A 114,168-nucleotide genomic window follows, 5' to 3' on the forward strand; every position below is an offset into this window, starting at 1 on the left:
GGGTTGCGCCGGTGCGGGCGGTTGCGGTGCGGCGGGCTTGGGGGCCGCCGGCTTCGCGGGTGCCGGCGGGGCCGGGGTCGGCGCTGCCGCGGCGGCCGCAGTGGCGGGCGTCGCGGAGGTGGCCGGCGCGGCCGGGGCGGCGGGTGTGCCGTTGCCTGCGCTCTTCGCGGGTGCGGGTTTGTCGAACTTCTCGCGCAACCGGCGCGCTACGGGTGCCTCGACCGTCGACGAGGCTGATTTGACGAACTCGCCCTGCTCTTTGAGCGTTGCGAGGAGTTCCTTGCTGGTGACACCGAGTTCCTTTGCCAACTCGTGCACGCGAGCCTTACCTGCCACTACATCTCCATCTCTAGAGGCGACAGCGGTGGTAGGCGCCGCGCCTCGGTTTAGCTATGACGCATGGTCATCGGGACTTCACGGTGTGCTCATGTTCTTCGCTACCTGTTCTCTTGCCGGGTGAGGCGAACCCGCCGAGAAACCCTCGACGTGCTCGATCACCGCGGATAGATCCGGTGAACCGGTGATTCGCAACGCTCTGACGAACGCTCGCCGCCGGATCGCCGCGTGTAGACACTGCGCGTCGGGATGCAACCAGGCACCCCGTCCGGGCAGATTACCCGCCGTGTCAACGGTTGCGGCGCAATTGCCATTCCCGTCCACCACAGCGACCACTCGAAGCAGTTCGACGGCCAACTCTCGCCTCCGACACCCCACACAGGTCCGCACGGGCCCCGTCGGGGCGGCTGGTGTGCTTCGTTGCGGCGATACCGGATTCTCGCGCTGGCTCACGATCCACTCTACCGCCCCGGCCGCCGCGAACTGAAACGGCCGTGCAATATCGGCGGTGCTATCGATCACGCGCCGCCGGATGCGGAGCGTCGACCTCGGGCCGGTGATCGGCCGGTGCGGCGTCGCTGCGGATGTCGATCCGCCAACCGGTGAGCCGGGCCGCCAGCCGGGCGTTCTGACCTTCCTTGCCGATCGCCAGCGACAGCTGGAAGTCGGGAACGACGACCCGGGCGGCCCGGGTCTGCTCGTCGATGACGGTGACCGAGACGACCTTGGCCGGCGACAGCGCGTTGGCGACGAATCGGGCCGGGTCCTCGTCGTAGTCGATGATGTCGATCTTCTCGCCGGACAGCTCGCTCATCACGTTGCGGACGCGCTGGCCCATCGGGCCGATGCAGGCGCCCTTGGCGTTGAGACCCGGCACCCGCGAGGCGACCGCGATCTTCGACCGGTGGCCGGCCTCCCTGGCGACGGCGACGATGTCGACCGAGCCCTCGTTGATCTCGGGGACCTCGAGGCTGAACAGTTTGCGCACCAGGTTCGGGTGGGTCCGCGACAGCGTGATCAACGGTTCCCTGGCGCCGCGGGTGACCCCGACGACGTAGCAGCGCACCCGGTCGCCGTGTTCGTAGCGTTCGCCGGGCACCTGTTCAGCGGCCGGGATGACACCCTCGTTGCCCTTGACCTCGCTGCCCATCCGCACGACGACCAGACCGCGCGCATTGGCGCGGGCGTCGCGCTGGATGACGCCGGCGACGATGTCGCCCTCCCGCGCGGAGAACTCACCGTAGTTCTTCTCGTTCTCGGCGTCGCGCAGGCGCTGCAGGATGACCTGGCGCGCGGTGGTGGCGGCGATCCGGCCGAACCCCTCGGGGGTGTCGTCCCATTCCTGGATCACGTTCCCGTCGGCGTCGGTCTCCCGGGCCATCACCTTCACCGCACCGCTGCGGCGGTCGATGTCGATGCGCGCATCGGGCTGGTGACCGTCGGTGTGGCGATAGGCGGTCAGCAGCGCCGATTTGATCGTCTCGACGACGACGTCGACCGAGATCCCCTTGTCCGCTTCGATGGCATGCAGGGCCGCCATGTCGATGTTCATGCTCCGGCCTCCTCTCCCGGTTGGCCGGTCAACTCCAGCTCACGCTGGCTCGGTGGTGAGAACTCCACCTGGACAACGGCTTTGACGATTCCTTCCAGCGGCAACTCCCGGACGGAGAAGTTGGCGCGCGCGCCTTCGCGGACCACGACCGCCACCGCACTCTCGTCGTCGGTCAGCGCACCGATGCGACCGGTGAGCTGGGATCCGTCCGACAACGTCAACTCGACCTTGCGGCCGCGGGCCCGACGGAAGTGCTTGGCGGCGGTCAGCGGCCGGTCCACCCCCGGCGAGGTGACCTCGAGGACGTAGGTCGCCGCGTCCACGGACCCCTCGATGCGGTCGAGCTGTTCGGACGCCGAGCGGGACAGGCTCGCGACGGTGTCCAGGTCGAGCGGACGGTCCCCGTCGACGACGACGGTGATGCGCGGCGGGCGTGCCCCGCCGTCGATGATGACGTTCTCGATCTCGTATCCGGCGCGCGCGAACTCGCCGTCGAGTAGCTCCATCACCTGCTCCTGCGACGGCAACCCCGCCGGCCGCAACTTCGGCTCCGGTGCCACGGCGAGCTCCTCATCTTGAGTTGTCCTGACGCGTCGCCCGGCGGCCGGGCGTATGACAGCCGCCGGAATCGACTACTCACGATACGCCAGGCGCGCAGGGGGACGCGGCGAACGCGGCAGCCGTCTCGGCGGCAATGGCAGGATGTTGCTCGTGCCGAGCGCCCCCGTCACCGAAACCGCCGCCGACGCCGGACAGGTGAGCAGGCGCCGTCTGCTGGTCGGCGCCGCGACCCTGGCGGCGCTGGGCGTCACCGCCGCGGGCTGCGGCTCCCCGCCCCCGCCGCCGGAGGTCGACGAGCTGCGCGCCCAACTCGACCGGGCCCGCGCGGACAGCAGCCTCGCCACCGACGCCGCCACGACCGCGCCGCGACCGCTGAAGCAGACGTTGACCGCGGTGGCCGCAGAACGCGATGCGCACGCCCAGGCGCTCGTCGACGAGCTGACCCGCCTCGTCGGCACCGAGGCGCCCACCACCACCCCGTCGAGCAGCACCGCCGCGCCGGCGAAACCCGCCACGGTGCGCGAGGTCATCGGGGCGCTGCGGCAGTCCGCCGAGAGCGCGACCGGGCTCGCCGCGCAGATGTCGGGGTACCGGGCCGGTCTGCTCGGTTCGATCGCCGCCTCCTGCACCGCGGCGTACCAGGTCGCGCTGACCCCCGCCAAGGACGCACCGTGACCTCAGCCGAGCCCACCCCGTCGCGGCCCGCCGACGTCGCGGCCGGCGCGCTCTACGATGCGATCGCCACCGAACACGCCACCATCTACGGCTACGGGCTGGTGTCGGCGCACGCGACTCCGGAGATGAACCCGCTGGTGTCGGCGTCGATCGCCGAACACCGCGAGCGTCGGGAGGCCGCGATCGCGCTGCTGGAACAGCAGCAGGTGACCCCGCCGCTGCCCGCACCCGGCTATCGGGTGCCGATGCGCGTCGACGATCCGCGCGACGCCGCCAAGCTGGCGGTCCGGATGGAGCAGGACGGTGCGACGGCGTGGCGGGCGGTCGTCGAGCAGGCCACCGCCACCGAGGACCGGACCTTCGGCCTGACGGCGCTCACCGAGTCGGCCGTCGCGGCCGCACGCTGGACGCGGATCGTCGGCACCGCCCCGGTTACCGTCGCGTTCCCGGGCGGTTCCGAGTAACGGCGCTACCGCACGGCGGCGAGGATCTCGGCCGCGGCGCCGTCGACGGCGATCTCGCGCTTCTCACCGCTGAACCGGTTGCGCAGTTCGACCACGCCGTCGGCCCAGCCGCGGCCGACCACGACGATCCACGGCATCCCGAGCAGTTCGGCGTCCTTGAACTTCACACCGGGTGAGGACTTCCGGTCGTCGAGCAGCACCTCGAGGCCGAGCCGGTCCAGTTCGGCCGCCAGCTCGGTCGCCCCGGTGCGGGCGCCGTCGTCCTTGTTGGCGATCACGACGTGCACGTCGAACGGCGAGACCTCCGAGGGCCACCGCAGCCCCAGCTCGTCGTGCTGCTGTTCGGCCACGACCGCAACCAGCCGCGAGACCCCGATGCCGTAGGAGCCCATCGTCAGCCGGACCGGCTTCCCGTCCTCGCCGAGCACGTCGGCGCTGAACGCCTCGGTGTACTTGCGGCCCAGCTGGAAGATGTGGCCGATCTCGATCCCGCGCGCGCTGACCAGCGGTCCGGCGCCGTCCGGGGACGGATCGCCGTCACGCACCTCGGCGGCCTCGATGGTGCCGTCGGCATGGAAGTCGCGGCCGGCGACCAGGCCGACGACGTGCTTGTTGGGCGCGTCGGCGCCGGTGATCCACGCCGTGCCGTCCACGATCCGCGGGTCGACCAGGTAGCGGACCCCGTTCTCGAGCAGCGCCTTCGGGCCGACGTAGCCCTTGACCAGGAACGGATGCTTGGCGAAGTCGGCGTCGTCGAGCAGGGCGTACTCGGCCGGTTCCAGCGCCGCCCCGAGCCGTTTGTCGTCGACCTCGCGGTCGCCGGGCACGCCGACGGCCAGCAGTTCCCACTCCCCGCCCGGTTCGCGGACCTTGAGCAGCACGTTCTTCAGCGTGTCGGCGGCGGTGACCGCACGGCCGGCGAAGCTCGGCAGGTCGGCGCTGTTGGCCCAGTCGACCAGCGTCGCGATCGTCGGGGCGTCCGGGGTGTCGTGCACGACCGCCTCGGGCTGACCCTCGATCGGCAGCGGGTCGGGCACCCGGGTCAGCACCGCCTCCACGTTGGCGGCGTAGCCGGACTCCAGGCAGCGCACGAACGTGTCCTCACCGACCTCGCTCTCGGCGAGGAACTCCTCGGACGCGCTGCCGCCCATGGCACCCGACACCGCCGAGACGATCACGTACTGCACGCCGAGGCGGCCGAAGATCCGCTGATACGCCTCGCGGTGCAGGTGGTAGGCGGTCTTGAGGCCGTCGTCGTCGACGTCGAACGAATAGGAGTCCTTCATCACGAACTCGCGCCCGCGCAGGATCCCCGCCCGGGGGCGGGCCTCGTCGCGGTACTTGGTCTGGATCTGGAACAGGATCAGCGGGAAGTCCTTGTAGGAGCTGTACTCTCCCTTGACCGTGAGCGTGAACAGTTCCTCGTGGGTGGGCCCCAGCAGGTAGTCGTTGTCGCGGCGGTCCTTGAGCCGGAACAGGGTGTCGCCGTACTCGGTCCAGCGGTTGGTGGTCTCGTACGGGGCGCGCGGCAGCAGGGCGGGGAACAGGATCTCCTGCCCGCCGATCGCGGTCATCTCGTCGCGGACGATCTGCTCGATCTTGCGGAACACGCGCAAGCCCAGCGGCAGCCAGGTGTAGAGGCCGGGGCCGACGGGGCGGACGTAGCCGGCCCGGATGAGCAGCTTGTGGCTGGGCACCTCCGCGTCGGCGGGATCGTCACGCAGGGTGCGGAGGAAGAGCTCGGACATGCGGGTGATCACAGCGGATTACCTTAGTCGGCGGCTCGGCGACCGACGGCCGCGGTCAGAGCTCGCTAAAGCTAAAGCTCTCCCAAGCCCGATGTCGAGCTAAAGCTCTCCGGCGTCGATCGCGTCCTTGACTTCCTGCGCGTGGGCGACCTGCTGGCTGGTGTAGCCGATCAGCAGCGCCGCACCGCCGACGAGGACGGCCACCGCGGCCACCCACAGCAGCCCGTAGGTGTAGCCGGCGTCGAGCGCGGCGATCTGGGTGTCGTCCATGTTCTTGACCGGACCGGTGGTGCCGCCGAGGTACAGCGTGCGCGAGGTGATCACGGCCTGGATGACGGCGAGCACCACGGGTCCGCCGAGGTTCTGCAGCATCAGCGCGATCGCCGATACCGGGCCGATGCGGTCGAACCCGACACCCGCGATGGCCGACAGGGTCAGCGGGACGACGATCATGCCGATACCGATACCGCCGACGGTGATCGGGACGACGAGGTTCGGGAAGTACGGGATGCCGCGGTTGAGCGTCGACCCGTAGATCATCGCGCCCAGCACCAGCACACCACCGGCGATAACCAGCACACGCGGCGGTAGCAGGGAGACCAGCTGCGACGACAGCGCGAGCCCGATGCCCATCGCGATGACGAACGGGATGAACCCGACACCGGCGCGCAGCGCGCTGTAGCCCAGGATGTCCTGCACGTAGAGGCCGATCAGCACGGTGAGCGTGAACAGCACACCGCCGGCCAGGAAGATCGCGGCGAACGTGGCCAGCCGGTTGCGGTCCTTGAACAGGTCGAACGGGACGACCGGGTTCGCGGCGGTGCGCTCGACGATGATGAACATCAGCAGGAACACCAGGGCGGCGCAGACCGATCCGATCGTGATCGGTGACAGCCAGCCCTTCTCCGGGCCCATCGAGAAGCCGAACACCGCGGCGGTGCAGCCCAGCGTGGCGAGGATGGCGCCCGCGGCGTCGAGCTTCATCCGCTCCTTGCTGGTCTCGCGCAGCGTGGTGCGAGCCAGGTAGATCATCACCAGGCCGATCGGCACGTTGACCAGGAAGGCCCAGCGCCAGGAGACCTCGGTCAGCGCACCGCCGACCACGAGGCCCATGACAGAGCCGACGGCCGTCATCGCGCCGAACACGGCGGTGGCGGCGTTGCGGGCGGGTCCCTTGGGGAAGGTGGTGGCGACCAGCGCGAGGCCGGTCGGCGAGGCGATCGCGGCGCCGATGCCCTGCAGCAGGCGCGCGGTGACCAGGGTGGCCTCGTTCCAGGCGATACCGCACAGGATCGAGGCGATGGTGAACAGCGCGACGCCGGCGATGAACGCGCGCTTACGGCCGATGGTGTCGCCGAGGCGCCCGCCGAGCAACATGAGACCGCCGAACGTCAGCACGTAGGCGGTGATGACCCAACTGCGTCCGGCGTCGGAGAGAGACAGTTCGTCTTGGATCTTCGGCAGCGCGACGATGGCGATCGTGCTGTCCATGGTGGCCAGCAACTGCATGCCGGCGATTGCGATCACGGCGGCGAAGAAGCGCCGCGACGGCAACCAGGTCGGTGTCTTGCTGGGTCCTGTCACAGTCGTGTGCTCCACACTCATCGGCTGTACCCGCTCTGCTCGGCTTCCACATCTAGAACCGTGGACGCGCGCTCTGCGTCGTTGAGAGCCGTCATAACGAGTTACCTTACAGTACTCTTAGAGATCTTTTATCCGCCGAAAGCCGCCACCGCCCCGATCACGATGATGGCAGGCGGTCGAATGCCCTCGGCACTCATCCGTTCCGAGACATCCGCGAGCGTCGCCCGCAAAGTCCGCTGCGCGGTGGTGGTGCCGTGCTGAACCACGATCACCGGTGTTTCCGCTGGTCGACCGCCGTTGATCAGCACTCTGGCGAATAACTCGATCCGTTCGACCGCCATCAGCAAAACGATGGTCCCGCTGAGCGCGGCGAGCGCATCCCAATTGACTAACGATTCGGGATGGTCCGGCGCAACATGGCCGCTGACCACCACGAACTCATGGGTGACATGGCGGTGCGTGACGGGCACACCGGCCAGCGCGGGCACGCCTATGGCGCTGGTCACACCCGGTACGACGGTGACCGGAACACCCGCCTCGACGCACGCGATCACCTCTTCGTACCCCCGTGCGAAGACGAACGGGTCACCGCCCTTGAGGCGGACGACGAACTTGCCCGCCGAGGCGCGGTCGATCAGCACCTGGTTGATGGCGTCCTGCGCCATGGCGCGGCCGTAGGGAATCTTGGCGGCGTCGATCACCTCGACGTGCGGCGGCAGTTCGGCGAGCAGTTCCTGGGGCGCCAACCGGTCGGCCACGACGACGTCGGCCTGGGCGAGCAGGCGCCGCCCCCGGACGGTGATCAGTTCGGGGTCGCCGGGTCCCCCGCCGACGAGTGCGACGCCGGTGGCCGGTGCGTCGGGGTCCTCACCGGAGATCAGCCCGCTGGCGAGCGCCTCGTGGATGGCCGAGCGGATGGCCGCCGACCGGCGGTGCTCGCCGCCGGCCAGCACCCCCACCGACAACCCCTCGTACTCGAAGGACGCCGGGGTGACGGCGGTGCCCTCGCGGGCGACGTCGGCGCGCACGCAGAAGATGTGGCGGCGCTCCGCCTCGGCGACGACGGCGGCGTTGACCTCGGGATCGTCGGTGGCGGCGATCACGTACCAGGCGCCGTCGAGGTCGCCGACGCGGAAGTCGCGCAGTGTCAGTGTGATTCCCGCCATAGCCTCGACCGCGGGCGTGGCGGCCCTGGCGATCACGTGCACGTCGGCGCCGTTGGCGATCAGCAGCGGCAGCCGGCGCTGCGCGACCGTGCCGCCGCCGACGATGACGACCTTCCTGCCCGCCAGACGCAGGCCGACGAGGTACGCGTTATCGGTCACCCGGCGAGCTTAGAGCGTGCGGCCGACGCGACGAAGCGGGCGATCGCGTGCGGGTGGGCGGCCGGGTGGGTGTGCAGGTAGCCCGCGTGGACGCCGCGGTGCACCGCGCCGTCGGTGGCGAGCCCGGACGGTCGGCCGCCGAAGTGCCAGGCCGGTTCGTAGCGGTCGGCGAATGTGACCGCGGTGCGGTGGAACTCGTGACCGGTGACCCGTTCCCCCGCACGGTGCAGCGCCGAGTCGGTGGTCGCGACGGCCTGTCGGTAGCCCAGCGTCAGCCGTTCGGTGAAGTGTGCCGAACCCGACAGCACCCCGCACATCGGCAGCCCGTCGAGGTCGTCGACCAGGTAGGTCAGCCCCGCGCATTCGGCGTGAATCGGCGCACCGGCCTCGGCGAGGTGCCGGATCTGGTGTCGCACAGTGGTATTCGCCGACAGGTCGGCGGCGTGCTGTTCGGGGAAGCCGCCGGGGATCACCAGCGCCGCGGTGTCGGGGGGCAGTTCCTCGGTCATCGGGTCGAATTCGGCGACCTCGGCGCCCGCCGCGCGCAGCAGTTCCCCGTGTTCGGGGTAGCCGAAGGTGAACGCCTTACCGGCGGCCAGCGCCACCCGGATGCCGGGGCCCGCCTCGACGCCCGGATCCCACGGCGGGTCGGTGACCGTGGCGCGCGCGCTGCCGACGACAGCATCGAGGTCGACGTGCTGGGCCACCAGGTCGGTCATCGCGGCCACGGCGTCGCGGGCGGCGCGGCCGTGTTCGACGGCGGTGACCAGGCCGAGGTGGCGCGACGGGACCGCCAGGGCCTCGGTGCGCGGGATCGACCCGAGCACCGGCAGTCCCGCGTGTTCGCAGGCCTGCCGGAGCACCTCGTCGTGGCGGGGTGAGCCGACCCGGTTGAGCACCACACCGGCGATGCGGGTCTGCGGGTCGAAGGTCGAGAACCCGTGCAGCAGTGCGGCGATACTGTGACTCTGGCCGCGGGCGTCGACGACGAGGATCACCGGCGCACCGAGCAGACCCGCCACGTGCGCGGTGGAACCCGTTGCCGGACCGGTCATCTCGGTGGTGATGCGGCCGTCGAACAGTCCCATGACGCCCTCGACGACGGCGATGTCGGCGCTCGCGGTGCCGTGCGCGTACAGCGGGCCGATGCGGTGGTCCCCCACCAGGACGGGATCGAGGTTGCGGCCGGGCCGTCCGGTCGCCAGCGCGTGGTAGCCGGGGTCGATGAAGTCCGGGCCGACCTTGAACGGTGCGACGGTGTGTCCGGCGCGGCGCAGCGCACCCATCAAACCCGTTGCGACGGTGGTCTTCCCGCTACCCGAGGCGGGTGCGGCGATCACGACGGCGGGAACGCTCACCGGGTCACCACTCGATGCCCTTCTGACCTTTGCGGCCGACGTCCATCGGATGCTTGACCTTGGTCATTTCGGTCACCAGGTCGGCGGCGTCGATCAACGCCTGCGGTGCGTCGCGGCCGGTGATCACGACATGCTGGCGGCCCGGGCGCGCGCGCAGCGCCTCGACCACCTCGTCGACGTCGACCCAGCCCCACTTCAGGGGGTAGGTGAACTCGTCGAGGACGTAGAAGTCGTGGCGCTCCTCGGCGAGGCGGCGGCGGATCTCGGCCCACCCGTCGGCGGCCGCGGCCGCGTGGTCGTCCTCGCTGCCCGCCTTACGCGACCAGGACCATCCCGACCCCATCTTGTGCCATTCGACCGGGCCGCCGGTGCCGTGGTCGTCGTGCAGGCGACCGAGCTCACCGAACACCGCCTCCTCGCCGACCTTCCACTTGGCGCTCTTCACGAACTGGAACACCGCGATCGAGAAGCCCTGGTTCCACGCCCGCAGCGCCATCCCGAACGCCGCGGTGGACTTGCCCTTCCCGGGGCCGGTGTGCACGGCGAGCAGCGGCGCGTTGCGCCGGGCACGGGTGGTCAACCCGTCGTCGGGGACGGTGACGGGACGGCCTTGCGGCATGACTTCCTCCGTTAGGCGGCGGTGCGGTCGGTCTGGGTGACCACCCGGGTGAGATCGTCGGCGCGCAGGTGGGCCAGCCGCACGGCGGGCGCCCGCAACGCCGCGGCGAGTTCTTCGGCCAGCCCCAGCCGCACGAACGACGTCTCACAGTCGACCACCACGGCCGCCGCGCCCTCGGCGACCAGGCGGGCGGCCGCGGCGCGGGTACGGCCCAGCGGGTCCGGTCCCCCGGTGGCCCGGCCGTCGGTGAGCACGACCACCAGACAGCGGCGGGCGCGGTCGCGGGCCTTCTCCCGTACGACGATGTCGCGGGCGGCCAGCAACCCCTCCGCGAGCGGGGTCTTGCCGCCGGTGTCGAACCGCGACAACCTACGGCTGGCGATGTACACCGACGACGTCGGCGGCAGCAGCACCGAGGCCTGCCGCTGACGGAACGTGACGACGGCGACCTTGTCGCGCCGCTGGTAGGCATCGCGCAGCAGCGACAGCGTCGCACCGCTGACCGCGGCCATCCGGTCGCGCGCGGCCATCGACCCGGACGCGTCGACGACGAACACCACCAGGTTGCCCTCGTGACCCTCGCGGACCGCGCGGCGGACGTCCTGCGCGCCGAGGCGGGGACGGCCCGGGGTGCGCTGGCTCTCCGCGGCCGCCAACAGCGTGCCGAACACGTGCAGCCCATGCCCGGTCTCGGTGTCGGTGGTGGCCTTGACGACGGTGCCGGTGCGGTTGCGCGCGCGCGACCGCCGCCCGGGCGCCCCCTCGCCGACGCCCGGCACCACCAGGGCCTTGGTCTTGAACACCGCGGACGGGTCACCGCTGCTGCGCGTCTGGGTCGACGAATTACGTTGCGGTGCAGCGTTTCCCGATGACCCCGACGACTCCGAGGCCCCGCCACCACCGGGCGGATCCGGCAGCGGGTCCGGGTCCGGATCGGGTTCGGCCGCGGTGGAGTCCCCGGCCTGGGCCATCGCCTCGTCCAGCCGCTCGGGGTCCAGGCCCGGATCGTCGAACGGGTCACGCCTGCGCCGGTGCGGCAGCGCGAGTTCGGCCGCCACCCGGATGTCCTCTTCGCCGACGGTTTCACTCCCCCGCCATGCGGCGTGCGCGACCGCGGTGCGCGCCACCACGAGATCGGCCCGCATCCCGTCCACGTCGAACGCCGCACACAGCGCCGCGATGCGGCGTAACTCGTTGTCGGGCAACGCCACCGACGGGACCAGCGCCCGTGCTCGGGCCACCCGGGCGGCGAGTTCGGCGTCCCGGCCGGCGTAGCGGTCGGCGAACCCGACCGGATCGGCCTCGAACGCCATCCGCGCGCGGATCACCTCGACGCGGACGTCGACGTCGCGGGAGGCCGCCACGTCGACGGTGAGCCCGAACCGGTCGAGCAGTTGCGGACGCAGTTCGCCCTCTTCGGGATTCATCGTGCCGATCAGCACGAACCGGGCCTCGTGGCTGTGCGAGATGCCGTCGCGTTCGACGTGTACACGCCCCATCGCCGCCGCGTCGAGCAGCACGTCGACCAGATGGTCGTGCAGCAGGTTGACCTCGTCGACGTACAGCACCCCGCCGTGGGCCCGCGCGAGCAGACCGGGCGAGAACGCGTGTTCGCCGTCGCGCAGCACCTTCTGCAGGTCCAGCGAGCCGACGACGCGGTCCTCGGTGGCGCCGATCGGCAGTTCGACGAGGGCGCCGCCGTCGACGCGCGACAGGATCTGCGCCAGACCGCGAACCGCGGTCGACTTCGCGGTGCCCTTCTCGCCGCGGATCAGCACACCGCCGATCTCGGGACGCACCGCGCACAGCAGCAGGGCCAGCAGTAGCCGGTCGTGACCGACGACCGCGCTGAACGGGTAGACCGGTGCGGTCACGGCGCGCCCGGCCGCAGCATCGGCACGTGCGGAATCCCGTCTTCGACGAATTCCTCACCGGCACGGACGAATCCGTGCCGGGCGTACATGGCTTCGAGGTAGGTCTGGGCGTCGATGCGGCACGGGTGGTCGCCGACGTCGGCCAGCGCGGCCTGCATCAGCCGCGCGGTGTGGCCGTGGCCGCGGGCGTCGCGCCGGGTGCAGACGCGTCCGATGCGGAAGCCCTTCTGCCCGCCCGGATGTTCCTCCATCAGACGCAGCGTCGAGACCACCTCGCCGTCGGAGCCCTCCAGCCAGAAGTGCCGGGTCTCGGCGAGCAGGTCACGGCCGTCGAGTTCCGGGTACGGGCAGGCCTGTTCGACGACGAACACCTCCACCCGCAGTTTGAGCAGTTCGTAGAGCGTCGCGGCGTCCAGGTCCTTGGCCCAGCTCCGCCGCAGCGCGACCGTCATCGCCACCCCACGTCAGGCGGTCGCCGTGGTGCGAGAGGCATCCGGTGTGGGGTGCTCGGTGTCCGACCCGGTGGCGGGCAGACCCGCTGCGGGCCGGTCGAGCTTGAGGACCTTGGTGCCGTGCGCCCAGATCTCCTCGAACAGCTTGGGCTCGTCGGACAGCTTCGTCCCCAGAGACGGCACGATCTCCTTGAGCTTGGGCTCCCAGGCGCGGTAGCGGTCACCGAAGCAGCGCTGCATGACATCGAACATCGCGGGCACCGCCGTGGAGGCGCCCGGCGACGCGCCCAGAAGACCGGCGATGCTGCCGTCCTTGGCGGCGAGCACGGTGGTGCCGAACTCCAGTACCCCGCCCCTACCTTTACGCCGGATGACCTGTACGCGCTGACCGGCGATGTCGAGCTCCCAGTCGGCGTCGCGCGCACTGGGCGCGAAGTCGCGCAGCGATTCGACGCGGTCGGCCTCGCTGAGCATCAGCTGGCCGATGAGGTACTTGAGCAGACCCATCTCGGTGAGGCCGACACCGAGCATCGAGGCCAGGTTGTTCGGTCGGACCGAGAAGGGCAGATCGGTGACCTTGCCCTGCTTGAGGAACTTCGGTGACCAGCCGGCGAACGGGCCGAACAACAGATACGACTTGGAGTTGATGACGCGGGTGTCGAGGTGGGGCACCGACATCGGCGGCGCGCCGAGCGGCGGCATCCCGTACACCTTGGCCTGGTGGCGCGCCGTCAGCTCGGGATTGTCGCTGCGCAGCCACTGCCCGCCGACGGGGAATCCGCCGAACCCCTTGGCCTCTTCGATGCCGGCCTTCTGCAGCAGCGGCAGCGCGCCGCCGCCCGCGCCGACGAACACGAACTTCGCGTTGAGCTTGCGCTTGGCCCCGGTGCGGCGGTTGCGGACCTTGACCGCCCAGCTGCCGTCGGACTGTTTGTCGAGATCGCGCACCTCGTGGCCGAACAACGTGGTCATTCCCCGCTGCGCCGAGTAGCCGATCAGCTGGCGCGACAGCGACCCGAAGTCGACGTCGGTGCCGTCCTGGGTCCAGTTCAGCGCGATCGGTTCGCGGAAGTCGCGTTTGTCGGCCATGAACGGCAGCCGGCGGGCGAACTCGTCGGGGTCGTCGATGTACTCCATCGTCGCGAACAACGGGTTCGTGACCAGCGCGTCGTAGCGGGCCCGCAGGTACTGCCGGTTCTTCTCGCCACTGACGAAGCTGACGTGCGGGACCGGGTTGATGAAATTGCGAACGTCGGGCAGCACACCGTTCTCCACGGCGTGGGTCCAGAACTGCCGCGAGACCTGGAACTGCTCGTTGACGTTGACGGCCTTGGTGATGTCGATCGAACCGCCGGGACCCTCGGGGGTGTAGTTCAGCTCGCACAGCGCGGAGTGTCCGGTGCCCGCGTTGTTCCACGCGAAGCTGCTCTCGGCGGCCGCGCCGTCGAGGCGCTCGATCAGCGTGATCGTCCAATTGGGTTCGAGCTGCTTGAGCAGCACGCTCAGCGTCGCGCTCATGATGCCGGCACCGACCAGCACGACGTCGGTCTTGGCTACCTGGGAATCAGACAACTCATCGGTCCTTTTTCGTCGCGGCTGCGGGACGGTTTACCTCGCTCAAGGTTATCCCGCTGAGGTGCTCGTCAACCGGGGCGGCCACTGTGCCATCGCTCACCGCCCTGACCTGCGGCGTCGCCGGGCGGCCTACTGTGTCATCCGTGGACGCTCGGGGGCTGAGCTGGGAAGCCGACGTGTTGCCGGATTACCAGCGGCACACCCTGACGCTGGGCCGCGACCCCGATGGTGAGGGCGACCTGGTCGCCACCGTCGTGCGACGGGGCGCGCCGCAACCCGACGCCCGGCATGCGGTGCTGCTGGTGCACGGATACACCGACTACTTCTTCCACACCGAACTCGCCGACCACCTGACCGCCCGCGGGTTCGCGTTCTACGCCCTCGACCTGCACAAATGTGGTCGCTCGCGGCGGGACGGGCAGACCCCGCATTTCACCACCGACCTGACCCGCTACGACCGCGAGCTCGAACAGGCGCTGCACATCGTCGCGGCCGAGACCGGCGGCGCGGCGGTGTTGGTGATCGGGCACTCCGCGGGCGGGCTGATCGTGTCGCTGTGGCTGGACCGGCTACGGCGGCGTGGGATGACCGCCCGTCTCGGCGTGACGGGTCTGGTGCTCAACAGCCCCTGGTTCGACCTGCAGGGGCCCGCGGTGTTGCGCTCGGCCGCGGCCTCGGCGGCGATCGCCGCTGCCCAGCGGTTCGGGAAGCGGCGGATCGTGCGGGCGTCGCGGCCGGGCGAAGGGTACGGCGCGACGCTGCACCGGGACTTCGGCGGCGAGTTCGACTACGACCTCGAGTGGAAACCGGTGGGCGGCTTCCCGGTGACGGCGGGGTGGCTGCACGCGATCCGCCGCGGCCACGCCCGGCTGCACCGCGGACTCGACGTCGGCGTGCCGAACCTGATCCTGCGGTCCGACCACAGCGTGCGCGAGGCCGCGGATCCGGCGGCGATGCAGTGCGGTGACGCGGTGCTCGACGTCGCGCAGATCGCTCGCTGGGCGGGGTGTGTGGGTAACCGCAGTGCCGTCGTGCCGATCCCCGACGCCAAACACGACGTGTTCCTCTCACTGGCCGAGCCACGGCGCGCGGCCTACGGTGAACTGGATCGCTGGCTGGACTGGTATCTGACCGAACGATCCGAACGGGGAACCCAATCATGGGGCGAGCGAAGCGACGGGGGATGAGACAGTGACGCACTTCGACATCGCGATCATCGGAACCGGTTCGGGCAACACGCTTCTCGACGAACGCTATGTCGACAAACGGGTCGCGATCTGTGAGCGCGGCGTCTTCGGCGGCACCTGCCTCAACGTCGGGTGCATCCCCACGAAGATGTTCGTCTACTCCGCAGGGATCGCGCAGAACGTCCGGGACGCAGCGCGTTTCGGCGTCGACGCCGCGATCGAGGACGTGCGGTGGGGCGATATCGTCTCGCGGGTCTTCGGGCGGATCGACCCGCTCGCCACCGGCGGTGAGCACTACCGGCGCTCCTCCCCCAACGTCGAGGTGTTCGCCAGCCACACCCGTTTCGCCGACGCCCTGCCCGACGGCCGCTACCTGTTGCGCACCGATGACGGCGACGAGTTCACCGCCGACAAGGTGGTGATCGCGGCCGGTTCGCGGGTGACGGTGCCGCCCGCGATCGCCGACTGCGGGGTCGCCTACCACACCAGCGACACGATCATGCGGCTCCCCGACCTACCCGAGCACATCATCATCGCCGGCGGCGGTTATGTGGCAGCCGAATTCGCGCACATCTTCTCGTCGCTGGGGTCGCGGGTGACGATCGTCATCCGGGGTACCGCCATGCTCGCCCACGCCGACGACACGATCTGCGAACGCTTCACCGACATCGCCGGCAAGAAGTGGGAGATCCGCAGTCGCCGCAACATCATCGGCGGTTCGACCGACGATTCGGGGGTCACGCTCAACCTCGACGACGGGTCGTCGCTGCGCGGCGACGTCCTGCTCGTGGCGACGGGCCGCAAACCGAACGGCGATCAGCTCGACGCGCACCTGGCGGGTGTGACGCTCGAGGACGGTCTGGTCGCCGTCGACGAATTCCAGCGCACCACCGCCCGCAACGTGTTCGCACTCGGTGACGTCTCCTCCCCCTTCCAGCTCAAGCACGTCGCGAATCACGAAGCCCGCGTGGTCAGGAACAACCTGCTGGTCGACTGGGACGACACCGAGGCGCTGATGCCCGCGAACCACCGCAACGTGCCGTCGGCGGTGTTCACCGATCCGCAGATCGCCTCCGTCGGGCTGACCGAGAACGAAGCCCGCGCCAAGGGTTTCCGCATCAGGACCAAGGTCCAGGACTACAGCGACGTGGCCTACGGGTGGGCGATGGAGGACTCCGAGGGTTTCGCGAAGCTCATCGTCGACGACGAGACCGGATTGCTGCTCGGCGCGCACATCATGGGCCACCAGGCGTCGTCGATCATCCAGCCGCTCATCCAGGCGATGGCGTTCGGGCTGCCGGCCCAGGAGATGGCACGGGGCCAGTACTGGATCCACCCGGCGCTGCCCGAGGTGGTCGAGAACGCGCTACTGGCCCTGTGCGGGGAGCCGCCGTGGCCGCCGGCCCGACAGCACTGACTCAGGCCGCACAGTCGGGGCACGGGTAGCCGCGCGCGGCCGCGAGTCCGGAGAGCAGTCCGCGCAACCGGGCGCGTCCGCGGTGCAGACGCGACATCACCGTGCCGAGCGGGATGTCGAGGACCGTGGCGATCTCCTTGTACCGCAACCCTTCCACGTCGGCGTAGAACACGACGAGCCGTTGGTCGACGGGCAGTGCGGTCAGCGCGGCGCGCACGTCGTCGTCGCCGAGTGCCTCCAGTGCGGTGATCTCGGCCGAGGGCAGCCCGGTGGCGGTGTGCGCGGCCTCCGAGGCGAGTCGGGCGTCGGTGACCTCGGCGCTGACCTCGGTGGGGCGCCGCTGAGCGGCGCGGTAGGAGGAGATCCAGACATTGGTCATGATGCGCAGCAGCCAGGCCCGCACGTTGGTTCCGTCGGTGTACGAACCGAATCCGGCGTAGGCCTTGGTCAACGTCTCCTGCACGAGATCCTCGGCGTCGGCGGCGGTGACGGTGTAGCGGCGGGCCGCCCGGTAGAGCGTGTCCATCAGCGGCAGCACGTCGCGCAGGAACCGGGTGGTGCGGTCGTCCGTGGTCGCATCGTCGATCGTGCTCATGTGAGCAGCAAAGCACCTCAACCAGAGTTGAGGTCAAGCGAATAAGCGACGTTACGGTCGAGGGACCGCGAAACCCCACGGCAACTCGAGCCGATGGGACGCCAGAAGCTCGGTGTCGGACAGCAATTCGGCGATCGGGCCGTCGGCCACCACGACGCCGGCGTCGACGATCACGGCGCGTTCGCACAGCTGCGCGGCATACGGCAGATCGTGGGTGACGATGATCGTCGTCGCCTCGATGGTCGCCAACGTCTCGGCGAGATCGCGCCGCGCGACGGGGTCGAGGTTGGCCGACGGTTCGTCGAGCACGAGGATCTCGGGTTCACACGCGAGCACCGTGGCCAGTGCCGCGCGCCTGCGCTGCCCGGCCGACAGATGGGTGGGGCTGCGGTCGGCCGCGCCGGTGAGCGACACCGTCGCCAGGGCTTGATGCACCCACCGGGTCAGTTCCTCGCCGCGCACACCGAAATTGGCGGGCCCGAACGCGACGTCCTGGGCGACGGTCGGCATGAACAGCTGATCGTCGGGGTCCTGGAAGACCAGCCCGACGCGCCTGCGGATGTCGGGCAGCGTGGTACGCGCCACGGGCGTACCGCCGATGTGCACACTGCCCTCGGTCGCCCGCAGCACACCGTTGAGGTGCAGCATCAGCGTGGTCTTACCCGCACCGTTGGGTCCGAGCACCGCGACCCGCTCCCCGGCCTCGATGGTCAAGTCGAGTCCGGCGAGTGCGACGTGGCCGTCCGGATAGACGTGGCGCAGTCCCTCGATGCGGACCGCAGGCGCCGTCACCGCACCACCCAGGCCGAAGCGGTCACCGCGACGGCCGCCGCGACGGGCAGCAGGGCGGCCGCCCACTGGTGCGCACGTGCACCGGGCGGGGCGCCGACGGCGGCGAGATCCGGTGTGTGACCGTCGAATCCGCGGGACAGCATTGCGAGGTGGACCCGCTCGCCGCGTTCGTAGGACCGCAGGAACAGCGCGCCGACGCCAGTGGCCAGCGCGCCGGCCTGGTGCAGCGCCCGCGGTGAGTCCCCGCGCGAGATCCGGGCGGTCCGCATGCGGCCCGCCTCGGCCGCCAGCAGGTCGACGTAGCGGATCATCAGTACGAGCACCGAGGTCATGACGGCCGGTACCCGCAGTCGGCGCAGCGCGGCGGGCAGTTCGGCCGCCGGGGTGGTGGCCGCGACGGTCAGGGCGGCGGCCACGCCGAGTGTGCCCTTGGCGACGATGCCCCACGCCGCGTAGAGGCCGGGGATCGACAGCGACATTCCGGCGATCTCGGTACGCTCACCGCCTTCGGTGAACGGCAGCAGCACAGCCAGCACCACGAACGGCGCCTCGATGAGCATGCGGGGCAGCGCCCAGCGCAGCGGCATCCGGGCGCACCACCAGACCGCGACCACGATCACCGCGAAGACCGCGTACGGCCACACCGTCTCCCGCGGGGTGGCCACGACGGCCAGCACGAACGCGACCAGGGCGACGATCTTCGTCTCGGCGGGCATCCGGTGCACCGCGGAGTCCCCGTGCCGGTAGAGCGGATGTGCGCCCGCGCCCACGGTCACCGCCCGTCGCGGCGGGCGCGCGCGATGAACCAGAACAGCGCCGAACCCGCGGCGGCCGTCACGAGCACGCCGAGCACCCCGGCGACACCGTTGGTGCCCTCCCGGCCGCCCAGGGTGTAGTCGGCGAGCGGTGAGCCGGCCAGCGCGTGGTCGTCGGCGTGCCGGGCGATGCAGTCACCTCTCAGCGCTTCGCCCTCGGCGGTCTCGACGACCTCACAGCCGCGCAGCGTGGTGGCGTCCAGACCGTCCGGGCTCGCGCTCGCGACGTAGGACAGCCCGCCGGCGATCACGAGAACGACCGCCGCACACCCGATCCAGAAGAACCTGCTCACGCCGGCACCGTCGCCCGGGTGCGCCGCAGCAGGTAGACGAGGTCAGGACGGACCCGGGCGACGGCCACCACGGTGATCGCGGTGATGACGCCCTCGCCCACCCCGATCAGCGTGTGCGTACCCGCCATGTAGGCCAGCACCGCGCCCAGCGATGCGGGCGCCGCCCCGCCGATCGAATACTCGATCACGAACCCCATTGCGGCGCATACGGTTCCGATCATCGCGGCGGTGAACGCGATGACGCCCAGCGCCGTGGTCGACACCTCGGCCCTGCGGCGCGCGACGGCGTACAGCGCCACCGCGGTGCCGTATCCGGCGGCGACACCGATCACCGCCATGTTGGTGATGTTGGCACCCAGCGCGGTCACACCGCCGTCGGCGAACAGCAGTGACTGCACGGTGAGGACCAGCGCGATGCACAGCGCACCGGTGTACGGGCCGACGAGGATGGCGGCCAGGGCGCCGCCGAGCAGGTGTCCGCTGACGCCGGGCAGGATCGGGAAGTTGACCATCTGCACGGCGAACACGAACGCCGCGACCAACCCGGCCAGTGGGACCGCGCGCTCGTCCAGTTCCGTGCGCGAGCGCAGGACGCAGAACCCAAGGGCCGCAACCGCTATCGCAGCAAACAGCAGCGACGTCGGGGCGTTGACGATGCCGTCGCTCATGTGCATGGCGACGTGGTCGACGGTCACCCCCCGAGCGTAGGACCGGTACGCATATCTGTCCAGGTGAACAGATGTTCAGGAGTGCGGCGGGCTCAGGCGCGGACTCAAGGTAGCGTCCGGACCAGTTCGTGCAGCCCGTCGCGCGCCGATGCCACCTCGTCGCAGAGCCGACGCGCGTCGGTGTAGAGCGCGCCGTAGAGCGCCCATTGATCCGGCAGGTCCAGGCCGTGCAGGTCGGCGACGCGGCCGAGCGCCTCCAGCGCCGCGTGGCACTCGCCCGCCTCGGCCGCGAGTGGGTGTCCGCGCCGCAGATCGTCGACGACGTGGATGGCGGCCGCGGCGGTCACCGCGGCGCGCACCGCCGACAGCACGAACGCGAAACGCCGGAGGAACTCGCCGTGCGGTGAGCGCTGCCGCGCCGCCTCCCCGTCGGCCGATTCGGCGATGCGTGCCAGCCCCGCGGTCACCGAGCGCAGCTGTTCTGTGATGCGCTCGACGGCGTGCACGGTGATCCGGTAGCCACCGAAGGTGGCGCGGCGCCGTGTGACCACGCGGCGGGGGTTGAACTTCGACGTCTCATAGGCGTGGTCGATGGTGGCGCGGGCCTGCCGCGCCAGCCGGGGCAGCTCGTCACCGCGCCTGCGCCAGTCCCGGGCGGCGTCACCGTCGGGCACACCGTCCTCGAGCCCGGCCACCATGTCCCCGAGCAGACCCGCCACCGCATCGCAGTAGGCCTCGACGGCGGCCGCGGCACTGCGGTACCGCAACGGCGGGGCGATCAGCAGGTTGACGCTCACCGCGATGACCGCGCCCAGCAACACCATCCCGGCGAGGTCGCGGATCAGAACCGCCGGGGAGCGGCCGGGCTCGGGCATCGTGAACACCCCGTAGGCGAAGATCGCCGCGACCGTGACGTTGAACCCCTGACTGCCCAACCGGTGCCAGCGGCCGATCAGCATCGTCACGGCCAGGATGGCCGGGAACAGCCACAGGGTGGGGCCGAGCGGATACACCACCGCCCCGACCACGCCGATGCCGACCAGGACCGCGGCCGTGTAGTGAACCGCCTTCTCGACCGACTCGGCGATCGTCATGTGCATGAGCAGCATGGCGGTGAACGCCGCGAACGTGGGATAGCTGGAGTGGAAGACCCCGCTCGCCAGTGCCCACGCCAGCGAGCCCGCCACGACGGCCTTCACCAGCATGCGCCAGGTGTCGCCGCCCATGTCGATTCCCGGGAAGGCCCGCAGCAGGCGCCCGCCGATCCGAGCCATCCGCACCTGAGCCTCCCTCCGACGTGAACGGTCGACTGTACGGACCGCGCCACTCAGCCGTGCCGGGCGCCGATCCAGTGCAGCAGGTCGTGGACGGTCTCGTCCTCGAGTCGATAGCTGACCGCGCGCCCCTCCCTCGTCGAGCTCACCCAGCCCTGTTGCCGGAGCACCCGAAGTGCTTGAGAGACGGCGTTTTCGGAACGGCCGAGCGCGGCGGCCAGATCGCTGACCCGGATACCGGGGGCGCGGTGCAGGCAGAGCAGGATCTCCAGCCGGTGCGGGTCGGACAGCAGGTCGAAGCGCTGCGTCCAGCCGCCGGTGTCGACGTCGGCCAGCGCCGAGGTCGCCCGCTCGACCTGCGTGTGATCACCGGGTTGCTCCACCGGTGTCAATCTAATCCAGGAGCGTCCGGCGTCGGCGGGTCAGTCCAGGAAGCCGTGCAGCAGTGCGGCCGACCCCGCGATGTGGGCCCGCATCGCGTTCTCCGCCGCGCCGGTGTCCCCGGCCAGGATCGCGATGACGATCTCGTGGTGCTGTTCGTCGGAGTGGGCGATGTTGCGGGTCAGCAGCGGGATCTGGTCGAGCATCGCGTTGAGCCGCATGCGGTTCTCGGCCACCAGCGGCACCAGCGACGGCGAACCGGCGGCCTCGGCGATCGCCAGGTGCAGCCGCGAGTCGAGCCTGCGGTAGTCCTCGGGGTCGGCGGCGCGGACGTCGGCCAGCCGCGTCCACAGCTCCTCCCGCTGCGCCGAGCTCAGGGTTCGGCCCGCCGCCATCCGCGCCGCGCCCACCTCGAGGATCTCGCGCAGCCGCAGCGCGTCGTCGATCTCGGCGCCCGTCAGGCCGCGGTCGACTCCGGTGTGCCGGGGCAACTCGTCGGCGAGGAAGGTGCCGCCGTAGCGGCCCCGGCGCGACACCAGGTAGCCGGCGTCGGCCAACGATTTGATCGCCTCACGGACGGTGTCGCGGCTGACGCCGAGCCGCGCGGCGAGTTCCCGTTCGGGAGGCAGGGATTCGCCGGGTTCGAGCACACCGAGCCGGATGGTCTCCAGCAACCGGCCGACGGTGTCCTCGAACGCGTTCCCGAGCCGGACCGGGCGCAGCAGCGTCTCGCTGGCGGGCAGCGGATCCGGCTCGGGGTTCACGATGGCCTACAGCGGGGTGACTACAGCGGGGTGACGTAGTGGCCGGTGATACCGCCGTCGACCAAGAACGTCGACCCGGTGATGAACGACGCGTCGTCGCTGGCCAGGAACGCCACCGCAGCGGCCAGTTCCCCGGGCTCGGCGAACCGCCCCATCGGGACGTGCACCAGCCGTCGGGCGGCGCGCTCCGGGTCCTTGGCGAACAACTCCTGCAGCAGCGGGGTGTTCACCGGTCCCGGGCACAGCGCGTTGACCCGGATTCCCTGGCGCGCGTACTGGATTCCGAGTTCACGGGACATCGCCAGCACGCCGCCCTTGGACGCGGTGTAGGAGATCTGCGAGGTCGCCGATCCGTTGACCGCGACGAACGACGCGGTGTTGATGATGGACCCCTTCTGCGCGGGCACCATGTGGCGCAGTGCGGCCTTGCAGCAGAAGAACACCGACTTGAGGTTGATGTCCTGCACCCGGTCCCACGCGTCGATCCCGGTGACCTCGATCAGATCGTCCTCGGGCGGGCTGATGCCCGCGTTGTTGAACGCGATGTCCACCGAACCGTGGGTCTCGGCCGCGGTGTCGAACAGCGCGTCCACCGCCACCTGATCGGCGACGTCGACCTGGACGAAGGTGCCGTTGAGATCGTCGGCGACGGTCTTGCCGGTCGCAGGGTCGATGTCCCCGATCACGATGGTCGCGCCCTCGGCGGCCATCCGCTTGGCGGTGGCCAGGCCGATGCCGCTGGCACCGCCGGTGATGACGGCGACCTTGCCGGCCAGCCGCTGGGTCAGGTCCATATCAGCTCTCTTCCGTGACTGCGAAGAACACGTTCTTCGTCTCCGTGAACGACAGGGGGGCGTCGGGGCCGAGTTCGCGGCCGAGACCGGACTGTTTGAAACCGCCGAACGGGGTGTTGTACCGGACCGACGAATGCGAGTTCACCGACAGGTTGCCCGCTTCCAGTGCCCGCGAGACCCGTACGGCCCGCGACAGGTTCTCGGTCCAGATGGACCCCGACAGACCGTAGGGGGTGTCATTGGCCAGGGCGAGCGCATCGGCCTCGTCGTCGAACGGCAGCACCGTGACCACCGGTCCGAAGATCTCCTCGGTGACCGTGCGGTCGGTGCGCTGCGGGGTGAGCACCGTCGGCGCGAACCAGTAGCCGCGTCCGTCGGGTGCGCTGCCGCGGAACGCGACGGGCGCGTCGTCGGGCACGTAGGACGCCACCGACTCCCAGTGCTTCTTGCTCACCAGCGGGCCCATCTCGGTGTCCCGCGCCTGCGGGTCGCCGACCTTCACCCCCTTGACGGCGGGTTCGAGCAGTTCCATGAACCGGTCGTACACCTTGCGCTGCACCAGGATCCGGCTGCGTGCGCAGCAGTCCTGCCCGGCGTTGTCGAAGACGCCGTAGGGCGCGGTGGCCGCGGCCTTCTCCAGATCGCAGTCGTCGAAGACGATGTTGGCGCTCTTGCCACCCAACTCCAGGGTGACGCGTTTGACCTGCGCGGCGGCCCCGGCCATCACCCGTGTGCCGACCTCGGTCGACCCGGTGAACACCACCTTGCGCACATCGGGATTCGTGACGAAGCGCTCCCCGACCACCGAGCCGCGGCCGGGCAGCACACAGAACAGGTCGGCGGGCAGACCCGCCTCGATCGCCAACTCGCCGAGCCGGATCGAGGTCAGCGGCGTCCACTCCGCGGGTTTGAGCACCACCGCGTTGCCGGCCGCGAGCGCGGGTGCGAACCCCCACGCCGCGATCGTCATCGGGAAGTTCCACGGGGTGATGACCCCGACCACGCCGAGCGGTTCGTTGAACGTGACGTCCAGTCCGCCGGCCACGGGAATCTGCTTGCCGGACAGGCGTTCCGGACTCGCAGAGTAAAACTGCAACACGTCGCGGACGTGACCGGCCTCCCATTCGGCGCTGCCGATCGGGTGTCCGGAGTTGGCGACCTCGAGGGCGGCCAGCTCGTCGACGTGCGCATCGACCACCGCCGCGAACGACCGCAGGGCGGCCGCACGTTCGGCGGGTGCGAGCCGCGCCCACGTCCGCTGCGCCGACTTCGCCCGCGCCACCGCGTCGTCGACCGCCTCGACGTCGAGGAGTTCGACGGTGCGCAGCACCTCCTCGGTCGCCGGGTTGATCACCTCACTGGACGTCACCTACTGGGTCCTTTCCATCGCATATCGGCCCGCGGCTTCTACCACCGCGGCGAACAACCGCAGATCGTCGAGCCGTTCTTCGGGATGCCATTGCACGCCCACCACCCACTGATCCGGGTGGCTGTCCCGGTCCAGCTCGACGGCCTCGATCACCCCGTCGTCGTCGCGCGCGCTGACGAGCAGACCGTCGCCGACCCGGTCGATCGCCTGGTGGTGGTAGCACTGGGCGTCGGAGGTCGCGCCGATCAGATCCGCCAACCGGGTGCCCGGTTCGGTCCACACCGCCGAGGTCCCGAAGACGGCGTTGCCCTTCTGGTGATGGGTGTGGCCGATGACGTCGGGCAGGTGCTGGAACAGCGTACCGCCCAGCGCGACGTTGAGAACCTGTGCGCCCCGGCATATTCCGAGCACCGGGACGCCGCGCCTCAGGGCCTCCTCGAGCAGCGCGAACTCCCAGGCGTCGCGGACGCGGTCGGGTTCGTCGGTGGTGGAGTGCGGCGTCTGTCCGTAGCGCGCGGGGTCGACGTCCTTGCCGCCGGTGATGATCAACCCGTCCAGACCGTCGAGCACCCGCGCGGCCGCCCCGGAGTCCACGGGCTGCGGCGGCAGCAGCACCGCGACGCCCCCGGCGAGGTTGACGCCCTGAAAGTAGATCGCGGGCAGGAAGCTCGCCTGCACATCCCACACACCGGTCTGGGCCTGCTGCAGGTAGGTGGTCATTCCCAGGACGGGGCTACGTGATTCAGAGCCGCTCAAAGCCGCGCACCCTCTCCCAATCGGTCACCGCGAGGTTGAACGCGTTGAGTTCCACCCGCGCGTAGTTCACATAGTGGTCGACGACGTCGTCACCGAACGCCGCGCGGGCGATCTCGGACCGCTCAAAGAGATCGGCGGCCTCGGCCAACGTCGTCGGCAGGCGGTCGGCGCCGCTGGTGTAGGCGTTGCCCGTCACGGGTTCGGGCAGTTCGAGTTCGTTCTCGATGCCGTGCAGACCGCCGGCGATCAGCGCGGACACCGCGAGGAACTGGTTGACGTCGCCGCCGGGCGCCCGGTTCTCCATCCGCATACCGGCACCGTGGCCGACGACGCGCAGCGCGCAGGTCCGGTTGTCGAAGCCCCACGCGATCGCGGTGGGTGCGAAGCTGCCCTCGGCGAACCGCTTGTAGGAGTTGATGTTCGGGGCGTAGCACAGGGAGAGCTCACGCATCGTCGCGAGCTGGCCGGCGATGAAGCTGCGGAACAGCGGCGACATCCCGTCCTCGGCGTCGTCGTCGGCGAACACCGCGGAGCCGTCCGAACCCCGCAGCGAGATGTGGATATGGCAGCTGTTGCCTTCGCGCTCATCGAATTTCGCCATGAACGTCAGGCTCTTGCCGTGCTGGTCGGCGATCTCTTTGGCGCCGTTCTTGTAGATCGTGTGGTTGTCGCACGTGACTCGCGCGTGGTCGTAGCGGAAGCCGATCTCCTGCTGGCCGAGGTTGCACTCGCCCTTGACGCCTTCGCAGTACAGCCCTGCGCCCTCCATGCCGAGCCGGATGTCGCGCAGCAGCGGTTCCATCCGCGTGGAGGCCAGCATCGCGTAGTCGATGTTGTAGTCGGTGGCAGGCGTCAGGCCCTTGTACCCCGCGGCCCACGCCGCGCGGAACGAGTCGTCGAAGACCATGAACTCGAGTTCCGTTGCGGCATAGGGCACCAGATCGCGTTCGGCGAGCCGGTCGATCTGGTGATTGAGGATGCTGCGCGGGGCCTGTTTCACCGGACGCCCGTCGGTCCACGACAGGTCCGCCATCACCAGGGCGGTGCCGGGCAGCCACGGCACCAACCGCAGCGTGTCGAAGTCCGGGGTCATGACCATGTCGCCGTAGCCGGTCTCCCAGCTGGAGATCGCGTAGCCGTCGACGGTGTTGTTGTCGACGTCGACGGCGAGCAGGTAGTTGCAGCACTCGGCCCCGTGTTCGGCGACGTCGTCGACGAAGAGCCGCGCCGAGATCCGTTTGCCGGTGAGCCTGCCCTGCATGTCGGTGAACGCCACGATGACCGTGTCGATCTCGCGGGCGGCCACCATGCGTTCGAGGTCGGCCTGCGCCAACATCCCGGATCCGGTCCCCATGTGCGCACCTTTCCCATGGGCCCCGCTGCTGTCGCGGAGCCGACCTTTGGCCAGCGTTGTGCCAGACCTTCCCACGAGGTTTTACACGATCACCATTCGTAAAGGTAGGACATCAGACCTTTGGCATCTTAAGGCCCCAGCGCCGGCCGTGCATCCGCACCCTGCGGGTCAGCACACCGTTCGGTCGGCGTCGACGAGCGGCATGGGCTGCCTGTCGGCCGGTCGGGTCGACACCATGTGGTGCGCCTGCGCGACGCTGTAGGCCACCGGCAGCAGCTCGTCCCGCCCGACGGAACGCAGGTAGGGCGCGACGGCGGGGCCTGCGATCAGCACCCAGTTGCCCCCGGTCTCGCGCGCCTGATAGCTCCACGCCCGCAGCGCCCGGAATCCCGCCACGGACAGGAACGCCACCCCCGACAGGTCGAGGACGCCCGGTCCCCGGCGGGCCACCGCCGGCTGCACGTGGGCGGCAAGTTCCTCAGCCTCGGCGGAGTCGATCTCCCCGGTCACGGTGAGCACCTCGACCGGGCCCTGGCTCCGGACGAGACGCGCGCTGCCGCACTCGATCGTTTCACTGGTGGGGTGGGACGTGAGATCGGCCACCGCACGCGCATACCCATACGCGATCGGGGTATGCACGCTGCCGTGAAGAGCATGGTCACAGCGCGACAGTCCGTTTTCCCCTCCGTCAAACACGGCGGGTCCGCTCGCGGTAGGGTCTAAGCGATGTGTGGAGCCACCGGCGAGGTACGCCTCGACGGAAGAACCCCTGACCTAGCCGCAGTCTCGGCGATGGCCGAGACGCTGTCCCCCCGCGGCCCGGACGGCGCGGGCGCCTGGTCGCAGGGCCGCGTCGCGCTCGGGCACCGTCGCCTGAAGATCATCGACCTCTCCGAATGCGGCGCCCAGCCGATGGTCGACTCCGAGCTCGGACTGGCGATCGCGTGGAACGGCTGCATCTACAACTATCAGGAGCTGCGCGACGAACTCCACGGCCACGGATACCGGTTCTTCTCGACCAGCGACACCGAGGTCCTGCTCAAGGCCTACCACCACTGGGGCGACCGGTTCGTCGACCGGCTCTACGGGATGTTCGCGTTCGCGATCGTCGAGCGCGACAGCGGGCGGGTGCTGTTGGGCCGCGACCGGCTGGGCATCAAACCGCTCTACATCAGCGAGGACGCCCACCGTATCCGGTTCGCGTCGTCGCTGCCCGCGCTGGTCGCCGGCGGTGGCGTCGACACCCGGATCGACCCGGAGGCGCTGCACCACTACCTGTCCTTCCACTCCGTGGTGCCTGCGCCGCTGACCATCCTGCGCGGCGTGAAGAAGGTCCCGCCGGCGTCGCTGGTGGCGATCGAGCCCGACGGCACGCACACCACCACGACGTACTGGACTCCCGACTTCACCCGGCACGCCGACCGCAGCGACTGGTCCGAGAAGGACTGGGAGGATGCGGTGCTGACCGCGCTGCGCCGCGCGGTAGAGCGCCGGTTGGTCGCCGACGTCCCCGTCGGGTGTCTGCTCTCCGGCGGCGTCGACTCCAGCCTCATCGTGGGGCTGCTCGCCGAGGCGGGTCAGAGCGGGCTGCAGACCTTCTCGATCGGCTTCGAATCGGTCAACGGCGTCGCCGGTGACGAGTTCAAGTACTCCGACATCGTCGCGCAACGCTTCGGCACCGACCACCACCAGATCCGCATCGACACCGCGCGGATGCTGCCCGCGCTCGACGGGGCGATCGGCGCGATGAGCGAGCCGATGGTCAGCCACGATTGCGTGGCCTTCTACCTGCTCAGCCAGGAAGTGGCCAAGCACGTCAAGGTGGTGCAGTCCGGGCAGGGCGCCGACGAGGTGTTCGCCGGATACCACTGGTATCCGCCGATGGCCGAGCCCGGCGCCGCCTCGCTCGAGGGGTCGGTGGCCAGCTACCGGGCGGCGTTCTTCGACCGCGATCCCGACGCCGTGAACGGGCTCGTCACTCCCCCGTACTTCGCCGCGGGCGATCCGAGCGGCCGCTTCGTCACCGAGCACTTCGCGCGCGAAGGCGCCGCCACCGGGGTGGACCGCGCGCTGCGCCTGGACTCGATGGTGATGCTGGTCGACGATCCGGTCAAACGCGTCGACAACATGACGATGGCGTGGGGTCTGGAGGGCCGCGTGCCGTTCCTCGACCACGAACTGGTCGAGCTGGCCGCCACCTGCCCGCCGGAGTACAAGACCGCCCAGGGTGGTAAGGGTGTGCTGAAAGAGGCTGCGCGCCGGGTGATCCCGGCCGAGGTCATCGACCGCCCCAAGGGGTACTTCCCGGTGCCAGCCCTGACCCATCTCGAGGGTCCGTACCTCGACCTGGTCCGTGACGCGCTGTCCGCACCGGCGGCCAAGGAACGCGACCTGTTCCGTCCGGAGGCCGTCGACCGCCTGCTGGCCGACCCCAACGGGCGGCTCACACCGCTGCGGGGCAACGAGCTGTGGCAGATCGCGCTGCTCGAGCTGTGGCTGCAGCGGCACGGCATCACGGGGCCCGCGGCATGACCAAACTGGACCCGCAGCTGGCTGCGCACATGGATCCCGACAGCGATCACACCGAGGCCATCACCCTCGGGCTGCACGACGCGTCACCGCCCCAGTTGGTGGACAAGATGGACGACGACGTCGTGCTCGAACTCGGTTGGGGCCGACTGATCTTCGGCCAGACCTTCGCCGACCCGGAAAAGCTGAACAAGGTCCTGCAACTCGAGGGCCCCGGCAGGCGCGACATCTGCATCTACGCCCGGGAATCGCACGTCCTGGTCGCGCGCTCACCGTCGGAGTTGTTCATCGACCCGAGCCACACTTACCGGTTGCGGTTCACCGAGGACGACGAGGCCTCGGTCCGCACGCCCATCGGGTTCTCGGTCCGGTCGCTGTCCCAGCCGTCGGACGCCGACGCGATGAACCGGGTGTACCTGCAGTGCGGCATGGTGCCCGCGCCGACCGACGTCATCTGGCAGAACCACAGGGACATCGACGCGATCGACTACCTGGTCGCCGTTCGGGACGACGACGGCAGTGTCGTCGGCACGGTCACCGGTGTGGACCACAAGCTGTTGTTCAACGACCCCGAGGACGGGTCGAGCCTGTGGACGCTGGCGGTGGACCCGACGTCGAGCCTGCCCGGTGTGGGCGCCGCGCTGACCCGCGCACTGGCGCAGTTGTTCCGTGAGCGCGGGCGCTCGTACATGGATCTGTCTGTGGCACATGACAACACCGCGGCGATCGCACTGTACGAGAAGCTCGGGTTCCAGCGGGTGCCGGTGCTGGCGGTCAAACGCAAGAACGCGATCAACGAACCGCTGTTCACCCACTCCCCCGAGACCGTCGACGACCTGAACCCGTACGCACGGATCATCGCCGACGAGGCCATCCGCCGCGGCATCTGGGTCGAGGTGCTCGACGCGGGCGCGGGCGAGATGCGCCTGTCCCACGGCGGGCGCAGCATCATCACGCGAGAGTCGTTGTCCGAGTTCACCTCCGCGGTGGCGATGGCGCGCTGCGACGACAAGCGGCAGACCCGGCGGATCGTGAGCGAGGCCGGGATCACGGTGCCCAAGGGGCGGCTGGCGACCTTCGACGAACAGGACCACCGGTTCCTCGCCGAGGTCGGCGACGTGGTGGTCAAACCCACCCGCGGCGAACAGGGCAAGGGGATCACCGTGGGCGTCGAGACCGGCGAGGAACTCGAAGCGGCACTGGCCCGGGCCCGCGAACAACACCCCGACGTGCTGATCGAACAGCGCGCCCCGGGCGACGATCTGCGGCTGGTCGTCATCGACGGCAAGGTCGTCGCCGCCGCACTGCGGATGCCCGCGGAGATCCTCGGCACCGGTAAGCACACCATCCGCGAGCTCATCGAGACCCAGAGCCGGCGCCGCGCGGCCGCGACCGGCGGTGAATCGCGGATCCCGATGGACAAGGTCACCGAGGGCACCGTCAAGGAGGCGGGCTGGTCGCTCGACGACATCCTGCCCGAGGGCGAACGGCTGCGGGTCCGCCGCACGGCCAACCTCCACCAGGGCGGCACCATCCACGACGTCACGGCCGAGGTGAATCCGGAGCTGTGCCGCGTCGCGGTCGCCGCCGCTGAGGCGATCGGCATCCCGGTCACCGGCATCGACCTGCTGGTGCCCGACGTCACCGGCACCGAGTACGTGTTCGTCGAGGCCAACGAGCGACCCGGCCTGGCGAACCACGAACCGCAGCCCACCGCAGCGGCTTTCGTGGATTTCCTGTTCCCCATGCAGCCCGGGCTGCCGCAGGCGTGGACCCCGGAGGAGACGCCGAACTAGGTCACCAGGTGCTGGTGCGCAGCACGATCTCGGCGGCCAGTTGCGCGGTCGTGTCCGCGGCGTTGCGCCTGCCCAGCAGTTCGACGAGCCGGTAGTCGCCGTAGACGAACCGCTGGCTGGCCTTGGCGACCGACCGTGACGCCGGACTGCTCACCAGCGCTGTGGTGTTCATCTCGACGGGTGGGCAGCCCTCATTGCGCACGAGACCCGCCGGGTCGGGCACGCGCGGGTGGCCGCGGTCGATCACGACCAGGCCGATGAAGCGGTCGAGCCGGGTCGCCGCGAGTTCCCAGGCGAGTTCGCCGCCGTGGCGGTCCCCGACCAGCAGCGCCCACCGGACGTCGAGCGCGTCGAGGATGCCGATGACGGCCGCGCCGGTCAGCCGCGGATCGGCCCCGATGACGACGGTGCGCAGCGAGGCGGTGTGCAACCGCTGGCAGATTCCGTCGTAGGCCGCGGGCGAGTGCTGGGCCGCGCCGAGCAACACCACCGCCGAACCCTGCTCCGGACCCGCCACGTCGACCGGTACCGGGAACCCGTCGACGGTGATCATGGAGGAGAGCACTTGGCCACGCTACCGGCTCGGTCCGCGCGGCGGGTCGGTTTACCGGTGTTGCGCCGATCTCAACCCGCGGCGATGCGTTCGGCCTGCCGGGTGAAGACGTCGACGAACGTGGCGGGCAGTTCACCTTTCGCGGTGATGTCAGGATTCGGTGTGGGAAAGGCGATTCCGAACACCGCCATCGTGCCGACGTTCTCGAAACCGAAATACACGCTGCTGTCCTGCCCGGCCAGCGTCATGGTCTGCCGGTACACCAGCGCATCGGGTCGCGGGGTGTCGATGCGCGTGGTGGTCATCGGGATGCCCGCGTCGCCCGGATCGAAGAACGTCTCGAAGGTGGCGCACCGCGCGGCGGTCGCGGCCAGTTGGTCGACGTCGAGGTTCCAGGTCAGCACGGTCATCACCGAGCGGGCCACGTCGTAGGCGGCGACGTACTTGGCCGCGCTGCCCGGACCGCGCTCGGCGCCGCGCTCGATCACCCGGGTCAGCCCGTCGGAGCAGCCCTCGGGACGGGACAGCATCGGCGGCGGTCCACCGGCCGAGCCGCCCTGGGCCGGGTCGTCGACGATCCGGTCGTACTGCACCCCGGGCGGGAAGTCGGCCGGGGTCAGCAGCACCTTCTCCAGCCGGGCGCCCGGCCACGTCGGGGCGCCGGTGACGGTGGTAGAGCATGCGGCAACCAGGGCGAGTAGTGCCAGTGCGGGCCACCTGGTCATCGCCCCAGGCTACCGACGCGGTGTCCTCAGAGCCGGTCCATCATCCGTGACAGTCGCGCGTGCTCGGTGTAGTCGTGCCGCGAGGGGGGATGCGGCCGCGGTTCGGGCCACAGGGCGGCGAGCCAGGCGGTCACCGACCGGCGGTGCGGCGCCTCCCGCGACGGTGCCCGTAGCGCCGCGGCCGAACCGAGCATCACCTCCTGCTCGGTGATCAGCACCTTCGGCCGGGTCGGGGTGAGCGGAAGGACCTGTGTGGGAAGGATGTTCATGGCAAACGCTCCTGTGTGCGGTGCCGGTGGGGTCCGGCGATGCCAGGAAACGTAGGACGCCGGGCGGCCTGGGTCGCGAGTAGTGCGCTACCTGTTCTTCAGGCCGGTGATGATCGTCGGCCGTGCCTGCGGTCCGTGCTCGATGAGGTGGCAGATCGCGTCGACGTCGAGGTGCTCGTGCAGCAGGTCGGCCATGAGGTCGAGCTGGGCGTCGCGGCGTGCGGGCACATTCACGTCGTCGGCCACCGCGAATCCGGAGCGGCCCGCCGCGTGGGCAGCCTCGGTCAGCCATGCCCGCCGGAATGCGTCGTTGTCGAACAGCCCGTGCCAGTGCGTGCCGAACACCGCGTCGCGGCGCAGCCCGACACCGGCCCAGTCGTCGGCGCCGGACCGGACCACCCGGCCGTGGTGGATCTCGTAGCCGGAAAGCGGAGTCTCCCAGTGCCGCAACGTCTTCTCGGCGGCGAACGCGATGTCGGCGTCGAGGATGCCGAGGCCGTCCACCCGGCCCGATCGCGACTCCACGGGGTCGTCGATGCGTCGGCACAGCATCTGGAACCCGCCGCAGATGCCGAGCACCGGCCTGCCTGCGCGGGCGTGGTCGGCGATCGGTGCGTCGAGTCCGGCCGCCCGCAGCCACTCGAGGTCGGCCACCGTGGCCTTCGAGCCGGGCAGCACGATGACGTCGGCTCCGGTCAGGTCGGCCGGTCCGGTCACCCAGCGGACCGTCACACCGGGTTCGCAGGCCAGCGCCTCGACGTCGGTGGAGTTCGAGATCCGCGGCAACCGCACCACCGCCACCTCCAACCCCTCGCTCCCCCGCGGCGGCACCGGCCTGCCGACGGTGCGGCCCGTAACCACGGAGACCGAATCCTCGGTGTCCATCCACAATTCGTCGCTGTATGGGATCACGCCGTAGGTCGGGCGGCCGGTCAGAGCCTGCAGTTGGTCGAGGCCCGGATCGAGCAGTGTGGGGTCGCCGCGAAACTTGTTGACGACGAACCCCGCGATCAGCGCCTGATCGTCCGGGTGCAGGACGGCGACGGTGCCGAACAGGTGGGCCAGCACCCCGCCGCGGTCGATGTCGCCGACGACGAGCACCGGCAGGTCCGCCCGCCGCGCGAGCCCCATGTTGGCCAGGTCGGTGCCGCGCAGGTTGATCTCGGCAGGTGACCCCGCACCCTCGCACAGCACCACGTCGAATTCCTCGCGCAGCGAACCTAATTCGTCGGCGACCACGTCGGCGAGCCGGTCCCGGTGGGTGATGTAGTCCCTGGCGCCGACCGAACCGGTCACCCGGCCCCGCACGACGAGTTGCGAGGTGCGGTCGCTGCCCGGTTTGAGCAGCACGGGGTTGAAGCGCACGCTGGGCGCAAGGCCGGCGGCGCGGGCCTGCACGGCCTGGGCGCGGCCGATCTCCCCGCCGTCGACGGTGACCGCCGAGTTGTTGGACATGTTCTGCGCCTTGAACGGCGCCACCCGCACGCCGTTGCGGGCGAGCAGCCGGCACAGTCCGGCGACCACCATGGATTTCCCGGCGTCGGAGGTGGTGCCCGCAACCAGCAGTGCGCCGCTCGTCACGCCGAACGTGCGCTCACGGCGAGAATCCGGCCGGAAAATCGCACTGGGCGCACGTTCGTTGCGACGTTCACGGCAGGGTGAGGATCTCGGCGCCCGTATCGGTGACCACCAGCGTGTGTTCGAACTGCGCGGTCCACTTGCGGTCCTTGGTCGCGACGGTCCAGCCGTCGTTCCAGATCTCGTAGTCCAGACCGCCGAGGTTGATCATCGGTTCGATGGTGAACGTCATCCCGGGTTCGATGACGGTTTCGACGTCGGGCTGGTCGTAATGCAGCACCACCAGCCCGTTGTGGAACGTGGTGCCGATACCGTGGCCGGTGAAATCGCGAACGACGTTGTAGCCGAACCGGTTCGCGTACGACTCGATGACCCGCCCGATCACCGACAGCGCGCGGCCCGGTTTGACGGCCTTGATCGCGCGCATGGTCGCCTCGTGCGTGCGCTCGACGAGCAGCCGGTGCTCCTCGGAGACATCGCCCGCGAGGAAGGTGGCGTTGGTGTCGCCGTGGACGCCGTCGATGTAGGCGGTGACGTCGATGTTGACGATGTCGCCGTCCGCGATCACCGTCGAATCGGGGATGCCGTGGCAGATGACCTCGTTGAGCGAGGTGCAGCAGGACTTCGGGAAGCCCTTGTAACCCAACGTGGACGGGTAGGCGCCGTGGTCGACCATGTACTCGTGGGCGATGCGGTCGAGCTCGTCGGTGGTGACGCCGGGTGCGACGGCCTTACCCGCCTCGGCCAGCGCGCCCGCGGCGATCCGCCCGGCGACACGCATCTTCTCGATGACCTCCGGGGTCTGCACCCAGGGTTCGCTGCCCTCGACGGCGGTCGGGCGCCACGCATATTCGGGGCGCTCGATCGACTTGGGTACCGGCAGCGTGGGAGACAGCTCGCCGGGACGGAGGGCGGTGCGCACAGACATGACTCCTAGGATAGCTAGGAGAATCGCACTCTCCTGAGACGAGAATGCTAGATTCTCCCCATGCTCGGCGAGTCGACACCGATGAAAACCACCCCCGATCACGTGCTGGGGCAGCTGGGCATCCACGATCTGCTCGAGACCGACGAGCGCCTGGTCCTGGAGATGCAGAACCGGCCCGACCTCGCCAACACCCGGGGCGCCCTGCAGGGCGGGTTGGTCGCGACGTTGATCGACATCGCGGCCGGCCGGTTGGCCGACCGGCTGACCGCCCCCGATCAGAGCGTCACGACCGCCGACATGACCGTGCACTTCCTCGCCCCGGTCATCGTGGGGCCCGCTCGCGCCGAGGCCACCGTCGTCCGCGCGGGCAGGCGGTCGATCGTCACCGCCGTCGACGTCTTCGATGTGGGGCGCGACCGCCTCGCGGCCCGCGCCACGCTCAGTTTCGCGGTCCTGGACCCGCGGTAGGTCAGCGCTCGCCGAGGAAACGCGGCCTGCGCAGCCAGCCGGTCTGCGGACCGCGGATGTCGACCGAACCCCACACCACCTTGCCGGTGAGCACGACGTGCGGTCGGCCCTCGGCGGGGACGTCGCGCCGGTGGTCGGTCGCGCTGCCGACGATGACCTCGACGTCGTCGATCGACGCGCTGGCCCCGTCGGGCAGCCGCAGGTCGAGTCCGCCGAACTTCAGGTCGAGTTCGATCACGACGATCGGTCCGGCGAACCGGGCGCGGGTGAGGTCCAGGTCGATCGACCCCATGCGGCGCCGCAGCGCCAGCCGGGTCGGGACGATCCACTCCCCCTGGCGCTTCAGCGGTCCGAAGACGCCGCGCAGCTCGACCCGGTCGGTCGCCGAGGTGACGATCGCGCCGGGGCCGGGCAGGTCGGTGACGAGCGCGTCGAGGTCGGACCGCATCCGGGCCTGGGAGACCCGTGCGGAGCGCTCCTCGAACTCCTCGATGTCGATGAGGCCCAGCGCCACCGCGTTGTGGAGCCGTCGCAGCGTGCCGTTGCGGTCGGCGTCCGAGATGCGCATCGGCGCCGGTTCACCGTTGGAGGCGGGGGTGGTCATAGCCCCTTCAGGCTACTCAGGCCAGGTAGTCGGCGGGCAGTCCGTCGAGCATGCCGCGCAACATCCGCACCGCGTACTCCGAGCTGCCGCCACCCACGATGAGCGCGGCGAATGCGAGGTCACCGCGGTACCCGGCGAACCACGAGTGCGAACCACCGGCGAACTCGGCCTCGCCGGTCTTCCCGCGCACATCGCCGGCACCGGCCAGATCCTTGGCTGTGCCGTTGGTCACCACCAGCCGCATCATCGGCCGCAGCGCCTCGACGACCTCGGGCCGCACCGGCTGCTGGGCGCCGGTGACGACGGTGTCGCGGCCCTCGATCAGCCGGGGCACCGGGGTGCGGCCCGCGGCGACCGTCGCGGCGACCAGCGCCATCCCGAACGGGCTGGCCACCACCTTGCCCTGCCCGAAACCGTCCTCGGTGCGTTCGGCCAGGTTGACCGTGGGCGGGACCGAACCGGAGACGGTCGGGATGCCCGCGATCTGGTAGTCGGGACCGATGCCGTACTGCGCCGCGGCCGAGGTGAGCCCGCGCGGCGGCATGCGGCTGGCGAGTTCGGCGAACGTGGTGTTGCAGGAGCTCGCGAACGCCCGCGACAGCGGGACGGTGCCGAGGTCGAAACCGCCGTAGTTCGGCACGGTGCGGTGCCCGATGTCGAGGTGGCCGGGGCACCCGAGAAGCGTGTTGGGCGTTGCCATATCGCGTTCGATGGCCGCGCCCGCGGTGACGATCTTGAACGTCGACCCCGGCGGGTAGAGGCCCATCGTGGCGAGCGGACCCTCGGCGTCGGCGGCGGCGTTCTGCGCGATGGCCAGGATCTCGCCGGTCGAGGCCTTCATCGCGACGATCATCGCCTGCTTGCCGGTGAAGTTCACCGCGTTCTGCGCGGCGGTCTGCACGGCCCGGTCCAGGCTGATCGTCACCGACGGCGCGGGGTCACCGGGCACCTCGGTGAGCACGTCGACGTCGACGCCGTTCTGGTTGACGGTGACCACCCGCCAGCCGGCCCGGCCGTCGAGTTCGTCGGCGACCTGCTTCTTGACCTCGGTGATGATCGCGGGCGCGAACTCCGGATCGGTGGGCAGCATGTCGGCCTGCGGGGTGATCACCACCCCCGGGCGGGCGCCGAGGATGCCGGCCACCCGGTCGTGGTCGGCCTGGTTGAGCATGATCAGGCTCATCGGCTCCGATATCGAGGAGGCCTGTTCGGCCAGGCGCTGCGGATCGATGGTCGGATTGAACGGCCGCAGCACGTCGGCGACCACCCGCGCGGTCGTCATCAGCTCGGGGCCTGCGGCCTCGGCGTCCAATGAGAGGTGGTACCGGAAGCCGGGCACCAGCACGTTGGTGCCGCCGCGTTCGTTGACCGAGGCCCGCGGCGGCGGGTCGGCGCGCAGCGCGAACGACTGGTTCTCCCCCAGCCGGGGGTGCAGATCCGTTGTGGCCCAACGTACTTCCCACCGACCCTCGTCGCGGACCATGTTGAGCCTGCCGTCGTAGGTCCAGGTGCGGTCCTTGGGCAGGTGCCAGGTGTAGCGGTAGGCGACGCTGCCGGTGTCCTCGGTGTACTTCGAACCCAGGATCTGCGCGTCGAGATGGGTCGCCTGCAGGCCGGCCCACGCGTCGTTGAGCGCGGCGCGGGCATCGGCGGGCCGGTCGGAGAGTTCGGCCGCCGCGGCGGTGTCACCGTTGGCCAGTGCGGCGAAGAACTCCTCGGCCGCGGGCTCGGGTCCGTTGGGTTTGGGGGTGCAACCGGACAGACCGAGGCTGCCGAGAACCGTGGCCACCGTGAGCAGGCAGGTGACTCGTGTGACTGCTGAGGTTTTAGTTGCCATTGAGGCAAATGGTAGGGATGAGGTGATCGGTTTCCGGGGAGGCGCACCGTGACACCGCCGTGACGGGGCCGTGTCCCGCGCGTCACACGCCCAGGCCGCGCACCACGATCTCGAATCCGCGCCGGAACTCCTCCTCCGGCGTCACCTGCGCCGCCTGGGTCGCCGCCCGCGCCAGCAGCGGATATTCCTGCTGGCGCGCGATGGCCCGGGTGCCCTCGCCGGCGAGCGGCCCGAAGTGGGCGACCTCCAGCGCACCGAACACGTACGCCAGCACCGCCCGGAACGCGATGACGCGCCGCCGGCCCGTGAGACCCGCGTCGGTCAGCACCTCCAGCACCGCCTCACCCCAGGCGAGCGACGCGGGCACGCGGTGGCGGTGCACGAGCAGCAGGGGCACCACCGCCGGATGCCCGGCCGCGGCCGCCCGGACCCGCTCGGCGAGGGCGGCCAGGCGCCGCGGCGGCGCACCCCGTGGCATCCCGTCGGCCATCGCGCTCAGCACCCGCCCGACGACCAGCTGCTCGAGTTGGGCCCGGTCGGTGACGTAGCGGTAGAGCGACATCGTCCCGACGTCGAGGCGGCGCGCGACGGTGCGCATGGACAGCGCGGGCAGTCCGTCGTCGTCGACCACCGCGAGCGCGGCGTCGGCGATCTGTTCGGAGGTCAGCGACCGGGGACGTGGCATGGCGTTGACAGCGTACACCGTACGACTACAGTAGATAGGCGTACACCGCACGCCTACCGAGGAGCCGCCATGGCACCGTCACGCATCCCGGCCAGAAACCTGCGCACCGTCGTCGGCGCCACTGTCGCACTGCCCGATCCGGACACCGTCACCCATCTTCATTTCCGCCGCTTCGCGGGCTGTCCGATCTGCAACCTGCACCTGCAGACGTTCGTTCGCCGCCACGACGAGATCGCGGCCGCGGGCATCCGCGAGGTGGTCGTGTTCCACTCCCCCGCCGACGATCTGCGCGCACACACCGATGGGCTGCCGTTCGCGGTGATCGCCGACCCCGACAAACACCTCTACCGCGAGTTCGGCGTCGAATCCGGTCGCCGGGCGCTGCTCGACCCGCGCGCGTGGGGCGCCATCGTGCGCGGGATCACCGCAACGCTGCGCGGCCGGTTCCGGACACCCGCGCTCACCCAGCCGGGCGGGCGGCTCGGCCTCCCCGCGGACTTCCTCATCGCGGGCGACGGCACCGTGCTGGCCGCGAAGTACGGCAGGCACGCCGACGACCAGTGGACGGTCGACGAACTCCTGGCTCAGGCCCCCGCGGCCGGGGCGCGCACGACCAGGGGCACCGCGGGGAAGTAGGCGGCCATCTCGGCCCGCGAGGCGCGCAGCGCGGCGGTCCCGTACCCGCGTTTGCGGTGGTCCGGGTGGATCCAGATCCGCACGTTCACCTCACCGCCGGACAGCTCGCCGAACACCATGCCGATCTTCTCGGAACCGACGGTCGCCACCAGCCAGACCGCCTCCTCGGCGTGGACGCGGCCGACCGCGGCGCTGATCTCGTCGTCCAGCGCACCGGCGGGCGCACCCGAACCGTCGCCGGCCGCCCGCACGTCGGCCGTGCGCGCGGCGAACACGTCGCGGTCCTCGCTGGCCGAAAACGGGCGCAGCACAACGCGTTCCACCCGGCGCGGGGTCTGCTCACCCATGGTGAAGCTGAGCTGGTTGTTGAGGTCCTCGAGTTCGGCGGCGATGCGTTTGCGCGAGACCTTGGTCAGCCGGTCGAACGACAACCGCAGCACGGCCTCACCAGCGGCGGGCGAGGTGCCGAGCAGCGCGGCGACCTCCTCGATCGCGGCGTCGTAGTCCTCGGACCCGACGATCACGTCGAGCACTTCGTGACGGCGTTCCAGCGCCCGCATCAACGCGTCGGCGATCTCCCGGCGGTCCGCGGCATCGGTCATGGCCGCCAGCGTAACCGCCGGCTTCAATCAAGTAGCGCGTCAGTCGAGCAGGATGGTGGCGAAGGTGCCGACCTGGCGGAACCCGATCCGGTCGTACGTGGCCCGGGCGACGGTGTTGTAGCTGTTGACGTAGAGGCTGGCGATCCGGCCGCCGCGGACCACCGCGGCCGCGAGCGCGGCGGTGCCCGTGGTGCCCAGACCGTGGCCGCGCCAGTCCGGATGCACCCAGACGCCCTGGATCTGACCGACCGCGGGTGACTGCGAACCGACCTCGGCCTTGAACACCACCTCGCCGCGTTCGAACCGGGCCCACGCCCGGCCCGCCGCGATCAACCCGGCGACCCGGCGCCGGTACCCGCGGCCGCCGTCACCCGCGCGGGGGTCGATGCCGACCTCGCCGATGAACATGTCGATGGCCGCCACGAGGTAGGCGTCGAGTTCCTCGATCCGCACCGGACGCACCGCCGGGTCGATCGCACACACGGGCGCGGTGTCGAGCGCCATCAGCGGTTGGCGGTCGCGGACGTCGCGGGCCGGACCCCACACCCGTTCCAGCCGTTGCCACATCGGCATGACGAGTTCGGCGCGGCCGACCAGCGAGGAGCACCGGCGGGCGCTGCTGGTGGCCTTGTCGGCGAACGCGTGCATGTCGGCGGTGTCGCCGCGCAGCGGAATGAGATTCGCCCCGGCGTAGCACAGGGATTCGGTCGCGCGCCTGCGCGTCCACAGCTCACCGCCGATGGCGCTGGGTTCGACGCCGTGTTCGGCGACGCGGGAGGCGACCATGCAGGAGCCGACCGGATCGTCGTCGAGCACCCGCTGGACCGCCGCGGCGTCGCGCACCACCGACACCCGTCGGTCGTCAGCGAGGCGGAACAGCGGCGGAGCCGACATCGATACTGCTTTCTGCTGGACCGAGGCGGTGACCCCACTCACCGCGTCGTTGTTCAGCTTACGGTCACAACCGGCGAACCGCTCGTACTTCCCTCGGCGCCGTCGCCCATGTCGGCGGCGATACGCATGGCCTCCTCGATCAGGGTCTCGACGATCTGCGCCTCGGGCACGGTCTTGATGACCTCACCCTTGACGAAGATCTGACCCTTGCCGTTGCCGGAGGCCACCCCGAGGTCGGCTTCGCGGGCCTCGCCCGGACCGTTGACGACACAGCCCATGACCGCGACCCGCAGCGGCACGTCCATCCCCTCGAGACCGGCGGTGACCTCGTTGGCCAAGGTGTACACGTCGACCTGCGCGCGACCGCACGACGGGCACGACACGATCTCGAGCCCGCGCGGACGCAGGTTCAGCGACTCCAGGATCTGGTTGCCGACCTTGACCTCTTCGGCGGGCGGGGCCGACAGCGAGACCCGGATGGTGTCGCCGATGCCCTTGGACAGCAGCGCGCCGAACGCCACCGCGGACTTGATCGTGCCCTGGAACGCCGGGCCCGCCTCGGTGACGCCGAGGTGCAGCGGGTAGTCGCACTGCGCGGCGAGCTGCTCGTAGGCGGCGACCATCACGACCGGATCGTTGTGCTTGACGCTGATCTTGATGTTGCCGAAGCCGTGCTCCTCGAACAGCGAGGCCTCCCACAGCGCGGACTCGACCAGCGCCTCCGGGGTGGCCTTGCCGTACTTCTCCATGAAGCGCTTGTCCAGCGAGCCGGCGTTGACGCCGATGCGGATCGGGATGCCCGCATCGCCCGCGGCCTTGGCGACTTCGGCGACCCGGCCGTCGAACTCCTTGATGTTGCCGGGGTTGACGCGCACTGCGGCGCAGCCGGCGTCGATCGCGGCGAAGATGTACTTCGGCTGGAAGTGGATGTCGGCGATCACCGGGATCTTCGACTTCTTGGCGATGATCGGCAGCGCGTCGGCGTCCTCCTGACGCGGGCACGCCACGCGGACGATGTCGCAGCCCGAGGCCGTCAACTCGGCGATCTGTTGCAGGGTCGAGTTGATGTCGTGGGTCTTGGTGGTGCACATCGACTGCACGGACACCGGATAGTCGCTGCCCACACCGACGTCGCGCACCATCAGTTGGCGGGTCTTACGCCGCGGGGCCAGCACCGGTGGCGGTGCGGGCGGCATACCAAGCCCGATGACGGGGCCGGAAGTCATGAGTTCTCCTATTGGAACAACCTGATCGGGTTGACCAGGTCAGCGGTCACGGTCAGCAGCATGTAGCCGACCACCACCACCAACACTACGTAGGTGGCGGGCATGAGCTTGAGATAGTTGACCGGCGCCGCGGCCACCATGCCGCGTGCCGACCGGATCATGTTGCGGATCTTCTCGAAGACGGCGATGGCGATGTGCCCGCCGTCGAATGGCAGCAGCGGTACCAGGTTCACCGCGCCGAGCACGAAGTTCAGCTGGGCGAGGAAGAACCAGAACGCCACCCACAGCCCCGCGTCGACGGTGTCGCCACCGATGATGCTGGCGCCGACCACGCTGATCGGGGTCTCGGGGTCCCGCTCCCCGCCGCCGATGGACTCCACCAGCGCGCCGACCTTGGTCGGGATCTTGGCCAGCGACTTGCCGAGCTCGACGGCCAGGTCGCCGGTGAACGCGAACGTCGCGGGCACCGCCGAGAGCGGGTTGTGCTGCGTGGGGCCGAACTGCGCGGCGGCGATGCCGATGGCGCCCACGTCGGTCGGCTGGTCCCCGTCGCCGGTGAAGCGCTGGGTCTGGGTGACGTCGACCACCTTGGTGAGCTTCTCGCCGTCGCGCTCGATGACGACCGGGGTGGGGCCCGAGGACTTCTGCAGGGTGGTCCTCGCGTCGTCGAACGTCGCGATGTCGGTGTCACCGACCTTGACGATCACGTCGCCCGCGCGGATGCCCGCCTCGGCGGCCGGGCCGGGGCCGGTGCACTCGCCGATCTTGTCCTTGCTGAGCTGCGGTGCCACGCAACCGGTTTCACCGACGATCGCGGCGGTGGGCGGGTTGAGGTTGGGTAGCCCCCACACGACCGCGATGCCGTAGATCAGCACCAGCCCGATGATGAAGTTCATGGCGGGCCCGGCGAACAGTACGGCGACGCGCTTCCAGACCTTCTGCCGGTACATCGCATACGGCCGGTCCTCGGGGGCGAGTTCCTCGACCGAGGTCATCCCGGCGATGTCGCAGAAACCGCCCAGCGGGACGGCCTTGAGGCCGTACTCGGTGCTGCCCAGCCGGTTGGGCCGCCGGGTCGACCAGACCGTTGGCCCGAACCCGACGAAGTAGCGCCGCACCTTCATCCCGGTCGCGCGCGCCACCCACATGTGCCCGCACTCGTGCAGAGCCACCGACACCAGGATGGCCAGTGCGAACAGCACGATGCCGAGAGCAAACATCATCTGGTGATCAACCCTTTAGTCGTCGCGGCCCGCTCGGCGGCGCGCCCTGCGTGGTCCCTGGCCCAGCGCTGCGAGTCGAGGACCTCTTCCACGGTAGCGGGTTCGGCGGCCCACTGGTCGGCAGCGCGCAGGACTTCGGCGACGGTCTCCACGATCTGCGGGAACCCGATGCGGCCGTCGAGGAACGCCGCGGCGGCCTCCTCGTTGGCGGCGTTGTAGACGGCGGTGAGGCTGCCGCCCCGGCTGCCGGCCTCGCGGGCCAGCCGCACCGCCGGGAACACCTCGTCGTCCAGGGGCAGGAACTCCCAGGTGGACGCGGTGCTGAAGTCGCAGGCCGCGGCGGCGCCGGGAATGCGGTCGGGCCAGCCCAGCGCCAGCGCGATGGGCAGCTTCATATCGGGCGGGCTGGCCTGGGCCAGCGTCGACCCGTCGGTGAACGTGGCCATCGAGTGCACGATCGACTGGGGGTGCACGACGACTTCGACGCGGTCGTAGGCGATGCCGAACAGCAGGTGGGTCTCGATGAGCTCGAGACCCTTGTTGACCAGCGTCGCCGAGTTCAGAGTGTTCATCGGCCCCATCGACCAGGTCGGGTGCTTGCCCGCCTGTTCGGGCGTCACCGACTGCAGATCCTCGGCCGACCAGCCCAGGAACGGGCCGCCCGACGCGGTGAGCACCAGCTTGGCCACCTCGTCGGCGGTGCCGCCACGCAGGCACTGCGCCATCGCCGAGTGTTCGGAGTCGACCGGCACGATCTGGCCCGGCGCGGCGGCCTTGAGCACCAGCGGCCCGCCGGCGACCAGCGACTCCTTGTTGGCCAGCGCCAGCCGGGCGCCGGTGGCCAACGCCGCCAGCGTCGGCTCGAGCCCGAGCGCGCCGACGAGCGCGTTGAGCACGACGTCGGCCGGGGTGTTCTCGACCAGCCTGGTCACCGCATCGGGTCCGCTGTAGGTGACATCGCCGATGCGGTCGGCGGCCGCAGGGTCGGTGACGGCGATCGCGCTCGCCCCGGTCGCGGCGCGCTGGCGGGCCAGCAGGTCGGGGTTCGCTCCGCCCGCGGCGAGTCCGACCACCTCGAAGCGGTCGGGATTGGCGGCGATCACGTCCAGCGCCTGGGTGCCGATGGACCCGGTACTCCCCAGGATCAGCACCCGAAGTCTTGAGCTCACGAGCCCATTGTGCCGCCTGCGGGTGCCGCGCCGAAGCCGCTCGGAATGTGACGCGAATCTGACCGCCGCTCATCTCGCCCATCCGGATCCGCCGGACGCCCGAATCACCGGCGTCAACCGCACCGGATGAAGGAGTACGTGTCGATGAAGACCCTCTCGAAGACCAGGAACCGCCGGACCGTGGCGGCCGCAGGGCTGAGCGCGCTGGCCATCCTCGGCGTCGCCGCGTGTTCGAGCGAAGATGCCGAGAGCACCGCCTCGTCGGCGTCGAGCACCGCGTCCTCGGCCGCCGCGTCCGCGACCTCGTCGGCGCCGACGTCGAGTGCGGCCGCCGACCCGGCCGCGAATCTGGTGGGCGCGGGTTGCGCGGCCTACGCCGAGCAGGTGCCCGAGGGCCCCGGCTCGGTCGCCGGGATGTCCGCCGCACCGGTCACCGTGGCCGCGTCGAACAACCCGCAACTCAAGACGCTGTCGCAGGCGCTCTCCGGTCAGCTGAACCCGAACGTGAACCTGGTCGACACCCTCAACGGCGACGAGTTCACCGTCTTCGCCCCGACCGACGACGCGTTCGCCAAGCTCGATCCCGCGACCGTCGAAACCCTCAAGACGGATTCGGACCTGCTCACCAGCATCCTGACCTACCACGTCGTCCCGGGTCAGGCCGCGCCCGATCAGGTGCCCGGCGACCACACGACCGTGCAGGGCGCCGACGTCACCGTCAGCGGTGAGGGTGAGGCGCTGAAGGTCAACGAGGCCGGACTGGTGTGCGGCGGTGTGCAGACCGCCAACGCGACGGTCTACATGATCGACACCGTCCTGATGCCCCCCGCGAACTGACCCCCGGCGCGAGCAGACACAGATTCGCGCATTCACGCGCCATTCAACGCGAATCTGTGTCTGCTCGCGGCCCGCTCGTACGCAACAACGCTCACCACCAACGAAGGAGTGCATGCAATGACCATCAACTGGAACCGCCTCATGGGAGCGGGCTTCGCGGCGGTCGCCGCCACCGGGCTGTCGCTGGGTGCGGCCGCCACCGCGCAGGCCCAACCGGCCGCCGCCCTGGTCGGGCCCGGCTGCGCGGCCTACGCCGAACAGGTGCCCGAAGGCCCCGGCTCGGTCGCGGGCATGGCGATGGATCCGGTCGCGACGGCCGCGTCGAACAACCCGCTGCTGACCACGCTGACGAAAGCCGTTTCCGGACAGCTCAATCCGCAGGTGAACCTCGTCGACACGCTCAACGGCGGCGAGTTCACGGTGTTCGCGCCCACCGACGAGGCGTTCGCGAAGATCGATCCGGCCACCATCGAGCGGCTGAAGACCGATGCACCGCTGCTGCAGAGCATCCTCACCTACCACGTCGTGCCCGGCCAGGCCGCGCCCGACGCGGTCGTCGGCACGCACAAGACGGTGCAGGGCGCCGACGTGACCGTCACCGGACACGGTGCGGAACTGAAGGTCAACGACGCCTCGGTGGTGTGCGGTGGCGTGCAGACCGCCAACGCCACGGTGTACCTCATCGACACGGTGCTGATGCCGCCGGCGAACTGACCCGCGGTCTGAGGCAGCCCGTCCGCCACGGCGGACGGGCTGCCCTGCTCAGCGCGCCGGGAAGTGGTCGATCCAATGCCGGGCGATGTCCACCCGCCGGGTCACCCACACCTTCTCGTGAGACTGCACGTGGTCGAGGAAGCGTTCGAGCGCCGCGGTGCGGGCCGGGCGGCCGACCAGCCGGCAGTGCAGTCCGACCGACAGCATCTTCGGCCTGCCCTCGACACCCTCGGCGTAGAGCACGTCGAACGCATCGCGCAGATGGGTGAAGAACTCTGTGCCGCTGGGGAATCCGCCGGCCGCGGCGAACCGCATGTCGTTGGTGTCCAACGTGTAGGGCACCACCAGGTGGTCGTGTTCGCGCACCGTCGTCCAGTACGGCAGATCGTCGGCGTAGGAGTCGGAGTCGTACAGGAAGCCGCCGTGTTCGACCACGAGTTCGCGGGTCTGCGGGGAATCGCGGCCGGTGTACCAGCCCAGCGGCGCGCTGCCGGTCAGCTCGGTCAACAGCGCCACCGCCTCGGCCATGTGCGCGCGTTCGATGTCGGGTTCGACGAGTTGGTAACTGATCCACCGCAGGCCGTGGCAGGCGATCTCGTCGCCGCGTTCGGTGAACGCCGCCACCGCCTCGGGATTGCGGGCCAGCGCGAGCGCCACCCCGAACACCGTCAGCGGTAACCCCCGCCGCTCGAAGACCCGCAACACCCGCCACAGTCCCGCGCGCGAGCCGTACTCGTAGAGCGACTCCATGCTCATGTGCCGGTTCGGGAAGGGTTGCGCGCCACTGATCTCCGACAGGAACGTCTCCGAGGCCGGATCGCCGTGCAGTACGCAGTTCTCGGCGCCCTCCTCATAGTTGAGGACGAACTGCACCGCGATGCGGGCGTCCCCGGGCCACCGCGGATCGGGCGGGCGGGGTCCGTAACCCACCATGTCGCGCGGATAGTCGGCGGCTCCGGTGATCATGGTGGGCATTCTGGCAGGCCGCCGATGGGCGCGCCGGTCACGATCGCGTCATCGCCGACGGGGTTTCCGCCGTCGGCGATCGGGGCAGACCGGACCATGCCCACGGTGTTGTGGTTCCGCCGCGACCTGCGCCTGCGCGATCTTCCCGCCCTGCTCGACGCCGCGCAGGGCGACGGCGAGGTGCTCGCCTGCTACGTGCTCGACCCCCGACTGCACAAGTCCTCGGGCCCGCGGCGGCTGCAGTATCTGCACGATGCGCTGCGCGACCTGTCCGACCAACTCGACGGCAGGCTGCTGGTGACCCACGGCCGCCCGGAAGAGCGGATCCCCGAACTCGTCCGGCGGTCCGACGCCTCCGCGGTGCACGTCTCCGAGGACTTCACCCCGTTCGGCCGCCGCCGCGACGACACGGTCCGCCGCGCCCTCGGCGAGGTGCCGCTGGAGCCGTCGGGATCGCCGTACCTGGTGTCGCCCGGTCGGGTCACCAAGGGCGACGGCACGCCCTACAAGGTGTTCAGCCCGTTCTTCGACGCCTGGCGCAGACACGGGTGGCGGGCGCCGGCGCAGAGCGGCCCCGGCACCGCGCGATGGATCGACCCCGCCAACCTATCGGGGACCGACCTGCGGGTGGAGATCCCCGACGACGGTGTCGCCCTCGACATCCCCTCTGGTGAGCGGGCGGCGGCCCAGCACTGGCAGACGTTCGTCGCCGACGAGCTGGACGGTTACGCAGACGACCGCAACCGCCCGGACCTCGACGTCACCAGTCGGATGTCGGCGCACCTGAAGTTCGGCAGCATCCACCCGCGGACCATGGTGGGCGACCTCGGGCGGGGTGAGGGCGCGCAGGCGTATCTGCGGGAGCTCGCGTTCCGCGACTTCTACGCCGCGGTCCTCTACGAGTGGCCGCACAGCGTGTGGTGGAACTGGAACCGCGGGTTCGACGCCATCGAGGTCGACGACGGCGTAGCGGCCGAGACACGGTTCGACGCCTGGAAGCAGGGCCGCACCGGGTTCCCGATCGTCGACGCCGGGATGCGTCAGCTCGCCGAGATCGGCTGGATGCACAACCGGGTGCGGATGATCGTGGCGTCGTTCCTGGTCAAGGATCTGCACTTGCCGTGGCAGTGGGGCGCGCGCTGGTTCCTCGACCAGCTGGTCGACGGCGACATGGCCAACAACCAGCACGGGTGGCAGTGGACCGCGGGCTGCGGCACCGATGCCGCACCGTTCTTCCGGGTGTTCAACCCGACCACCCAGGGCGCGAAGTTCGACCCGGACGGGACATACGTCCGGCGCTGGGTCCCCGAGCTGCGCAACGTGGCCGACGTGCACAAGTTGGGCGACGACCGGCCCGCCGACTACCCCGCGCCGATCGTCGACCACGCCGCGGAACGGACCGAGGCGCTGCGTCGCTACGCCGAGATCTCCTAGGGCACGCCCGTTACGACAGAACGTCGTATGTCAGAATGTCCCCAGTTTTCGATTCGACCGTGAGGAGCTCCCTGTGGCCAGCACCGAGGTGGAACGTCACACCGGCGTCGACGTCGAGGACGTGCCGTCGGCGGAGTGGGGTTGGAGCAAGGAGAACCCGCGCGTCATCCACATCTCCCTGCTGCTGGGCGCGGCCTTCCTGCTGGTGATGCTGCGCGGCAACCACGTCGGCCACGTCGAGGACGCCTTCCTCATCGGCTTCGCCGCGATCCTGGTCGGTTGGGTCGCCCGCGACTGGTGGATGCGTAAGCGCGGCTGGACCCGCTAACGCCCCGCCACGACCAGGTCGGAGTCGACCGGGCGGTAGCCACCGCACATCAGTGATTCCACGGCGTCGACCTGCATGTCACAGCAGGCGGCGTCGAGCGCGTGCCGTTTGAACGTGCGCGCCGCCGCACTGAGCCGGTACCGCACCTCCTCGGTGCGTCCGCCCCACTGCGCGGGCCACCGGCCACCCCACAGCACGATCTCGGTGTCCCCCGTCGCCAGCGCATCCCGCACGACGTCGCCGACGGCGCCCAGCGCCTGCGCCGAGACGGCCAGTCCCGCGGCGCGTTCGTCGGCGGACCGCCCGGCCGCGGATCCGAGGTGGTGTCCCCGGACCCCCAGCACCTGCAGCGGGCGCAGATCCTCGGCGTCGAGCAGCCAGGCGTCGACGCGCCAGCCGGCCATCGCCCGGTCGAACAGCCATCCGCCCGCGGACCGCACCAGATCCGCGGTGTCGGCCCCGACCACGTCGAGCCGGTACTCGAGCCGGGTCGCGGCCGCACCGATGCGCATGGGGGCGTGCGGGTCGTCGAGCGGGAGGGATTGGGTCACCACGGGGCAGCTCCGTTCACCGTCGGGGATTGCCCCAGCGTGACACTATCGCGTCGATCTGTAAAGTCTCGATTCGGTCGCCGAACGGCGGCGGCTGAGTCAGACCGGGGTGACGAGCGGAAGCGCTCCCGGCACCTCGGTGAGCGGGGTGGTGATGCCCGCCGCGGTGCGGAGTTCCGCGAAGGCCCGCACCATCGCGTCGGTCGCCTCGTGGGGGTCGTGGAGGGTCTGGTCGTCGGTGAGCACCGAGATGCTCAGCTGGCCCACGTAACTCCACACGGTGATGTTCATCCCGCTGCCCACCACCAGCGGTCCGACCGAGTAGATCTCGTCAACCGACGCGCCCGCGACCAGACCCGGTTCTCGCGGGCCGGGCACGTTGGAAATGGTGAGGTTCATGATCAGGCTGGAGTCCCTGCGGCTCGACTGGTGCCGGAACACCGGGGGTACCAACCGTGGCGGCAGGTAGTTCAGCCACGACGCGATGAGCGTCGGACCGAGCAGATGGTGGTTCTCCTTGGCGATCCGGGTGGCCACCGCCGTCAACCGCACCCGCTCGAGCGGATCGGCGACGTGGACGGCCAGTGACGGGGTCATGTACGAGAACTCGTTGCCGGACAACCGATCCGGATCGGTGTTGAACGCGATCGGCACCCCGGCGATCAACGGGGCGTCGGCGCGGCCGTCGTAGCGCAGCAGCAGTTCGCGCAGCGCACCCGACGCGGTGGCCAGCACGATGTCGTTGAGCGTGACGCCGAGTGTGCGGGCGAGTTCTTTGGCGTCGGCCAGCGCCACCGGCGCCGTGGCGAACCGGCGCCCGGGGGTGACGACGTGATTGAGGAACGTGCGCGGCGGCGCGAAATTGCGGGCGAGGTCGGGGTGGGCGCCGCGTTCCCGGCCCTTGCGGTACACCTGCGAGACCCCGGCGGCGGTGTCGCGCAGCAGCATCGGCAACCGGCCGATCTGCCGCAGGTGGTCACCACCGGCGGCGCGCAGCAGCCCGGCCGACGAGTGCGGCGGCGGGGCGGGTTCGTCGTCGGCCCGCGGGCCCTGCGGCGAGATCACCTGCGACATCTGGTTCGCCGACGCGACCCCGTCGGCGAGCACGTGATGGACCTTGTGCACGATCGCGATCCGGTCGCCGACCAGTCCTTCGACGACGTACATCTCCCACAGCGGTTTCGAACGGTCCAACGGCGTGCTGGCGATCCGCCCGATCAGGTCGTCGAGTTCGCGCCTGCCGCCGGGGGCGGGCAGGTCGACGTGGCGCAGGTGGTAGTCGAAGTCGATGGTCGGGTTGTCCACCCACATCGGATGGTGCAGGCGTCCGGGGATGTCGACGAGGCGGCGCCGCAGCGGGCGCAGCGCCAGCAGTCGCGGGGCGGCCACCTGCCTGGCGTAGTCCCGGCTGTAGCCACCGGGCACCCGGGACACGTCGAGCACCCCCACCTTGAGGGTGTGCATGTGGATCTCGGGCGTCTCGCTGTACAGCATCAGCGCGTCGATGCCGTTGAGTCGCTCCACTGTTCGCCCCGTTTCCTCGGTGTCCTACGGTCCTGTGCCCACCGGCCGCGTTTTCCACACACCGCGCGTTATGTTCTCATTCCAGCCGAAAACCCGCCCAGGAGCGCGATGACACTCACCGCCGGACGCGGTCCGCTCAGCACCGACCCCGCCGGATGGTTCGTCCCGGCGCTGCCCGACGGTGCGGCGTTCGCCGAACCGCATCCGCGGCGGGTGGTGGCGGTACGGGCCGACCGGACGGTGCTCGACACCGAGGACGTCGTGCTGGTGCACCGCCGCGGCCAACCGTTGAGCTATGCGTTCCGACCCGAGGCCGTCGGCGATCTGCCGTCCACGCCCGCGGCGGAGGCACCCGGCTACGTGTACGTGCCGTGGGATGCGGTGGACGCCTGGTTCGAGGAGGGCCGCCGGCTGGTCCACTACCCCCCGAACCCGTACCACCGGGTGGACTGCAGGCCGACGCGGCGGGCGTTGCGGGTCAGCGTCACCGGCACCGTGCTGGTCGACACCGCCGACACCGTCGCGGTGTTCGAGACCGCGCTGCCTCCGGTCCTCTATGTCGACCCCGCGCACGTGCGCGTCGATCTGCTTCGGCGGAGCGAGACCACCAGCTACTGCAACTACAAAGGGTGGGCGACGTACTGGTCGGCGGTCGTCGACGGCACCGTCGTCGACGACGTGGCCTGGTCCTACTTCGAACCGTACGACGAAACACGCTCTATCACCGGCTTTTTCGGCTTCGATCCGGCCCGCGCGGAGGTGGTCGCCGAGCTGCCGCTCACGCCCGCTTGATGACCTCGGCGCCGAACCGCTCGATCGTCTCGCGGGCGTGGGTCAGGCTGTCGCCGGGCACCGTCACCTGCAGCCAGGTGACACCGAGCCGCTCGAGGGCGGCCACCCCGTCGAGGTAGCGGTCGGGGTCGAAGTCGTCGCTGCCCGCATCGCCGCCGTCGATGTTGGTGAACGTGACGTCAACGGTGGCCGGGTCCCGGCCCGCCGCGTCGCAGCGGCGGCGCAGATCGTCGATCGCGGCGCCGAGCCGGGCCACGGAATCGAGTGCGGCGGTGCGCGCGGTCTGGGCCAGCACGGCGGGTGCGGGGAACGGGCACCACCCGTCGCCGTACGTCGCGACCCGCTCGCGGGCGGCCGCGGTGTTCCCGCCGATCCAGATCGGCGGATGCGGTGCGGTCAGCGGCCGGGGGTGGGCCGTGACGCCCTTGGCGGTGAAGTGCCGCCCCTCGAAGGTGAGGTCGTCGGAGGTCCACACCGCCCGGATGGCCGCGAGCGCCTCGGTGAACAGGTCGGTGCGCTCGTCGTAATCGACGCCCAGTGCGGCGAATTCACGCTTGAGGTAGCCCACCCCGACGGCGAGGGTGAACCGGCCACCGGAGAGCAGGTCCAGGGTCGCACCGGCTTTCGCCACCACGAACGGGTTGCGGTACGGCAGCACCACGATGTTCGGGATCAGCCGCAGCGTGGTGGTGTGGGCCGCCGCGTAACCCATCGCGACGAACGGGTCGAGCGCATCGTGCCCCCCGGCCTCGAGCCAGCGCTGAGTGGGCGCCGGATGGTCGGTGAACCCGAAGCCGGAGAACCCCGCCGCCTCGGCCGCCTTCGCGACCGCGGTCACCCCCGCACCGGTCACCAGTTCCGGGTTGTACGGGTGGGTGTGCATCGGGTGGGTGATGGTGAAGTGCACCGATTGCGCTCCTTGCGTCGTCGGCTCGCGTCGTTGTGTCACGGCCGCTATGAGAATACGATTCTCCGCGAAGGCGAAGCCTCTTTTCGCCGAGTAGGGAGAGCCATGGCGGATCTGGACGTCGGTGTCTACGTGCCCCAGATCGGCTTCAGTTACGACGACATGCTGCACCGCGCGATCCGCTGCGAGACGCTGGGCATCGGGTCGCTGTGGCTCTACGACCACCTCTACGGGCCCGGCGCGCCGGACCATCCGTCGCTGGAGGCCTGGACGCTGGCGACCGCGCTGCTCGCCCGCACCGAACGACTGCGGATCGGACACATGGTGCTGTGCAACCAGTTCCGCCATCCCGCCCTGCTCGCCGAGATGGCCACCACCCTCGACCACATCGCGGCGGGGCGGTTCCAGTTCGGCATCGGCAGTGGCTCCATCGAGGACGAGCACCGGCGCGCCGGACTGCCGTGGGGCTCGTTCGCCGAACGCTCCGAACGGCTGGCCGAGACCCTCGAGATCATCACGCAGGCGTTCGACAACGGACGAATCGATGTGGCGGGCAAGCACTATCAGGTGCGCGACCTGCCGGTGACCCCGGGACCGGGCGAGCGGGTGCGGCCGCCGATCGTCATCGGCGGCGTCGGCGAGAAGTACACGCTGCCGCTCGTGGCCCGGTACGCCGACGTGTGGAACGTACCCACCTACGCGCTCGGCGAACTGCGACAGAAGGCCGACACGCTCCGTGCCATCTGCGCCGACGTCGGCCGCGACCCGGACTCGATCGTACTGTCGGTGGAGATGGTGATGGCCCTCGCCCCGGACGACGCGTCGCTGCCCGAGGTGCGACAGCTGGCCGAGAAACGGTTCGGCGGGCCGGGTTTCGGTCTGCACGACGGCGGTATGGTCGGCACCCCATCCGTGATCGTGGACCGGTTGCACGAGCTCGCCGACATCGGTTTCACCCAGGTGGTGCTGTTCACCCACGACCGCGCGTCCGACCGGACGCTCGACCTGCTCGCCGAGCAGGTGCTCGCACGGCTGTGAGGTCAGCGCGGCGCCGAGTAGTGCGGCCTGCCGAGGCCGAGCGCGTGCTGGGCGATCATGTTGCGGAACACCTCGAGGGTGCCGCCGTAGATGCCGGTGGGTCCGGCGAGCCGGAAGATGTACTCCGGTCCCCCGGCCGCGGCGGCGCCGTCCGCATCGACCGGTAGCGCCCCTGCCGCACCGAGGATGTCCATCAGATCCGGCGAGACCTCCCGCATGGTCTGGGCGATCGCCACCCGGCCGAACATCTCCGGGGTGCTCATCGCGGCCTCCATCCGCGCGATCGCCCGACCCAGCCGGTAGGCCACCGACGCGTCCCGCGTGGACACCGCGGCGGCGACCCGGTCCACCGCCTCGGCCATCAGCGTGATGTGTTCGGTCATCACCGCGATCTTCTGCAAACCGTCGTCGCTGCGTTCGCCCGTACCGTGTTCGGCGTCCAGGGCGCCGCGCAGCACCGACCACCCGGCGTTGACCGCCCCGACGCGGTAGCGGTCGCTGATCCGCACATCGCTGTAGTAGGTGATGTTGGTGCGGTCGCCGTCGACGGTGCGCAGCGGCTGGATCTCCACACCCGCCGCCGACAGCGGCAGCAGGAACATGGTGAGGCTCTTGTGTTTCGCCGCCGCCGGGTCGGTGTTGGTGATCAGGAAGACGTACTGCGCGTTGTGGGCGTTGGAGGTGAACATCTTCGAGCCGTTCACGATCCAGTCGTCACCGTCGCGCACGGCCCTGGTCTTGCACGTCGCCACGTCGGAGCCGCCCTCGGGTTCGGTGTAGCCCAGACACAGCCGCAGCCTGCCGGACAGAACGCCAGGCAGCACTTCGTCGTTCAGCTCCTGGGAGCCGAACCGTTCGACGGTGTGTGCGACCATCGCGGTGGTCCCCCAGTGGAACCACGGGGTGTGGGCCCGCCCGATCTCCAGCTCCCAGATGCGCCGGCGTACCGCGGAGAAACCGCCCTCGGCCTCGCTGCGGTAGTCCGCGGCGAGGTAGCCCGCCTCCCCCAGCGCCAGGTGCACGCCCTCGTCGAAGTTCTCCCCGGTCTCCCGGTCCCTGGCGATCACGTCGTCGGTCACCACCGCGGCCAGGAAGTCCCGCAGCTCGCGCTGGAACGCGCGGTCCTCTTCGGACAGGTCGACCACGGCGAAGTCCATCCCATGAGCGTGACATCGCACCGTCGATCTGTAAAGGTGGTGGGACCCGCGCGTCACAGAGGAAGGCATCCCGTTGGGCATCGTCACCACCAGTTCGGACACCGCGTACCACCATGCGCCAGAGGTGATCTACGACTTCGTCACCGACCCGGCGAACTGGACGAAGACGTATCCGGGGAGCAGCTACGTGGGCCGCCTGGACAGCCTGCCGTTGCGGGTGGGCGACATGTGGGAGGAGGGCGGGCCCGATAGCGACAAGATCTTCACCTGGCAGCTCGCGATGGCGGTGCGGCCGCGGCTGTGGATGTTCACCTCGGTGGGCCGCCTCGGACACGACCGCGACGGCAACGGCGGGATGGCAGGCCGGATCACCGTGGAGTACCAGTTCACCCAGCCGGGTGAGGGTGTCACGCTGTTCCGCAGGACCATGACGATCGAGGCGCCCAAGGAGGCGCCGATGCCCGACGGCTTCTTCCGGATCGTCAACCCCGCCAACATCGACCGCTACCACGCGGCGGTCGCGCGTGAGCTCAGCGGTGCAGGGTCCGCCGCAGCGCCGACCCCTGGAGCGCGAACAGCGCTCGGCTGACCTCCCAGTCCGGGAGCAACGAGTCGAATCCGTGGCAGGTGCCGGGGAACACGTGCAGTTCGGTGGCGACGGCGGCCTCGAGCAGGCGCCGTGCGTAGTCGAGCGCCTCGTCGCGCAGCGGGTCGAGTTCCGAACAGCTGATGAACGCCGGTGGCAGCCCGGCCAGTTCGGTGCGGGTGGCCGGGGCGACACCGGTGACCCCCGCCGGGAGGTAGTGCCGCCACATCAGCTCCACCGCGGGCCCGTCGAAGCCGGGGGTGGTGGTGAACTCGCGGTGCGACGGTGTGGCCCGCTCGTCGAGCACGGGCTGGTGCAGCAGCTGGAACACCACGGGCGGGGCGGCGCCGGTCGCCGACGCCTGCGCGAGCAGCGCCGCGAGCGCTCCCCCGGCGCTGCTGCCCGCCACGGCGATCCGCGTCGGGTCAACGTGCAGCGCAACGGCTTCGGTGTGCAGCCACTGCAGAGCGGTCAGCACGTCGTCGTACGCGGCGGGGTGGGGGTGTTCGGGCGCCAGCCGGTAGTCGACGGAGACCACGGTGCACGCGGCGCGACGGGCGAATTCGACGCACTGCCGGTGGTCGGTGTCGAGGTTACCCAGGACGAACGCCCCGGAATGGCAGTAGAGCACCGCGGGCGCCGGCGAGGTGCCGCCGCGGTAGATCCGCACCGCGACCCCGGATCCGGCGGTGGTGTCCTCGATGTCGACGCCGGTGGTGTCGAGCGCGGCCGCGGTCTCCCGGCGCCGGATGTCGAGTGAATCCCGCACGGCCGACAGCGTCGCCGGGGACAGGTCGGTACGGAACGCGGCGAACCGCTCCAGTGCGGGGTCGAGGCGTTCGATCACGCGGTGGCGTTCTCGGCCTTCGCAGAGGTGCCGGACAGCGCGTACGCCGCGGCCACCCCGCACAGCGTCGCGGTGACCGCGGTGGTGATCCGGGCCCGCTGGTCCAGCGCGGGTGACCCGGCGGTGGCCACCTCGACGGCGGTCAGCCCGACGGTGGCGGCCAGGGCCGCGCGGATACCACCGCCGCCGAGCAGGATCGCGCCCAGCGCCGCCTCGCGCATCGCGTACATCCGTGTGAGGTGGTGGCGCTGCGCCTCGGCGCGTACGCCGTCCCCGGCCGGGGTGCTGTCCAGTCGTTTCGGGGCCACCGTGCCGACGGCGCCGAGCAGGACCATCAGCGCCCCGATGACACGCCGAATACGGTGCGAGGCCTGGGGGCTCGCGGGGGTGATCGTCATCGGGGGGCGCTCCTCGTGAGGTCGGTGTGGGTGCGCACCTCGATGTCGGGCAGGTGCGCGGGTGGGTCGAAGGTGTAGTCGGCGGCACGGAACCGGCGGGTCATCGCCCAGAACGCGCGGGCACTGCGCGGCCACTGGGTGACCACCCGCCCGTTGGCCGCGCGGAAGTAGTTGCTGCAGCGCGTGGTCCACACCGTGCCGGCCATCCACCCGTCGATCCTGGCGATGTAGTCGACCATCGTCTGCGGCCGCACCGCGACGTACGAACGGCCCCGCCGCCGCAGATGCCGCAGCGCGCGCACGATGTAGCGGGCCTGGGCCTCGAGCACGAAGATGACGCTGTTTGACCCGACGTTGGTGTTGGGGCCGTAGAGCATGAAGAAGTTCGGGAATCCGGGTACGGCCATCCCGAGGTAGGCGTACGCGCCGTCGCGCCATTTGTCCCGCAGCGCACCGTCTTCGCCGACCACGTCGATCTGCCCGAGGTAGTCGGCCGCGGCGTAGCCGGTGGCGCACAGCACGACGTCGACGTCGAGTTCGGTGCCGTCCTCGGTGACCAGCGACCGCGCCCGCAGCTTCTTCGCCGCGCTCGAGATCACCTCGACGTGCGGTTGGGTCAGCGCCGTGAGGTAGTCGGTCGCGAACACCAGTCGCTTACAGCCCAACGGGTGGCCGGGAGTGAGTCTGCGGCGCAGGTCCTCGTCGAGCACGGTCGCCTCCAGCACCCGGGTCGCGATGCCGGTGAACTCCTGGGTCTTGTCGCTGCCGTTCTCGATGACCGAGATGTTGCGCTCACTGCGCAGCCACAACCGCGTCCGGTACACCCGTTTGGCGAACGGCACGTGGGCGAAGAGCCACTTCTCGCGCTCGGTGTAGGGGCGGTCGGGTTTGGGCAGGATCCACGTCGGCGACCGCTGCACCGAGTACACCTTGGCCGCGACCTTCGCGACCTCCGGAAGCAGTTGCGCAGCAGTCGAACCCGTGCCCAATACCGCGACCCGCGCACCGCTCAGGTCGACACTGTGGTCCCAGCGGGCGGTGTGCATCACGACCCCGGTGAACGGCCCCTCCTCGAACAGATCGGGCATCACCGGCCGGGTGAACATCCCGACCGCGGACACGACGATGTCAAAGCGGTGCCGCTCCCCCGTCGCGGTGGCCAACTCCCAGTTGCGCGCCGCCGCATCCCAGACCGCGGACACGATCTCGGTGCCGAGCACCAGATGCGGTCCGAGTTCGTGGCGGCGCGCGCACGTCTCGAAGTAGTCGAGGATCTCCGGTTGCGCCGACCACAGCCGCGACCAGTCGGCGTTGAGGTCGAACGAATACGAGTAGAGATGCGATTTCACGTCGCACGCCAGACCCGGATAGGTGTTGATGCGCCAGGTGCCGCCGACGCCGTCCTCCCGGTCGAAGATCGTGAAGTCCTCGAAGCCGGCCTTCTTGAGGAAGATCCCGAGCGCCAGCCCGCCCGGGCCCGCGCCGATCACGCCCACCGACAGAGTCTTCCGCACCGCACTCATCCGATCTGCAGGCTCTGGCCGCCGTCGACGACGAGTTCGGCACCGGTGATGAACGACGCCTGCTCCGAGAGCAGGAACGCGACCGCGTCGGCGATCTCGGCGGGCCTGCCGATGCGGCCCGACACCGCCGCGGCGGCGAGCCGGCGCTGGGTGTCCGCGTCGAGCATCGGTGTCTCGACCGCGCCGGGGAGCACGGCGTTGACGCGGATGCCCGACGGCGCGAGCTCCGCCGCGGCGACCTGCGTCAAACCGCGCAGCGCCCATTTCGCCGACCCGTACGCCGCATGGCGCGGGAACGGCCGGATCGCGCCGGTGCTGGCGGTGTTGACGATCGCCGCACCGTCGGCGGCTTCGAGGTGCTTCACCGCCGCCTGGATCCCGAGGAACGGGCCGAGACAGTTGACCCGCCAACTGTTCTCGAACCCGGCGGGCGTCTCGTCGGCGATCGCGGCGCGGTGCAGCACGCCGGCGTTGTTCACCAGCGCGGTGAGGCCGCCGAACCGGGCGACGGTGTCGGCGACCGCATTCGCCCACTGCTGCGGCGAGGTGACGTCGAGTTCGAGCGCCAGCACGTCGTCACCGGAACCGTCACCGGCACCAGCACCGGCACCGGCCACACTGTCGCGCAGTTCGTCGGTCCGCACGTCGCAGGCGGCCACCCGGAAGCCGTCGGAGAGCAGCCGCGACACGATCGCCGCACCCTGTCCGCGTGCGGCGCCCGTCACCAGCGCCACCCGGTTCACTGGTATCCCCCTGTCGGCGCACCCTTTGGCGCGGCCCCGGTGGCCTCGGCGAGATGCGCGGTGGCGCCGCGCCGCAGCGCCTGCGACTCCGAGGCGAGGGTGATCATCCGGAACCCCATGTCGGCGGCCTCCTTTCCGATCGTGCCGCTGCCCGCGTGGACCCCGGCCACCACCCCCGCGGCGCGCGCGGTGGCGGCGAGACCCGCGATCGCGTCGCGGACCTCCGGTTCGCGCCACGCCGCGGTGGGCGCACAGCCCATCGAGACGGCCAGATCGGCGGGGCCGACGTAGATACCGGTCACCCCGGACACCGCGCAGACGTCCGCGCACGCGGACACACCGCGCGCGGTCTCGATCATCGCGAACACGCTCACCCTGTCCTCCAGGTCGGCGGGCACCAGGCCCAAACCGGGCCGCAGCGGGCCGAAGCTGCGCACACCCGTCGGCGGGTAGCGGGTGGCGGCGACCGCGGCCGCCGCCTGGTCCGCGGACTCCACCATGGCGATGACGACCGCGTCCGCGCCGGCGTCGAGCACCCGGCCGATCGGCGCGGGATCGGCGCCTGGCAGCCGCACCGCGGTGGCGATCGGCACGTGTTCGAGGCGGCGCACCAGCGACGCGGCGTCGGCGTCGTCGAGATATCCGTGCTGACAGTCGATTCCGACATAGTTGTAGCCCGCGGAGGCGAACTCCTCCGGCCCGATCGCGGTGGGTCCGACCACCCACCCGCCGAACACCGGTGTGTCCGCGTCCAAGGCGGTCTGCAGTCTGCTGCGCGCCGTCATGCCGTGAGCGCGATCTTCACGCGGGCCGGGGTGGGCAGGCAGGCCAGCTCGAACGCCGCCTGGACGTCGTCGACACCGAACGTGTGGGTGACGTAGGTGGGCAGCAGGCCGGGGTGGTCGCGAGCGAAATCGTCGGCCCGTGTGAGCATCCGGCGCCGTTCGAGTGTCACGCCGGATTTGAGGGTCAGGTTGTTGCGCAACATCGTTCGCATGCTGATCGGGTACACGTCGTCGTCGGCGACACCGAAGTAGAACACGGTCCCGCCGAACGCGACCGCCTCGACCGCGTGGCCGAGGGTGGCGACCTGGTGGCCGACGGCCTCGATCACCACGTCGGGCCGGTCGTCGGTGGGCAGATGGCTGAGCCACCGGTCGCTGGTCGCGCGGACGACGGTGTCCACGCCGAAGGCCGGGCCCACCTCGGTGCGGTCGACCGGGTCGACCCCGGTGACCCGGCGTGCGCCCGCGGCCTTCGCCACGTAGGAGAACAGCAGGCCGATCGACCCCTGGCCGAGCACCGCGACATGCCTGTCGGTCAGGTCGGGTAGCTGTTCGGCCGCGTACAGCACGCACGCCAGGGGTTGCAGCGCGACGGCGTGGTGCGGCGGCAGCGCCGGAGCGTAGGCGGCCAACCCCTCGCCATCGGCCACGACGTACTCCATCAGCCCGTCGAATCCGGAGGCCCAGCCGACCACCCGGTCGCCCTGCTGGTGCGCGGGGTGCCTGCTCGCCACCACCTCGCCGACGATCTCGTGGATCGGGAACCCGTTCATCTCCGCGGCGCTGACGCCGGTGTCGCCGGGCAGTCGTCCCTTCGCACCGCGGAAGCCGGGCAGGTCGCTGCCGCAGATCCCCGCCGCGGTGAACCGCAGCAGCACCTGACCGTCGGCCAGGCGGTCGGCGGACGGTTCGGGCAGGCACCGTCGTTCGAAGGTGTACGGCGCCACCAACCGGTAGGCCCACACGTCAGGCGCCTCCCGCCCGCACTTCGACCGGCACGCTGTTCCAGCCCCACTGGAAACTCGACGGCGGGCGCGACGCGGCCTCGGCGTCGACCGTGAATTCGGTGACTCTCCGCAGCCATTCGGTGACCATGACGGTGATCTCCAGCCGCGCCAGATGCACTCCGAGGCAGAAGTGCTGGCCGCGCCCGAAGGCCAGCAGCCGTTCGATCGGCCGGTCCCAGCGGAAGTCGTCGGGGTCGGCGTACTCGCGCTCGTCGCGATTGGCCGAGGCCAGCAGCGTGATGACACGCTGACCCGGTTCGATGGTGGTGCCGTGGATCGTGACCGGTCGGCGCACCGTGCGGGCGAACCACTGTGCGGGTGCGCAGTACCGGATCATCTCCTCGCGGGCGATCGGGACGTTGGCCGCCGGGTCGGCGCGCACCTGGGCGAGCTGTTCGGGGCGCCGCGCGAGTTCCCACAGTCCGTGCGCGACGATCTTCGGCACCGTCTCGGTGCCGCCGATGAACACGCCGAGAAGTTGGACGGCGGCCTCGGTGTCGGTGAGCGGGGTGCCGTCGGGTTTGCGGTACTCCAGCAGTGCGTCGACGATCGGCAGGTCGGCACCGGACCGGTCGGCGCGTCTGCGTTCGACGAGCGGGATCAGGTACTCGAGGTAACCGGGCCGAGCGTTGGCCACCTCGACGCCGCTGCCGGGCTGGGCCAGGCTGCCTGCGTTCACGGTGGCCAGTACGTCGGCCGCCAGATCGACTGGAAGCCCGATCAATTCGCACACCATCGAGGCGGCGACGATGCCGCCGTAATCCTGGGTGAGGTCGAACCGGCCGGTGGGCAACAGCGCGTCGAGGCGCTCGTTGGCCAACTCGCGGACCCGGTCGGCCAGCCGGCTCACCGATCTCGGCCGGAACGGACCCGAGGTGCAGCGGCGCACATCGGTGTAGACCGGTGCGTCGAAGTTGGCGTGGAACGGCATGGGCGACAAAGGTGGATCGGGTACCGGGCCGGTGTTGTGGGTGGCCAGCACCGCGCTCGACGGCAGGGTGCCCTCGGACGCGACGAACGTACCGTCGTTGACCTCGAGCACCTGCCAGATGTCCTCGAACCGCGACAGCGCGTAGAGGTCCCACTCGTCGACGTAGTACAGCGGATGCTCGTCGCGCAATGTGCGGTAGTACGGCAGCGGATCGGCCATCACCGCCGCGTCGAAGGGATCGTACGAGAACGACTGCGCCAGTCGAGCTTTCGGGCTTGCGGTCATCGGAGCGGCGACTGTGGTAGCGCTTGCAGGATCGAATCCTCCCAGCCGTCGCGCAGCGCCGGGGCGACGCTCATCCACGTGACGATCTCGGCGGGCGGACTGTCCTTCCACGACGGGTAGTGCTCGGCGAAGCAGTCCCAGTCGCCGTCGAGGGCCCAGTAGTGGATGACCTCGTTGAACCGGAACGTCGTGATGAACGAGCCGAGCCACTGCTTGCCGGTGCGTTCCGACCACGGCACGTAGAGCCGCTCGAGTTCGCGGATGTAGTCGTCCTGGCGCCCGGGTTTGGTCTGCATGACCTCCTGGATGACCAGTCCCGCACCGACGTTCGCCTCCCGTAGCTGCGCGAGGGTGCGGTTGCTGCGGCCGGCGTACATGATGCGGCCCTCACCCGAGGCGCCCGTGTCGGTCAGGTACTCCCGCCACGCGGTCGCGGGTCCGGCGTGCGTGCCACCGGCCCGCTGGGCGTTGCCGATGCGGGCGTAGTCGGCGAACGCGTCGATCTCCCAGATGATCGTGACCTGGGGCCAGTGCCCGTTGTAGGGCGTGGTCTCCCAGATCGCGAACAGCCGGGCGCCGAGGTCGGACATCATCGGGTGGTAGACGGCGTCGAACGTCTTCGTGAACTGCTCGACGCCCCCCGATCCGAGCGAGATCGTCTCGTGGAGGTACAGCAGTGTGTGGCTGAAATACTTCTTCATGGCGCGCCAACGCCGCAGGTGGTTGACAGTGGCACCTACGGAGCGTGACACTTGTCGCGTGTTTTGTAAAGGTGCGATGTGACGGCGCGCGAAATCACCACGGAATCGGGCCTCCAGGCGCCCGCGGTGCTCGCCGACGGGTTCTGCTTCGGTGAGGGTCCGCGGTGGTTCGAAGGGCTGCTGTGGTTCTCCGACATGCTGGGCGAGGCGGTGCACACCGTCGACCTGAGCGGGTCGAAGACCACCCTGCCGGTACCGGGCCACGCCCCGTCCGGCCTGGGCTTCCGGCCCGACGGCACGCTGCTCATCGTCTCCGCCGAACGCAGGCAGGTGCTGCGCTACGACGGGGACGCCGTCACCGTCGCAACCGATCTGGGTGGGCAGGTGTCCGCGAATCTCGGGGACATGGTCGTCGACGACGTCGGCCGCGCCTACATCGGGGTGCAGGCCCGTGCGAACGGGGTGATCGTTCGCCTCGACCCCGACGGGACGTCGACGGTGGCCGCCGACGGACTCGACTTCCCCAACGGGTTGGCCATCACCGAGGACCGCGCGACGCTGATCGTTGCCGAGTCGACAGGCAGGCGCCTCAGCGCGTTCGCAATCGCCCCCGACGGCGCCCTGCGGGACCGCCGCGTCTTCGCCGAGGGCCTCGACGGGCCGCCGGACGGTATCGCCGTCGACGCCGGCGGCGGGGTGTGGACCGCACTGACGCTGGCGCGCCAGTTCCAGCGCGTGGTCGACGGGGGCGCGGTCACCGATCGGATCGACATCGGCGACCGGATCGCGATCGCCTGCGCGCTCGGGGGACCCGAGCGGCGGATGCTGTTCCTCGCCTCGGCCACCGACGCCTATCCGGAACGGCTCATCGGCACGAAGAATTCGCGCATCGACACCACGATCGTCGACGTCCCCGGAGCGGGGTTGCCCTGATGTCGGACTCGTACTACGAACTGCTGGGCGAGGATTCGCACGGCGAGCGGTTCGCGGCCACCGACCTGGTGCGCAGTACCTGGTCGGCGGCCATCCAGCACGCAGCGCCGGTCTCCGCGCTGCTGGTCCGCGCACTGCAGCGGTGCGAGCGGCGCGACGACACGCGGCTGAGCCGGGTGATGGTCGACCTGCTGGGTCCCGTCCCCGCCGAGGGTGACCTCTGGGTCAGCGCCCGCCGGGAACGCTCGGGCAAGCAGATCGAACTGGTCAGCGCGGAGATGTCCGCACCGGGACCCGACGGCACCCCACGGCCGGTCGCGCGGGCCAGTGGCTGGCGGCTGCAGCAGCTCGACACCGCCGCCATCGCCCGCGCCGACACTCCTCCACTGCGGCCGCTGACCGAGGCCCGCAGCCGGGACATGGCCAAGGACTGGGATCCCAACTACGTCCACAGCCTCGACTGGCGCTGGCTGACCACACCGCTGGGCGACGGCCCCGGCGAATCCTGGATCACCCCGACGGTCGACCTGGTCAAAGGCGAGTCCATGACCCCGCTCGAGCGGTTGTTCGCCGTCGCCGACGACGCCAACGGCATCGGCGCCAAACTCGACATCCGCAAGTGGACGTTCCTCAACACCGACCTCGTGGTCCACGTGCACCGCATCCCCGACGGCCGCTGGATCGGCATCCGCGCCGAAACCAGTTACGGCCCCGACGGTATCGGCACCACCAGCGGGACGCTGTTCGACGAGGCGGGCGCCGTCGGGGTCATCCAGCAGTCGGTGCTGGTGCGCCCGCGCCCGTCGCGGTAGCCCTACCCTGGACCGGGTGCGGTGGATCATCGACGGGATGAACGTGATCGGCTCCCGCCCGGACGGGTGGTGGCGTGACCGCCGGGCCGCGATGGCCCGCCTCGTCGAGGCGCTGGAACACTGGGCACGCAGCGCGGACCTCGAGGTGACCGTGGTGTTCGAGAAACCGTTGAGCCCGCCGCTGGTCTCCGATGCGGTCACCGTGGCCCATGCGCCGGCACCCGCGCCGAACTCGGCCGACGACGAGATCGTGCGCCTGGTGCGGACGGCTGACGATCCGGGCGAGATCTGCGTCGCGACGTCGGACCGCACACTGGTCGAGCGGGTCCGCGCCGCGGGCGCATCCACCTACCCCGCCGAACGCCTGCGCAACGACATCGACCCGCGCTGAGAGGCGTTCAGTCCACCAAACGCAGTGCGGCGGCCGGACACTGGGTGACGGCCTGGCGCATCCGGTCGTGGTCGGCGGGGGGTCGCTCGGCGCCGTGCACCATCACGGTGCCGTCGTCCTGCACCTCGAACACGTCCTCGGCGATCGACTCGCAGATCCCGTGTCCGGTGCACCGGGTGAGGTCGACTTCCACCCGCATGCTCAACGCACCACCGCGGGCAGGCGTTTGACGCCGTGGACGAACGTGCTGAACAACAGGTCGGGCTCCCCGAACTCGACGTGGCACAGCCGGGTCAGCAACTCCCGGAACAGATGCCGCAGTTCGGCTTTCGCGAGCTGGTTGCCGAGGCAGAAGTGCGGACCGCCGCCGCCGAAGCCCAGGTGCGGATTCGGCGACCGGCTCAGGTCGAAGGTGTGCGGATCGCCGAAGACCGTCTCGTCGCGGTTGGCCGAACAGTAGAACAGCCCGACCTTGTCCCCCGCCCGCACCGGAGCCCCGTTGATCTCGGTGTCGACGGTCGCGAACCGCGCGAACTGCAGAACCGGTGTGGCCCAGCGGATGAACTCCTCGACCGCGGTGCCGATACGTCCGTCGAAGTCGGCCAGCAGCCACTCGCGTTGGGCGGGATGTTCGGTCAGCGCCAGCATCGCATGCGTGGTGGTCTGCTTGGTGGTGTCGTTGCCCGCGGAGGCGAGCAGGATGAGGAACGCGCCGATCTCCTCGTCGGTCAACCGTTTCCCGTCGACTTCGGCGTTGACGATGCTGGTCATCAGATCGTCGCCGGGGTGGTTGCGGCGGAACTTCGCGAGTTCGACGCCGGTGGCCGACAGCAGCATGATCTCGTTGACGGTGTCGGCCGCACGCTCCTCGAGTGAGCTGTATTCGTCGTCGCTCATCGAGAACAGCGTCTCGGCGGCCTTGGCCACCGCGGGCTGGTCGGCCGCGGGCACCCCGAGCATCTCCATGATGGTCAGCATCGGCAGCCGTGCCGAACACGCTGCGACGAAGTCGATCTCACCGACCCCGATGAGATCGTCGACGACGGCGACGGCGTTGTCGTGGATCTGCTGTTCGATCCGCCGCACGTTGCGCGGGGTGAACGCCGAGCTGATCAGCCGCCGGTAGACGGTGTGCTCGGGCGGGTCCATCGTGAGGAAGAACGACGCGAACCGTTGGACATCGGCGGGCATCGGATCGAGCGCGACGCCCTGCGCGGAGGAGAACAGCTCCGGATGCTGGCTGACGTGGGCGATGTCGGCGCGCCGCGTGAGCGCCCAGAACCCGTCCTCCTCCATCGGGAACAGCGACGACAGGGGGTGATGCCAGGTCAGTCCGTCGGCCGCGCGCAGCTGCGCGAACACGGTGTCGCGCTGCGCGAACGGCTGCTGCCAGAACGCGGCCGAGGTGATGTCGATCGAGCTGTACTCGCGGGCCACCGCTGATGGGGAGGTCACGAACTTCAGCGTGACAGTCGACACGAAATTTGTAAAGCTACCGGGGTGACCTCCGTGTCGACCGATCAGAATGCGACCCGCGAGCGGATCCTGGCCGCGACCGCGGAGGTGCTCGGCCGCAACGGGATGACGAAGCTGAGCCTGTCGCAGGTCGCCGCGCAGGCGCGGGTGTCACGGCCGACGCTCTACCGCTGGTTCCCGTCCAAGCAGGATTTGTTGAGCGCGTTCGTGGTCTGGGAGCGTTCGATCTACGAACGCGCCGTCGCCGAACTGCCCGCCCACCTGTCGCCCGAGGAACGCCTCGACGCCGTTCTGCGGATCATCGTCGACTACCAGCGGTCCTACCCGGGTCTGCGGATGGTCGACATCGAACCCGCGCAGGTGATCGCCCGTCTCGCCCGCATCCTGCCGTGGATGCGCGAACGCGTGGAACGCGGCATACCCGGACCGGACGCCGGCCTCGCCGCGGCGACCGTTGTGCGGGTGGCGATCTCGCACTACCTGGTCCGCGGCGACGACGCCGACGACTTCCTCACCCAGCTCCGGCACGCCGCGGGGCTGACCTGAACGCCTCAGGAGCGCCACGCCGCGGCCGGGTCGGCCAGCACCTCGTCGGTGTGGGCACCGAGGCGCGGGGCCGGCGAGCGCGGCGCGCACGGGGTGCCGTGGAAGTCGGCGGGGGTGGCGACCATCGGGACCGTACCGTCACCGTCGGGGACGTCGACGATGCCGCCCGCGGCGTGGAACTGCTCGTCGCCGACGACGTCTTCGAGCGTGTTGATCGGCGACCAGAACAGATCCGGTTCCGCGGCGAAGGTCTCGGCCCACTCGGCCAGGGTCCTGGTGGCGAAGATCGCGTCGAGTTCGGTGATCAGGTCGCGGGCGTGCACCGCGCGCGCCCGGCCGGAGGCGAACCGCTCGTCGTGCAGCCAGTCCGGCCGACCGACGCTGCGGCACAGGGCGGGCCAGTGCCGGTCGCCCTGCAGCCCGACGATCCAGAAGCGGCGGCCGTCCCCGGCGGTGTAGTTGTTCATACAGGGGTTGCCCATCGTCTCGCGCTGACCGATGGCGATCTGCTGGCCGGTCAGCAGGAACGTGTTGAGGTCGAAGCTGATCGTGTACGCACCCTGGCGGTACAGCGAGGTCGTCACCAGCTGCCCGGCGCCGGTGCGCGCACGGGCCACCAGGGCCGCGCACACCGCGCCCGCCAGCGTCATCCCGACCGAATGGTCGCCCATGCCGCCGCGCTGGAACGGCGGATCTTCACCGGGCCTGGTGAGCAGGTGCGCCAGACCGGCGCGCGCCCAGAACGCGGCGACGTCGTAGGCGGCCCGGTCGGCGTCGGGTCCCTCGACGCCGTATCCGGTGATGAGCCCGTAGACCAGCCGCGGGTTCCGCGCGGCCAGCGTCTCGAAGTCCAGCCCGAGGCGCCGCAGCGCCGACGGCCGCACGTTGGTCACGAAAACATCTGCGCCGCAGAGCAGTTCGCGGACAGCGTCGCGGCCGGTCTCCGACGTCAGGTCCACTGCGACGCTGCGTTTCGAGCGGTTGTCCATCTCGAAGGGCGGGTTCAGGTCGTCGCCCACCCCGAGCATGCGGCCGAACATCCGGGCCGGATCCCCCGACGGCGGTTCCACCTTGACCACATCAGCGCCCCAGTCGGCCAGGATGCCGCCCGCCGCGGGCGCGGCCACCCACACACCCAGTTCGACGACCTTCACCCCATCCAACGGTCCCGGCATCGGCCCTCCTGTTGGTCGCAACTCAGAACTGGTTTACAGTCTGACTCTAATTTGTAAACTCACCACGGCATGATGCCCGAGGAGGCGCAGAACCGGTGACGAAGACGTTCGGCATTGTGCCCGCCGCCGGTCTGGCCGCACACCTCGGGCGGAGTGTGCGGCGCGTGGCCGCCGACGCCGCGCTGCGAGGCGCGCGGCCGTTCCCCCGCTCCGTCGCCGACCTCGACGCGCCCACGCTCTCGCGGCTGATGGGCCGCACGGTCACCTCCGTCTCGGTCCTCGGCGGGGACGCGGGCACGTCCGCGCGGGCGCGGCTCGCGCTGACCGGAGACGGCGTCCCGGACACCGTGTTCGTCAAGCTGCCCGCCGAGACGGCGGCGACGCGCCTGATGGGCGAGCTCGGCAGACTCGGCGACACCGAGGTGCGGTTCTACCGCGAGCTGCGGCCGGAGCTGACCGGTGTGCCCGCCGTGCACGGCACCGCGTTCGACCGGCTCACCGGCCGCTACGTGCTCGTCCTCGAGGATCTGCCCGCCGGCCAGTGCCGGTTCCCCGACACGCTGCACCCGCTGGACCGCGACGAGACCGCGCTGGTGGTGGAACTGCTGGCCCGGCTGCACGCGACGTTCTGGGGGCGGCTGCCCGTGCCGGGGCAACGCGGACCGTTCGACTGGGTGTACACCGCCTCCGCCGATCGCACGTCGCTGCTCACCGGCACGCTGTTGAAGACCTCCGCGCGCCGGATCGCCGAATCCACCGACATCCCCGTGCACGTCGGCCGGTACATCGACGAGAACTACCGTGAGGTGGCGCGGCTGATCGACGAACCGCCGCACACCGTCATGCACGGGGACGCCCATCCGGGCAACGTCTACTTCCGCGACGGCGCGGCCGGGCTGCTCGACTGGCAGGCGGTGCGGCGCGGGCATCCGAGCCGGGAACTGGCGTACACGATCGTCACGGGCATGACGCCGCAGGACCGCCGCGAACACCAGCGCGAGTTGCTCGACACCTACCGTCGCGCGCTGGCCGCTGCGGGCGGTCCCGAACTCGACGGTGACGAGCTGTGGCGCCGATACCGCCAGGGCGCGCTCTACGCCTATGTCGCCGCGCTCATCACCGCGGGGATGGGCGGGATGCAGGACGAGGCGATCGCCCACGAGGGCCTGCGCCGGGCGGTGGCCGCGCTGCAGGACCTCGACACCGTGGCCGCCCTGACGGTGTGATTCTGTCGCCGCCGGTGATGCGAAACCGCCGATGAGGCGTTACAGGCTCTACCATCGGTGAAACATCCACCCCGTCGACCAAGGCCAGGACGTGAACGAACCAGTGCCCGACCGGCGCGACGCCGCCGAGTTCGACGACACGTCGACGCAGCACCGCATCCTGGCGGCCACCGCCGAGGTACTCGCCCGCAGTGGCCAGACCAAGCTGAGCCTGTCGGAGGTGGCGCTGCAGGCCGGGGTGTCGCGCCCGACGCTGTACCGGTGGTTCGCCGACAAGCAGGAACTGCTCGACGCGTTCGGCCGCTACGAGCGGGCGATGTTCGACCGCGGGATCAGCCAGGCGACGCAGGGGCTGCGCGGCACCGAAAAGCTCGACGCCGCACTGCGTTTCATTGTCGCCTATCAGCAGTCGTATTCGGGTGTCCGGCTCGTCGACATCGAACCGGAGGTGGTGATCGCGCAGTTGTCGCGGATCATCCCGCTGATGCGCGCGCGACTGGAGAAGCTGTTGACGGGCGCCAACGCCCCGGTGAAGGCCGCCACGGCGATCCGGGTCGCGGTGTGCCACTACATCGTGCGCAGCGACGACGGTGACGAGTTCCTCGCTCAGCTGCGTCACGCGGTGGGTATCCGGCAGTCCGACTGACCGGGATTCCGCACCGGGCGCGCCGTCGAGCAATCCACGAATGCGGCGTACGCGGGCCGCTCCAGGCGACGACGGGGCACCGGTCCGGCAGTCGGCGCCACCGCAGCCGGAACCGATCGCGAGGCCACGCCGCACCTCAAGCCCTCATCTTTCGCGCACGCCGTGCTCGCACAGCGCCGGCAACCGGGCGCACCCGCGGTCTCGGCGGACTGCAGGCGCCGGACCGCAGCGAACATCGACGGCGATGGCGCTGTTTCTCGAAGCAATGACGCCGCCGGAAGTGGGTTGTGACCTGGTGCCGCGAGTGGTCTCATTGCTCAATCGGCGGCGTCGCCGCCGGTCTGGGTTGCCGGGTGATCATTCGATCCCCCGGCATCCCCGAGGCAGGATCGTCCTTGGACCATCGGCACGTGGTCCTCGGTGTGGGGAGGGCGTTGTGGCCCCGCGACGTTGGCACTCGTTCGTGGGCATCGTGGTGCTCACCGCAGGCCTGTTCCTGGGCGGCGCGGGCGGCGGGATCGCCGCCGCCCACCCTGACTCGTCCGGTTCGACGGCCGGCGAGTCGACCGACAGCGGTGCCGGCGACAGCGACCGGGCCGACGACACCAGCGCCATCGACCACACGGGCACCACGGACGACGGGACGCACCCCGCCGATGAGACGTCCGGCTTCGATGAGCCTGCGCCGGATGAGGATGAGGATGAGGCCGACACGTCCGGCTCGAGCAGCTGGGACGTGTGGTCAGAGCCGCCGGTCGACGCCGACCTGTCGGCCACCACGTCCGACTCCGACTCCGCCGCAACGTCGTCGGACTCGACCGGCGACGGGACCGCACCGCTGACAGACACCTCACCTGCCGCCGAGCCTGCTCCTGCGCCCGTTTCCGAACCGGTCACCCCCGCGGTTGAGCCGGCGATCGCCCCACCGCCACCGGTAGAAGCTTCCGCGCCGGTGAGCGTCCCCGTGGCCGACCCACCGGCCCCGGCCTCGGCGCCGATGACGACGAGCGTGCCACCGCCACTGCAGGCGATCCCGCCCGCGCCCTACCCCGTCCTGTTACCTCCCGCATACATCTGGGTGTTGGAGAACATCGTGGATCCCATCGTCGCTACCGTCGAGCGGCTGCTGCAGATCCCGGCCGATCTCTACCGCGCCCTGGTGAGCCTGCTCGGCGCCCAACCGTCGACGGCGGGGCTGCCAGACCTGGCCCTGGGCGGTGGCTTGTCGCCAGATGTCGCGTCCTTCATGACGTCGCCGTTGGCCCTGCTCCTCCTGCCACACCTCGACAGCTTCACCGTGCCCGCACCGGGCGCGGGGCCGGTCGGCGTCGTCCCGGCCGCCACCGACATGCTGGCGCTTCTCAGCCATCCACAAAACGTCACCGGCGCGCCCGCCGAGCCCCCAGGCATGGTGGCCGCCCCGAGCGCCCCGGCCGCAGGGTCGTGGCTCGAGAACGCCATCGAGCGGATCGACGACATCGCGGTACCGGCGTCGCTGGCCGTGCTGGCGGCGACGGCGCTGCCCGGCATCGGCGGAATACTCGTCCTCACCGCGGTGGGCATTCGACTCGGGTACCGGCAGGCCAGGGCCGGTATCGCGGTCCGGGTCTCGGCGGTCGCACGGTTCCTGGAGCCCGAGCACGGCGGCAGCGGTCCGGGCGCGGTGGTGACGTTCCCGCGCTGGCGGCCACGTGCCGGACCGCCGGACGGGGCCCCGGAGTCCATTGCGCTGGGCCGCGCCGCCTGACACCGCCTCGGAGAATCATCTCCTTCCAAATGGAGAACGGTATTTCCATCATTCGGCTGACGACCCGGCCAATTTTTGTAACGCTTGACGTATGACGACTGTGGAGACCGAATCCGGCGTTCTCGCCGGTGACGAGCGGATGTTGATCGACGGCGAACTGCAACTGACCGGCAGTGGCGCCACGTTCGACGTGATCCATCCGGCCAGCGAGCAGGTGGCGGGCCAGGCCACCGACGGGACCGTCGACGACATGGGTCGCGCGGTGGCCGCGGCACGCCGAGCATTCGACGAGACGGACTGGTCACGGGATCTCGACTTCCGGTACCACTGCCTGACCCAGCTGCACGAGGCGCTCGAACGCAACAAGGAGCGGCTGCGGCGCATCCTCATCACCGAGGTGGGCTGTCCGGTCACCGTGAGCGGCAGCCAGATCGAGAGCCCGATCGAAGAGGTCAAGCACTGGGCCGAACACGGGAAGAACTTCGACTACCTCGTCGACACCGGTGTGCACCCGACCCAGTTGGGCCCCGCGCGCCGCAAGATCCACTACGAACCGGTGGGTGTCGTCGGCGCGATCACGCCGTGGAACGTGCCGTTCTACCTCAACATCGCCGAGACGGTGCCCGCGCTGATGGCCGGGAACACCGTCGTGCTCAAGCCCGCTCAGCTGACGCCGTGGTCGGGCAGCGAGTACGGCCGCATCGTCGCCGAGGAGACCGACATCCCGGCCGGGGTGTTCAACGTCGTCGTCTCCAATGCCAACGAGGTCGGGGCGGCACTGTCGGCGGATCCGCGGGTGGACATGATCACCTTCACCGGGTCGACGGCCACCGGGCGGGCGATCCTGGCCGCCGGTGCGCCGACGGTGAAGAAGACGCTGCTGGAGTTGGGCGGCAAGTCGGCCCACATCGTGCTCGACGACGCCGATTTCAATTCCGCACTGCCGATGGCGGCGATGATGGCGTGCGTGATGAGCGGTCAGTCCTGCATCCTGCCGTCGCGAATCCTGTTGCCGCGCAGCCGGTATGACGAAGGTCTGGCGATCCTCAAGACCATGATGGAGGGTTTCCCGGTCGGCGATCCATGGACGCCGGGCAACATGCAGGGTCCGCAGATCAGCGAGACCCAGCGGCAGAAGGTGCTCGGGCTGATCAGGAGCGGCATCGACTCGGGCGCACGGTTGGTCACCGGAGGCGGCGTCCCGGAGCACCTGCCGGTCGGCTACTACACCCAGCCGACGCTGCTCGCCGACGTCGACCCGGACAGCCAGATCGCCCAGGAGGAGATCTTCGGGCCGGTACTGACGGTGACGCCGTACGACACCGACGACGATGCCGTCGCGATCGCCAACAACACCATCTACGGGCTGTCCGGCGAGGTGTCCGGCGGAGATGTGGACCGCGCATTCGCGATTGCGTGCCGAATGCGGACCGGCAACGTGACGATCAACGGCAAGAGCCACTTCGGCATCACCAGCCCGTTCGGCGGCACCAAACAGTCGGGGCTGGGGTACCGCAACGGCGAAGAGGGCTACAAGGAGTACCTGGAGGCGAAGACCATCGGCATGCCCGAATGATCGACGAGATCACGGCGCTGCTCTACCGGTACGCCCGTGCCGTCGACACGAAGGACTGGGAGCTCTACCGGTCGGTGTTCACCGAGGACGCCCGCATCGACTACTCGTCGGCCGGTGCGGTGGTCGGCAGCCGCGACGAGGTGGTCGACTGGTTCGCCGCGAATTTCGGGGTGCTGCCGTGGAGCATGCACTACATCACCAACATCGAGATCCTCGAGCACGACGGCGATTCGGCCACGGTGCGGGCGATGTTCTACAACCCGATGCAGCTGCCCGGGATGCCCGAGATGTCTTCGTGCGGCGGCTATTACCACCACGAGGTGGTGCGCACGCCGGACGGGTGGCGCAGCCGCAGCCTGCGCGAGGAGAACGTCTGGTTCGCCAACGCGCCGGCGCGTACCGGTTGACCGATTCGCCGAAACTGCTGTCAGATCGTCTTTTTCGCGTGGCACGCGATCTGGCAGCAGTCTCGGCGGAGGGTGATCAGCCCTGGGCGGCCAGCTGCCCGCAGGCGGCGGCAATCTCGCGGCCGCGGGTGTCGCGCACCGTGCAGGACACCCCGCGCTCGCGCACCCGGCGCACGAACTCGCGCTCGACGGGTTTGGGACTGGCGTCCCACTCGCTGCCCGGGGTGGGGTTGAGCGGGATCAGGTTGACGTGCACCAGCGGGCCGAGCTTGCCGTGCAGCTTCTTGCCGAGCAGATCCGCCCGCCACGGCTGGTCGTTGACGTCGCGGATCAGCGCGTACTCCACCGACACCCGGCGCCCGGTCACGTCGGCGTAGTAGCGCGCCGCGTCGAGCACCTCGTCGACCTTCCAGCGGTTGTTCACCGGTACGAGCGTGTCGCGCAGCTCGTCGTCGGGGGTGTGCAGCGACAGCGCGAGCGTCACGTTGAGTCGCTCGTCGGCGAGTTTGCGGATCGCCGGCGCCAGCCCGACCGTCGACACCGTCACCGAGCGCGCCGAGATGCCGAACCCGTCGGGTGCCGGTGAGGTGATCCGACGCACCGCCGCGACCACCCGGTTGTAGTTGGCCAGCGGTTCGCCCATACCCATGAACACGATGTTGGACAGCCGACCTTCCCTCGCGATGCCCTCCCCGTCGCGGTCGCGCAGCTCGACGGCCGCGGTACGCACCTGCTCCAGGATCTCGGCGGTGGACAGGTTGCGCATCAGCCCGCCCTGCCCGGTCGCGCAGAAGGGACACGCCATCCCGCACCCGGCCTGTGAGGAGATGCAGACGGTGTTGCGGTCCGTGTAGCGCATCAGCACCGATTCGAACGTCGCGCCGTCGTGGGCGCGCCACAACGTCTTTCGCGTCTCCCCCGCGTCGCATTCGATGGCGCGCACCACCGACAGCAGGTCGGGGAACAGCGCCTCGGCGGTCTGGGCGCGCACCGCGGCGGGCAGGTCGGTCATCAGCGCCGGATCGGAGATCAACCGCCCGTAGTACTGGTTGGCCAGCTGTTTGGCGCGGAACGCCGGCATGCCGAGGTCGGCGACCGCGGCGGCGCGGCCGTCGTCGTCGAGGTCGGCGAAGTGCCGCGGCGGCATACCCCGTCGCGGAGCTTCGAAGACCAGGTTCTGTTTCATGTTCCGTCCAGTATCAGGCTTGTTCGGTCAACACGTCGCGCACCGCCTGTTCGGCGGCGGTCAGCACGTCCGGGTCGACCCCGGTGCGGCCGCGCACGAACACCGAGGCGCGGCTGGTGGGTGGGAGCCCTTCGGCGGGGCAGAGGCCGTCGGGCAGCCGTCCGATCATCGGCAGCAGCGCCACCCCGAGCCCGGACCGCACCGCGGCCAGCAGGCCGGACAGGTCCGAGCTCTCCGCGGCGATGCGGTAGGCCACCCCGAGGCGGTCGAGCGCGACGAACGCGGGTTCGCGCAGCGTGCACGGTTCGCTGTACATCACCACCGGCAGCGGTTCGGCGGCCGATGCGGTGAAGCTGCGCGCCGACACCCACGTCAGCGGCACCATGCCCGCCGCATTCGTCGGGTCCAGGCCCGACCCGTCGAGCAGCACCGCGAGGTCGAGCGCGCCATGTTCGATGGCGTCGGCCAGCAGCAGGTTGCGGTCCAGGCGGAACCGCAGCCGCCACCCGGCCAGCCGCTCCCCGAGCGCCGCCGTGAGTCCGGGCAGCATGACGTCGGCGCCGTGTTCGGTGGCGCCGATCAGCAGGACCCGTTCCTGTACCGCGCCCAGATCGGTGAGCGCGGCGTCGTGGGCGGCGAGGATCGTGCGGGCGTGGGCGAGTACGCGGTACCCCAGTTCGGTGAAGGCGACGCCGCGGCCCGACCGTTCGACCACGGGCGCCCCGACCACCGCCTCGATGCGGCGGACGTGCTGGCTGACCGCCGACTGGGTCAGGTGCAGAACGGCCGCCGCGCGGTGAAATCCACCACAGTCGGCGACCGCGACGACGCTGCGCAGCGGCGCGATGTCGAGCACCTGGGACATGCGACCAAGGTACTCCGATCAGCGATGACGATCAAAAATCCGGCGTTAGCGCGCACGATGCGTGGATCGGCGGCAGGACCGATCACGATCCTCGATCGATCGTGATCGTCGATATTCGTTGGACCGCATCGCCGAACGCGCCGACCATGGCACCATGACGCCCACCCGCATGCCGCTGCGCACCGCGACGGCGGTGACCGTCACGTTCGCGCTGGGGTACCCGATCGGCAACCTCGCCGTACATGCGATGACGCCGATGGCCGTGCTGGCGTTCCGCTTCGGATTCGCCGCGCTGATCCTCGGGGTGTGGGCGGCCGTCGCGCGGACGGGGTTCCCGACGGGCCGCAAACTCGGCCACGTCGCGGTCACCGCGCTGTTGATGCAGGCCACGCAGTTCTGCGCGCTGTACTACGCGATCCAACAGGGTGCGCCCGCAGTGCTGTGCGCGGTGGTGATCGCGATCAACCCGGTCGCGACCGCGCTGCTGGCGGCGGCGTTCCTGCGGGACCGGCTGCACCCCGGACGCATCGTGGCGTTGGTCCTCGGTGTCGCGGCGGTGCTCGCCGCGTGCGCGAGCCGGCTGATGGCCGAACACGGCGTCGACCCGGTGGTGCTGCTGCTGCTCGTGGCGCTGCTCGGGCTCGCGGGCGGCGGGGTGTACCAGCAGCGCTTCTGCGCCGACGTCGACTTCCGCGCCTCCAGCGCGGTCCAGAACGGGGTGGCGTTCCTGCCCGCGCTGGCGCTCACCATGGTCACCCCGTTCGAGGTGCAGGACGCCACCAGGGCGGCCGTCGCCGTGGCCGCCGTCGTGCTGCTCAACGCCGTCCTCGGGCTCAGCCTCTACGTCCGCGCGATCAACCTGCACGGCGCGTCGGCGGTGGCGATGCTGTTCTGCGTCATCCCCGCCGTCGCCGGGGTCATGTCGTGGTTCATGCTCGGCGAGCGCATCGACGTAGGGATCGGCGTGGGGCTGGTCCTCGGCGCGACGGCCTGCTGGCTGAACGCCCGCTCGTCGCGCAGACGGGCCTCAGGCGAGCAACGTGAGCACGATCCAGGTGGCGACGGCCGACGGCAGCATGCCGTCCATGCGGTCCATCATCCCGCCGTGTCCCGGCAGTAGATTGCTCATGTCCTTGATTCCCAGGTCTCGCTTGAACTGGGATTCGACCAGGTCGCCGAGGGTGCCGGTGATCACCAGCATCACCCCGAGCGCGACGCCGGCGTACCAGGGCTTGTCGAGCAGGAAGACCACGGCGACCACCGCGCCGGTGACCCCGAACAGCAGTGAACCGGCCAGCCCCTCCCACGACTTCTTGGGGCTGATCGCCGGGACCATCGGGTGTTTACCGAACAGCACCCCCGCGACGTAGCCGCCGATGTCGGAGAACACCACCCCGAGCATCAGGCAGAACACGCGGTTGGCGCCGTCGTCGGGATAGATCAGCAGCGCGCCGAAGCTCGCGAACAGCGGCACCCAGGTCGCCAGGTACACCGCCGCGCCGATGTCGCGGGAGTAGTTCTGCGGGGTGTGGTTGAGGCCCTGGCCGACGAGGCGCCAGATCATGCAGACCACGACGGTGGCGGCGAACGCGCCCAGCGCCCCGGCGGGCCCGAACGGCCACGTCAGCCACAGCGTGGCCTGACCGCCGACGAGCAGCGGGATCGTCGGCATGCGGTAGCCGGCCTCGGTCAGCCGCTGGCACACCTCGTAGGTGCTGACCGCCACCGCGGCGGCCACCAGCGCCAGCCACAGGTAGGGCGCGAACAGCAGGATCGCGATGAGCCCGCCGCCGAGCACCACACCCACCGCGATCGCGGCGGGCAGGTTGCGCCCGGCACGGGACGGCTTCTTCTGCGGTTCGTCGACCGGTGTTCCCGACACGGAGTTCGCTTGTCGCTGTGAGGTCATCAGACCTCCAGCAACTCGCCTTCTTTGTGCTTCACCAACTCGTCGATCTGAGCGGTGTAGGTATGGGTGGTCTTGTCGAGGTCCTTCTCGGCGCGGCTGACCTCGTCCTCGCCGGCCTCGCCGTCCTTCTTGATGCGGGCCAGCTCGTCCATCGCCTTGCGGCGGATGTTGCGCACCGAGACCTTGGCGTCCTCACCCTTGGACTTGGCCTGCTTGACGAGGTCGCGGCGACGCTCCTCGGTCAGCTGCGGGATGGACACCCGGATGATGTTGCCGTCGTTGGAGGGATTGACGCCGAGATCGGAGTTGCGGATCGCATCCTCGATGTTGCGGAGCTGATTGGCCTCGTAGGGCTTGATCACCACCATGCGGGCCTCGGGCACGTTGATGCTCGACAGCTGGGTGATCGGGGTGGAGGCGCCGTAGTAGTCGACGGTGATCCGGGCGAACATGCCCGGGTTGGCGCGGCCGGTACGGATCGACGCGAGATCGTCGCGCGCCACCGACACGGCCTTCTCCATCTTCTCCTCGGCATCGAAGAGGGTTTCGTCGATCACTGTCTGTCTCCCGTCGCTACGTTCGCCCGCGCACCCGCATCAGGTGGTGACCAGAGTTCCGATCTTCTCACCCGCGACCGCGCGGGCGATATTGCCGTCGACGAGCAGGTTGAACACCAGGATCGGCATGCCGTTGTCCATGCAGAGCGAGAACGCGGTGGCGTCGGCGACCGCCAGCCCGCGGTCGATGACCTCGCGGTGGGTGATGGCGGTCAACAGCTGGGCGTCCGGGTTGGTGCGCGGATCGGCGGTGTAGACGCCGTCGACGGCCTTGGCCATCAGCACGACGTCGGCGCCGATCTCGAGCGCCCGCTGCGCGGCGGTGGTGTCGGTGGAGAAGTACGGCAGGCCCATACCGGCGCCGAAGATCACGACGCGGCCCTTCTCCAGGTGGCGCACGGCGCGCAGCGGGATGTAGGGCTCGGCGACCTGGCCCATCGTGATCGCCGTCTGCACGCGGGTGTCGATGCCTTCCTTCTCGAGGAAGTCCTGCAGCGCCAGGCTGTTCATCACCGTGCCGAGCATGCCCATGTAGTCGCTGCGGGTGCGTTCCATCCCGCGCTGCTGCAGCTGGGCGCCGCGGAAGAAGTTGCCGCCGCCGATGACGACCGCGACCTGCACACCGCTGCGCACCACTTCGGCGATCTGGCGTGCCACCAGGTGCACGACATCGGGGTCGAGGCCGACGGCGCCGCCGCCGAACATCTCCCCTCCCAGTTTCAGCAGCACGCGTGTGTACAGCGGCCGGATCTCCCCGACTGCGGCGCCGGCGTTGTTCGGCTCCGACATGCCCTTCCGGCCTCCTCGCTAGACGTACCGGGCGCTCCCCCTGGTGGCACACCCATCCTGCCTCATGCGGGGTTCCCGGTGTGGCCGGGGCGGACGAATTCGCCCCGGCGCGCCGTCAGCCGGGATGGGCCGAAAGCAGCCAGGCCGGGGCCGACTTGCGGCCACCCGGCTCGTTGCGGATGCCGGAGGGGACCGGCCGCCGGGCGACCTCACGGGCGCTCAGCGGCGCGAGTTCAAGCGGATCCTGGTCGCACTCGGCGCCGATTAGAGTCGGGCGGCATGACGACACCGGCCGGGCACGTGTACGTGTCGCGGCGGCTCACCGACGGGGCCATGGCCCGGCTGGGCGACCTCGGCAGGCCGCTGCGCGTCGGTGACGACGATCCGCCCGACCGCGCGGCGCTGGAAGCCGGCATCGCAGGCGCCGCCGCGGCGGTGGTGACACTGACCGAGCGGGTGGACGCCGACCTGCTGACCGCCGCGGGCACCGGGCTGCGCGTGGTCGCCAACGTCGCGGTCGGCTACGACAACATCGACCTCGCGGCCGCACACGCCGCCGGGGTGACCGTCACCAACACCCCCGGCGTCCTCGACAACGCCACGGCCGACCACACTTTCGCGCTGATCCTGGCCGCCACCCGCCGGGTGGTCGACGGTGACCGCTTCCTGCGTTCGCGGGAACCGTGGATCTGGGGGCCGCGCATGTTCGTCGGGCTCGACGTCAGCGCGGGCGCCACGCTCGGCATCCTGGGTTACGGCCGCATCGGCCGGGCCGTCGCGCGCCGGGCCCGCGCCTTCGACATGACCGTGCTCGCCACCTCGCGCAGCCGCACCTCCGGCACCGAGGGCGACGTCCGGTTCGTCGACACCGATACGCTGCTGGCGACCAGCGACGTCGTGTCGGTGCTGACGCCGCTCACCCCCGAGACCCGCCACCTCGTCGACGCCGCAGCGCTGTCCCGCATGAAACCGACTGCGCACCTGGTCAACACCGCGCGGGGCGGAGTCGTCGACGAGGCCGCGCTGATCGACGCGCTGACCGCGGGCCGGATAAGTGGCGCCGCGCTGGATGTGTTCGAGAATGAACCCCATGTCAACCCCGCGCTGCTCGACGCCCCGAACCTGGTCATCACCCCGCACATCGCCAGCGCCGGGGAAGCGACCCGCGACGCCATGGGCATCCTGGCCGTCGACAACGTCGCAGCCGTGCTCGCCGGCCGACCCGCGCTGACCCCGGTCCCATGAGAATCGTTCTCGCACCGGACTCGTTCAAGGAGTCGATGAGCGCCGCACAGGCCATCGCGGCCATGCGCGACGGGGTCCGCGCCGTGCGACCCGCCGCCGAATGCGTCGGGGTACCGATGGCCGACGGCGGCGAGGGCACCGTCGACGCGGTGGTCGACGCCCTCGACGGTGAACGGGTGAGCGTCGAGGTGGCCGACGCACTGGGCCGTCCGGTGTCCGCGCGCTACGGCTACGTCCCCGACCGGCGACTCGCGGTGATCGAGATGGCCGCCGCCGCAGGTCTGGAACAGATCGCCCCGTCCGAGCGGGATGTGTTGCGAGCCAGCACTTTCGGCGTCGGAGAGCTGATCGCCCACGCGCTGGACCGCGGCGCCGCGGAGTTCCTGATCGGCCTCGGCGGTTCGGCCACCAACGACGGCGGGGCCGGCCTGCTGACCGCGCTCGGCGCCCGGCTGCTCGACGCCGCGGGCGCGCCGCTGCCACCCGGCGGTGCGGCGCTGGCCGACCTGGACCGCATCGACGTCACCGGGCTCGATCCGCGGCTGGCCGGGGTGCGCATCCAGCTGGCCTGCGACGTCACCGCACCGCTGCTGGGGCCGGGCGGCGCCAGTGCGGTGTTCGGCCCGCAGAAGGGCGCCACCGAGGACGACGTGGCCCGGCTGGAGGCCGCGCTGGGCCGGTTCGCGGCCGTCGCCCACGCCGGGCACGCCGATACGCCCGGGGCGGGCGCTGCCGGCGGTCTCGGCTTCGCCCTGCTCGAATTCCTCGGCGCGACAAGCCGACCCGGGGTCGAGGTCGTCGCCGAGACCGTCGGGCTGGAGCAGGCGCTGCAGGGCGCGGAGTGGGTGTTCACCGGTGAGGGCGGCGTCGACGCGCAGACACTGATGGGCAAGACGCCCTTCGGGGTCGCCCAGGTCGCCGCCCGGACCGGCACCCGTGTGGTGATCTTCGCCGGCCGCGTCGGCGACGACGCCTCGGTGCTGCTCGACCACGGCGTCGACGCGATCGTCGGCATCACCGCCGAGGGCACCCCGCTGGCCCAGGCGCTGCGCGAGGGCCCGCAGTCACTGAGGCGTGCCGCGGCCGACTTCCTGCGCCGAGCAGACACAGAATCGCGTGGATCCGCGTGAAATCACGCGATTCTGTGTCTGCTCGCGGCGCCTACGACTCCCGGGCGACGTCGGCCACCGGCAGGCTCGCGTGGTGCGGGTGGCACGCCTTCGGCGGTGACGGCGGCAGGTCCAGCGCCGGGTTCCCGTCGAAGAAGCCGACCGGTTTGAGGTGGAAACCCGTATAGGCGCACGGCATCACCGGCCAGTCCTCCGGCCGCACCACGTGATGGGCGCCGACGGTGTACCAGAGCACCACGTCGGTGTCCTCCAGCGGCGCGTCGTCAGCGATGTACTCCGGCAGTCCCTGCATGTCGGCCGACTGGTACATGTAGTCGCCCGCGGCGAAGAGCTCCGCCGGGTCGTACCGCGTCACCCACAGATTGTGCTGGACGAACCGGGCGCGGTCGTAGATGTAGGACCCCTCCTGCACCATCACCGGCACCACGTCCTTGGGCGTGAGCTTGTAGGCCACCGGGGCGCCGAGTTCGTTGCGCTTGGACGGGTTGGCGACCTTCCAGTACCGGCCGGTCGACCAGTCCCAGTCGCGCGCACCCTCGGCCTCCGAGGCGACCAGCGTGTCTCGAGTGATCCACGCGTTGCGGTGGGGATTCAGCGCCGGATCGGGCTCCGGAATCGAATCCACCTCGTACACACTGTTTCCGGCGCCATCGATGCTCATGTCCAGCCGGAAGTTGAAGAAGTGCTGGTGGTTCGGGCCGTAGATGCCGGGCGCGACCAGCTTCCCGTAGCGCGGTTCCTGCCCGTCGGCCACCGCACCCGTGGTGAGCACCCCGGACAGCTTGACCTCGACCTCCATCGAGGCGTCGTTGTAGAAGTACCAGAAGAACCCGTACTCGTAGTTGCCGACGGTGCAGATCATCGAGATCACCAGCCGCCGCGACCGCCGCACCTCCACCTCACCGGTGCGGAAGTCGGTGTGCTTCCACGAGATCCCGAAGTCCTCCTCGTGCATGCAGATCGCGTTGGGGATGGTGACCGCGTTGCCCGCCGAATCGTTGACCGTCCCGTCGAAGTAGTGGATCTCGCCCAGACAGTCGCACCCCAGGGTCAGCGGGTTGGCGGAGAAGCCCATCCCGACCTCGCCCATGTCGAAGACGTTCTTGTTCCAGTGCGTGGGTGCGGTGTCGCCGTAGGGCACCACCATCTCCGACAGTGACGCCCGGTACACGATCGGCCGGGTCTCCCCGCGGTCGGTGTAGGCGATCTCGTGCAGCACAATGCCTTCGCGCGGGTTGAAGCCCACCCGCATCGACCATTTCTGCCACTGCACCCGCCATCCGTCGACGGTGAAGCTGGGCCCGTCGGGCTGGGTGATCTCGATCGGTTTGACGTCGTCACGGAACTGCGTGAACGCCGGGCGGTTGTTCGGGTCGAACATGAACTGCTCGGTGTAGTTGCCGGCGGTCGGTGGCAGCGGCACCACCCCGTGATCCTCGACGTCGATGACCCGCATCGCGTCGAGATCGAATGTGACGATCAACCCCTCGACGGGTCGCGCGTATCCGTGTTCGGACGGCGCGGCCCGCATGAACGTCAGCGGTCGGCAGATCAGCGGGGAGTTGTCGTAGTGGTCCTGGGGCCCGTAGTACCCGGCCGGCCACGGGTCGATCATCGCCAGGTCGAAGTCGGTGACGCCGCGACGGCGCATCGCCTCCTGCCAGCGCGGGTCGCACCGGACCACCTCCTCGACACCGGTCATGTGCTCGACGAGGTAGGACGGGAACCGGCCCGGCACCGTGCGCCAGGAGTCGATGACCCGGGCGCCGAGGTCGACGATCGCCTCGCAGACCAGTTTGGCCGCCGCGTCGTACATCGTCGCCAGCGCCCGGCGCGGCACACCGTCGAGGTGCCCGAACGTCAGTTCCGGCGTCTTGGCCGGTTCCGCCAGCGAGATCATCACGAACTTCAATGTCGGTGTGGCGTATTCGGAGTCCATGATGATCCGGGCCGCGGCCTCGATCTCGGCGCCGCTGAGCGGGTCGAGCGGGTAGCCGAGCCCGTCGTCGGTGGGCTTCGTCGTCGCCACCGTACTGTCCATCGTCATCGGTCACGCCCCTTCCGGGTCGGTCTTGTTGAGGTCGAGCACCGCCAGGTGCGCCAGCGCGTCGTCCTGGGTCATCTTGTGCGCCGAGCGCCTGCCGAAGATGTAGACGACCAGGCCGAGGGCGAACATGCCCAGGCTGATGCCGCCGACCCAGGTCATCCAGTTGCCCGTGGACACGTCGATCCACGGGGTGACGAACGAGTAGTAGATGCCGCCGATCGTGCCCAGCGTGCCGACCACGACTGTGACCCACACCCCGGCCATGCCGCCGGGGATCCGCCAGAACTGTTCGTTCGCATAGCGATCCGCGTACTTCTTCCGCGCGATGATCACCGGGATAAGGAAGAAGAACCCGGACAGCAGCCACACCGTCGACAGCCCGCCCTGCAGGTAGATCGTGACGTTGGCCATGCTGCTCTGGGAGTACAGGCCGACCAGGATCAGCGACGAGATCACGCCCTGAATCAGGATGGCGGTCACCGGATTACGGGTGCGCGGGTTGAGGTGGGTGAAGATGCGCGGCAGGTGGCGTTCGAGGCCGGAGACGAAGATCAGCCGCGAGTAGGCGACCTGGTAGGTCATCAACGCCACCACGATGATGCCGGCCAGCACGACGGCACAGACCTCCATCAGGCCCGGGAAGCCTGCCACGTCGAGCATGCCGATGATGCCGGTGACCGGGTCGATCTCGTCGCCGGGTAGCGCCATCATCGTGCCGAGGGTGGTGAGCAGGTAGATCGCGACCAACGCGGTCGAACCCCACAGGATCATCCGCGGCCCGCTGCGGCGCACCGACAGGAACTCCGCGCCCATGTTGTAGGGCGTTTCGACACCGAGCAGGTAGAGAAGGACTGTGCCGTACAGGAATCCGGCGGTGGCGAAGTTGGGGATTGTCGCCTCCTCCCAGGTGAACGGGGTCGCCGATCCGTGGCGCGCGGCGAACAGCAACCCGCAAAGGAAGATCGTCAGCGTCAGCAGGCCGTAGACGACGAAGACGATGTTCATGATGCGTTGGTTGGCGGCGAGTTTGGCCAGCGCCAACCCGATGACGGTCCACAGGATCACCAACTGCAGGATGATGCTCACGGTCAGCCCGAGCTCGGCGTGGAACGCCAGCAGCAGGAACTGCAGCACCACCGCCGGGGACGATGCGGCGTTGAGGATCACCGGTACCCACGACAGGTAGCCGCCGATGAATCCCCAGGTCTCCCCCATCGTGCGGTAGGCCCAGATGTACACCCCGCCCTGACCCGGCCACAGGTTGCCGAGTTCTACCACGGCCATACCGGCCGGGATCAGGAAGGTGAGGATCCCGAGCACCCACATCGGGATGGCCGTCCACCCGCCTGCGGCCATCACCGACGATCCGGTGACCCAGCAGATGATGAAGACGTAGGCGGCGGTGAGCCCGAAGGTGCTCATCACCTTGGGCAGGATCTGTTCGGGGACGAGCTCGGTGGTCATGAGCTTGTCGCGATCGGCCGGTGGCGCGGCCTCAGCTTGTGTCATCGATTCTCCGAAAGGGGTTGCTTCATTTGATGATCTGTCCGTCTTTCATCCGGACGACACGGCTCGCTTCGTCGGCCACCGTGGGGTCATGGGTGCTGGCGACGACCGTGACGCCCAGCGACGAGCACAGGTCACGCAGCATGCGCACCACCGTCTCCCCCGTGCGGTGGTCGAGGTTCGCGGTCGGCTCGTCGGCCAGCACGAGCGTCGGACTGCTGATCAGCGACCGGGCGATCGCGGTGCGCTGCTGTTCGCCGCCCGACATCTTGGTCGGCTGATGGTGGAGGCGATGGCCGAGCCCGACGAGCTCGAGCAGTTCGATCGCTCTGGCGCGCAGCGCTTTCCGATCGTAGGGCTCGAACATCAGCGGCAGTTCGACGTTCTCCACCGCCGACAGGAACGGGATGAGGTTGTAGCTCTGGAAGATGAAACCGATGGTGTCGTGCCGCAGCGCGGCGAACTGGCTCTCGGTCAGGGTGCGGGTGTCGCGGCCCGCGACGGTCACCGACCCCTTCGTCGGCCGGTCCAGCCCGCCGATGATGTTGAGCAGCGTGGACTTCCCGCTGCCGCTGGGTCCCATCAGGCAGACGAACTCCCCCGGCATGATCGTCAGATCGGCCGCCACCAGGGCCCGTACGACCTCGTCGCCGAGTTTGTGCAGCTTCCATACGTCGGCGATCTCGATGACGGGCGCAGGCGGCGGCGGGGCCGCATCGTCGCCGCGGCGTTCTTCGATGGTGGTCATGGCTACCTCACGCGGTCAGGGAGCGGATCGGGGGCCGGGACGCGGCCGTCCAGGTGGGCAGGATGCTGGTGGCCACGGCCGCGACGACGCTGACCGCGACGGCGATCGCGGCGCCGGCGAGCAGACCACCGGCCGCGACACCGCCGGCCGCCAGGCCGGTCACCCCGAGCACGATCCCGGTCGCCGCCGCTGCGGCGGCGCCCACGAGTGCGCCGAGGACGGCGGCCACGACGGGTTCGACGAGCAGGGCGGCGACCACCGGTAGCCGTGGAATCCCGTTGGCCGCCAACACCCCGAGCTCACGGGTGCGGTGCGCGACGGTGCGGGTGGTGGCCACGGCGACCTCGACGACACCGACGAGCAGTACCGTGACCGCGATGAGGACCACCGCGCGGTTGAGTTCGGCGGTGTGCCCGAGCGATGCGGACTGCTGCCGGATCCCGGCGGACATGCCGAACACGATGACGACGAGGAACGCCCCGGTCGCGGTTATGACGACGGGCAGCACCATCTCGCGGATGCGGCGGCGCGCGGACAGCCAGCCGTAGGACAGTCCCCTGCGTATCACTGTCGGTACTCTCTCTTCGCGCAAGCGCTCATCGGTCCCCGAGCAGGTCGACCGGCCGTTGCTGCAGCAGCCGGTGTACGGGTACGAGTGCGCCGACGATCGCCATCGCGGGTATGAACGCCGCGACCATCCCCGCCGCCTGCGCCCACGCGACCGGTGTCGCGATGCCCGGAATCGTCAGCGCGACAGCAGCACCTGCCCCGAGCACACCCACGACGTAGGCGGCGACGAAGACGAGTGCGGATTCGACGAGGAAGAAGTACAGCACCTCGTCGGCGAGGCCGATACTCGACATGATGCCGAATTCGCGTTTGCGTTCGGCGACCGCGGCCAGGAACGACGACACCGCGATCACGAAGCCGAGGACCAGGCCGATGGTCGAGATCAAGCCGAGCGTCGACGCGGTCACCTTGCCGCTGAACAGCGCCGAGAACTTCTGCTCGAACGACAGCGGCCCGGTACCGCCGACGGTGTCGTAGATCAGTCCGCCGCCTGCCGGATCGGGTGTCGTCGACGGGTCGGCGGTCGCATCCAACCCCGTGGCCGTGCTCAACTGCTGCGCCAGGTCGCGTCGGTTCTCCTGTCCGGCAGGTGCTTTCACCGTCCACCAACCGTCGCCGCCGACGACCCCCGCGGCGAGCGCGGTCGACACCGTCACCGACTGACCGGACCCGTCGACCACCGCGACCAGGTCACGGCCGGCGATCTCGACGTGGTCCCCCGCGGCCACGTCGAGACGCTCGGCCAGCGGAGCACCGAAAACCGCTTCACCCGTCGGCGTTTCGTCACTGCCACGCAGCGACACCGCGGCGCCGTCGATCTCCGTGCGCCCCGACAGCGTGCGGTCGGCCGACCACCCGGCCGGGACGCGCAGTTCGGGCGCCGGACCGTCGGCGATCAGCGCCTGCGATTCCGCGTCATAGTGCACCCCCGCGGCGGGCACCACCCACAGCTGCGCGTCGCCGAGGACGTCGGTGACCGAATCCGCGCCGGTGATCGCGAAACTCGACGAGATCGTGCGCACCACGGTCACACAGGCGATCGCGAGCGCGATCCCGAGCACCGACAACACGAACCGTTCGGGCCTGCGGCGGATGTTGGCCAGCGCGAACCGGACCAGACATCCGAAGGTGTTCCCCTGCGCCGTGGCGATCCCCGGTGACCGTGCGGTGGTGGGTGCGTCGTTGACCTGACTGGTCTCCACGAGAAGAGATCGTCAGACCGCCACGTTTCCGCTGCCGCCGCGCGCGGTGTCCGCGCGGTTAACTCCCCACCGGTTCCGTTACGGCGCTGTGTCGCCCGCGCGCCATACCTCGTCGAGCGCCACGGTGGCGCGGAAGCCGCAGAGCACCAGGATGTGCAGTAGGTACAGCCACAGCACCAGCGCCGAGACCGCGCCGACGATCGGCAGCCCGCCGAACGGCGCCGACCACGGGATCGGGATCGCGAGGAACAGGATGAAGCCCTGCAGGAACCCGGCCAGGATCGCGCCGCTGCTGAACGCGCCGATCAGCAACGGCCGCCACGCGATCCGACCGGGGCCGATCAACCCGAACACGCCCACGAGCGCGGTCGACAGTGTCAACCAGATGACGTGGAAAGCGACCACGATCCCCCAGATGAGCGACCAGCCGCCGCGGTCGTACAGCGGGCCGACGTACGGCGCGGTGGCGAGCACCGCGAGCAGCAGCAGCGGCGCCACCACCGCCACACCGAGCAGACCGGCGCGGCCGCGCCACCCGGTGAGAGTGTCGGGGGCGGCGGACATCTGACGGAACGCCCGACGCAGCCCCTCGCCGTACAGGCTGGCCGGGAAGAGCACGACCAGCGCCTGCACCCACGACATCGACAGGGCCACCGAGGTCAGGGTGCGCAGCGCCTCGGGGGTCCCGTGCCCGTCGGGCAGCCCGTCGATCGCGGCGTCCATCGCCGCGGTGACCGTGTCGTGTCCGACCAGTCCACCGGCCGCCCACAGCGACGCCAGCGCCAGCGGTGCGATCCCGATGACGCCGAAGAACGTCGCACCCGCCGCCCACAGCGACAGGTCGCTGCCGGGGAAGGTGCCGCGTACTTCGGTGGCCAGTCGGCGCAAACGGTTCATCGGGTCCTCTCGCGGCGCGCGCGCCGCCTTTGGCAGGCTGGCGTCGTGACCGCATTCGACGACGACAGCTGGTCGGCGCTGCACGACGGTGTCGAACCGTCGGCGGTGGTGCGCGGCTGGCTGCGGATGGTGCGGGCGCTGGCGTCGGGGCCGGTGCTGCGGATCCCGCCCGACGTGCTGTCGGCGACGGGTGTGCTGGTGCTGGCCGGGGCGTTGGTCGTGGTCGAGGCCGGATGGCCGTGGCTGGCGGTGCCGCTGATCGTCGCGGCGGGCGTGCTCGACGGGCTCGACGGCGCGGTCGCGGTGCGCACCGGGCGGGCCCGGCCGCTGGGTGCGGTGATCGACGCGGTCGCCGACCGGATCGGCGACGTGCTGCTCGGCGGCGTGCTGCTGGCCCTCGGCGCGCCTGCGGGATGGGTGGCCGCGGCGCTCGTATCGGTCCTGGTGCACGAGTATCTGCGGTCCCGCGCGCAGGCGGTCGGCATGCCGGGCGTCGGCGCGGTCACGGTCGCCGAACGGCCGACCCGGTTGATCGTCGTCGCGATGGCGTCCGGGGGTGTCGCGATCTTCCCGGCGGGTGTGCCCCCGGTCGGCTGGGACTGGGGTACGACGTTCGCGGTCACGTGGACGGCGATCGGGGTGGTCGGGCTGGTTCAGCTGGCGGTCGGGGTGCGGCGGTCGATCCCGCGGCACTACCCGCGGACCCGATGAGACCGGCGACGATCTCGGCCGACATCAGAACCAGCGGGATACCGCCGCCCGGATGCGCGGAACCGCCCACCAGGTAGAGCCCCGGTAGGCGGCTGCGGTTGGTGGGTCGGCGCAGCGCGGCACGCGGTCCGTGTGAGGCCGTGCCGTAGATCGTCCCGCCCGGCGCGCCGGTGCGGCGTTCGAGGTCGGCGGGGGTGATGACGTCGACGAACCGGATCCGGTCGCGGACATCGGCGCCGCGGTCGGCCAGCAGATCGAGCACGTGGCGGGTGTAGCGCTCACGTAGATCCGGGGCATCCCAGTCGACGCCGCGGGCCGGGTCGTGCGCGGGCGCGTTGACGAGGACGAACCAGCCCTCGGAGTCGTCGTCCGGGCGCAGCGCCGGATCGTCGGGGGCGTGTACGTAGACGGTCGGATCGGGCACCGGTCGCGGGGTGCGGCCGAAGATCGCGTCGAACTCGGCCGCGTAGTCGCGGGGGAAGTAGATCCGGTGGGCGGGACCCGGCGCCCGCCCCGACAGGCCGAGCAGCATCACGAAACCGGCCATCGAGGGTTTACGGCCGCGCAGTCGGCGGCGCGCCCCCCGGCCGGCAGTGCGCGGCAGCAGCCGGTCGTGGAGCACGCCGGCATCGGCGTTGCTGACCACCGCGTCGGCCCAGATCTCCACCCCGCCGACGCATACCCCGGTGACGCGCCCGGCCGATACGGTCACCGCCTCGACCGGTGCGCCGGTGCGGATCTCGACCCCGAGGTCGACGCAGCGCTGCGCGACGGCGTCGACGATGCGGCGCAACCCGCCGGGGACGTACCAGGCGCCGAACTCCTGCTCGACGAACGCGGTCACCGACAGCACCGCTGGCGTGCGGCGCGGGTCGGAGCCGGAGTAGGTGGCATACCGGTTGAGCCACATCCGCATTCGCGGATCGGGCAGGATCCGGCGCCCGAGCCCGTCGATCGTCTGCCACGGCGCGACCGCCTTGAGGTCGGCCGGTCGCGCACTCATCCGGGCCAGCGCGGGCAGCGAGACCGGCCGCCGCAGCACGGGTTCGCCGACCAGCTCCCACAGCCGCCTCGACCGACTGTGCAGCCGCTGCCACGCCTCCCCCGCGCCCGTCCCGAAGGCCGCATCGAACGCGGCCGGGGCATGTGTGCGGTCGAAGGGCAGTTCGAGACGCGTCCCGTCGCCGAACACGTAGGCACAGGCGGGGTCGACCGGGGTCACGGGGAGATCGGCCGGCCCGCCGGTGTCGGCGAACAGCTGCTCGAGCAGGCCGGGCATGGTCACCAGGGACGGTCCGGTGTCGAAGGTGAACCCGTCGCGTTCGACCACGCCGAGTTTCCCGCCGACGGTGTCCGCGCTCTCGAAGACCGTCACCCGGTGGCCGGATGCGGCGAGGCGCGCCGCGGTGGCGAGCCCGCCCAGACCCGCGCCGATCACGATCACTCGACTCATACCCTGCGTCCTTTCCACTGCAGGGTGCCGCGAATCTGACCGATCCATGACGACGCCACCAGCGCCAGCAGCGTCAGCACGGAAACGGGGTGCGCGAACGCATCCCGGCGGCGGCCCGCCCACGGCGTCGCCAGGGCACGCCCCGCCACGGCGGCGGCGTAGCCGAGCGCGCCGACGCGGGATCCGGTCAGCGCGGCGGCCGGGGGCACGACGTACACCACCGCGAGCAGCGACCCGACCGCGAGCGCGCCGAGCGGGGAGCCGAACGCCGCCCACAGCGACTTGCGGTACCCGTCGCGCAGTTCGGCGCCCGTCGCGTACATCCGGCACGTCGCCAGCCGGGATCCGTCGGCCAGCCCGGTCCGGCCACCGGAGACCCGCACCGCCCGTGCGAGCGAGATGTCGTCGAGGACCTCGCCGGCCACCGCGGCCCAGCCGCCCGCACGGGCGAGCGCCACGGCCTCGACCACCAGGAACTGGCCGTTGGCCGCGGCCATCGACGGACGCCGCGACCGCTCCGCGACCCGCAGCGGCAGCGTGGTCAGCCACGACCACGCCAGCAGCGGCTGGATCAGCCGGCCGGCGACACCGGCGGTGATCTGGTGCGGCCACGGCGAGAGCAGATCGAGCGGCCGGTCCCCGCGCAGCACGGCGTCCGCGGCGGCCACGGCGTGCGGGGCGAGCACGACGTCGGCGTCGACGAACACGAGGATCTCCCCGCGCGCCGCGGCGGCCAGCTGTGCGCAGGCGTGCGGTTTGCCCAGCCATCCCGGCGGCGGTTCGACACCGGTCAGCACGGTCAGCGCGGGCCCCGCGGTGCGGCGGACGACGTCGGCCGTCCCGTCGGTCGAGCCGTCGTCGAGCACCACGATCTCCGCGTCCCGCAGTCCGCGCTGCGCGAGCAACGACCGGATCGTCGGCGCGATCCGGTGCGCCTCGTCGCGCGCGGGAACCAGGATCGATACGCTCGCCGTGACCGGCGGCGGATCGAGGGGCGGGCGCCGCAGTAAGCGCAGGTTGACCAGCTGGTGCAACGTGCCGGCGCACGCAAGTGACGAGCCGATGACGGCGAGCGCACGTGACGTTTCGGCGAAGCGATCATCGGGCACCTTGCAAACTCTACGAACCCGCGCGGCGGCCCCGCCGGGTGCGGCAGTTCCAGGAGCGGAGGTACACACTGTGGCGTTGGCCGTGCCCGTCGCGCCGGTGCGCGGATCGGCGGTCGTGTGGACACTGGTGACCGCCGCCATCCTCGTACAGATCGCGTACCCGCTGATGCCCGACGCGTGGCGCACCGAGGTGACGGTGACCAGCGTGGTGGTGTTCTTCCTCGCGGCCGTCGCCGACGCGGCGCGGGTGCACGGACCCGCCGGGGCGGCCGTCCTGGTCGCCGTGGCGGGCGGTGGCGGCCTGGCCGCCGAGGCGGTCGGGGTGGCCACCGGGTTGCCGTTCGGGCACTACGCCTACACCGGCACGCTGGGCCCGGAACTGTTCGGCGTCCCAGTCGTGGTGCCGCTGGCCTGGGTGATGATGGCCTGGCCGGCGCTGGTGGTCGCCAGGACGCTGGCCGTCGGCACGGTCGCCGTCGTAGCGGTCGGCGCGGTGGCGCTGACCACCTGGGATGTGTTCCTGGACCCGCAGATGGTGGACGCCGGTCATTGGACCTGGTTCGACTCCGCGCCGGGGCTGCCGTTGATCCCGGACATCCCGTGGACGAACTACCTGGGCTGGCTGATCGTGTCGCTGATGATCATGGCCGTGCTCAACCGGGCGCTGCGCAGGGAGGCGACGCCGTCGGCACCGGCCGCGGCGCTGTACCTGTGGGTGTACTTCTCCTCGGTGCTCGCGCATGCGGCGTTCTTCGGCCTGCCGGGTTCCGCGCTGATCGGCGCGCTGCTCATGGGTGCGGTGGCGGTGCCGTTCGCGGTCGCGCTCACCCGGCGTCACCGCGACGGCGGGAAGGTCGCGGCGTGACGCGTATCGACGGTCGTGCCGCACCGGGGCGGATGCGGCCGCGGCGGCTGGTCGTCCCCGATCCGCTGGCACCGCGTGAGGTCCCTGCCGGCGTCGAGGCGGTCGTGGTCGGCGGCGGTATCGCGGGCGTCTCGGCGGCGGTGGTGCTCGCCGAACGGGGTGTCTCGGTCACGGTGCTGGAGGCAGCCGATCACCTCGGCGGACGCCTGGGCGCCTGGCCCGAACGCCTGCCCGACGGCACCGAGCAGAACGTCGAGCACGGCTTCCATGCGTTCTTCCGGCACTACTACACGTGGCGGTCGGTGCTGCGGCGCATCGATCCTGACCTGTCGTTCCTCGCACCGGTGCCGAGTTATCCGGTCATCTCCGCGACCTGGCCGCCCGAGAACCTGGCCGGTCTGCCCGCCGCGCCGCCGCTGAACCTGCTCGCGCTGGCGCTGCGGTCCAAGAGCCTGTCCCGACGCGACCTGACGGGTGCGGATCCCGACGCCGGGCGCGCGCTGCTGGCCTACGACCGGGCCACCACGGTCGCCGAACTCGACACCACCGACGCCGCGGCATTCCTCGACACACTCGGCATGTCGGAGCGCAGCAGGAGCATGCTGTTCGAGGCGTTCGCCCGCAGCTTCTTCTGCAATCAGGGTGAGCTGTCGGCCGCGGAACTGGTCGCGATGTTCCACTACTACTTCCTCGGCAACCCGGAGGGCATCGGCTTCGACGTACCGCGCACCGACCACGCCACCGCGATCTGGAATCCGTTGCGCGCGTATCTCACTGGGCTCGGCGCCGTCGTGCGGACCGGCACCCCGGTCACCGGCATCGAGCCCGACGGACACGGCTGGCGCATCGGCACCGGCGACGGGGAGTTCACCGCCCACCACGTGGTGCTCGCCGTCGATCCGGGCGCGCTGCGCGGGCTGATCGCCGACTCGCCGGCGCTGCGCACGGCGGCGCCGCTGCTGACCCGGCGTTGCGAATCCCTCACCGTCGCACCGCCGTTCGCGGTGTCACGGCTGTGGCTGGACCGCGACGTCGCCCCCGAGCGCGCACCGTTCAGTGCGGTCACCGGCCAGCCCACGCTCGACTCGGTCGCGGTGTACTCCCGCCTGGAAGAACCCAGTGTGCGGTGGGCCGGGGCTACCGGCGGTTCGGTGGTCGAACTGCACTCCTACGCCTGTCGATTCGACGACGCCGAGACCGCGGCGAAGGCGCTGCGCGACGAGCTGGCCACGCTGTGGCCGGAGACCGCCGACGCGGCGATCCTGCACGCACACCACCGCCTCGAGGCGACGGCGCCGTCGTTCCCGCCGGGCTCGACCGGCACCCGCCCCACCGTGCGCAGCGATGCGCGGGGTCTGCGGGTGGCGGGCGATTTCGTCGAACTGCCGTACCTCGCCGGGTTGATGGAGCGGTCCTCGATGTCGGGGGTGTTGGCCGCCAACGACATCCTGGCCGAGCTCGGCGCCGCGGCCGAACCGATCATGGGGGTGCCCCAGCGGGGTCTGCTCGCCGGGGTGCCGCAGGTGGGCCGGAAACGCCGCTGAGCGCAGCCCTCAGTCGTTGATCCGCGCCCAGGGCCGGGCGGCTTCGATTTCGTAGGCCAGTTCGAGCAGCCGGGCCTCCTGCCCCACCGTCGAGGCGAACATCACCCCGATCGGGAGGCCGCGTTCCGATGTGCCGAGCGGCAACGAGATCGCCGGATCGCCGGTGGCGTTCTGCAACGGCGTGAACGCCACCCAGTCGATCAGCCGGTCGATGATCTGCTCGTAGTCGGCGGAGGGATCGAGGTGTCCGATCCGCGGCGGCGCCTCGGCCAGCGTCGGGGTGAGCACCACGTCGTAGTCGTGGCTCAGCGCGGCGGTGACGCGACGGATGCGGGCCAGGCGTGCGGTGGCCAGCGGGAGCCGGTGCAGGTTGCGCGCGGCGTGTGCCTCCAGGCCGAGGGTGAGGTTGTCGAGCCGCGTGCGGTCGAAGCTCGGCCCGAAGCTGCGGCGACCGCCGCGGACCAGTGCGTAGGCCAGCATCGACCAGTACAGCAGGAAGTCACTTAGGAAGTGGTCGGGGATCGGATTGTCGATCGGGGTGACGCGGTGGCCCAACTCCTCCAGCAACGCAGCGGTTTTCGTCGTCACCTCGCACACCTCGGGGGCGGCTTCGCGGGCAATCGAGTGAGTGCACACCGCGATTCGCAGGCGCGGGCCGCCCGGCCCGGTGACGTCGCCGACCGGCGGCAGCTTGGGGTTGCGGTACACCCGCTCCATCTCGCGGTAGAACGCCGCGGTGTCGCGCACCGAGCGGGTGACGACGCCGTTGGCGACGATGCGCACCGGCATCTGCCGCATGACGCGGTCCAGCGGCAGCCGGCCACGCGAGGGTTTCAGACCGACCAAACCGTTGCAGGAGGCCGGGATTCGGATCGATCCACCGCCGTCGTTGGCGTGGGCGATCGGCACCACGCCCGCGGCGACGAACGCAGCCGACCCCGACGACGAGGCGCCCGCGGTGTGCTCGGTGTGCCACGGGTTGCGCACCGCCCCGAGGCGGGGGTGTTCGGCCGAGGCGGAGAACCCGAACTCCGAGAGCTGCGTCTTGCCCAGCGGCGCGAGCCCCGTCGCGAGGTACGCGCGGGCGAAGTCCCCGTCGCCGGACGCGGGCCGCGGATCCCATGCGTCGGTGCCCTCCATCGTCGGCATGCCGGCGACTGCGACGTTGTCCTTGAGGAACGTCGGGACACCGTCGAAGTAGCCGCCGTAGGGCCGCGGCGCGTTCGCCCGCGCGCGGGCCCGGTCGAAGGACTCGTACGCCAGCCCGTTCAGCGACGGGTCGACCTTCTCGGTGCGGGCGATCGCGGCCTCGACGAGTTCGGCGCGCGACACCTCACCCCGGTCGAGGGCCTCCACCAGACCGACGGCGTCGCGGTCGCCGAGGGCGTCGTCGGTGAAGGCGCTGATGCGAGTCATGGGCCAGACGGTACCAACCCGTACCGCGCGCCCGGGTGCAGATAGCGAAGTGCCCCGGAACTCGGGGTTCCGGGGCACTTCGTCACGCTCTGCGGGTCAGGCCTGGCCGACCTCGAACCGCACGAACCGGGTGACGGTGACGCCGGCCTCGTCGAGCAGCGCCTTGACCGTCTTCTTGCTGTCGGACACCGACGGCTGGTCGAGCAGCACGACGTCCTTGTAGAAGCCGGTCACACGGCCTTCGACGATCTTCGGCAGCGCCTGCTCGGGCTTGCCCTCGTTGCGGGCCGTCTCCTCGGCGATGCGCCGCTCGTTGGCGACGATGTCCTCGGGCACGTCCTCGCGGGTGAGGTACTTGGCCTTGAGCGCGGCGATCTGCAGGGCCACCGCGTGGGCGGCCTCCTTCGAATCACCCGTGTACTCGACCAGCACACCCACGGCCGGCGGCAGATCCGCGGCGCGCTTGTGCAGGTAGGTCTCGACCTGACCGTCGAAGTAGGCGACACGGCGCAGTTCGAGCTTCTCGCCGATCTTCGCGGAGAGATCCGCGATGACCTGCTCGACGGTAGTGTCGCCCGCTTTGGCAGCCTTGAGCGCGTCGACGTCGGAGGCCTTCGCCTCGGCGGCCGCGGCCACGATCTGCTCGGCCACCGACTGGAACTCCGCGTTCTTGGCGACGAAGTCGGTCTCGGAGTTCAGCTCGATCAGCGCGCCGTTCTTGGCGGCGACCAGGCCCTCGGCGGTCGCGCGCTCAGCGCGCTTGCCGACGTCCTTGGCACCCTTGATGCGCAGCAGTTCGACTGCCTTGTCGAAGTCGCCTTCGGCGTCGACCAGCGCGTTCTTGCTGTCGAGCATCCCGGCGCCGGTGAGCTCCCGAAGCCGCTTGACGTCGGCAGCGGTGTAGTTCGCCATGTATGTCTTCCCTAGGGGTTCTGAGGGGCGGTGGGTTCGGTCTGGATGTCGGCCTCGGGCGTACCGGGCGCGGCACCGGCCGCGGTCGGTGACGCCGTGGCGCCGGCGAGCAGTTCCTGCTCCCATTCGGCGAGCGGCTCGGCGGCGGGCCCATCCTGGCTGGCCTCGGCCTTGTTGCCGTTACCACCACCGGCGCGGGCCTGCAGACCCTCGGCGACCGCGGAGGCCACCACCTTGGTCAGCAGCGCAGCGGAACGGATCGCGTCGTCGTTGCCCGGGATCGGGTAGTCGACGACATCGGGATCGCAGTTGGTGTCGAGGATCGCGATGATCGGGATGTTCAGCTTGCGCGCTTCGGCGACCGCGAGGTGCTCCTTGTTGGTGTCGACGACCCAGATGGCCGAGGGCACCTTCTGCATGTCCCTGATACCGCCAAGGCTGCGCTCCAGCTTGTTCTTCTCGCGGGTCAGCATCAGGATTTCCTTCTTGGTGCGACCCTCGAAGCCACCGGTCTGCTCCATCGCCTCGAGTTCCTTGAGGCGCTGCAGACGCTTGTGGACGGTCGAGAAGTTGGTGAGCATGCCACCGAGCCAGCGCTGGTTCACGAACGGCATGCCGACCCGCGTGGCCTCTTCGGCGATCGACTCCTGCGCCTGCTTCTTGGTGCCGACGAACATGATGGAACCGCCGTGCGCGACGGTCTCCTTCACGAATTCGTAGGCCTTGTCGATGTAGGTCAGCGTCTGCTGCAGATCGATGATGTAGATGCCGTTGCGGTCGGTGAAGATGAACCGCTTCATCTTGGGATTCCAGCGACGGGTCTGGTGCCCGAAGTGGGTGCCGCTGTCGAGCAGCTGCTTCATGGTTACAACAGCCATGGTGATGTGGCCAGCCTTTGTGTTTGTCGGTTGTCGCCCGGCGTCGGGTGATGCCAGGCCCTGGTGGCTGCGGGAGTGCCGGACCCGTCTGGGACGGGACCGCCGGCATCCGGTACGACTCTCGAGTCGAGGTGCAGACACGCGAAGTCAGCTCGCTGAAGCGAACTGCAGGTAGCAGTTTACACCGTCGGAACAGGTGCTTTGTCCACAGCGGCCGCTCGCTCCCCAGGGCGGCCCGCTCCCCCTGGCGGATGTCATGGCAACCCTCTGAACTGGGACGATGCGGATCCTGGCCGTCCTCGCCTGCCTGACCCTCCTGGCGCAGGCCCCCGCGCACGCCGACGACGGCCGGTTCGACTGGCCGCTGCGCCCCCCACCTGCGGTGGTGCGCACGTTCGACGCCCCCACCCCGGATTGGCAGCGCGGCCACCGCGGGGTCGACCTGGCCGCCGCACCCGGGCAGCCGGTGTACGCGGCTCGGGACGGTGTCGTGGTGTTCGCCGGTGAAGTGGCCGGGCGGGCGCTGGTGTCGGTCGCCCATCCCGGCGGCCTGCGCACCAGTTACGAGCCGGTGCGGCCGTCGGTGCGGCGCGGCCAGCCGGTGGCAGCGGGCGCGACGCTCGGGACGGTCGAGGCGGGCCACCCCGGGTGCGCGGCGCCGGCCTGCCTGCACTGGGGCGCGATGTGGGGGCCGGCGGCGCGCGCGGACTACGTCGACCCGCTCGGCCTACTGGCGTCCACACCCGTGCGGCTGCTGCCCCTGCGCTGATCGCCTGCATTACAGCACGTTTCGCATCATGCCCGCTGATTCCGTTGCCGCAGTGGCAATTTGGACATATGGGGCTAGGTGTTGCATATGCACGGTAAGTTTGCCCGTCGTGCGCACATTGGGGGGTAGAGCCCACATCCGGTCGATGCTCGTGGCCGCCGCTGTTCTCATGGCCGTACCGGCGGGTGTCGCCGGCGCCGAACCGGTCGAGGGAGCCACCCGGCTGGACGTCGGGGCGTATCCCACGACGCCTGCCGTTCCGCTCGGCATCGCCGGCTCACCGCAGGCGGGCGCCGCGGCCGAAGCCCGGCGGATGGCGGACTTCGTCGTCGGTCCGTGGGAGGTGGATCCGCGGCTGATCGGGTTGTTCGACACCAGCGCCGTGGTCATCGACGGCCCCGAGACCGCGCAGTCGGTGTTCCCCGAGGAGTTGGGCGTTGTGGCGTCGCGCCATCAGGTGATCGACGGCTTCAGCACGGCCCGGTGGGCCGACGACCTCGAGTTGCAGCACACGGTGCTGCGGTTCGCCGATCCGGGCGTGGCCGCCGCGGCGGCACGGGAGTTCGCCGATGCGCTGGCACACCGCACGGTGCCCGGCGGTCCGGTGGTCCCCGCGTCGATCCCGGGCCATCCGCAGACCGCGGCGTTCAGCAACCCCGTGATCGAGGAGGACGACGGACGGGTGGTGACCTATGTCCGGTCCATCACCGCCCACGGCCCCTACGTCCTGTCCGAGCGCGCCATGGCCGCCGACGGGGTGGACACGGCAGCACGGCTGATCGCGGGCGCACTGGACCGGCAACGGCCACTGATCGACCGGTTCGCGCCCACGCCGCCGTTCCAGCTCGCGGGCCTGCCGGTCGACCCGTCGGGTCTGGCGGCCCGCACGGTCCCGCTGCCCGCCGACGAGGTCACCGCGACGCTGCCCGGGAGCTACGGTCCGCACGCGACCCTGCACTTTCAGGACTCCCCCGCCGAATCAGCGGGCCTGTTCACCGAAGCCGGGCTGACCGCTTCCGCATTCGCCCATGCCGACGTGTACGAGACCCGTGACCCACAGGCGGCCGAGGACCTGGTGACCGGCCTCGCGGCCGAGTATCTGGCCACCGGCACCGACGCCGGGCCGATCGAGGGTCTGCCCGTCAGCCGCTGCGTGGACAGCGTCGTCCCGTCGTCCGGCGAGCCGATGGGCTACTGCGTCGCGGCATTCGACCGCTACGTGGCCGAAGCCGCGGCCGATACGGTCCAGGACGCGCGTCAACGCGCCACCGCGCAGTACGTGATGCTCACCCACTGAGCTTGCGCCGCGGCACAATCGGGGGCATGCGTCCGTTCCGCTTCGGCCTGACCACCGCGCGGCCACGCGCGGGTGACGAGGCCCGCGACTTCGCCCGAGAGGTGGAAGCCGCGGGGTTCGACGTGCTGACATTCGCCGACCACCTGATGCCCGCCATCGCACCGTTGGTTGGGGCGACCGCCGCCGCGACGGCCACCGACCGGCTGCACGTCGGAACCTTGGTGCTCAACAACGACTTTCGTCACCCCGTGGAGACCGCCCGGGAGTCGGCCGGGGTGGCGACGGTGTCCGGTGGGCGCTTCGAGCTGGGACTCGGTGCGGGACACATGAAGTCGGAGTACGACAGCGCGGGCATCGCCTTCGACCGCGGCGGTGTCCGGGTTCGGCGGCTCGAGGAGTCGACGATGATCGTGCGGGCGCTGCTCGACGGTGCCGCGGTCGACGTCGACGGGGACTTCTACCGGGTGCACGCCGGGCCGGGCGCGCTGCTCGCCCCGCCGCCGCACCGGGTTCCGCTGCTGATCGGCGGCAACGGTGACCGGGTGCTGCGGCTGGCCGGGCGGGTCGCCGACATCGCGGGGTTCGCGGGCATCACTCACAACCACGACACTCACAACCACGACGCCACGCGGGTCGCGCTGACCCACTTCGGGCCCGACGGCCTGCACGACCGGATCGCCGTGGTCCGCGACGCGGCGGGCGACCGGTTCGACCGCATCGAACTCAACGCGCTGATCCAGGCGGTGGTGGTGACCGGGGACCGGCACGCCGCCGCGACAGATCTCGCCGAGGCGATCGGCGGTGTGCGTCCGGAGGAGCTGCTGGACTCCCCCTTCGTCCTCCTGGGCACGCACGAGCAGATGGCCGAGGCGCTGGTCGAACGGCGCCGCCGGTTCGGGGTGAGCTACTGGACGGTGTTCGACGAGTGGGCGGACCGGCCGTCGGCGATGCCGGATCTCGCGGAGGTCATCCGCCTGCTCCGCTGAGCGGCTCGAAGGCCACCGCCCGCACCGGCGCACCGTCGGCGTCGATCGGGAGCGGGAAGAACCCGATCCGCACCCTCGCGGGCAGCCCGTCGAGGTGGCACAGGTTCTCGACGATCAACGCGTCGGCGCCGAGCACCACCTGGTGCACCGGGAAGTCGGTGCCTCCGCCGGTGGGATCGGGGCTCAGGGTGTCGACGGCGAGCACGCGCATCCCGCGACGGACCAGATCCGTTGCGGCGTCGACGGACAGCGCCGGGTGGTCCAGCGCGGCGGCGCTGCCGAAGTGCGTCGCCCACCCGGTGTCGAGCACCACGATCGGGGGCACCCGGTCGGGTAGCCCGCCGCACAGGGCCGCTTCGATCTCGGTCAGGCCGTAGACCGTCCGGGGCTTCAGCGCATCGAGGTGGACCACCAGCGCCTCATCGACCAACTCGTCCAACGTGATTCGTGCTGTCGTCCGTGCGCCGGCGATGCAGTGCGACGGCGCGTCGAGATGGGTGCCCGTGTGCGAGCCCAGGTGCAGTGCCGCGACGTCGACGCCGTCACGCGCCAGCAGCAGCGCCGGTTCCACAGCGACAGTGGGATCGCCGGGGTAGACCTGCATCCCGGTCGCGATCGGGTGGCTGAGGTCACGCACCCCGGACCTCCGCGAGGTGCACGCTGTCCTCGCGTGCCGCGCGCCGCGGCCACATCGCCGCCAGGTACAGCACGAACGTCAGCGCGAACGCCGGGATGGTGGCGCCGATCGGACTGGGCCACACGTAGGTCATCAGATAGGACGCGACGGCGCCGATCGCCCACGCGGCCACCGCGATCCAGTTCACGCCGCCGGTGTACCAGTAGCGCCCGCCGCGGGCGCGCAGCAGATCCGCGCCGTACGCGGACCGCTTCACCAGGTAGTAGTCGACGATCATGATCGCGAAGACCGGGACGAAGAACGCCCCGATGACCGTGAGGAAGTCGGTGAACTGCCCGAGCAGACCGAGCCATGTCGACCCGAGGATCGAGACGAGCCCGAGCACCAGCGCCGTGGGCAGGAAGCGCAGTCGCGCGCCGACGGGCGCGTTGACCACCGACGTGGTCATGCCGTAGACGACCATCGTGTTGGTGGCCATGACCGACAGGAAGATGACGATCGCCAGCGGGGCGCCGAACGGACCGACGATCGCGGCCGGGTCGAACGCGACGGCCTCGCGGTTGTCCAGGATCACGTAGCCGATCGCCGTGACGCCCAACGTCATCGCCGTGACGGTCGACAGCGTGTAGCCGACACCGGACCCGACGATGCCCGCCCGGCTCGACCGCGCGAACCGGTTGAAATCGGCGGAGAGCACCGTCCACGAGATCGCGGTCGCGATGACGATGTCGAGCACGGTCACCGCGGTGAACCCGATCGACGCGTCCACCGGGATATTCTGCAGCGCAGCGGGACTGAACTTCGCGAACGCGACGACGAAGATCCACGCGATCACCACCAGCATCAGCACGGCGAGCCACGGCTCCACCCTGGCGATGCCCTCGTGGCCGAGGATCGCGATCAGCACGACGATGGTCTGACACAGCACCGAGAACAGGATCGGGCTGGAGAAACCGGTAAGGTCCTCGACGAGGTAGTCGACGGTCACCCCGGCGAGCATCGCCTGCACCCAGCTCCACCCCATCAGGATCACGACGTTGGCCGCGACGGGGAGCAGGCTGCCGCGGGTGCCGAACGCGCCCCGTGTCAGCGCCATCGTCGGCAGACCGGTGCGGGTGCCGATGTTGCCGACGAGCGTGAGGACCACTGCGCCGCAGAGGGTGCCGAGCACGATCATCGTCAGCGCGGTCGCGAAGTCGACGGCGGGCAGCAGCAGCGTGCCGGTCAGCAGGGTGGTCACCACGAGGTTGGCCGCCAGCCAGATCATCGCGATGCGGCCCAGGGACAAGGTGCCGCGGACGGGTCCGGCGTTGTCGGCCTGCTCTTCGAGGCGGCGGTCGAGGCGACGGTAGAGCGACATTCGATGAAAGTACGCCGAAATCGCCCGTCAGGCCCGCGGGTGGGCCTGATCGTGCACTGCGCGCAGCCGCGCAACGGTGACGTGCGTGTAGAGCTGGGTGGTCGCGAGCGTGGAGTGCCCGAGCAGTTCCTGCACGATCCGCAGGTCGGCGCCGCCCTCGAGCAGGTGGGTGGCGGCGCTGTGGCGCAGGCCGTGCGGGCCGATGTCGGGGGCGCCGTCGACCGCGCCGACCGTTTGGTGCACGACGGTGCGGGCCTGGCGGGGATCCAGCCGCCGCCCGCGGGCGCCGAGCAGCAGCGCGGGTCCGGATTCGGCGGTGGCCAACGCGGGCCGGCCGCCGCTCAGCCAGGCGTGCAGGGCCACCTCGGCGGGTTCGCCGAACGGGACGGTGCGCTGTTTGTCGCCCTTGCCGAGGACGCGCAGCAGGCGGCGGGAGGTGTCGACGTCGTCGACGTCGAGGCCGCACAGCTCGCTGACGCGGATGCCCGTGGCGTACAGCATCTCGACGATCAGCCGGTCCCGTAGGGCCAGCGGATCACCCTGTTGGGCACCGGAACTGGCGGCTGCGAGGGCGTCGTGGGCCTGGTCCTGACGCAGTACCGCGGGCAGGGTCCGGCGCGCCTTGGGCAGCTGCAACCGGACCGCGGGGTCGGTGTCCAGCAGCCCGCGCCGCAGCGCCCATGCGGTGAACGTCTTCACCGCCGACGTCCTGCGGGCCAGGGTGGTGCGCGCGGTTCCGGCGCCGGCCTGTGCGGAGAGCCAGGAGCGCAGCACCGGCAGCGTCAGCGCGCTCAGACCGGCGCCGGGGGCCCGTTCGTCGAGGAACGCGAATAGCGACCGCAGATCGCCGAGGTATGCCCGCCGGGTGTGGTCGGAGCGGCCACGCTCCAGCGCGAGGTACTGGTCGAACTCGTCGAGGACGGACTCCACGCCCTTACCGTGACAGAGCCTGCGCAGGTGTCCACCCGACGCGCCGCACCGTGTCCGGGGTGAGATCGGCCAGGGTCGGATAGCCGTCGACGGCCATGGTGAGGTCGGCCTCGGCGAGCAGGGCGCGCAGCACGTGGACGACGCCGTCGACGCCGCCGAGGGCGAGCCCGTAGGCGTAGGGACGGCCGATGCCGACGGCGGTCGCCCCGAGGGCCAGGGCCTTGACGATGTCCGAACCGCTGCGGATCCCCGAGTCGAACAGCACGGGCAGCCCGTCGGCGGCCTCCACCACTGCGGGAAGGCAGTCGATCGCGGGTAGCCCGCCGTTGGCCTGCCGTCCGCCGTGGTTGGAGCAGTAGATGCCGTCGACGCCTTCGTCTTTGGCGCGCCGGGCGTCGTCGGCGTGGCAGATGCCTTTGAGGATGAGCGGCAGTGTCGTCAGCGACCGCAGCCACGGCAGGTCTTCCCACGTCAACGGGTTGCCGAACAGCGACACCCATTTGAGGACCGCGGCCTGCGGGTTCTCCTCCGGCGGCTGGGCCAGACCGGCCCGGAACACCGGATCGCTGGTGTAGTTCGACAGGCACCGCCCGCGCAACTGGGGGAAGTTCGACGTCGAGAGGTCGCGGGGCCGCCAGCCGGGCACCCAGGTGTCGAGGGTGACGATGATGCCCTTGTAACCGGCGGCCTCGGCGCGGTGCACGAGGCTTGCGGCCAGCTCCCGGTCGGTCGGGGTGTAGAGCTGGAAGAAGCCCGGGGTGTCGCCGAATTCCGCGGCGACGTCTTCCAGCGGGTCCTCGGTGAGCGTGGACACGACCATCGGCACCCCGGTGCGGGCGGCGGCGCGTGCGGTCGCCAGATCGCCGTGGCCGTCCTGCGCGCAGATCCCGATGACCCCGATGGGCGCCATGAAAACCGGTGCGGGCAGCGACAATCCGAACATCTCCACCGACAGGTCGCGGTCGCGGGTGGCACGCATCATCCGCGGAACCAGACCCCAGTTGTCGAAGGCGGTGCGGTTGACCCGTTGCGTACGCTCGTCCCCCGCCCCGCCTGCGACGTAGGAGTACACCGACGGCGGCATCGCCGACTCCGCCTTGGCTTCCCATTCCGCGAACGTCATGGGGAGTTTGGGCATGATGCCTGAGAGCCCCTGCAGGTAGATCTCGAGTTGGTAGTCGCCGAACGCCATGCCCCTCAGCGTGCCAGCCCGCGCGGTGGCGCGGGCGCAGACGCGCGCGTCAGCCCGCGGCTTCGGCCTTGGCCAGTTCGGCCTTCCACTGGCGGAAGGTCTCCTCGGTGCGGCCGCGCCGCCAGTAACCCGAGATCGACGACGCCCACTTCGCTTCCACGCCGCGCTCCTTGCGGATGTAGGGCCGCAGGTTGTGCATGACCGCCTGGGCCTCGCCGTGGATGAACACCTGCACCTGACCGGGCAGCCACGCGGTCTCCTTCACCGCGGCGATGAGCGGGGCGTGGTCACCGGCGGCTTCCTCCGGCACCAGGTCCGCGCGGCCGCCGCGGTAGATCCAGTTCACCGACACCCCCTCCGGTGCGGGCAGCTCGATCTCATCCTCCGGACCGGCGACTTCCACGAACACCTTGCCGACCGCGTCGGCGGGCAACGCCTCGAGCACCGCCCCGATGGCGGGCAGCGCGGACTCGTCACCGGCGAGCAGGTGCCAGTCGGCGGCCGGGTCCGGGCTGTACGCCCCGCTCGGACCCATCAGGTAGGCCGGCTGCCCGGGCTGCGCCCCCGCGGCCCACGGTGCGGCGACACCGTGTTCGCCGTGCACGACGAAGTCGATGGTGACCTCGCCGCGCTCCGGGTCGGCCTTGCGAACGGTGTAGGTCCGCACCACCGGCTGCTTCTCGGGCGGCAGCTCCTTGAAGCTGTCCAGGGTCAGCGGCTGCTCGAGCGCGGCCACATCGATGCCGTCCGGCACGATCACCAGCTTGACGTAGGCGTCGGCGAAGTCGTTCGGGGTGAAGGTGTCGAAGCCGGTCGACCCGTTGTTGCCCAGCACCACGCGAACCATGTGCGGTGCGATCTGTTCCGTACGCACCACCTCGAACGTGTGCACCGGTCGTCCAGCCACAACTGCCCTCCAAACTCTCGACGGTTCCTTCGACCATACGAGCGGCCCGGTCCACGCAGGGACCTACCGTCTGCCCCCGACCTTCCACCGGCCCGCCTCATGGACCACCAAGCCTGCCACCTCCAGCATCGCCAACGGCCCGATGACCTGGTGGGCGGGTATTCCCGCGGCGAACGCCACCTCATCGGCGCTGCGCGCCCCGCGTTTGGGCAGGGCGTCGTAGACCCGCCGCTCGGTGTCGCTGAGCCCGTCCAGCGGTGACGACGGCCCCTGCTCTTCCGGCGCCAACTCCCCGATTCGGCCGACCATCTCGATCACCTCCTCGGCGCACGTGACCAGGGTCGCCCCCTGCCCGCGCCGCAACAGCCGATGGCACCCGACCGACGCGCCCGACGTCACCGGACCGGGCACGACGCAGACGGACTGGCCGAGCGCCTCCGCCCACGCCGCGGTGTTGGCCGCACCGCTGCGGGCGCCGGCCTCCACCACCACGGTGGCCCCCGACAGCGCCGCCACGAGCCGATTGCGGGTGAGGAACCGGTTGCGCGTCGGCCGCGACCCGGGCGGATACTCGCTGAGCACCAACCCCTCCTCGGCGATCCGGCGCAGCAGCCCCGCGTGCCCCGCCGGATACGGCACGTCGAGGCCACCGGCGACCACCGCCACCGTCACCCCGTCACTGGCCAGCGTCGCCCGGTGCGCGGCGCCGTCGATCCCGAACGCCCCGCCGGAGACCACGGCGACGTCATGCATCGCCAACCCCGCGGCGAGATCCGCCGCCACGTGTTCGCCGTACGCGGTGGCGGCCCTGGTGCCGACGATGGCCGCCGACCGGTGGGCCACCTCGTCGAGCCGGACATCGCCCACCGCCCACAACACCAGCGGCGCATGGCCCTGCGGCCGCTTGTTGTGCTCGATGCGGTCGAACGCCATGAAGTTCAGCAGCGGCCACTCGTCGTCGGACTCGGTGATCAACCGTCCACCCAGACGTGCCAGGACGCCGAGATCGGCTTGCGCACAGGCGTGTTCACGGCGCGCCTCGGTCCGCTGTTTGAGCCGATCGTTGTCCAAGTCGGCGCGGCGGACTTTGTCCGCCGCCTCCACCGGGCCGACGGTGGCCACCAGATCAGCCAGTTCCGGGCACGGGGGTTCGGCGACCCGCGACAGGTACGCCCACGCGCGTTCGACGTCGGTGCTCATCGTCCCCCCTCGGTGGGTCGGAAACTCAACGCCATGGCGACGTCGTCCTTGATCGGCGATGTCCGTCCGGCCAGATCGGCCAGCGTCCACGCCACCCGTAGCGACCGGTCGACGCCGCGGATGCTCACCAGTCCGCGCTGCACCGCGGTGTGCAGCGGCGCCATGGTCTCGGCCGGGAGGCGAAACCGTCTGCGCAGCAGGGGGCCACTGATCTCGGCGTTGGTCCGGATGCCGTAGGGCCGCCACCGCTCCTCGGCCGCCGCGCGCGCGGCCGCGACGCGTTCGCGCACCACGGCGGTGGGCTCGCCCGCCTCGGGCGCGAACGCACCGGCCCGTACCGGCTGCAACTCCACCCGCAGGTCCACCCTGTCGAGCAGCGGACCCGACAGCTTCCCGAGATACCGACGCTTGGCGCCGCCGGGACAGATGCAGTCCTTGGGATCGGGTGGGGCACACGGGCACGGGTTGGCGGCAAGCACCAGTTGGAAGCGGGCCGGGTAGCGGGCGACGCCGTTGCGCCGCGCCAACCGGATCTCCCCGTCCTCCAACGGGGTTCGCAACGCCTCCAGCGCGCTGACCCCCAGCTCGGCGCACTCGTCGAGGAAGAGCACGCCGCGGTGCGCACAGCTGACCGCCCCGGGGCGCGCGATCCCCGACCCTCCGCCGACGAGGGCGGCGACGCTGGACGTGTGGTGCGGTGCGACGAATGGTGGACGCGTGATCAGCGGGGTGGCCCCGGTCAGCAGCCCGGCCACCGAGTGGATCGCCGTCACCTCCAGGGACTCCTGCTCGGACAGCGGCGGCAACAGCCCCGGAAGTCGTTGCGCCAGCATCGTCTTGCCGACACCGGGCGGCCCGGTCAGCATGAGGTGGTGGGCGCCTGCAGCGGCGACTTCGACGGCGTAGCGCGCCGCCGTCTGGCCGACGACGTCGGCGAGGTCGGCGCACTCGGGGGCCGCGGCCGGCGGCGCGCTGACCCGCGGTTCGAGATCCTCCTTCCCCGACAGCCAGTCGTACAGCTGTCCGAGGGTGCGCACGCCGAAGACCTCGATGCCGTCGACCAGGCTGGCCTCAGCGAGGTTGTCGCATGGCACCACCACCGTCGGCCAGCCGTCCCGTTTGGCCGCGACCACCGCGGGAAGCACGCCCTTGACCGGGCGGACGCGACCGTCGAGCGCCAATTCACCCAGCAGGACGGTCTTCTCGAGCCGGTACCACTCCTTCTTGCCTTGTGCGGACAGCACCGCGGAGGCGAGCGCCAGGTCGTACACCGATCCGACCTTCGGCAGGGTGGCGGGCGACAGCGCGAGCGTGAGCCGCGTCATCGGCCAGTCTTTCTCGCAGTTGAGGATCGCGGCACGCACCCGGTCGCGGGACTCCTGCAGCGCCGTATCGGGCAGCCCGACCAGATGCACGCCGGGCAACCCCGAGGTGATGTGGGCCTCGATCTCGACGATCACCCCGTCGAGGCCGAGTACCGCGACCGAGAAGGCCTTGCCCAGCGCCATCACGCCACCCCCGTCAGGTGGGAGATCTCCGGGGTGGCCCGACGGCCGATCCGCACGCCGATGACGTCGATGCGCACCGCAGGCCAGTGCTCGTCGTGACCGGCCAGCCAGAGGCCGGCCAGTCGCCGCAGCCGGCGCAGCTTTTGTGGCGTCACCGCCTCGGCCACTCCGCCGAACTGGTCGGTGGTGCGGGTCTTGACCTCGACGAACACCAGCGCCCGCGTGGCGGGGTCGGTGGCGATAACATCGAGTTCGCCGTAGCGGCAGCGCCAATTGCGTTCGAGTACTTGCATTCCCAGAGATCGCAAATGCTCGACGGCGAGGTCCTCCCCCAGCGCGCCGATCTGCGCACGTGTCCATGAAGTCATGCCGCAAGGCTGCGCAAGCCCACCGACACCGCGGCCGTCACAACGGCCAGTTATCCCCAGCGGCGAATTCATCCACAGGCGGCCAGCGGCGACCCCGATATCGCCGGCGACATCACATCTGACGACGACATCCCTCCCGCTTCGTGGTGCAGATGTGACGGAAGGGACCCCCAGGCAGCACCGCAGAGTTTCACGCTCGTCAAAAAGGGGGACCCCTCACCAACCGTGCACCGACGCAGGAGGTTTCCATGTCCATGAGCGCCCGACCCGGCTACGGCGGGACCCACTCCACCATGCACGGTGCCGTGCACCGGGCCACCGACAGCAACGCCTTCGAATACGCCGCGCGGGCGGGGTTCGCCGCCAGCGGTGTCCTTCATCTGCTGGTCGGCTACATCATCCTGCAGATCGCCCTCGGCGGCGGCGGGAACGCAGACCAGTCCGGCGCGCTCGCGACACTCGCGAACCAGACCGGCGGCAAGGTCGTGCTGTGGATCGCCACCATCGGCCTGTTCGCGCTCGGACTGTGGCGGCTTGCCGAGGCCGTCATCGGCGCCAAACCCGGCGAACGCACAGCCGGTGAGGATTCCCCCGCCTGGAAGCGCGCCAAAGCGGTCGGCCTCGCCATCGCCAACTTCGCAATCGCGTTCTCCGCCATGCAGTTCGCCACCGGCGGCGGGCAGTCCAGCGGTCAGCAGAACTCCGGGATGTCGGCCCAACTCATGCAGCACGGGTGGGGCAAGCTGCTGCTCATCGTCGTCGGCCTCGGCGTCATCGCCGTCGGCGGCTACCACGTCTACAAGGGCGCGACCAAGAAGTTCCTCAAGGACCTGCGGGTGTCGGGCGGCACGGGCATCAACGCCGTCGGCATCGCCGGCTACGTCGCCAAGGGGCTGGTGCTCGCCGGTGCGGGCATCCTGGTGATCGTCGCGACGCTGCAGGCCGATCCCGCCAAGGCCTCAGGTCTCGATGCCGCGGTCAAGACCCTCGGTCAGGCGCCCTTCGGCAAGTTCCTGTTGATCATCGCCGCGATCGGCATCGCCGCGTTCGGCGCCTACAGCTTCGTGCGCAGCCGGTACGGCCGCCTGTAACGCCCCGAACCGAGTCACCGAACCGCCGCCGCAGCATCGCTGCGGCGGCGGTTCGGCGTTCATCAGGCGAGCGCGTCGAACAGCATGGCCAGCTGGCCCGGCTGCACCGTCACACCGCACTGGTTGCGCTGATCGATCAGCGGCCGGGCGATGTTGCGGAGGTCGAGGAACTCGTTCGGATGGGCGGTGAAGTACGCGCGCACCGACGCCTCGCCCTCACCGGCCGGCTGCGACGCCGCCCGGGTCAACACGTCGTTGGCGCCCGGGTGCGTGCTCAGGTAGCCCCCGGCGGCGCTGAGCACCCCGCCCGCGGTTGTGGCGAACCCGCCGGCATTGCACACCGCGGGCTGCGCAGCCGCGGACGGCAGTGCGATGGTTGCGGCGGCAACACCGCCGAGCGCGGCGGCGGCAAACGCACCGGCAATGCCTCGGCGCGCAGTCTTCGTGGACATCGTCATGTCGGATTTTCCTCGTCTCAGGTAGGGAGCGGTCGCATTCCCCGCGACCCCAAGACAACGTACGCGGCGCGCAACTGCCCCGGAACGGACGCGGGAACGCCCTGTTCACCCTCAGAAAAACGTTACAAGAAAGGCCGTGATCTCCGTCTCGAACCCGCGCCGATTCTTGAGCGGAGGATAAGAGCGCGCGCCGAGAGATAAGGACGGCGCAAGCAGCCCTCAAGAAATCGTGATCGCATCGTGACAGCTACTTAGCTCTGCTCGATACGTAAAGAGGGATTCCCGACCCGGTTCGGACAGAGGTTAGCGGAGGGTATCTTCCCTTAGGTAAGCCTCAGATGGCGCCCGTGGCGCGGAAAGGATTCCTGAATGCGACCACGTCGGAGAGGCACCCGCTGGAGCGCGATCGCCGCCGTCTGCGCGGTGCTCGTATCGATCACCGCCTGCTCGGGATCCGGTGACGACGACGAACTGCTGATCTACAACGCTCAGCACGAATCGCTGACCAAGGAGTGGATCGACGCGTTCACCAAGGAGACCGGCATCAAGGTCACCTACCGCCAGGGCGGTGACACCGAGCTCGGCAACCAACTCGTCGCCGAGGGCGCCGAGTCCCCCGCCGACGTCTTCCTCACCGAGAACTCCCCCGCCATGGCCGCCGTCGAACGCGCCGGGCTGTTCGCCGATCTGGCGCAGGCCACCATCGACCAGGTGCCCGCACAGTACCGTCCGGCCACCGGCAAGTGGACCGGCGTCGCGGCCCGCAGCACGGTGTTCGTCTACAACCCGTCCCGGCTGCGCCCCGAACAGCTGCCGAAGTCGCTGCTCGACCTACAGCAGCCCGAGTGGAAGGGCCGCTGGGGCGCACCGCCTGCGAAGGCCGATTTCCAGGCGATCGTCGCGGCGCTGCTGCAGCTGAAGGGTGAACCCGCCACCGCGCAGTGGCTCGCCGGGATGAAGGCCAACGCGACGCTCTACAACGACAACATCGCCACGCTCAAGGCCGTCAACGCCGGTGAGGTCGACGGCGGCGTGATCTATCACTACTACTGGTTCCGCGATCAGTCGAAGACCAAGGAGATGAGCGGCAACACCGCGCTGCACTACTTCAAGAACGAGGACCCGGGCGCCTTCGTCAGCCTCTCCGGCGGCGGCGTGCTCGCCTCCAGCGACAAGATCGACCAGGCCCAGCAGTTCCTCACGTTCGTCACCGGTAGGGCCGGTCAGGAGGTGCTCGAGAAGGGCACGTCGTTCGAGTACCCGGTCGCCAGCGGCGTGCCCGCCAATCCCGCGCTGCCGCCGTTGGATTCGCTGCAGGCGCCGCCGGTCGACCCGTCGACGCTCGACGCCCAGAAGGTGACCGACCTGATGACGAAGGCTGGCTTGCTGTAGGTGGTCGCCACCGCCCCGCCCGCTCCAGCCACCGCGACACCGATACCGCGGTCGGAGGCGACGACCCGGCCGGGTCCGTTGGTGTCCGGGACGGTGGCGGTGCTCGTCGCCGCCACCATGATCCCGCTGGGATATGTGGTGTGGGGCGCGATCTCGGTCGGGTGGGATAGGGCCTACGAACTCGTCGTGCGGCCGCGCGTAGGCGAACTGCTGATCAACACCGTCGCCCTGGTCGCGGTCACCGTTCCGCTGTGCGTCGTGCTCGGCGTCGGCGTCGCATGGTTGGTGGAGCGCACCGACCTGCCCGGACGCGCCCTGTGGCGTCCGGTGTTCGTCGCCCCGCTGGCGGTGCCCGCGTTCGTCAACAGCTACGCCTGGGTCGGGGTGATCCCGTCCCTGCACGGCTTGTGGGCGGCGGTGCTGGTGACCACGCTGTCGTACTTCCCGTTCATGTACCTGCCGGTGGCCGCGACGCTGCGCCGGCTCGACCCCGCCGTCGAGGAGTCGGCCCGCACACTGGGATCGCATACGCCCGCGGTCTTCGTCCGCGTCGTCTTGCCGCAGTTGAGGTTGGCGATCCTCGGCGGCGGGCTGCTCATCGGGGTGCATCTGCTCGCCGAGTTCGGCGCGTTCGCGATGGTGCGGTTCGACACCTTCACCGTCGCGATCTTCCAGCAGTTCCAGGTGACGTTCGACGGTGCCGCGGGCAGCATGCTCGCCGGTGTCCTGGTGCTGCTGTGCCTGCTACTGCTCCTCGCCGAGGCCGCCGCGCGCGGGAAGGCGCGCTATGCGAGGGTCGGTTCGGGCGCGCAGCGCGCGATGACCCCGATTCGCCTGGGCAGGTACAGAATTCCCGCACAGGCCGCGCTCGCCGGTCTGGCGGTGCTCGCGCTCGGCGTACCGAGCGCGACGATCGTGCGGTGGTTGTGGATCGGCGGGGCGCAGGTGTGGGCGCTCGACGACCTCGGTACGGCGCTCGGGCAGACCGTGGCGTTGGCCGCGGCCGCCGCCGCGCTGACAACGGTGCTGGCGTTCCCGGTCGCCTGGGTCGCCGTGCGCTCCAGCGGCCTGCTGGCCCGCGCGGTGGAAGGCGCCAACTACGTGACCAGTTCGCTGCCCGGCATCGTCACCGCGCTCGCGCTGGTCACGGTCACCATCCACACCATGCGCCCGCTCTATCAGAGCGTGGCGCTGATCGTGGCCGCCTACGTCCTGCTCTTCATGCCGCGCGCTCTGGTCAACGTGCGCGCCGGCCTCGCGCAGGTGCCGCCCGGCCTCGAGGAGGCGTCCCGGTCGCTGGGCCGCTCACCGACGGTGACGTTCCTGCGGGTCACGTTGCGCCTGACCGCACCCGCCGCGGCCGCGGGCGCGGCGATGGTGTTCGTCGCCGTGGCGACCGAACTGACCGCGACGCTGCTGCTGGCCCCCACCGGCACCCGCACCCTGTCGATGTTGTTCTGGTCGTACGCAAGCGAACTCGACTACGCCGCCGCCGCACCGTACGCGCTGACACTGGTCCTGCTCGCCATCCCGGTGACGCTGATCCTGCTGCGGCAGTCCACCAAGGCGGTCGCCCGGTGACCGCCGTCCTCGAGGCCCGCGGTCTGGCCAAATCCTTCGGCGGCACCACGGTGCTCGACCACATCGACCTGGACCTGACCGCCGGCGGCCTCACCGCGATCGTCGGGGCGTCCGGATGCGGTAAGACCACGCTGCTGCGGCTCATCGCCGGTTTCGAGACCCCCGACGCGGGCACCATCGCGATCTGCGGGCGGCGGGTGGCCGGTGCGGGCAGGCCGGTGCCGCCGCACCGGCGCAGCGTCGGGTACGTCGCGCAGGACGGGGCGCTCTTCCCGCACATGACGGTCGGCCAGAACATCGCCTACGGGCTGCCCGGCGCCGCGCGCAGCGCCGCGGTGCGCGCGCGGGTGGCGCAACTGCTCGAAACCGTCTCGCTCGACGCCGGTTTCGCCACCCGGCGTCCGCATGAACTGTCCGGCGGACAGCAGCAGCGCGTCGCGTTGGCCCGCGCACTCGCCCGCGAACCCGACCTGATGCTGCTCGACGAACCGTTCAGCGCGCTGGACACCGGGTTGCGGGCGGCCACCCGCAAGGCCGTCGCCGGACTGCTCGCGCGGGCCGGGGTGACCACGCTGCTGGTCACCCACGACCAGGAGGAGGCGCTGTCGGTCGCCGACCAGGTCGCGGTCATGCGCGACGGACGCTTCACCCAGGTCGGCGCGCCCGAAGACGTCTACCGGTATCCGGTGGACCGGTTCACCGCCGAATTCCTCGGCGACTGCATCATGCTGCCGTGCACCGTGACGGCGGAGGTCGCCGACTGCGCGCTGGGCCGTATCCCCGTCACAGCGCCCGACGGTGCGGCCACCCTGCTGCTGCGGCCCGAACAACTCACCGCCACACCGGTTTCCGACAGCGAACGGCTCGACGGGGTCGCGACCGTGCTCGCCGTCGAGTTCCTCGGCCACGACGTGCTGCTCACGATCGACCCGGGCGGCGACACCGCCCCGATCGTCGTACGCCAGCACAGCCTCGCACCCCCGCCGGTCGACGCCAAGGTCCACATCGAGGTCGTCGGCCGCGGATCGGTCCTGCCATGAGCACACTCGTCGACCACCTCCGGTCCCCCGGCGAGCATCCCGCGGTCCTCACCGAGACGCGCCGGCTGTCCTACCGCGAACTCGCCGACCTGGTCGCAGCCACCGACTTCGGCGCCACCCGGCGACTGGTGCTGCTCGAAACCCGCAACGACATCGCGACTCTCGTGCACTACCTCGGGGCGCTCGCCGCGAACCACGTGGTGCTGCCCGTCCCCGCCGGGCGCGACCACACCGACCTGGTGACCATCTACGACCCCGACGTCGTCGTTGACGCCGACGGACCGCACATCCGCCGCGACGGCAGCGTGCACGACCTGCACGACGACCTGGCGCTGCTGCTGTCGACCTCGGGCAGCACCGGCGCCCCGAAGTCGGTGCGGCTGTCCCGGCACAACCTCCTCAGCAACGCGGCCGCGATCGCGGACTACCTCGGCATCGACGAAAATGACCGCGCCGCAACGACATTGCCGATGTCGTACTGCTACGGACTCTCGGTCGTGCACTCCCATCTACTGCGCGGCGCCACCCTGATCCTCACCGAACGCTCGGTCGTCGACGACGAGTTCTGGGCGTTGTTCCGCCAGCACCGCGGCACCTCGTTCGCCGGGGTGCCGTACACG

116 protein-coding genes and 1 pseudogene (1 of these 117 only partly in view) are annotated in these 114,168 nt (G+C 70.4%); 38 read left to right on the top strand and 79 right to left on the bottom strand.

Annotated elements, in window-relative coordinates; translation table 11 throughout:
* From AU194_RS23125 to rimP, 4 genes are all read right to left on the bottom strand, one after another.
* The coding region (locus AU194_RS23125; RefSeq protein ID WP_197417719.1) for a translation initiation factor IF-2 N-terminal domain-containing protein at window positions 1-336 on the bottom strand (336 nt) is incomplete at its 3' end.
* Window positions 337-414: 78 nt separating this feature from the next.
* Window positions 415-858: a YlxR family protein gene (locus AU194_RS33065; protein WP_369804203.1), complete on the bottom strand. Its 444-nt coding sequence runs from the start codon at window positions 856-858 to the stop codon at window positions 415-417.
* Window positions 848-1,888 carry a transcription termination factor NusA gene (gene nusA / locus AU194_RS23130; RefSeq protein ID WP_059091605.1) on the bottom strand — a complete coding sequence of 347 codons (1,041 nt, stop codon included), beginning with the start codon at window positions 1,886-1,888 and terminating at the stop codon, window positions 848-850. The genes AU194_RS33065 and nusA overlap by 11 nt, the downstream gene beginning before the upstream one ends.
* Window positions 1,885-2,448 carry a ribosome maturation factor RimP gene (gene rimP, locus AU194_RS23135; RefSeq protein ID WP_059091606.1) on the bottom strand — a complete coding sequence of 188 codons (564 nt, stop codon included), beginning with the start codon at window positions 2,446-2,448 and terminating at the stop codon, window positions 1,885-1,887. The genes nusA and rimP overlap by 4 nt, the downstream gene beginning before the upstream one ends.
* A 142-nt stretch (window positions 2,449-2,590) precedes the next feature.
* On the opposite strand from rimP, the gene AU194_RS23140 reads away from it, so the two are divergent.
* Together AU194_RS23140 and AU194_RS23145 are read left to right on the top strand one after the other, a co-directional pair.
* Window positions 2,591-3,124 (top strand): hypothetical protein, encoded by a 534-nt coding sequence (locus tag AU194_RS23140; protein WP_157576449.1) that lies wholly within the window; start codon window positions 2,591-2,593, stop codon window positions 3,122-3,124.
* Window positions 3,121-3,588, top strand: a complete 468-nt coding sequence (locus AU194_RS23145) for a ferritin-like domain-containing protein (RefSeq protein ID WP_059091607.1) — start codon at window positions 3,121-3,123, stop codon at window positions 3,586-3,588. The genes AU194_RS23140 and AU194_RS23145 overlap by 4 nt, the downstream gene beginning before the upstream one ends.
* A gap of 5 nt (window positions 3,589-3,593) precedes the next feature.
* Here AU194_RS23145 and AU194_RS23150 read toward each other — a convergent pair whose 3' ends face one another.
* From AU194_RS23150 to mqo, 8 genes and pseudogenes are all read right to left on the bottom strand, one after another.
* Window positions 3,594-5,348 carry a proline--tRNA ligase gene (locus tag AU194_RS23150; RefSeq protein ID WP_059091608.1) on the bottom strand — a complete coding sequence of 585 codons (1,755 nt, stop codon included), beginning with the start codon at window positions 5,346-5,348 and terminating at the stop codon, window positions 3,594-3,596.
* A gap of 87 nt (window positions 5,349-5,435) precedes the next feature.
* Window positions 5,436-7,015: pseudogene (locus tag AU194_RS23155) on the bottom strand (MFS transporter).
* Window positions 7,016-7,048: 33 nt separating this feature from the next.
* Window positions 7,049-8,245, bottom strand: a complete 1,197-nt coding sequence (gene cobA, locus AU194_RS23160) for a uroporphyrinogen-III C-methyltransferase (RefSeq protein WP_059091610.1) — start codon at window positions 8,243-8,245, stop codon at window positions 7,049-7,051.
* Complete coding sequence (locus AU194_RS23165; protein WP_059091611.1) at window positions 8,242-9,603, bottom strand: cobyrinate a,c-diamide synthase; 1,362 nt, start codon at window positions 9,601-9,603, stop codon at window positions 8,242-8,244. The genes cobA and AU194_RS23165 overlap by 4 nt, the downstream gene beginning before the upstream one ends.
* Window positions 9,604-9,607: 4 nt before the next feature.
* On the bottom strand, window positions 9,608-10,222 hold the full coding sequence (gene cobO / locus AU194_RS23170; RefSeq protein ID WP_059091612.1) for a cob(I)yrinic acid a,c-diamide adenosyltransferase: 615 nt from the start codon (window positions 10,220-10,222) through the stop codon (window positions 9,608-9,610).
* Between the two features lie 11 nt (window positions 10,223-10,233).
* Entirely contained in the window at window positions 10,234-12,096 is a 1,863-nt protein-coding gene (locus tag AU194_RS23175) for a VWA domain-containing protein (protein WP_059091613.1), read from the bottom strand.
* On the bottom strand, window positions 12,093-12,548 hold the full coding sequence (locus tag AU194_RS23180) for a GNAT family N-acetyltransferase (RefSeq protein WP_059091773.1): 456 nt from the start codon (window positions 12,546-12,548) through the stop codon (window positions 12,093-12,095). The genes AU194_RS23175 and AU194_RS23180 overlap by 4 nt, the downstream gene beginning before the upstream one ends.
* 12 nt (window positions 12,549-12,560) lie before the next feature.
* Window positions 12,561-14,066 carry a malate dehydrogenase (quinone) gene (mqo, locus tag AU194_RS23185; protein WP_231743564.1) on the bottom strand — a complete coding sequence of 502 codons (1,506 nt, stop codon included), beginning with the start codon at window positions 14,064-14,066 and terminating at the stop codon, window positions 12,561-12,563.
* A 200-nt stretch (window positions 14,067-14,266) separates the two neighbouring features.
* Here mqo and AU194_RS23190 point away from each other — a divergent pair, with 200 nt between their 5' ends.
* Complete coding sequence (locus tag AU194_RS23190; RefSeq protein WP_059091615.1) at window positions 14,267-15,310, top strand: alpha/beta hydrolase; 1,044 nt, start codon at window positions 14,267-14,269, stop codon at window positions 15,308-15,310.
* A gap of 4 nt (window positions 15,311-15,314) precedes the next feature.
* Window positions 15,315-16,727 (top strand): mycothione reductase, encoded by a 1,413-nt coding sequence (mtr, locus tag AU194_RS23195; protein ID WP_059091616.1) that lies wholly within the window; start codon window positions 15,315-15,317, stop codon window positions 16,725-16,727.
* Between the two features lies 1 nt (window position 16,728).
* Here the strand turns inward: mtr and AU194_RS23200 are convergent, their stop codons facing one another.
* The 13 genes from AU194_RS23200 to AU194_RS32295 all read right to left on the bottom strand — a co-directional run bounded on the left by AU194_RS23200 (window position 16,729) and on the right by AU194_RS32295 (window position 27,278).
* A complete protein-coding gene (locus AU194_RS23200) occupies window positions 16,729-17,322 on the bottom strand; it encodes a sigma-70 family RNA polymerase sigma factor (RefSeq protein ID WP_059091617.1) in 594 nt (197 codons plus the stop codon).
* A 51-nt stretch (window positions 17,323-17,373) separates the two neighbouring features.
* Window positions 17,374-18,114: an energy-coupling factor ABC transporter ATP-binding protein gene (locus tag AU194_RS23205; RefSeq protein WP_059091618.1), complete on the bottom strand. Its 741-nt coding sequence runs from the start codon at window positions 18,112-18,114 to the stop codon at window positions 17,374-17,376.
* Window positions 18,111-18,884 carry a cobalt ECF transporter T component CbiQ gene (cbiQ, locus tag AU194_RS23210; protein WP_059091774.1) on the bottom strand — a complete coding sequence of 258 codons (774 nt, stop codon included), beginning with the start codon at window positions 18,882-18,884 and terminating at the stop codon, window positions 18,111-18,113. Before cbiQ ends, AU194_RS23205 begins: the two co-directional genes overlap by 4 nt.
* Before the next feature lie 2 nt (window positions 18,885-18,886).
* Entirely contained in the window at window positions 18,887-19,222 is a 336-nt protein-coding gene (locus tag AU194_RS23215; protein WP_059091619.1) for a PDGLE domain-containing protein, read from the bottom strand.
* Entirely contained in the window at window positions 19,219-19,917 is a 699-nt protein-coding gene (locus AU194_RS23220; RefSeq protein ID WP_059091620.1) for an energy-coupling factor ABC transporter permease, read from the bottom strand. The genes AU194_RS23215 and AU194_RS23220 overlap by 4 nt, the downstream gene beginning before the upstream one ends.
* Window positions 19,918-19,994: 77 nt before the next feature.
* A complete protein-coding gene (locus AU194_RS23225) occupies window positions 19,995-21,164 on the bottom strand; it encodes an aromatic acid exporter family protein (RefSeq protein WP_059091621.1) in 1,170 nt (389 codons plus the stop codon).
* Between the two features lie 53 nt (window positions 21,165-21,217).
* The gene (locus AU194_RS23230; RefSeq protein ID WP_059091622.1) at window positions 21,218-21,556 is read right to left on the bottom strand and encodes a helix-turn-helix transcriptional regulator; all 339 of its coding nucleotides are present in this window, start codon (window positions 21,554-21,556) and stop codon (window positions 21,218-21,220) included.
* Window positions 21,557-21,586: 30 nt separating this feature from the next.
* Window positions 21,587-22,309 (bottom strand): FadR/GntR family transcriptional regulator, encoded by a 723-nt coding sequence (locus AU194_RS23235; RefSeq protein ID WP_059091623.1) that lies wholly within the window; start codon window positions 22,307-22,309, stop codon window positions 21,587-21,589.
* Window positions 22,310-22,329: 20 nt separating this feature from the next.
* Window positions 22,330-23,103, bottom strand: a complete 774-nt coding sequence (locus AU194_RS23240; RefSeq protein WP_059091624.1) for a 3-oxoacyl-ACP reductase — start codon at window positions 23,101-23,103, stop codon at window positions 22,330-22,332.
* Between the two features lies 1 nt (window position 23,104).
* Window positions 23,105-24,472, bottom strand: coding sequence for an aldehyde dehydrogenase (locus tag AU194_RS23245; protein WP_059091625.1), 1,368 nt, complete (start codon window positions 24,470-24,472; stop codon window positions 23,105-23,107).
* Window positions 24,473-25,228, bottom strand: a complete 756-nt coding sequence (locus AU194_RS23250; protein ID WP_157576455.1) for a gamma-glutamyl-gamma-aminobutyrate hydrolase family protein — start codon at window positions 25,226-25,228, stop codon at window positions 24,473-24,475.
* Window positions 25,215-26,582, bottom strand: a complete 1,368-nt coding sequence (locus tag AU194_RS23255; RefSeq protein WP_059091627.1) for a glutamine synthetase family protein — start codon at window positions 26,580-26,582, stop codon at window positions 25,215-25,217. The genes AU194_RS23250 and AU194_RS23255 overlap by 14 nt, the downstream gene beginning before the upstream one ends.
* A 168-nt stretch (window positions 26,583-26,750) precedes the next feature.
* Window positions 26,751-27,278, bottom strand: a complete 528-nt coding sequence (locus tag AU194_RS32295; RefSeq protein ID WP_082698811.1) for an STAS domain-containing protein — start codon at window positions 27,276-27,278, stop codon at window positions 26,751-26,753.
* Between the two features lie 30 nt (window positions 27,279-27,308).
* Between AU194_RS32295 and AU194_RS23265 the strand changes: the two genes are divergently transcribed.
* Window positions 27,309-29,114, top strand: coding sequence for an N-acetylglutaminylglutamine amidotransferase (locus AU194_RS23265; RefSeq protein ID WP_059091629.1), 1,806 nt, complete (start codon window positions 27,309-27,311; stop codon window positions 29,112-29,114).
* Window positions 29,111-30,907, top strand: coding sequence for an N-acetylglutaminylglutamine synthetase (ngg, locus tag AU194_RS23270; RefSeq protein WP_059091630.1), 1,797 nt, complete (start codon window positions 29,111-29,113; stop codon window positions 30,905-30,907). The genes AU194_RS23265 and ngg overlap by 4 nt, the downstream gene beginning before the upstream one ends.
* A gap of 1 nt (window position 30,908) precedes the next feature.
* Here ngg and AU194_RS23275 read toward each other — a convergent pair whose 3' ends face one another.
* The 5 genes from AU194_RS23275 to map all read right to left on the bottom strand — a co-directional run bounded on the left by AU194_RS23275 (window position 30,909) and on the right by map (window position 34,960).
* Entirely contained in the window at window positions 30,909-31,460 is a 552-nt protein-coding gene (locus tag AU194_RS23275; RefSeq protein WP_059091775.1) for an alpha/beta fold hydrolase, read from the bottom strand.
* Between the two features lie 71 nt (window positions 31,461-31,531).
* Window positions 31,532-32,185 carry a hypothetical protein gene (locus tag AU194_RS23280; RefSeq protein WP_059091631.1) on the bottom strand — a complete coding sequence of 218 codons (654 nt, stop codon included), beginning with the start codon at window positions 32,183-32,185 and terminating at the stop codon, window positions 31,532-31,534.
* A gap of 26 nt (window positions 32,186-32,211) precedes the next feature.
* Window positions 32,212-32,454 (bottom strand): hypothetical protein, encoded by a 243-nt coding sequence (locus AU194_RS23285; protein ID WP_059091632.1) that lies wholly within the window; start codon window positions 32,452-32,454, stop codon window positions 32,212-32,214.
* Window positions 32,455-32,541: 87 nt separating this feature from the next.
* A complete protein-coding gene (locus AU194_RS23290) occupies window positions 32,542-34,035 on the bottom strand; it encodes a cobyric acid synthase (protein WP_059091633.1) in 1,494 nt (497 codons plus the stop codon).
* Window positions 34,036-34,102: 67 nt separating this feature from the next.
* Window positions 34,103-34,960 (bottom strand): type I methionyl aminopeptidase, encoded by an 858-nt coding sequence (map, locus tag AU194_RS23295; protein WP_059091634.1) that lies wholly within the window; start codon window positions 34,958-34,960, stop codon window positions 34,103-34,105.
* Between the two features lie 81 nt (window positions 34,961-35,041).
* Between map and AU194_RS23300 the strand changes: the two genes are divergently transcribed.
* Window positions 35,042-35,428 (top strand): PaaI family thioesterase, encoded by a 387-nt coding sequence (locus AU194_RS23300; protein ID WP_059091776.1) that lies wholly within the window; start codon window positions 35,042-35,044, stop codon window positions 35,426-35,428.
* Window position 35,429: 1 nt separating this feature from the next.
* On the opposite strand, the gene AU194_RS23305 is transcribed toward AU194_RS23300, so the two are convergent.
* From AU194_RS23305 to AU194_RS23315, 3 genes are all read right to left on the bottom strand, one after another.
* Complete coding sequence (locus tag AU194_RS23305) at window positions 35,430-36,032, bottom strand: DUF1707 domain-containing protein (RefSeq protein WP_059091635.1); 603 nt, start codon at window positions 36,030-36,032, stop codon at window positions 35,430-35,432.
* A 16-nt stretch (window positions 36,033-36,048) separates the two neighbouring features.
* Entirely contained in the window at window positions 36,049-37,869 is a 1,821-nt protein-coding gene (locus tag AU194_RS23310; protein WP_059091636.1) for a penicillin-binding transpeptidase domain-containing protein, read from the bottom strand.
* Window positions 37,870-37,951: 82 nt separating this feature from the next.
* Window positions 37,952-38,554 (bottom strand): TetR/AcrR family transcriptional regulator, encoded by a 603-nt coding sequence (locus AU194_RS23315; RefSeq protein ID WP_059091777.1) that lies wholly within the window; start codon window positions 38,552-38,554, stop codon window positions 37,952-37,954.
* A gap of 69 nt (window positions 38,555-38,623) precedes the next feature.
* On the opposite strand from AU194_RS23315, the gene AU194_RS23320 reads away from it, so the two are divergent.
* Window positions 38,624-39,190, top strand: a complete 567-nt coding sequence (locus AU194_RS23320) for a peroxiredoxin-like family protein (protein ID WP_059091637.1) — start codon at window positions 38,624-38,626, stop codon at window positions 39,188-39,190.
* Here the strand turns inward: AU194_RS23320 and AU194_RS23325 are convergent.
* From AU194_RS23325 to dxr, 5 genes are read right to left on the bottom strand one after another with little or no spacing between them, the layout of a single operon-like run.
* On the bottom strand, window positions 39,139-39,792 hold the full coding sequence (locus AU194_RS23325) for a GNAT family N-acetyltransferase (RefSeq protein ID WP_059091638.1): 654 nt from the start codon (window positions 39,790-39,792) through the stop codon (window positions 39,139-39,141). The two genes, AU194_RS23320 and AU194_RS23325, sit on opposite strands and share 52 nt — an antisense overlap.
* Window positions 39,793-39,831: 39 nt before the next feature.
* Complete coding sequence (locus AU194_RS23330) at window positions 39,832-40,686, bottom strand: GNAT family N-acetyltransferase (protein WP_059091639.1); 855 nt, start codon at window positions 40,684-40,686, stop codon at window positions 39,832-39,834.
* Window positions 40,687-40,739: 53 nt separating this feature from the next.
* Window positions 40,740-41,912 carry a flavodoxin-dependent (E)-4-hydroxy-3-methylbut-2-enyl-diphosphate synthase gene (gene ispG / locus AU194_RS23335; RefSeq protein ID WP_059091640.1) on the bottom strand — a complete coding sequence of 391 codons (1,173 nt, stop codon included), beginning with the start codon at window positions 41,910-41,912 and terminating at the stop codon, window positions 40,740-40,742.
* 8 nt (window positions 41,913-41,920) lie between these two features.
* A complete protein-coding gene (locus AU194_RS23340) occupies window positions 41,921-43,135 on the bottom strand; it encodes an RIP metalloprotease (RefSeq protein ID WP_059091641.1) in 1,215 nt (404 codons plus the stop codon).
* Window positions 43,132-44,304 carry a 1-deoxy-D-xylulose-5-phosphate reductoisomerase gene (gene dxr, locus AU194_RS23345; protein ID WP_059091642.1) on the bottom strand — a complete coding sequence of 391 codons (1,173 nt, stop codon included), beginning with the start codon at window positions 44,302-44,304 and terminating at the stop codon, window positions 43,132-43,134. Before dxr ends, AU194_RS23340 begins: the two co-directional genes overlap by 4 nt.
* Window positions 44,305-44,448: 144 nt before the next feature.
* On the opposite strand from dxr, the gene AU194_RS23350 reads away from it, so the two are divergent.
* Both AU194_RS23350 and AU194_RS23355 read left to right on the top strand, forming a co-directional pair.
* Complete coding sequence (locus AU194_RS23350) at window positions 44,449-45,141, top strand: fasciclin domain-containing protein (protein ID WP_197417722.1); 693 nt, start codon at window positions 44,449-44,451, stop codon at window positions 45,139-45,141.
* A gap of 117 nt (window positions 45,142-45,258) precedes the next feature.
* On the top strand, window positions 45,259-45,855 hold the full coding sequence (locus AU194_RS23355; RefSeq protein ID WP_059091644.1) for a fasciclin domain-containing protein: 597 nt from the start codon (window positions 45,259-45,261) through the stop codon (window positions 45,853-45,855).
* Between the two features lie 48 nt (window positions 45,856-45,903).
* Here AU194_RS23355 and puuE read toward each other — a convergent pair whose 3' ends face one another.
* Window positions 45,904-46,821, bottom strand: coding sequence for an allantoinase PuuE (puuE, locus tag AU194_RS23360; RefSeq protein WP_059091778.1), 918 nt, complete (start codon window positions 46,819-46,821; stop codon window positions 45,904-45,906).
* Window positions 46,822-46,917: 96 nt separating this feature from the next.
* On the opposite strand from puuE, the gene AU194_RS23365 reads away from it, so the two are divergent.
* Window positions 46,918-48,255: a deoxyribodipyrimidine photo-lyase gene (locus AU194_RS23365; RefSeq protein WP_059091779.1), complete on the top strand. Its 1,338-nt coding sequence runs from the start codon at window positions 46,918-46,920 to the stop codon at window positions 48,253-48,255.
* Window positions 48,256-48,328: 73 nt separating this feature from the next.
* Window positions 48,329-48,583 carry a DUF2631 domain-containing protein gene (locus AU194_RS23370; protein ID WP_059091645.1) on the top strand — a complete coding sequence of 85 codons (255 nt, stop codon included), beginning with the start codon at window positions 48,329-48,331 and terminating at the stop codon, window positions 48,581-48,583.
* Here AU194_RS23370 and AU194_RS23375 read toward each other — a convergent pair.
* Window positions 48,580-49,134 (bottom strand): hypothetical protein, encoded by a 555-nt coding sequence (locus tag AU194_RS23375; RefSeq protein ID WP_231743557.1) that lies wholly within the window; start codon window positions 49,132-49,134, stop codon window positions 48,580-48,582. The two genes, AU194_RS23370 and AU194_RS23375, sit on opposite strands and share 4 nt — an antisense overlap.
* Window positions 49,135-49,233: 99 nt before the next feature.
* On the bottom strand, window positions 49,234-50,658 hold the full coding sequence (locus AU194_RS23380; protein WP_059091647.1) for a wax ester/triacylglycerol synthase family O-acyltransferase: 1,425 nt from the start codon (window positions 50,656-50,658) through the stop codon (window positions 49,234-49,236).
* A gap of 108 nt (window positions 50,659-50,766) precedes the next feature.
* Here AU194_RS23380 and AU194_RS23385 point away from each other — a divergent pair, with 108 nt between their 5' ends.
* Entirely contained in the window at window positions 50,767-51,450 is a 684-nt protein-coding gene (locus tag AU194_RS23385) for a DUF427 domain-containing protein (RefSeq protein WP_059091648.1), read from the top strand.
* On the opposite strand, the gene AU194_RS23390 is transcribed toward AU194_RS23385, so the two are convergent.
* On the bottom strand, window positions 51,437-52,357 hold the full coding sequence (locus tag AU194_RS23390; protein WP_059091649.1) for an LLM class F420-dependent oxidoreductase: 921 nt from the start codon (window positions 52,355-52,357) through the stop codon (window positions 51,437-51,439). The genes AU194_RS23385 and AU194_RS23390 overlap by 14 nt on opposite strands.
* A 105-nt stretch (window positions 52,358-52,462) precedes the next feature.
* Here AU194_RS23390 and AU194_RS23395 point away from each other — a divergent pair, with 105 nt between their 5' ends.
* Window positions 52,463-53,395 (top strand): LLM class flavin-dependent oxidoreductase, encoded by a 933-nt coding sequence (locus AU194_RS23395; RefSeq protein WP_059091650.1) that lies wholly within the window; start codon window positions 52,463-52,465, stop codon window positions 53,393-53,395.
* A 2-nt stretch (window positions 53,396-53,397) separates the two neighbouring features.
* Here AU194_RS23395 and AU194_RS23400 read toward each other — a convergent pair whose 3' ends face one another.
* Entirely contained in the window at window positions 53,398-54,552 is a 1,155-nt protein-coding gene (locus AU194_RS23400; RefSeq protein ID WP_059091651.1) for an acyl-CoA dehydrogenase family protein, read from the bottom strand.
* Window positions 54,553-54,625: 73 nt separating this feature from the next.
* Between AU194_RS23400 and AU194_RS23405 the strand changes: the two genes are divergently transcribed.
* Window positions 54,626-55,141: an SRPBCC family protein gene (locus tag AU194_RS23405; RefSeq protein WP_059091652.1), complete on the top strand. Its 516-nt coding sequence runs from the start codon at window positions 54,626-54,628 to the stop codon at window positions 55,139-55,141.
* Here AU194_RS23405 and AU194_RS23410 read toward each other — a convergent pair.
* From AU194_RS23410 to AU194_RS23445, 8 genes are read right to left on the bottom strand one after another with little or no spacing between them, the layout of a single operon-like run.
* Entirely contained in the window at window positions 55,083-55,985 is a 903-nt protein-coding gene (locus AU194_RS23410) for an alpha/beta hydrolase (protein WP_059091653.1), read from the bottom strand. The genes AU194_RS23405 and AU194_RS23410 overlap by 59 nt on opposite strands.
* A complete protein-coding gene (locus AU194_RS23415; protein ID WP_059091654.1) occupies window positions 55,982-56,383 on the bottom strand; it encodes a hypothetical protein in 402 nt (133 codons plus the stop codon). The genes AU194_RS23410 and AU194_RS23415 overlap by 4 nt, the downstream gene beginning before the upstream one ends.
* Window positions 56,380-57,906 carry an NAD(P)/FAD-dependent oxidoreductase gene (locus tag AU194_RS23420; RefSeq protein ID WP_059091655.1) on the bottom strand — a complete coding sequence of 509 codons (1,527 nt, stop codon included), beginning with the start codon at window positions 57,904-57,906 and terminating at the stop codon, window positions 56,380-56,382. Before AU194_RS23420 ends, AU194_RS23415 begins: the two co-directional genes overlap by 4 nt.
* Window positions 57,903-58,649, bottom strand: a complete 747-nt coding sequence (locus AU194_RS23425) for an SDR family NAD(P)-dependent oxidoreductase (RefSeq protein WP_059091656.1) — start codon at window positions 58,647-58,649, stop codon at window positions 57,903-57,905. Before AU194_RS23425 ends, AU194_RS23420 begins: the two co-directional genes overlap by 4 nt.
* Window positions 58,646-59,434: an HpcH/HpaI aldolase/citrate lyase family protein gene (locus AU194_RS23430; protein WP_059091657.1), complete on the bottom strand. Its 789-nt coding sequence runs from the start codon at window positions 59,432-59,434 to the stop codon at window positions 58,646-58,648. Before AU194_RS23430 ends, AU194_RS23425 begins: the two co-directional genes overlap by 4 nt.
* A complete protein-coding gene (locus AU194_RS23435) occupies window positions 59,431-60,399 on the bottom strand; it encodes a zinc-binding dehydrogenase (protein ID WP_059091658.1) in 969 nt (322 codons plus the stop codon). Before AU194_RS23435 ends, AU194_RS23430 begins: the two co-directional genes overlap by 4 nt.
* Window position 60,400: 1 nt before the next feature.
* A complete protein-coding gene (locus tag AU194_RS23440; protein WP_059091659.1) occupies window positions 60,401-61,657 on the bottom strand; it encodes a cytochrome P450 in 1,257 nt (418 codons plus the stop codon).
* On the bottom strand, window positions 61,654-62,358 hold the full coding sequence (locus AU194_RS23445) for an NIPSNAP family protein (RefSeq protein WP_157576460.1): 705 nt from the start codon (window positions 62,356-62,358) through the stop codon (window positions 61,654-61,656). Before AU194_RS23445 ends, AU194_RS23440 begins: the two co-directional genes overlap by 4 nt.
* A 78-nt stretch (window positions 62,359-62,436) precedes the next feature.
* Here AU194_RS23445 and AU194_RS23450 point away from each other — a divergent pair, with 78 nt between their 5' ends.
* Genes AU194_RS23450 through AU194_RS23460 form a run of 3 tightly spaced genes read left to right on the top strand, consistent with a single transcriptional unit; the run spans window position 62,437 to window position 64,494 of the window.
* Window positions 62,437-63,291 carry an SMP-30/gluconolactonase/LRE family protein gene (locus AU194_RS23450; protein ID WP_059091661.1) on the top strand — a complete coding sequence of 285 codons (855 nt, stop codon included), beginning with the start codon at window positions 62,437-62,439 and terminating at the stop codon, window positions 63,289-63,291.
* Window positions 63,291-64,103, top strand: a complete 813-nt coding sequence (locus tag AU194_RS23455; protein WP_059091662.1) for a thioesterase family protein — start codon at window positions 63,291-63,293, stop codon at window positions 64,101-64,103. Before AU194_RS23450 ends, AU194_RS23455 begins: the two co-directional genes overlap by 1 nt.
* Window positions 64,104-64,119: 16 nt before the next feature.
* A complete protein-coding gene (locus AU194_RS23460) occupies window positions 64,120-64,494 on the top strand; it encodes an NYN domain-containing protein (protein ID WP_082698812.1) in 375 nt (124 codons plus the stop codon).
* A 7-nt stretch (window positions 64,495-64,501) separates the two neighbouring features.
* Here the strand turns inward: AU194_RS23460 and AU194_RS23465 are convergent, their stop codons facing one another.
* Window positions 64,502-64,693: a ferredoxin gene (locus tag AU194_RS23465; protein ID WP_059091664.1), complete on the bottom strand. Its 192-nt coding sequence runs from the start codon at window positions 64,691-64,693 to the stop codon at window positions 64,502-64,504.
* Window positions 64,694-64,695: 2 nt separating this feature from the next.
* Window positions 64,696-65,949, bottom strand: a complete 1,254-nt coding sequence (locus tag AU194_RS23470; protein ID WP_059091780.1) for a cytochrome P450 — start codon at window positions 65,947-65,949, stop codon at window positions 64,696-64,698.
* A gap of 45 nt (window positions 65,950-65,994) precedes the next feature.
* Between AU194_RS23470 and AU194_RS23475 the strand changes: the two genes are divergently transcribed.
* On the top strand, window positions 65,995-66,516 hold the full coding sequence (locus AU194_RS23475; RefSeq protein WP_059091665.1) for a TetR/AcrR family transcriptional regulator: 522 nt from the start codon (window positions 65,995-65,997) through the stop codon (window positions 66,514-66,516).
* Window positions 66,517-66,521: 5 nt separating this feature from the next.
* Here AU194_RS23475 and AU194_RS23480 read toward each other — a convergent pair whose 3' ends face one another.
* Window positions 66,522-67,691 carry a CaiB/BaiF CoA-transferase family protein gene (locus AU194_RS23480; RefSeq protein ID WP_059091666.1) on the bottom strand — a complete coding sequence of 390 codons (1,170 nt, stop codon included), beginning with the start codon at window positions 67,689-67,691 and terminating at the stop codon, window positions 66,522-66,524.
* A gap of 95 nt (window positions 67,692-67,786) precedes the next feature.
* Between AU194_RS23480 and AU194_RS23485 the strand changes: the two genes are divergently transcribed.
* The 5 genes from AU194_RS23485 to AU194_RS23505 all read left to right on the top strand — a co-directional run bounded on the left by AU194_RS23485 (window position 67,787) and on the right by AU194_RS23505 (window position 73,293).
* Window positions 67,787-68,917, top strand: a complete 1,131-nt coding sequence (locus tag AU194_RS23485; RefSeq protein ID WP_059091667.1) for a phosphotransferase — start codon at window positions 67,787-67,789, stop codon at window positions 68,915-68,917.
* A gap of 91 nt (window positions 68,918-69,008) precedes the next feature.
* Window positions 69,009-69,563: a TetR/AcrR family transcriptional regulator gene (locus AU194_RS23490; protein WP_059091668.1), complete on the top strand. Its 555-nt coding sequence runs from the start codon at window positions 69,009-69,011 to the stop codon at window positions 69,561-69,563.
* Between the two features lie 436 nt (window positions 69,564-69,999).
* Complete coding sequence (locus AU194_RS23495) at window positions 70,000-71,310, top strand: hypothetical protein (protein ID WP_059091669.1); 1,311 nt, start codon at window positions 70,000-70,002, stop codon at window positions 71,308-71,310.
* A 91-nt stretch (window positions 71,311-71,401) separates the two neighbouring features.
* On the top strand, window positions 71,402-72,886 hold the full coding sequence (locus AU194_RS23500; protein WP_059091670.1) for an aldehyde dehydrogenase family protein: 1,485 nt from the start codon (window positions 71,402-71,404) through the stop codon (window positions 72,884-72,886).
* Entirely contained in the window at window positions 72,883-73,293 is a 411-nt protein-coding gene (locus AU194_RS23505; RefSeq protein ID WP_059091671.1) for a nuclear transport factor 2 family protein, read from the top strand. The genes AU194_RS23500 and AU194_RS23505 overlap by 4 nt, the downstream gene beginning before the upstream one ends.
* Before the next feature lie 76 nt (window positions 73,294-73,369).
* Here the strand turns inward: AU194_RS23505 and rlmN are convergent, their stop codons facing one another.
* Window positions 73,370-74,479 (bottom strand): 23S rRNA (adenine(2503)-C(2))-methyltransferase RlmN, encoded by a 1,110-nt coding sequence (rlmN, locus tag AU194_RS23510; RefSeq protein WP_059091672.1) that lies wholly within the window; start codon window positions 74,477-74,479, stop codon window positions 73,370-73,372.
* 13 nt (window positions 74,480-74,492) lie between these two features.
* On the bottom strand, window positions 74,493-75,344 hold the full coding sequence (locus AU194_RS23515; RefSeq protein WP_059091673.1) for a LysR family transcriptional regulator: 852 nt from the start codon (window positions 75,342-75,344) through the stop codon (window positions 74,493-74,495).
* Window positions 75,345-75,513: 169 nt separating this feature from the next.
* On the opposite strand from AU194_RS23515, the gene AU194_RS23520 reads away from it, so the two are divergent.
* A complete protein-coding gene (locus AU194_RS23520) occupies window positions 75,514-76,464 on the top strand; it encodes a DMT family transporter (protein ID WP_059091781.1) in 951 nt (316 codons plus the stop codon).
* On the opposite strand, the gene AU194_RS23525 is transcribed toward AU194_RS23520, so the two are convergent.
* From AU194_RS23525 to pyrH, 3 genes are read right to left on the bottom strand one after another with little or no spacing between them, the layout of a single operon-like run.
* Window positions 76,372-77,253 carry a phosphatidate cytidylyltransferase gene (locus AU194_RS23525; RefSeq protein WP_059091674.1) on the bottom strand — a complete coding sequence of 294 codons (882 nt, stop codon included), beginning with the start codon at window positions 77,251-77,253 and terminating at the stop codon, window positions 76,372-76,374. The genes AU194_RS23520 and AU194_RS23525 overlap by 93 nt on opposite strands.
* Window positions 77,253-77,810, bottom strand: coding sequence for a ribosome recycling factor (gene frr / locus AU194_RS23530; protein ID WP_059091675.1), 558 nt, complete (start codon window positions 77,808-77,810; stop codon window positions 77,253-77,255). Before frr ends, AU194_RS23525 begins: the two co-directional genes overlap by 1 nt.
* A 39-nt stretch (window positions 77,811-77,849) precedes the next feature.
* On the bottom strand, window positions 77,850-78,599 hold the full coding sequence (pyrH, locus tag AU194_RS23535) for a UMP kinase (protein ID WP_059091676.1): 750 nt from the start codon (window positions 78,597-78,599) through the stop codon (window positions 77,850-77,852).
* 279 nt (window positions 78,600-78,878) lie between these two features.
* Between pyrH and AU194_RS23540 the strand changes: the two genes are divergently transcribed.
* On the top strand, window positions 78,879-79,844 hold the full coding sequence (locus AU194_RS23540; protein ID WP_059091677.1) for a D-glycerate dehydrogenase: 966 nt from the start codon (window positions 78,879-78,881) through the stop codon (window positions 79,842-79,844).
* Complete coding sequence (locus AU194_RS23545) at window positions 79,841-80,974, top strand: glycerate kinase (protein ID WP_059091678.1); 1,134 nt, start codon at window positions 79,841-79,843, stop codon at window positions 80,972-80,974. Before AU194_RS23540 ends, AU194_RS23545 begins: the two co-directional genes overlap by 4 nt.
* A 31-nt stretch (window positions 80,975-81,005) precedes the next feature.
* Here AU194_RS23545 and AU194_RS23550 read toward each other — a convergent pair whose 3' ends face one another.
* From AU194_RS23550 to AU194_RS23575, 6 genes are all read right to left on the bottom strand, one after another.
* Window positions 81,006-83,021 carry a primary-amine oxidase gene (locus tag AU194_RS23550; protein ID WP_059091679.1) on the bottom strand — a complete coding sequence of 672 codons (2,016 nt, stop codon included), beginning with the start codon at window positions 83,019-83,021 and terminating at the stop codon, window positions 81,006-81,008.
* A gap of 3 nt (window positions 83,022-83,024) precedes the next feature.
* Entirely contained in the window at window positions 83,025-84,530 is a 1,506-nt protein-coding gene (locus AU194_RS23555; protein ID WP_059091680.1) for an APC family permease, read from the bottom strand.
* Window positions 84,531-84,552: 22 nt separating this feature from the next.
* On the bottom strand, window positions 84,553-85,275 hold the full coding sequence (locus tag AU194_RS23560) for an ABC transporter ATP-binding protein (protein WP_059091681.1): 723 nt from the start codon (window positions 85,273-85,275) through the stop codon (window positions 84,553-84,555).
* 7 nt (window positions 85,276-85,282) lie between these two features.
* Entirely contained in the window at window positions 85,283-85,843 is a 561-nt protein-coding gene (locus AU194_RS23565; protein WP_059091682.1) for an FtsX-like permease family protein, read from the bottom strand.
* A gap of 28 nt (window positions 85,844-85,871) precedes the next feature.
* Complete coding sequence (locus tag AU194_RS23570) at window positions 85,872-87,047, bottom strand: ABC transporter permease (protein ID WP_059091683.1); 1,176 nt, start codon at window positions 87,045-87,047, stop codon at window positions 85,872-85,874.
* A gap of 78 nt (window positions 87,048-87,125) precedes the next feature.
* Entirely contained in the window at window positions 87,126-87,944 is an 819-nt protein-coding gene (locus AU194_RS23575) for a YhjD/YihY/BrkB family envelope integrity protein (protein ID WP_059091684.1), read from the bottom strand.
* 45 nt (window positions 87,945-87,989) lie between these two features.
* Here AU194_RS23575 and AU194_RS23580 point away from each other — a divergent pair, with 45 nt between their 5' ends.
* Window positions 87,990-88,655 (top strand): CDP-alcohol phosphatidyltransferase family protein, encoded by a 666-nt coding sequence (locus AU194_RS23580; protein ID WP_197417724.1) that lies wholly within the window; start codon window positions 87,990-87,992, stop codon window positions 88,653-88,655.
* Here the strand turns inward: AU194_RS23580 and AU194_RS23585 are convergent.
* Complete coding sequence (locus AU194_RS23585; RefSeq protein ID WP_082698813.1) at window positions 88,564-90,108, bottom strand: NAD(P)/FAD-dependent oxidoreductase; 1,545 nt, start codon at window positions 90,106-90,108, stop codon at window positions 88,564-88,566. The genes AU194_RS23580 and AU194_RS23585 overlap by 92 nt on opposite strands.
* Window positions 90,105-91,217: a glycosyltransferase family 2 protein gene (locus AU194_RS23590; protein WP_059091685.1), complete on the bottom strand. Its 1,113-nt coding sequence runs from the start codon at window positions 91,215-91,217 to the stop codon at window positions 90,105-90,107. The genes AU194_RS23585 and AU194_RS23590 overlap by 4 nt, the downstream gene beginning before the upstream one ends.
* An 82-nt stretch (window positions 91,218-91,299) precedes the next feature.
* Between AU194_RS23590 and AU194_RS23595 the strand changes: the two genes are divergently transcribed.
* Both AU194_RS23595 and AU194_RS23600 read left to right on the top strand, forming a co-directional pair.
* A complete protein-coding gene (locus AU194_RS23595) occupies window positions 91,300-92,082 on the top strand; it encodes a carotenoid biosynthesis protein (RefSeq protein WP_369804207.1) in 783 nt (260 codons plus the stop codon).
* Window positions 92,079-93,626, top strand: coding sequence for an FAD-dependent oxidoreductase (locus AU194_RS23600; protein WP_157576466.1), 1,548 nt, complete (start codon window positions 92,079-92,081; stop codon window positions 93,624-93,626). The genes AU194_RS23595 and AU194_RS23600 overlap by 4 nt, the downstream gene beginning before the upstream one ends.
* Window positions 93,627-93,635: 9 nt before the next feature.
* Here AU194_RS23600 and AU194_RS23605 read toward each other — a convergent pair whose 3' ends face one another.
* The 3 genes from AU194_RS23605 to rpsB form a co-directional block, all read right to left on the bottom strand.
* The gene (locus tag AU194_RS23605) at window positions 93,636-95,042 is read right to left on the bottom strand and encodes an amidase (RefSeq protein WP_059091688.1); all 1,407 of its coding nucleotides are present in this window, start codon (window positions 95,040-95,042) and stop codon (window positions 93,636-93,638) included.
* A 96-nt stretch (window positions 95,043-95,138) separates the two neighbouring features.
* Window positions 95,139-95,954 carry a translation elongation factor Ts gene (gene tsf, locus AU194_RS23610; protein WP_059091689.1) on the bottom strand — a complete coding sequence of 272 codons (816 nt, stop codon included), beginning with the start codon at window positions 95,952-95,954 and terminating at the stop codon, window positions 95,139-95,141.
* A gap of 11 nt (window positions 95,955-95,965) precedes the next feature.
* A complete protein-coding gene (gene rpsB / locus AU194_RS23615; RefSeq protein WP_059091690.1) occupies window positions 95,966-96,832 on the bottom strand; it encodes a 30S ribosomal protein S2 in 867 nt (288 codons plus the stop codon).
* Window positions 96,833-97,112: 280 nt separating this feature from the next.
* Here rpsB and AU194_RS23620 point away from each other — a divergent pair, with 280 nt between their 5' ends.
* From AU194_RS23620 to AU194_RS23630, 3 genes are all read left to right on the top strand, one after another.
* On the top strand, window positions 97,113-97,601 hold the full coding sequence (locus AU194_RS23620; RefSeq protein ID WP_059091691.1) for a M23 family metallopeptidase: 489 nt from the start codon (window positions 97,113-97,115) through the stop codon (window positions 97,599-97,601).
* A 109-nt stretch (window positions 97,602-97,710) separates the two neighbouring features.
* Window positions 97,711-98,898 carry a hypothetical protein gene (locus tag AU194_RS23625; protein ID WP_157576468.1) on the top strand — a complete coding sequence of 396 codons (1,188 nt, stop codon included), beginning with the start codon at window positions 97,711-97,713 and terminating at the stop codon, window positions 98,896-98,898.
* A gap of 26 nt (window positions 98,899-98,924) precedes the next feature.
* A complete protein-coding gene (locus AU194_RS23630; protein ID WP_059091693.1) occupies window positions 98,925-99,884 on the top strand; it encodes a TIGR03621 family F420-dependent LLM class oxidoreductase in 960 nt (319 codons plus the stop codon).
* Here the strand turns inward: AU194_RS23630 and AU194_RS23635 are convergent.
* The 8 genes from AU194_RS23635 to AU194_RS23670 form a co-directional block, all read right to left on the bottom strand.
* The gene (locus AU194_RS23635; protein WP_082698815.1) at window positions 99,865-100,521 is read right to left on the bottom strand and encodes a cyclase family protein; all 657 of its coding nucleotides are present in this window, start codon (window positions 100,519-100,521) and stop codon (window positions 99,865-99,867) included. The two genes, AU194_RS23630 and AU194_RS23635, sit on opposite strands and share 20 nt — an antisense overlap.
* Window positions 100,514-101,881, bottom strand: coding sequence for a cytosine permease (locus AU194_RS23640; protein WP_059091694.1), 1,368 nt, complete (start codon window positions 101,879-101,881; stop codon window positions 100,514-100,516). Before AU194_RS23640 ends, AU194_RS23635 begins: the two co-directional genes overlap by 8 nt.
* A 27-nt stretch (window positions 101,882-101,908) precedes the next feature.
* Window positions 101,909-102,811 carry a tyrosine recombinase XerC gene (locus AU194_RS23645; protein ID WP_059091695.1) on the bottom strand — a complete coding sequence of 301 codons (903 nt, stop codon included), beginning with the start codon at window positions 102,809-102,811 and terminating at the stop codon, window positions 101,909-101,911.
* Window positions 102,812-102,815: 4 nt separating this feature from the next.
* Complete coding sequence (locus AU194_RS23650) at window positions 102,816-104,003, bottom strand: alpha-hydroxy-acid oxidizing protein (protein WP_059091696.1); 1,188 nt, start codon at window positions 104,001-104,003, stop codon at window positions 102,816-102,818.
* A gap of 49 nt (window positions 104,004-104,052) precedes the next feature.
* Window positions 104,053-104,910 (bottom strand): siderophore-interacting protein, encoded by an 858-nt coding sequence (locus AU194_RS23655; protein WP_059091697.1) that lies wholly within the window; start codon window positions 104,908-104,910, stop codon window positions 104,053-104,055.
* A 63-nt stretch (window positions 104,911-104,973) separates the two neighbouring features.
* Entirely contained in the window at window positions 104,974-106,110 is a 1,137-nt protein-coding gene (gene dprA, locus AU194_RS23660; protein ID WP_059091698.1) for a DNA-processing protein DprA, read from the bottom strand.
* The gene (locus AU194_RS23665) at window positions 106,107-107,618 is read right to left on the bottom strand and encodes a YifB family Mg chelatase-like AAA ATPase (RefSeq protein WP_059091699.1); all 1,512 of its coding nucleotides are present in this window, start codon (window positions 107,616-107,618) and stop codon (window positions 106,107-106,109) included. The genes dprA and AU194_RS23665 overlap by 4 nt, the downstream gene beginning before the upstream one ends.
* Entirely contained in the window at window positions 107,618-107,986 is a 369-nt protein-coding gene (locus AU194_RS23670) for a YraN family protein (RefSeq protein WP_059091700.1), read from the bottom strand. The genes AU194_RS23665 and AU194_RS23670 overlap by 1 nt, the downstream gene beginning before the upstream one ends.
* 254 nt (window positions 107,987-108,240) lie before the next feature.
* Between AU194_RS23670 and AU194_RS23675 the strand changes: the two genes are divergently transcribed.
* Complete coding sequence (locus tag AU194_RS23675) at window positions 108,241-109,077, top strand: DUF1206 domain-containing protein (RefSeq protein ID WP_082698816.1); 837 nt, start codon at window positions 108,241-108,243, stop codon at window positions 109,075-109,077.
* Between the two features lie 62 nt (window positions 109,078-109,139).
* On the opposite strand, the gene AU194_RS23680 is transcribed toward AU194_RS23675, so the two are convergent.
* The gene (locus AU194_RS23680) at window positions 109,140-109,535 is read right to left on the bottom strand and encodes a heme-binding protein (protein WP_059091702.1); all 396 of its coding nucleotides are present in this window, start codon (window positions 109,533-109,535) and stop codon (window positions 109,140-109,142) included.
* Window positions 109,536-109,904: 369 nt separating this feature from the next.
* Here AU194_RS23680 and AU194_RS23685 point away from each other — a divergent pair, with 369 nt between their 5' ends.
* The 4 genes in view from AU194_RS23685 to AU194_RS23700 are tightly spaced (each overlapping or abutting the next) and all read left to right on the top strand, a layout consistent with a single transcriptional unit that may run on beyond the window.
* Window positions 109,905-110,927 (top strand): iron ABC transporter substrate-binding protein, encoded by a 1,023-nt coding sequence (locus tag AU194_RS23685; protein ID WP_059091703.1) that lies wholly within the window; start codon window positions 109,905-109,907, stop codon window positions 110,925-110,927.
* Window positions 110,928-112,508: an iron ABC transporter permease gene (locus AU194_RS23690; RefSeq protein WP_059091704.1), complete on the top strand. Its 1,581-nt coding sequence runs from the start codon at window positions 110,928-110,930 to the stop codon at window positions 112,506-112,508.
* Window positions 112,505-113,548: an ABC transporter ATP-binding protein gene (locus tag AU194_RS23695; RefSeq protein ID WP_059091705.1), complete on the top strand. Its 1,044-nt coding sequence runs from the start codon at window positions 112,505-112,507 to the stop codon at window positions 113,546-113,548. The genes AU194_RS23690 and AU194_RS23695 overlap by 4 nt, the downstream gene beginning before the upstream one ends.
* Window positions 113,545-114,168 carry the 5' portion of an AMP-binding protein gene (locus AU194_RS23700; protein ID WP_059091706.1) on the top strand. It continues 1,938 nt past the right edge of the window, so 624 of the gene's 2,562 nt are visible here — the first part of the coding sequence; the start codon lies at window positions 113,545-113,547; its stop codon lies beyond the right edge, outside the window. The genes AU194_RS23695 and AU194_RS23700 overlap by 4 nt, the downstream gene beginning before the upstream one ends.

The sequence above is a fragment of the Mycobacterium sp. GA-2829 genome (assembly GCF_001499965.1).
In the GTDB taxonomy this organism is placed as follows: domain Bacteria; phylum Actinomycetota; class Actinomycetes; order Mycobacteriales; family Mycobacteriaceae; genus Mycobacterium.

Coding starts and splice junctions, on each gene's coding strand:
- AU194_RS23310 (WP_059091636.1), bottom strand. CDS start 37,869: ATGGCAACTAAAACCTCAGCAGTCACACGAGTCACCTGCCTGCTCACG.
- AU194_RS23180 (WP_059091773.1), bottom strand. CDS start 12,548: ATGACGGTCGCGCTGCGGCGGAGCTGGGCCAAGGACCTGGACGCCGCG.
- pyrH (WP_059091676.1), bottom strand. CDS start 78,599: ATGTCGGAGCCGAACAACGCCGGCGCCGCAGTCGGGGAGATCCGGCCG.
- AU194_RS23395 (WP_059091650.1), top strand. CDS start 52,463: ATGGCGGATCTGGACGTCGGTGTCTACGTGCCCCAGATCGGCTTCAGT.
- AU194_RS23575 (WP_059091684.1), bottom strand. CDS start 87,944: ATGAACCGTTTGCGCCGACTGGCCACCGAAGTACGCGGCACCTTCCCC.
- rlmN (WP_059091672.1), bottom strand. CDS start 74,479: ATGAAACAGAACCTGGTCTTCGAAGCTCCGCGACGGGGTATGCCGCCG.
- AU194_RS23340 (WP_059091641.1), bottom strand. CDS start 43,135: ATGATGTTTGCTCTCGGCATCGTGCTGTTCGCACTGGCCATCCTGGTG.
- AU194_RS23630 (WP_059091693.1), top strand. CDS start 98,925: ATGCGTCCGTTCCGCTTCGGCCTGACCACCGCGCGGCCACGCGCGGGT.
- AU194_RS23540 (WP_059091677.1), top strand. CDS start 78,879: ATGACGACACCGGCCGGGCACGTGTACGTGTCGCGGCGGCTCACCGAC.
- AU194_RS23280 (WP_059091631.1), bottom strand. CDS start 32,185: ATGACCAGGTGGCCCGCACTGGCACTACTCGCCCTGGTTGCCGCATGC.
- AU194_RS23585 (WP_082698813.1), bottom strand. CDS start 90,108: ATGAGTCGAGTGATCGTGATCGGCGCGGGTCTGGGCGGGCTCGCCACC.
- AU194_RS23555 (WP_059091680.1), bottom strand. CDS start 84,530: ATGACACAAGCTGAGGCCGCGCCACCGGCCGATCGCGACAAGCTCATG.
- AU194_RS23550 (WP_059091679.1), bottom strand. CDS start 83,021: ATGACGATGGACAGTACGGTGGCGACGACGAAGCCCACCGACGACGGG.
- AU194_RS23620 (WP_059091691.1), top strand. CDS start 97,113: ATGCGGATCCTGGCCGTCCTCGCCTGCCTGACCCTCCTGGCGCAGGCC.
- ispG (WP_059091640.1), bottom strand. CDS start 41,912: ATGACTTCCGGCCCCGTCATCGGGCTTGGTATGCCGCCCGCACCGCCA.
- AU194_RS23315 (WP_059091777.1), bottom strand. CDS start 38,554: ATGCCACGTCCCCGGTCGCTGACCTCCGAACAGATCGCCGACGCCGCG.
- AU194_RS23350 (WP_197417722.1), top strand. CDS start 44,449: ATGAAGACCCTCTCGAAGACCAGGAACCGCCGGACCGTGGCGGCCGCA.
- AU194_RS23305 (WP_059091635.1), bottom strand. CDS start 36,032: ATGACCACCCCCGCCTCCAACGGTGAACCGGCGCCGATGCGCATCTCG.
- AU194_RS23640 (WP_059091694.1), bottom strand. CDS start 101,881: ATGTCGCTCTACCGTCGCCTCGACCGCCGCCTCGAAGAGCAGGCCGAC.
- AU194_RS23605 (WP_059091688.1), bottom strand. CDS start 95,042: ATGACTCGCATCAGCGCCTTCACCGACGACGCCCTCGGCGACCGCGAC.
- AU194_RS23480 (WP_059091666.1), bottom strand. CDS start 67,691: ATGCCGGGACCGTTGGATGGGGTGAAGGTCGTCGAACTGGGTGTGTGG.
- AU194_RS23560 (WP_059091681.1), bottom strand. CDS start 85,275: ATGACCACCATCGAAGAACGCCGCGGCGACGATGCGGCCCCGCCGCCG.
- AU194_RS23385 (WP_059091648.1), top strand. CDS start 50,767: ATGACACTCACCGCCGGACGCGGTCCGCTCAGCACCGACCCCGCCGGA.
- AU194_RS23415 (WP_059091654.1), bottom strand. CDS start 56,383: ATGACGATCACCCCCGCGAGCCCCCAGGCCTCGCACCGTATTCGGCGT.
- puuE (WP_059091778.1), bottom strand. CDS start 46,821: ATGATCACCGGAGCCGCCGACTATCCGCGCGACATGGTGGGTTACGGA.
- AU194_RS23665 (WP_059091699.1), bottom strand. CDS start 107,618: ATGGCGCTGGGCAAGGCCTTCTCGGTCGCGGTACTCGGCCTCGACGGG.
- nusA (WP_059091605.1), bottom strand. CDS start 1,888: ATGAACATCGACATGGCGGCCCTGCATGCCATCGAAGCGGACAAGGGG.
- AU194_RS23440 (WP_059091659.1), bottom strand. CDS start 61,657: ATGACCGCAAGCCCGAAAGCTCGACTGGCGCAGTCGTTCTCGTACGAT.
- AU194_RS23670 (WP_059091700.1), bottom strand. CDS start 107,986: ATGACTTCATGGACACGTGCGCAGATCGGCGCGCTGGGGGAGGACCTC.
- AU194_RS23650 (WP_059091696.1), bottom strand. CDS start 104,003: ATGGCGTTCGGCGACTACCAACTCGAGATCTACCTGCAGGGGCTCTCA.
- AU194_RS23525 (WP_059091674.1), bottom strand. CDS start 77,253: ATGACCTCACAGCGACAAGCGAACTCCGTGTCGGGAACACCGGTCGAC.
- AU194_RS23365 (WP_059091779.1), top strand. CDS start 46,918: ATGCCCACGGTGTTGTGGTTCCGCCGCGACCTGCGCCTGCGCGATCTT.
- tsf (WP_059091689.1), bottom strand. CDS start 95,954: ATGGCGAACTACACCGCTGCCGACGTCAAGCGGCTTCGGGAGCTCACC.
- AU194_RS23455 (WP_059091662.1), top strand. CDS start 63,291: ATGTCGGACTCGTACTACGAACTGCTGGGCGAGGATTCGCACGGCGAG.
- AU194_RS23200 (WP_059091617.1), bottom strand. CDS start 17,322: ATGAGCACGATCGACGATGCGACCACGGACGACCGCACCACCCGGTTC.
- AU194_RS23320 (WP_059091637.1), top strand. CDS start 38,624: ATGGCACCGTCACGCATCCCGGCCAGAAACCTGCGCACCGTCGTCGGC.
- AU194_RS23505 (WP_059091671.1), top strand. CDS start 72,883: ATGATCGACGAGATCACGGCGCTGCTCTACCGGTACGCCCGTGCCGTC.
- AU194_RS23500 (WP_059091670.1), top strand. CDS start 71,402: ATGACGACTGTGGAGACCGAATCCGGCGTTCTCGCCGGTGACGAGCGG.
- AU194_RS23325 (WP_059091638.1), bottom strand. CDS start 39,792: ATGACCGATGCCGCGGACCGCCGGGAGATCGCCGACGCGTTGATGCGG.
- AU194_RS23520 (WP_059091781.1), top strand. CDS start 75,514: ATGCCGCTGCGCACCGCGACGGCGGTGACCGTCACGTTCGCGCTGGGG.
- AU194_RS23225 (WP_059091621.1), bottom strand. CDS start 21,164: ATGGCTCGGATCGGCGGGCGCCTGCTGCGGGCCTTCCCGGGAATCGAC.
- cobO (WP_059091612.1), bottom strand. CDS start 10,222: ATGCCGCAAGGCCGTCCCGTCACCGTCCCCGACGACGGGTTGACCACC.
- AU194_RS23255 (WP_059091627.1), bottom strand. CDS start 26,582: ATGGGGACCGGATCCGGGATGTTGGCGCAGGCCGACCTCGAACGCATG.
- AU194_RS23285 (WP_059091632.1), bottom strand. CDS start 32,454: ATGAACATCCTTCCCACACAGGTCCTTCCGCTCACCCCGACCCGGCCG.
- AU194_RS23680 (WP_059091702.1), bottom strand. CDS start 109,535: ATGACGATGTCCACGAAGACTGCGCGCCGAGGCATTGCCGGTGCGTTT.
- AU194_RS23275 (WP_059091775.1), bottom strand. CDS start 31,460: ATGATCACCGTCGACGGGTTCCCGGTACCGGTCGACGTGGCGGGTCCG.
- AU194_RS23240 (WP_059091624.1), bottom strand. CDS start 23,103: ATGGACCTGACCCAGCGGCTGGCCGGCAAGGTCGCCGTCATCACCGGC.
- AU194_RS23355 (WP_059091644.1), top strand. CDS start 45,259: ATGACCATCAACTGGAACCGCCTCATGGGAGCGGGCTTCGCGGCGGTC.
- map (WP_059091634.1), bottom strand. CDS start 34,960: ATGTCTGTGCGCACCGCCCTCCGTCCCGGCGAGCTGTCTCCCACGCTG.
- AU194_RS23330 (WP_059091639.1), bottom strand. CDS start 40,686: ATGTCGGCTCCGCCGCTGTTCCGCCTCGCTGACGACCGACGGGTGTCG.
- mqo (WP_231743564.1), bottom strand. CDS start 14,066: ATGAGCGCGACGCTGAGCGTGCTGCTCAAGCAGCTCGAACCCAATTGG.
- AU194_RS23430 (WP_059091657.1), bottom strand. CDS start 59,434: ATGACGGCGCGCAGCAGACTGCAGACCGCCTTGGACGCGGACACACCG.
- AU194_RS23265 (WP_059091629.1), top strand. CDS start 27,309: ATGTGTGGAGCCACCGGCGAGGTACGCCTCGACGGAAGAACCCCTGAC.
- rpsB (WP_059091690.1), bottom strand. CDS start 96,832: ATGGCTGTTGTAACCATGAAGCAGCTGCTCGACAGCGGCACCCACTTC.
- AU194_RS23465 (WP_059091664.1), bottom strand. CDS start 64,693: ATGCGGGTGGAAGTCGACCTCACCCGGTGCACCGGACACGGGATCTGC.
- AU194_RS23545 (WP_059091678.1), top strand. CDS start 79,841: ATGAGAATCGTTCTCGCACCGGACTCGTTCAAGGAGTCGATGAGCGCC.
- AU194_RS23515 (WP_059091673.1), bottom strand. CDS start 75,344: ATGTCCCAGGTGCTCGACATCGCGCCGCTGCGCAGCGTCGTCGCGGTC.
- AU194_RS23300 (WP_059091776.1), top strand. CDS start 35,042: ATGAAAACCACCCCCGATCACGTGCTGGGGCAGCTGGGCATCCACGAT.
- AU194_RS23675 (WP_082698816.1), top strand. CDS start 108,241: ATGAGCGCCCGACCCGGCTACGGCGGGACCCACTCCACCATGCACGGT.
- AU194_RS23685 (WP_059091703.1), top strand. CDS start 109,905: ATGCGACCACGTCGGAGAGGCACCCGCTGGAGCGCGATCGCCGCCGTC.
- AU194_RS23140 (WP_157576449.1), top strand. CDS start 2,591: ATGTTGCTCGTGCCGAGCGCCCCCGTCACCGAAACCGCCGCCGACGCC.
- AU194_RS23420 (WP_059091655.1), bottom strand. CDS start 57,906: ATGAGTGCGGTGCGGAAGACTCTGTCGGTGGGCGTGATCGGCGCGGGC.
- dprA (WP_059091698.1), bottom strand. CDS start 106,110: ATGAGCACCGACGTCGAACGCGCGTGGGCGTACCTGTCGCGGGTCGCC.
- AU194_RS23445 (WP_157576460.1), bottom strand. CDS start 62,358: ATGAAGAAGTATTTCAGCCACACACTGCTGTACCTCCACGAGACGATC.
- AU194_RS23400 (WP_059091651.1), bottom strand. CDS start 54,552: ATGGACTTCGCCGTGGTCGACCTGTCCGAAGAGGACCGCGCGTTCCAG.
- ngg (WP_059091630.1), top strand. CDS start 29,111: ATGACCAAACTGGACCCGCAGCTGGCTGCGCACATGGATCCCGACAGC.